Source organism: Bradyrhizobium sp. CB2312 (assembly GCF_029714425.1).
GTDB lineage: Bacteria > Pseudomonadota > Alphaproteobacteria > Rhizobiales > Xanthobacteraceae > Bradyrhizobium.
Window position 1 is genome coordinate 4297770 of record NZ_CP121668.1, and the last position, 108678, is coordinate 4406447.

At 64.1% G+C, this 108678-nt stretch carries 120 protein-coding genes, 1 tRNA gene and 7 pseudogenes (1 of these 128 cut by a window edge); 66 read left to right on the forward strand and 62 right to left on the reverse strand.

Annotated features, from left to right (window positions below):
• Positions 1-213: 213 nt before the first annotated feature.
• A complete protein-coding gene (locus tag QA642_RS20955; protein WP_283086297.1) occupies positions 214-786 on the forward strand; it encodes a hypothetical protein in 573 nt (190 codons plus the stop codon).
• A 51-nt stretch (positions 787-837) separates the two neighbouring features.
• Here the strand turns inward: QA642_RS20955 and QA642_RS20960 are convergent, their stop codons facing one another.
• From QA642_RS20960 to QA642_RS20980, 5 genes are all read right to left on the reverse strand, one after another.
• Positions 838-2694, reverse strand: a complete 1857-nt coding sequence (locus QA642_RS20960; RefSeq protein ID WP_283086298.1) for an alkaline phosphatase family protein — start codon at positions 2692-2694, stop codon at positions 838-840.
• An 860-nt stretch (positions 2695-3554) separates the two neighbouring features.
• Positions 3555-3857 carry a LuxR C-terminal-related transcriptional regulator gene (locus QA642_RS20965; protein WP_283086299.1) on the reverse strand — a complete coding sequence of 101 codons (303 nt, stop codon included), beginning with the start codon at positions 3855-3857 and terminating at the stop codon, positions 3555-3557.
• 51 nt (positions 3858-3908) lie between these two features.
• On the reverse strand, positions 3909-5132 hold the full coding sequence (locus QA642_RS20970) for an ABC transporter permease (protein ID WP_283086300.1): 1224 nt from the start codon (positions 5130-5132) through the stop codon (positions 3909-3911).
• Positions 5129-5854, reverse strand: a complete 726-nt coding sequence (locus tag QA642_RS20975; RefSeq protein ID WP_283086301.1) for an ABC transporter ATP-binding protein — start codon at positions 5852-5854, stop codon at positions 5129-5131. The genes QA642_RS20970 and QA642_RS20975 overlap by 4 nt, the downstream gene beginning before the upstream one ends.
• Entirely contained in the window at positions 5851-7275 is a 1425-nt protein-coding gene (locus QA642_RS20980) for an efflux RND transporter periplasmic adaptor subunit (protein ID WP_283086302.1), read from the reverse strand. The genes QA642_RS20975 and QA642_RS20980 overlap by 4 nt, the downstream gene beginning before the upstream one ends.
• A gap of 593 nt (positions 7276-7868) precedes the next feature.
• Here QA642_RS20980 and QA642_RS20985 point away from each other — a divergent pair.
• The 6 genes from QA642_RS20985 (at position 7869) to QA642_RS21010 (ending at position 10878) form a co-directional block, all read left to right on the forward strand.
• The gene (locus QA642_RS20985; protein ID WP_283086303.1) at positions 7869-8501 is read left to right on the forward strand and encodes a response regulator; all 633 of its coding nucleotides are present in this window, start codon (positions 7869-7871) and stop codon (positions 8499-8501) included.
• A gap of 191 nt (positions 8502-8692) precedes the next feature.
• Positions 8693-9085: a curlin subunit CsgB gene (locus QA642_RS20990; protein WP_283086304.1), complete on the forward strand. Its 393-nt coding sequence runs from the start codon at positions 8693-8695 to the stop codon at positions 9083-9085.
• A gap of 142 nt (positions 9086-9227) precedes the next feature.
• The gene (locus QA642_RS20995) at positions 9228-9620 is read left to right on the forward strand and encodes a curlin (RefSeq protein ID WP_283086305.1); all 393 of its coding nucleotides are present in this window, start codon (positions 9228-9230) and stop codon (positions 9618-9620) included.
• A gap of 46 nt (positions 9621-9666) precedes the next feature.
• A complete protein-coding gene (locus QA642_RS21000; protein WP_283086306.1) occupies positions 9667-10077 on the forward strand; it encodes a curlin in 411 nt (136 codons plus the stop codon).
• 46 nt (positions 10078-10123) lie between these two features.
• A complete protein-coding gene (locus QA642_RS21005; RefSeq protein WP_283086307.1) occupies positions 10124-10573 on the forward strand; it encodes a curlin repeat-containing protein in 450 nt (149 codons plus the stop codon).
• A gap of 11 nt (positions 10574-10584) precedes the next feature.
• A complete protein-coding gene (locus QA642_RS21010) occupies positions 10585-10878 on the forward strand; it encodes a hypothetical protein (protein WP_283086308.1) in 294 nt (97 codons plus the stop codon).
• Positions 10879-10933: 55 nt separating this feature from the next.
• On the opposite strand, the gene QA642_RS21015 is transcribed toward QA642_RS21010, so the two are convergent.
• Positions 10934-11215, reverse strand: a complete 282-nt coding sequence (locus QA642_RS21015; RefSeq protein WP_283086309.1) for a hypothetical protein — start codon at positions 11213-11215, stop codon at positions 10934-10936.
• A 283-nt stretch (positions 11216-11498) separates the two neighbouring features.
• Between QA642_RS21015 and QA642_RS21020 the strand changes: the two genes are divergently transcribed.
• Complete coding sequence (locus QA642_RS21020) at positions 11499-11951, forward strand: hypothetical protein (protein WP_283086310.1); 453 nt, start codon at positions 11499-11501, stop codon at positions 11949-11951.
• Positions 11952-12006: 55 nt separating this feature from the next.
• Here QA642_RS21020 and QA642_RS21025 read toward each other — a convergent pair whose 3' ends face one another.
• Positions 12007-12846 (reverse strand): GNAT family N-acetyltransferase, encoded by an 840-nt coding sequence (locus QA642_RS21025; RefSeq protein ID WP_283086311.1) that lies wholly within the window; start codon positions 12844-12846, stop codon positions 12007-12009.
• 99 nt (positions 12847-12945) lie between these two features.
• Here QA642_RS21025 and QA642_RS21030 point away from each other — a divergent pair, with 99 nt between their 5' ends.
• Positions 12946-13650: an SDR family oxidoreductase gene (locus QA642_RS21030; RefSeq protein ID WP_283086312.1), complete on the forward strand. Its 705-nt coding sequence runs from the start codon at positions 12946-12948 to the stop codon at positions 13648-13650.
• A gap of 273 nt (positions 13651-13923) precedes the next feature.
• The gene (locus QA642_RS21035) at positions 13924-14757 is read left to right on the forward strand and encodes an outer membrane protein (RefSeq protein WP_283086313.1); all 834 of its coding nucleotides are present in this window, start codon (positions 13924-13926) and stop codon (positions 14755-14757) included.
• 64 nt (positions 14758-14821) lie between these two features.
• Here the strand turns inward: QA642_RS21035 and QA642_RS21040 are convergent, their stop codons facing one another.
• A complete protein-coding gene (locus tag QA642_RS21040) occupies positions 14822-15883 on the reverse strand; it encodes a serine hydrolase (protein ID WP_283086314.1) in 1062 nt (353 codons plus the stop codon).
• A gap of 286 nt (positions 15884-16169) precedes the next feature.
• Between QA642_RS21040 and QA642_RS21045 the strand changes: the two genes are divergently transcribed.
• Together QA642_RS21045 and QA642_RS21050 are read left to right on the forward strand one after the other, a co-directional pair.
• Positions 16170-16556, forward strand: a complete 387-nt coding sequence (locus QA642_RS21045; RefSeq protein ID WP_283086315.1) for a metalloregulator ArsR/SmtB family transcription factor — start codon at positions 16170-16172, stop codon at positions 16554-16556.
• 2 nt (positions 16557-16558) lie between these two features.
• Positions 16559-17050, forward strand: coding sequence for an SRPBCC family protein (locus QA642_RS21050; RefSeq protein WP_283086316.1), 492 nt, complete (start codon positions 16559-16561; stop codon positions 17048-17050).
• A 102-nt stretch (positions 17051-17152) separates the two neighbouring features.
• Here QA642_RS21050 and QA642_RS21055 read toward each other — a convergent pair whose 3' ends face one another.
• Positions 17153-17479: a hypothetical protein gene (locus QA642_RS21055; protein WP_283086317.1), complete on the reverse strand. Its 327-nt coding sequence runs from the start codon at positions 17477-17479 to the stop codon at positions 17153-17155.
• Positions 17480-17867: 388 nt separating this feature from the next.
• On the opposite strand from QA642_RS21055, the gene QA642_RS21060 reads away from it, so the two are divergent.
• Positions 17868-18134, forward strand: a complete 267-nt coding sequence (locus QA642_RS21060) for a hypothetical protein (protein ID WP_283086938.1) — start codon at positions 17868-17870, stop codon at positions 18132-18134.
• Between the two features lie 42 nt (positions 18135-18176).
• On the opposite strand, the gene QA642_RS21065 is transcribed toward QA642_RS21060, so the two are convergent.
• From QA642_RS21065 to QA642_RS21080, 3 genes and pseudogenes are all read right to left on the reverse strand, one after another.
• The gene (locus tag QA642_RS21065) at positions 18177-19163 is read right to left on the reverse strand and encodes a tripartite tricarboxylate transporter substrate binding protein (protein WP_283086318.1); all 987 of its coding nucleotides are present in this window, start codon (positions 19161-19163) and stop codon (positions 18177-18179) included.
• Between the two features lie 46 nt (positions 19164-19209).
• Positions 19210-20407: pseudogene (locus tag QA642_RS46570) on the reverse strand (CaiB/BaiF CoA-transferase family protein).
• Between the two features lies 1 nt (position 20408).
• Entirely contained in the window at positions 20409-21290 is an 882-nt protein-coding gene (locus tag QA642_RS21080) for an IclR family transcriptional regulator (RefSeq protein WP_283086320.1), read from the reverse strand.
• Between the two features lie 214 nt (positions 21291-21504).
• Between QA642_RS21080 and QA642_RS21085 the strand changes: the two genes are divergently transcribed.
• Positions 21505-22347, forward strand: a complete 843-nt coding sequence (locus QA642_RS21085; protein ID WP_283086321.1) for a hypothetical protein — start codon at positions 21505-21507, stop codon at positions 22345-22347.
• Here the strand turns inward: QA642_RS21085 and QA642_RS21090 are convergent.
• Positions 22328-23005 (reverse strand): response regulator transcription factor, encoded by a 678-nt coding sequence (locus QA642_RS21090; RefSeq protein ID WP_283086322.1) that lies wholly within the window; start codon positions 23003-23005, stop codon positions 22328-22330. The two genes, QA642_RS21085 and QA642_RS21090, sit on opposite strands and share 20 nt — an antisense overlap.
• A complete protein-coding gene (locus QA642_RS21095; protein ID WP_283086323.1) occupies positions 23002-24384 on the reverse strand; it encodes a HAMP domain-containing sensor histidine kinase in 1383 nt (460 codons plus the stop codon). Before QA642_RS21095 ends, QA642_RS21090 begins: the two co-directional genes overlap by 4 nt.
• Before the next feature lie 187 nt (positions 24385-24571).
• On the opposite strand from QA642_RS21095, the gene QA642_RS21100 reads away from it, so the two are divergent.
• Complete coding sequence (locus QA642_RS21100; protein WP_283086324.1) at positions 24572-25438, forward strand: DUF3280 domain-containing protein; 867 nt, start codon at positions 24572-24574, stop codon at positions 25436-25438.
• 54 nt (positions 25439-25492) lie between these two features.
• On the opposite strand, the gene QA642_RS21105 is transcribed toward QA642_RS21100, so the two are convergent.
• From QA642_RS21105 to QA642_RS21115, 3 genes are read right to left on the reverse strand one after another with little or no spacing between them, the layout of a single operon-like run.
• Positions 25493-26530, reverse strand: a complete 1038-nt coding sequence (locus QA642_RS21105) for an L-idonate 5-dehydrogenase (RefSeq protein ID WP_283086325.1) — start codon at positions 26528-26530, stop codon at positions 25493-25495.
• 22 nt (positions 26531-26552) lie between these two features.
• Complete coding sequence (locus QA642_RS21110; protein ID WP_283086326.1) at positions 26553-27320, reverse strand: SDR family oxidoreductase; 768 nt, start codon at positions 27318-27320, stop codon at positions 26553-26555.
• A gap of 12 nt (positions 27321-27332) precedes the next feature.
• Complete coding sequence (locus tag QA642_RS21115; RefSeq protein ID WP_283086327.1) at positions 27333-28532, reverse strand: mandelate racemase/muconate lactonizing enzyme family protein; 1200 nt, start codon at positions 28530-28532, stop codon at positions 27333-27335.
• Between the two features lie 179 nt (positions 28533-28711).
• Between QA642_RS21115 and QA642_RS21120 the strand changes: the two genes are divergently transcribed.
• Together QA642_RS21120 and QA642_RS21125 are read left to right on the forward strand one after the other, a co-directional pair.
• Positions 28712-29479 (forward strand): GntR family transcriptional regulator, encoded by a 768-nt coding sequence (locus QA642_RS21120; RefSeq protein ID WP_283086328.1) that lies wholly within the window; start codon positions 28712-28714, stop codon positions 29477-29479.
• A 24-nt stretch (positions 29480-29503) separates the two neighbouring features.
• The gene (locus QA642_RS21125; RefSeq protein ID WP_342740519.1) at positions 29504-30868 is read left to right on the forward strand and encodes an MFS transporter; all 1365 of its coding nucleotides are present in this window, start codon (positions 29504-29506) and stop codon (positions 30866-30868) included.
• A gap of 51 nt (positions 30869-30919) precedes the next feature.
• Here the strand turns inward: QA642_RS21125 and QA642_RS21130 are convergent, their stop codons facing one another.
• The 5 genes from QA642_RS21130 to QA642_RS21150 form a co-directional block, all read right to left on the reverse strand.
• Positions 30920-31144 (reverse strand): hypothetical protein, encoded by a 225-nt coding sequence (locus QA642_RS21130; protein ID WP_283086330.1) that lies wholly within the window; start codon positions 31142-31144, stop codon positions 30920-30922.
• A gap of 98 nt (positions 31145-31242) precedes the next feature.
• The gene (locus QA642_RS21135; protein ID WP_283086331.1) at positions 31243-32493 is read right to left on the reverse strand and encodes an arsenic transporter; all 1251 of its coding nucleotides are present in this window, start codon (positions 32491-32493) and stop codon (positions 31243-31245) included.
• Positions 32494-32518: 25 nt separating this feature from the next.
• Positions 32519-33802: an MFS transporter gene (locus QA642_RS21140; RefSeq protein ID WP_283086332.1), complete on the reverse strand. Its 1284-nt coding sequence runs from the start codon at positions 33800-33802 to the stop codon at positions 32519-32521.
• 69 nt (positions 33803-33871) lie between these two features.
• The gene (locus QA642_RS21145) at positions 33872-34312 is read right to left on the reverse strand and encodes an EamA family transporter (RefSeq protein ID WP_283086333.1); all 441 of its coding nucleotides are present in this window, start codon (positions 34310-34312) and stop codon (positions 33872-33874) included.
• A gap of 232 nt (positions 34313-34544) precedes the next feature.
• Positions 34545-37022, reverse strand: a complete 2478-nt coding sequence (locus QA642_RS21150; RefSeq protein WP_283086334.1) for a PAS domain S-box protein — start codon at positions 37020-37022, stop codon at positions 34545-34547.
• A 214-nt stretch (positions 37023-37236) separates the two neighbouring features.
• On the opposite strand from QA642_RS21150, the gene QA642_RS21155 reads away from it, so the two are divergent.
• The 4 genes from QA642_RS21155 (at position 37237) to QA642_RS21170 (ending at position 41818) form a co-directional block, all read left to right on the forward strand.
• Positions 37237-38307, forward strand: coding sequence for a putative zinc-binding peptidase (locus tag QA642_RS21155; RefSeq protein WP_283086335.1), 1071 nt, complete (start codon positions 37237-37239; stop codon positions 38305-38307).
• 173 nt (positions 38308-38480) lie between these two features.
• The gene (locus tag QA642_RS21160; protein ID WP_283086336.1) at positions 38481-40496 is read left to right on the forward strand and encodes an acetyl/propionyl/methylcrotonyl-CoA carboxylase subunit alpha; all 2016 of its coding nucleotides are present in this window, start codon (positions 38481-38483) and stop codon (positions 40494-40496) included.
• 159 nt (positions 40497-40655) lie between these two features.
• Positions 40656-41522 (forward strand): isocitrate lyase/PEP mutase family protein, encoded by an 867-nt coding sequence (locus tag QA642_RS21165; protein ID WP_283086337.1) that lies wholly within the window; start codon positions 40656-40658, stop codon positions 41520-41522.
• The gene (locus QA642_RS21170) at positions 41519-41818 is read left to right on the forward strand and encodes an acylphosphatase (RefSeq protein WP_283086338.1); all 300 of its coding nucleotides are present in this window, start codon (positions 41519-41521) and stop codon (positions 41816-41818) included. Before QA642_RS21165 ends, QA642_RS21170 begins: the two co-directional genes overlap by 4 nt.
• Positions 41819-41883: 65 nt before the next feature.
• Here QA642_RS21170 and QA642_RS21175 read toward each other — a convergent pair whose 3' ends face one another.
• Positions 41884-43404: a PAS domain-containing sensor histidine kinase gene (locus QA642_RS21175; RefSeq protein ID WP_283086339.1), complete on the reverse strand. Its 1521-nt coding sequence runs from the start codon at positions 43402-43404 to the stop codon at positions 41884-41886.
• 152 nt (positions 43405-43556) lie between these two features.
• Here QA642_RS21175 and QA642_RS21180 point away from each other — a divergent pair, with 152 nt between their 5' ends.
• The 3 genes from QA642_RS21180 to QA642_RS21190 are packed head-to-tail and all read left to right on the forward strand — an operon-like array spanning position 43557 to position 46229.
• Positions 43557-44114 (forward strand): MarR family transcriptional regulator, encoded by a 558-nt coding sequence (locus QA642_RS21180; protein ID WP_027559787.1) that lies wholly within the window; start codon positions 43557-43559, stop codon positions 44112-44114.
• A gap of 16 nt (positions 44115-44130) precedes the next feature.
• Complete coding sequence (locus QA642_RS21185; protein WP_283086340.1) at positions 44131-44796, forward strand: DUF4166 domain-containing protein; 666 nt, start codon at positions 44131-44133, stop codon at positions 44794-44796.
• Positions 44793-46229, forward strand: coding sequence for a TIGR01777 family oxidoreductase (locus QA642_RS21190; protein WP_283086341.1), 1437 nt, complete (start codon positions 44793-44795; stop codon positions 46227-46229). The genes QA642_RS21185 and QA642_RS21190 overlap by 4 nt, the downstream gene beginning before the upstream one ends.
• 4 nt (positions 46230-46233) lie before the next feature.
• On the opposite strand, the gene QA642_RS21195 is transcribed toward QA642_RS21190, so the two are convergent.
• Positions 46234-47088, reverse strand: coding sequence for a LysR substrate-binding domain-containing protein (locus QA642_RS21195; protein ID WP_283086342.1), 855 nt, complete (start codon positions 47086-47088; stop codon positions 46234-46236).
• 113 nt (positions 47089-47201) lie between these two features.
• Here QA642_RS21195 and QA642_RS21200 point away from each other — a divergent pair, with 113 nt between their 5' ends.
• Positions 47202-47624 (forward strand): 4-oxalocrotonate tautomerase family protein, encoded by a 423-nt coding sequence (locus QA642_RS21200; protein WP_283086343.1) that lies wholly within the window; start codon positions 47202-47204, stop codon positions 47622-47624.
• 50 nt (positions 47625-47674) lie between these two features.
• Here QA642_RS21200 and QA642_RS21205 read toward each other — a convergent pair whose 3' ends face one another.
• A complete protein-coding gene (locus QA642_RS21205; RefSeq protein WP_283086344.1) occupies positions 47675-48388 on the reverse strand; it encodes a DNA helicase in 714 nt (237 codons plus the stop codon).
• A gap of 198 nt (positions 48389-48586) precedes the next feature.
• Entirely contained in the window at positions 48587-49336 is a 750-nt protein-coding gene (gene lipB, locus QA642_RS21210; protein ID WP_283086345.1) for a lipoyl(octanoyl) transferase LipB, read from the reverse strand.
• Between the two features lie 82 nt (positions 49337-49418).
• On the opposite strand from lipB, the gene QA642_RS21215 reads away from it, so the two are divergent.
• Positions 49419-49661: a FliM/FliN family flagellar motor switch protein gene (locus tag QA642_RS21215; protein WP_018647371.1), complete on the forward strand. Its 243-nt coding sequence runs from the start codon at positions 49419-49421 to the stop codon at positions 49659-49661.
• Positions 49662-49833: 172 nt separating this feature from the next.
• Positions 49834-49918: transfer RNA gene (locus QA642_RS21220), tRNA-Leu, on the forward strand.
• Between the two features lie 235 nt (positions 49919-50153).
• On the opposite strand, the gene QA642_RS21225 is transcribed toward QA642_RS21220, so the two are convergent.
• Positions 50154-50921 carry a Hint domain-containing protein gene (locus tag QA642_RS21225; protein ID WP_283086346.1) on the reverse strand — a complete coding sequence of 256 codons (768 nt, stop codon included), beginning with the start codon at positions 50919-50921 and terminating at the stop codon, positions 50154-50156.
• Between the two features lie 213 nt (positions 50922-51134).
• A complete protein-coding gene (gene gspD, locus QA642_RS21230; protein WP_349253858.1) occupies positions 51135-53498 on the reverse strand; it encodes a type II secretion system secretin GspD in 2364 nt (787 codons plus the stop codon).
• 447 nt (positions 53499-53945) lie between these two features.
• Here gspD and QA642_RS21235 point away from each other — a divergent pair.
• Positions 53946-55135: pseudogene (locus QA642_RS21235) on the forward strand (GspE/PulE family protein); the annotation flags it as partial.
• Positions 55136-55639: 504 nt separating this feature from the next.
• Positions 55640-56005 (forward strand): helix-turn-helix domain-containing protein, encoded by a 366-nt coding sequence (locus QA642_RS21240; RefSeq protein ID WP_283086347.1) that lies wholly within the window; start codon positions 55640-55642, stop codon positions 56003-56005.
• Here QA642_RS21240 and QA642_RS21245 read toward each other — a convergent pair.
• A complete protein-coding gene (locus QA642_RS21245; protein WP_283086348.1) occupies positions 56002-56826 on the reverse strand; it encodes a transglutaminase-like cysteine peptidase in 825 nt (274 codons plus the stop codon). The two genes, QA642_RS21240 and QA642_RS21245, sit on opposite strands and share 4 nt — an antisense overlap.
• Before the next feature lie 136 nt (positions 56827-56962).
• Entirely contained in the window at positions 56963-57196 is a 234-nt protein-coding gene (locus tag QA642_RS21250; protein WP_349253859.1) for an antibiotic biosynthesis monooxygenase, read from the reverse strand.
• A gap of 614 nt (positions 57197-57810) precedes the next feature.
• Here QA642_RS21250 and QA642_RS21255 point away from each other — a divergent pair.
• Positions 57811-58419, forward strand: a complete 609-nt coding sequence (locus QA642_RS21255) for an isochorismatase family cysteine hydrolase (RefSeq protein WP_283086349.1) — start codon at positions 57811-57813, stop codon at positions 58417-58419.
• A 21-nt stretch (positions 58420-58440) separates the two neighbouring features.
• Here QA642_RS21255 and QA642_RS21260 read toward each other — a convergent pair whose 3' ends face one another.
• From QA642_RS21260 to QA642_RS21290, 7 genes are all read right to left on the reverse strand, one after another.
• A complete protein-coding gene (locus tag QA642_RS21260; RefSeq protein WP_283086350.1) occupies positions 58441-59223 on the reverse strand; it encodes a Crp/Fnr family transcriptional regulator in 783 nt (260 codons plus the stop codon).
• A 173-nt stretch (positions 59224-59396) separates the two neighbouring features.
• Positions 59397-59561 (reverse strand): hypothetical protein, encoded by a 165-nt coding sequence (locus tag QA642_RS21265; protein WP_283086351.1) that lies wholly within the window; start codon positions 59559-59561, stop codon positions 59397-59399.
• On the reverse strand, positions 59554-60552 hold the full coding sequence (locus QA642_RS21270) for a DUF305 domain-containing protein (protein WP_283086352.1): 999 nt from the start codon (positions 60550-60552) through the stop codon (positions 59554-59556). The genes QA642_RS21265 and QA642_RS21270 overlap by 8 nt, the downstream gene beginning before the upstream one ends.
• A 6-nt stretch (positions 60553-60558) precedes the next feature.
• Positions 60559-60738: a CsbD family protein gene (locus tag QA642_RS21275; RefSeq protein WP_283086353.1), complete on the reverse strand. Its 180-nt coding sequence runs from the start codon at positions 60736-60738 to the stop codon at positions 60559-60561.
• A 158-nt stretch (positions 60739-60896) separates the two neighbouring features.
• A complete protein-coding gene (locus QA642_RS21280; protein WP_283086354.1) occupies positions 60897-62498 on the reverse strand; it encodes an alpha-amylase family glycosyl hydrolase in 1602 nt (533 codons plus the stop codon).
• 17 nt (positions 62499-62515) lie between these two features.
• Complete coding sequence (locus QA642_RS21285; protein WP_283086355.1) at positions 62516-63049, reverse strand: hypothetical protein; 534 nt, start codon at positions 63047-63049, stop codon at positions 62516-62518.
• A gap of 11 nt (positions 63050-63060) precedes the next feature.
• Entirely contained in the window at positions 63061-64236 is a 1176-nt protein-coding gene (locus QA642_RS21290) for a zinc-dependent alcohol dehydrogenase (protein WP_283086356.1), read from the reverse strand.
• A gap of 172 nt (positions 64237-64408) precedes the next feature.
• On the opposite strand from QA642_RS21290, the gene QA642_RS21295 reads away from it, so the two are divergent.
• Together QA642_RS21295 and QA642_RS21300 are read left to right on the forward strand one after the other, a co-directional pair.
• Positions 64409-65191: an SDR family NAD(P)-dependent oxidoreductase gene (locus QA642_RS21295; protein WP_283086357.1), complete on the forward strand. Its 783-nt coding sequence runs from the start codon at positions 64409-64411 to the stop codon at positions 65189-65191.
• An 85-nt stretch (positions 65192-65276) separates the two neighbouring features.
• Complete coding sequence (locus QA642_RS21300) at positions 65277-65426, forward strand: hypothetical protein (RefSeq protein WP_283086358.1); 150 nt, start codon at positions 65277-65279, stop codon at positions 65424-65426.
• Positions 65427-65570: 144 nt separating this feature from the next.
• Here the strand turns inward: QA642_RS21300 and QA642_RS21305 are convergent, their stop codons facing one another.
• The gene (locus tag QA642_RS21305) at positions 65571-65975 is read right to left on the reverse strand and encodes a response regulator (protein WP_283086359.1); all 405 of its coding nucleotides are present in this window, start codon (positions 65973-65975) and stop codon (positions 65571-65573) included.
• An 86-nt stretch (positions 65976-66061) separates the two neighbouring features.
• Between QA642_RS21305 and QA642_RS21310 the strand changes: the two genes are divergently transcribed.
• The 5 genes from QA642_RS21310 to QA642_RS21330 all read left to right on the forward strand — a co-directional run bounded on the left by QA642_RS21310 (position 66062) and on the right by QA642_RS21330 (position 71847).
• Entirely contained in the window at positions 66062-67069 is a 1008-nt protein-coding gene (locus tag QA642_RS21310; RefSeq protein WP_283086942.1) for a chemotaxis protein CheB, read from the forward strand.
• Positions 67070-67079: 10 nt separating this feature from the next.
• The gene (locus QA642_RS21315) at positions 67080-67349 is read left to right on the forward strand and encodes a hypothetical protein (RefSeq protein WP_283086360.1); all 270 of its coding nucleotides are present in this window, start codon (positions 67080-67082) and stop codon (positions 67347-67349) included.
• Positions 67350-67587: 238 nt separating this feature from the next.
• Positions 67588-70758 carry a CheR family methyltransferase gene (locus QA642_RS21320; RefSeq protein ID WP_283086361.1) on the forward strand — a complete coding sequence of 1057 codons (3171 nt, stop codon included), beginning with the start codon at positions 67588-67590 and terminating at the stop codon, positions 70756-70758.
• Complete coding sequence (locus QA642_RS21325) at positions 70758-71504, forward strand: Crp/Fnr family transcriptional regulator (RefSeq protein ID WP_283086362.1); 747 nt, start codon at positions 70758-70760, stop codon at positions 71502-71504. The genes QA642_RS21320 and QA642_RS21325 overlap by 1 nt, the downstream gene beginning before the upstream one ends.
• A gap of 136 nt (positions 71505-71640) precedes the next feature.
• Positions 71641-71847 carry a hypothetical protein gene (locus QA642_RS21330; RefSeq protein WP_283086363.1) on the forward strand — a complete coding sequence of 69 codons (207 nt, stop codon included), beginning with the start codon at positions 71641-71643 and terminating at the stop codon, positions 71845-71847.
• A gap of 500 nt (positions 71848-72347) precedes the next feature.
• Here the strand turns inward: QA642_RS21330 and QA642_RS21335 are convergent, their stop codons facing one another.
• Positions 72348-72632 carry a hypothetical protein gene (locus QA642_RS21335; protein ID WP_283086364.1) on the reverse strand — a complete coding sequence of 95 codons (285 nt, stop codon included), beginning with the start codon at positions 72630-72632 and terminating at the stop codon, positions 72348-72350.
• 319 nt (positions 72633-72951) lie between these two features.
• On the opposite strand from QA642_RS21335, the gene QA642_RS21340 reads away from it, so the two are divergent.
• The 6 genes from QA642_RS21340 to QA642_RS21365 all read left to right on the forward strand — a co-directional run bounded on the left by QA642_RS21340 (position 72952) and on the right by QA642_RS21365 (position 76099).
• On the forward strand, positions 72952-73158 hold the full coding sequence (locus QA642_RS21340) for a hypothetical protein (protein WP_283086365.1): 207 nt from the start codon (positions 72952-72954) through the stop codon (positions 73156-73158).
• A 2-nt stretch (positions 73159-73160) separates the two neighbouring features.
• On the forward strand, positions 73161-73358 hold the full coding sequence (locus QA642_RS21345; RefSeq protein ID WP_283086366.1) for a hypothetical protein: 198 nt from the start codon (positions 73161-73163) through the stop codon (positions 73356-73358).
• A gap of 69 nt (positions 73359-73427) precedes the next feature.
• Positions 73428-74504, forward strand: a complete 1077-nt coding sequence (locus QA642_RS21350) for a flavodoxin family protein (protein WP_283086367.1) — start codon at positions 73428-73430, stop codon at positions 74502-74504.
• On the forward strand, positions 74501-75403 hold the full coding sequence (locus QA642_RS21355) for an NAD(P)/FAD-dependent oxidoreductase (protein WP_283086368.1): 903 nt from the start codon (positions 74501-74503) through the stop codon (positions 75401-75403). The genes QA642_RS21350 and QA642_RS21355 overlap by 4 nt, the downstream gene beginning before the upstream one ends.
• 166 nt (positions 75404-75569) lie before the next feature.
• On the forward strand, positions 75570-75899 hold the full coding sequence (locus tag QA642_RS21360; protein WP_283086369.1) for a four-helix bundle copper-binding protein: 330 nt from the start codon (positions 75570-75572) through the stop codon (positions 75897-75899).
• An 11-nt stretch (positions 75900-75910) separates the two neighbouring features.
• Positions 75911-76099, forward strand: a complete 189-nt coding sequence (locus QA642_RS21365) for a hypothetical protein (protein ID WP_283086370.1) — start codon at positions 75911-75913, stop codon at positions 76097-76099.
• A gap of 58 nt (positions 76100-76157) precedes the next feature.
• On the opposite strand, the gene QA642_RS21370 is transcribed toward QA642_RS21365, so the two are convergent.
• Complete coding sequence (locus tag QA642_RS21370; protein WP_181411698.1) at positions 76158-76415, reverse strand: hypothetical protein; 258 nt, start codon at positions 76413-76415, stop codon at positions 76158-76160.
• Between the two features lie 258 nt (positions 76416-76673).
• Between QA642_RS21370 and QA642_RS21375 the strand changes: the two genes are divergently transcribed.
• A complete protein-coding gene (locus QA642_RS21375; RefSeq protein ID WP_283086371.1) occupies positions 76674-77048 on the forward strand; it encodes a hypothetical protein in 375 nt (124 codons plus the stop codon).
• A gap of 4 nt (positions 77049-77052) precedes the next feature.
• Here QA642_RS21375 and QA642_RS21380 read toward each other — a convergent pair whose 3' ends face one another.
• Both QA642_RS21380 and QA642_RS21385 read right to left on the reverse strand, forming a co-directional pair.
• A complete protein-coding gene (locus QA642_RS21380; RefSeq protein WP_283086372.1) occupies positions 77053-78315 on the reverse strand; it encodes a polysaccharide deacetylase family protein in 1263 nt (420 codons plus the stop codon).
• 160 nt (positions 78316-78475) lie between these two features.
• Positions 78476-79249 carry a polysaccharide deacetylase family protein gene (locus QA642_RS21385; protein ID WP_283086943.1) on the reverse strand — a complete coding sequence of 258 codons (774 nt, stop codon included), beginning with the start codon at positions 79247-79249 and terminating at the stop codon, positions 78476-78478.
• 116 nt (positions 79250-79365) lie between these two features.
• Here QA642_RS21385 and mgtE point away from each other — a divergent pair, with 116 nt between their 5' ends.
• From mgtE to QA642_RS21405, 4 genes are all read left to right on the forward strand, one after another.
• The gene (mgtE, locus tag QA642_RS21390) at positions 79366-80787 is read left to right on the forward strand and encodes a magnesium transporter (RefSeq protein WP_283086373.1); all 1422 of its coding nucleotides are present in this window, start codon (positions 79366-79368) and stop codon (positions 80785-80787) included.
• A 352-nt stretch (positions 80788-81139) separates the two neighbouring features.
• A complete protein-coding gene (locus tag QA642_RS21395) occupies positions 81140-81442 on the forward strand; it encodes a helix-turn-helix domain-containing protein (protein WP_283086374.1) in 303 nt (100 codons plus the stop codon).
• Between the two features lie 120 nt (positions 81443-81562).
• On the forward strand, positions 81563-82381 hold the full coding sequence (locus tag QA642_RS21400; RefSeq protein WP_283086375.1) for an aldo/keto reductase: 819 nt from the start codon (positions 81563-81565) through the stop codon (positions 82379-82381).
• A gap of 49 nt (positions 82382-82430) precedes the next feature.
• Positions 82431-83390, forward strand: a complete 960-nt coding sequence (locus QA642_RS21405) for a hypothetical protein (RefSeq protein WP_283086376.1) — start codon at positions 82431-82433, stop codon at positions 83388-83390.
• Positions 83391-84182: 792 nt separating this feature from the next.
• On the opposite strand, the gene istB is transcribed toward QA642_RS21405, so the two are convergent.
• The 7 genes from istB to QA642_RS21440 form a co-directional block, all read right to left on the reverse strand.
• Positions 84183-85013 (reverse strand): IS21-like element helper ATPase IstB, encoded by an 831-nt coding sequence (gene istB / locus QA642_RS21410; RefSeq protein ID WP_283086377.1) that lies wholly within the window; start codon positions 85011-85013, stop codon positions 84183-84185.
• On the reverse strand, positions 85013-86323 hold the full coding sequence (gene istA, locus QA642_RS21415) for an IS21 family transposase (RefSeq protein ID WP_283086378.1): 1311 nt from the start codon (positions 86321-86323) through the stop codon (positions 85013-85015). Before istA ends, istB begins: the two co-directional genes overlap by 1 nt.
• Positions 86320-87399 (reverse strand): AraC family transcriptional regulator, encoded by a 1080-nt coding sequence (locus QA642_RS21420; RefSeq protein ID WP_283086379.1) that lies wholly within the window; start codon positions 87397-87399, stop codon positions 86320-86322. Before QA642_RS21420 ends, istA begins: the two co-directional genes overlap by 4 nt.
• A 240-nt stretch (positions 87400-87639) precedes the next feature.
• On the reverse strand, positions 87640-87804 hold the full coding sequence (locus QA642_RS21425; RefSeq protein WP_283086380.1) for a hypothetical protein: 165 nt from the start codon (positions 87802-87804) through the stop codon (positions 87640-87642).
• A gap of 347 nt (positions 87805-88151) precedes the next feature.
• Positions 88152-88370 (reverse strand): hypothetical protein, encoded by a 219-nt coding sequence (locus tag QA642_RS21430; protein WP_283086381.1) that lies wholly within the window; start codon positions 88368-88370, stop codon positions 88152-88154.
• A gap of 253 nt (positions 88371-88623) precedes the next feature.
• Positions 88624-88839, reverse strand: a complete 216-nt coding sequence (locus tag QA642_RS21435; protein ID WP_283086382.1) for a hypothetical protein — start codon at positions 88837-88839, stop codon at positions 88624-88626.
• Between the two features lie 359 nt (positions 88840-89198).
• Positions 89199-89435, reverse strand: a complete 237-nt coding sequence (locus QA642_RS21440; RefSeq protein WP_283086383.1) for a hypothetical protein — start codon at positions 89433-89435, stop codon at positions 89199-89201.
• An 806-nt stretch (positions 89436-90241) separates the two neighbouring features.
• On the opposite strand from QA642_RS21440, the gene QA642_RS21445 reads away from it, so the two are divergent.
• Both QA642_RS21445 and QA642_RS21450 read left to right on the forward strand, forming a co-directional pair.
• The gene (locus QA642_RS21445) at positions 90242-90808 is read left to right on the forward strand and encodes a MarR family transcriptional regulator (RefSeq protein ID WP_283086384.1); all 567 of its coding nucleotides are present in this window, start codon (positions 90242-90244) and stop codon (positions 90806-90808) included.
• A 475-nt stretch (positions 90809-91283) separates the two neighbouring features.
• A complete protein-coding gene (locus tag QA642_RS21450) occupies positions 91284-91568 on the forward strand; it encodes a hypothetical protein (protein ID WP_283086385.1) in 285 nt (94 codons plus the stop codon).
• A 169-nt stretch (positions 91569-91737) separates the two neighbouring features.
• Here QA642_RS21450 and QA642_RS21455 read toward each other — a convergent pair whose 3' ends face one another.
• Positions 91738-91887, reverse strand: coding sequence for a hypothetical protein (locus QA642_RS21455; protein ID WP_283086386.1), 150 nt, complete (start codon positions 91885-91887; stop codon positions 91738-91740).
• A gap of 68 nt (positions 91888-91955) precedes the next feature.
• Complete coding sequence (locus QA642_RS21460) at positions 91956-92222, reverse strand: DUF3551 domain-containing protein (protein ID WP_283086387.1); 267 nt, start codon at positions 92220-92222, stop codon at positions 91956-91958.
• Here QA642_RS21460 and QA642_RS21465 point away from each other — a divergent pair.
• Positions 92168-92445, forward strand: a pseudogene (locus QA642_RS21465) (hypothetical protein); the annotation flags it as partial. The gene QA642_RS21460 and the pseudogene QA642_RS21465 overlap by 55 nt on opposite strands.
• A 267-nt stretch (positions 92446-92712) precedes the next feature.
• Here the strand turns inward: QA642_RS21465 and QA642_RS21470 are convergent.
• Complete coding sequence (locus QA642_RS21470; protein ID WP_283086388.1) at positions 92713-92967, reverse strand: hypothetical protein; 255 nt, start codon at positions 92965-92967, stop codon at positions 92713-92715.
• A 99-nt stretch (positions 92968-93066) separates the two neighbouring features.
• On the opposite strand from QA642_RS21470, the pseudogene QA642_RS21475 reads away from it, so the two are divergent.
• Positions 93067-93229 (forward strand): annotated as a pseudogene (locus QA642_RS21475) (SOS response-associated peptidase); the annotation flags it as partial.
• A 144-nt stretch (positions 93230-93373) separates the two neighbouring features.
• A pseudogene (locus tag QA642_RS21480) lies at positions 93374-93469 on the forward strand (SOS response-associated peptidase); the annotation flags it as partial.
• Between the two features lie 386 nt (positions 93470-93855).
• On the opposite strand, the gene QA642_RS21485 reads toward QA642_RS21480, so the two are convergent.
• The 3 genes from QA642_RS21485 to QA642_RS21495 all read right to left on the reverse strand — a co-directional run bounded on the left by QA642_RS21485 (position 93856) and on the right by QA642_RS21495 (position 95095).
• Positions 93856-94026 carry a hypothetical protein gene (locus tag QA642_RS21485; RefSeq protein WP_283086389.1) on the reverse strand — a complete coding sequence of 57 codons (171 nt, stop codon included), beginning with the start codon at positions 94024-94026 and terminating at the stop codon, positions 93856-93858.
• 582 nt (positions 94027-94608) lie between these two features.
• Entirely contained in the window at positions 94609-94830 is a 222-nt protein-coding gene (locus QA642_RS21490; protein ID WP_283086390.1) for a hypothetical protein, read from the reverse strand.
• A 1-nt stretch (position 94831) separates the two neighbouring features.
• Positions 94832-95095, reverse strand: a complete 264-nt coding sequence (locus tag QA642_RS21495; protein WP_283086391.1) for a hypothetical protein — start codon at positions 95093-95095, stop codon at positions 94832-94834.
• Positions 95096-95359: 264 nt separating this feature from the next.
• On the opposite strand from QA642_RS21495, the gene QA642_RS21500 reads away from it, so the two are divergent.
• Positions 95360-95614: a hypothetical protein gene (locus tag QA642_RS21500; RefSeq protein ID WP_283086944.1), complete on the forward strand. Its 255-nt coding sequence runs from the start codon at positions 95360-95362 to the stop codon at positions 95612-95614.
• Positions 95615-96016: 402 nt separating this feature from the next.
• On the opposite strand, the gene QA642_RS21505 is transcribed toward QA642_RS21500, so the two are convergent.
• Both QA642_RS21505 and QA642_RS21510 read right to left on the reverse strand, forming a co-directional pair.
• A complete protein-coding gene (locus QA642_RS21505) occupies positions 96017-96988 on the reverse strand; it encodes an MBL fold metallo-hydrolase (protein WP_283086392.1) in 972 nt (323 codons plus the stop codon).
• Positions 96989-97128: 140 nt separating this feature from the next.
• Positions 97129-97266, reverse strand: a pseudogene (locus QA642_RS21510) (hypothetical protein); the annotation flags it as partial.
• 86 nt (positions 97267-97352) lie between these two features.
• Here QA642_RS21510 and QA642_RS21515 point away from each other — a divergent pair.
• Positions 97353-97616, forward strand: a complete 264-nt coding sequence (locus tag QA642_RS21515; protein ID WP_283086393.1) for a hypothetical protein — start codon at positions 97353-97355, stop codon at positions 97614-97616.
• Between the two features lie 22 nt (positions 97617-97638).
• Here the strand turns inward: QA642_RS21515 and QA642_RS21520 are convergent, their stop codons facing one another.
• Positions 97639-99039: a TAXI family TRAP transporter solute-binding subunit gene (locus tag QA642_RS21520; protein ID WP_283086394.1), complete on the reverse strand. Its 1401-nt coding sequence runs from the start codon at positions 99037-99039 to the stop codon at positions 97639-97641.
• A gap of 185 nt (positions 99040-99224) precedes the next feature.
• Between QA642_RS21520 and QA642_RS21525 the strand changes: the two genes are divergently transcribed.
• Positions 99225-99569: a DUF1236 domain-containing protein gene (locus tag QA642_RS21525; protein WP_283086395.1), complete on the forward strand. Its 345-nt coding sequence runs from the start codon at positions 99225-99227 to the stop codon at positions 99567-99569.
• A gap of 86 nt (positions 99570-99655) precedes the next feature.
• The gene (locus tag QA642_RS21530) at positions 99656-100075 is read left to right on the forward strand and encodes a hypothetical protein (protein ID WP_283086396.1); all 420 of its coding nucleotides are present in this window, start codon (positions 99656-99658) and stop codon (positions 100073-100075) included.
• 215 nt (positions 100076-100290) lie between these two features.
• Here the strand turns inward: QA642_RS21530 and QA642_RS21535 are convergent, their stop codons facing one another.
• Entirely contained in the window at positions 100291-100518 is a 228-nt protein-coding gene (locus tag QA642_RS21535; protein ID WP_283086397.1) for a hypothetical protein, read from the reverse strand.
• A 252-nt stretch (positions 100519-100770) separates the two neighbouring features.
• Between QA642_RS21535 and QA642_RS21540 the strand changes: the two genes are divergently transcribed.
• From QA642_RS21540 to QA642_RS21550, 3 genes are all read left to right on the forward strand, one after another.
• Complete coding sequence (locus QA642_RS21540) at positions 100771-101883, forward strand: DUF1236 domain-containing protein (protein ID WP_283086398.1); 1113 nt, start codon at positions 100771-100773, stop codon at positions 101881-101883.
• Positions 101884-101899: 16 nt separating this feature from the next.
• Positions 101900-102217: a hypothetical protein gene (locus QA642_RS21545; protein ID WP_283086399.1), complete on the forward strand. Its 318-nt coding sequence runs from the start codon at positions 101900-101902 to the stop codon at positions 102215-102217.
• Positions 102218-102280: 63 nt separating this feature from the next.
• On the forward strand, positions 102281-102442 hold the full coding sequence (locus tag QA642_RS21550; RefSeq protein ID WP_283086400.1) for a hypothetical protein: 162 nt from the start codon (positions 102281-102283) through the stop codon (positions 102440-102442).
• A 213-nt stretch (positions 102443-102655) separates the two neighbouring features.
• Here QA642_RS21550 and QA642_RS21555 read toward each other — a convergent pair whose 3' ends face one another.
• The gene (locus tag QA642_RS21555; RefSeq protein WP_283086401.1) at positions 102656-103021 is read right to left on the reverse strand and encodes a response regulator; all 366 of its coding nucleotides are present in this window, start codon (positions 103019-103021) and stop codon (positions 102656-102658) included.
• Positions 103022-103125: 104 nt separating this feature from the next.
• Between QA642_RS21555 and QA642_RS21560 the strand changes: the two are divergent.
• From QA642_RS21560 to QA642_RS21585, 6 genes and pseudogenes are all read left to right on the forward strand, one after another.
• Positions 103126-103463: pseudogene (locus QA642_RS21560) on the forward strand (Ku protein); the annotation flags it as partial.
• A 384-nt stretch (positions 103464-103847) separates the two neighbouring features.
• Positions 103848-104303, forward strand: a complete 456-nt coding sequence (locus QA642_RS21565; protein ID WP_283086402.1) for an Hsp20 family protein — start codon at positions 103848-103850, stop codon at positions 104301-104303.
• Positions 104304-104387: 84 nt separating this feature from the next.
• Positions 104388-104708: a hypothetical protein gene (locus tag QA642_RS21570; RefSeq protein ID WP_283086403.1), complete on the forward strand. Its 321-nt coding sequence runs from the start codon at positions 104388-104390 to the stop codon at positions 104706-104708.
• A 21-nt stretch (positions 104709-104729) separates the two neighbouring features.
• Positions 104730-104954, forward strand: coding sequence for a hypothetical protein (locus QA642_RS21575; protein WP_283086945.1), 225 nt, complete (start codon positions 104730-104732; stop codon positions 104952-104954).
• Positions 104951-105124, forward strand: a complete 174-nt coding sequence (locus tag QA642_RS21580) for a hypothetical protein (RefSeq protein WP_283086404.1) — start codon at positions 104951-104953, stop codon at positions 105122-105124. Before QA642_RS21575 ends, QA642_RS21580 begins: the two co-directional genes overlap by 4 nt.
• A gap of 287 nt (positions 105125-105411) precedes the next feature.
• The gene (locus QA642_RS21585; RefSeq protein WP_283086405.1) at positions 105412-105708 is read left to right on the forward strand and encodes a hypothetical protein; all 297 of its coding nucleotides are present in this window, start codon (positions 105412-105414) and stop codon (positions 105706-105708) included.
• Between the two features lie 106 nt (positions 105709-105814).
• Here QA642_RS21585 and QA642_RS21590 read toward each other — a convergent pair whose 3' ends face one another.
• Both QA642_RS21590 and QA642_RS21595 read right to left on the reverse strand, forming a co-directional pair.
• Positions 105815-108391 carry an ATP-binding protein gene (locus QA642_RS21590; RefSeq protein ID WP_283086406.1) on the reverse strand — a complete coding sequence of 859 codons (2577 nt, stop codon included), beginning with the start codon at positions 108389-108391 and terminating at the stop codon, positions 105815-105817.
• Positions 108388-108678: the final stretch of an ATPase domain-containing protein gene (locus QA642_RS21595; protein ID WP_283086407.1), read on the reverse strand. It continues 1185 nt past the right edge of the window; the window shows 291 of its 1476 coding nt (coding positions 1186-1476); its start codon lies off the right edge, out of view — the gene reads right to left on this strand; the stop codon is at positions 108388-108390. Before QA642_RS21595 ends, QA642_RS21590 begins: the two co-directional genes overlap by 4 nt.

Here is a 108678-nt window from a genome sequence, read left to right on the forward strand (position 1 = left end):
ATCTCCACCGGGGCCGCACGGTCTCAATTGCCCCGATAAAGCCTTTTATGACCCGCATCACGCCCGCCCGACGCTCTCCGGAACCGAAATGGTCCTCGTAGCGACTAATCGGCAACCATCGAGAAAAGTCGCGATCCCCGTAGCCAATCATTAACCACCCCTTTACGCCCGCATGAAAATGCTGGCCGGTCAGAAGAAATCTGGAAGTGAACTATGTCTGCCCCTGCGCCTAAGTCTGTTGAGTCGCCGTCCCTCGAGCCGTCCTGCCGCGATACCGCAGCCCACGCACTGACCATCGTGCGCGACGGCGTGATCACGGGCGAAGGCCCGACCACCAAGGGCCGGGTCCATTTCTCCCGCGCGCTCGATGCCGACGACACCGCCTGGTGCGCCCGCATCCTGACCGCCGCCGCCGTCAACGACCAGCCGGTCAGCCGCAATGAGGCCGAAGTCCTGTTCGAGATCAACGAGGCCGCAACCGAACGCACCGATGGCGGACGCTTCGACGACCTCCTGGCCAAGGCTGTTGCCCATTACGCAGCCAGCGCCTCGGGGCTGAAAGTGCCGCCGCGCAGCGTCGCGCTTGCGGCCGAGACCGACATCGAGAGCTGGGCGCCGGCCTACGCCTCCAAGGTCAACAGCGAGATGCTGGAGTGGATCGCCGGCCAGATGCGCGGCAAGCGCCACAACAACCGTCGCCTGATGGCGATGGTGGCGACCTTCCTCGGCGCCACCGCGCTGCCTCTGGCGGGCCAGCTGCCGAACGTGTTCGACATCGGCATGTGATAGAACGAGCTATTGTCGCGCCCCTTGCGGGGCGCGAGCTAAGCGGCGGGGTTACTTCCCCGCCGTTTTTTGTTTGCCGGTGTCCGGCTCGAGGCCGAGGGTGCGGCCGGGGAAGCCTGCGGCGTCGAAATAACGCTGGCTGCCGACGCGCTGCACGTTGAGCACGGTCTCCAGACCGTTCTCGGACTTCTTCTTCGACCGCTCCACGGTCTTGTAGGCCTTCGGCACGATGCCGTTCGGTAGCGCCTCCGACATCACACGGCCGACGAGGCCCCCGTTGCCCGAGCTGCGCAGGCCGAGGAGCTGGGCCGCGGTCATGCCGACGTCGGCATTGCTGACCGGGATCTCGCTGACATAGGCGGTTTTGAAGTCCGGACCGATGGCGGCCATGAAGTTCATGGTGTCGCCGCGGCTGAAGCTGCCATGCATGCCCTGGCCCTGGCGCAGCACGGTGTCGGCGACCTGCACCGAGCAGTTGGTCGGCGCCTCGCCGCACTCGCTGGCATAGGACCGGAAGTTGACGACGATCGCCGGTGTCGGCGTCGCCGACTTGCCGCGCAGGTTGATGCTCGACAGCGGCAGCGTGCCGGGGAAGCGGCCGAGGGAGTCGTCGACGAACAGGCCCGAGACGTAGTCCTGCTCGAGCAGCGCCTTGATCGTCTTCGCGGCGAGCTTCTTGTCCTTGTTGGGCAGGTAGATCAGGTCCGAGCCGCCATTGGTGGCGATGACGAGATCGGGTTTCTCGGGATTGGCTCCGAGCACGCCGTTGCCGGCTTTGGGATGCTTGTTGCCTTCGACCTTGGCGTTCTTGTCGTTGGGGTCGAACAGCGGCAGGTCGAGCGCCTTGGCGAGATCGATCGCCAAAAAGCCCATCGGCAAGAAGTCCTTCGGCGTGTCGTCATAGCTCAGCTTGACCGAGGGGCTGGTCTTGCTCTCCTTGGAGATGGTCGAGAAGCCGTGGTCGGCCTGGATCATGATGTTGGTGTTGGCGGCAAGGCCAAGCTCGTCCAGCGCCTTGCGGATCTGGGCGAGGTTGTTGTCGGCGTTCTTGATGCTCGCCATCGTGCTCGGGCCGTTGATGCCCGGCATGATCTGGTTGAGGCTGTCGCCCTGGTTATGCTGGGTGCCATCAGGGTCGCGCGACCAGAACACCAGCACGAACGGCTTGTTGCGCGCCTTGAACATCGGCAGCACCACCTTGGCGGCGACGTCGGCGAAATAGGCCTGCTGGGCGACGTTGGCGACCGTGGTGCCCGGCGTCTTGGCATCGCCCGCCTTGCCGTTGTCGCCACGGCTCGGGGTGGTGAGGGGCAGGTTCGCCTTGGTGAGCGCGTCCTTCATCTCGTCCGAGAGCGCCACACCGTTCTTGCCGCCGGTGGAATCGTCGATGACGACCGAGTGCTGGCCCGGCTTCTCGGGATGGTCGGTGTGGTCGAACTGATAGGTCGGGCCGACCTTGCCGATCGCCGCGGTGCTGAGGCCCTTGTCGCGGGCCATCTTCAGGATGGTCTCTTCGTTGAGATAGTCGCCCTTGAAATGCTCGTCGATGTCGCCGAGGACGGCGTCGTTCTCGATGAAGGGGACCACGGTGTCGCCGGCGGGGACGGAGGTGTAGTTGGTCCAGATCGTGTTGGAGAACACGCCGGTATCGCCGAGATAATGGCCGGTCGAGATCGCCGAGCCGTTCGCCATGGTGAAGGTCGGGAACAGCGAGTGCGAATTCTTGAAGTTGACGCCCTTGTCGCGGACCTCGGCCATTGCGGGTGCCGTCTCCGGCGTCACCTTCAGCGCGCGCAGGCCGTCCGGAATGAACAGGATCAGGTTGCGGGGCGTGTTGTTCTGGGCGGAGGCAAATCCGGTGGACAGTACTGTCAGTCCGGCTGACAGCAACACCAGTGAACGGCGCATCGTGGTCTCCTAGCGGTGAGGCGGCATGGCCGCCGACCGCGGCCCCCGCCTTCGTTTAGTTTTGCTGTATGACAGTTTTGTTACAAGAGGCGGAGGGGTATGAAATAGGGTTGGGGAGGGCCTCAACCTCACGGACAAGTCATTGCGAGCGTACTTTGTAGGATGGGTAGAGCGAAGCGAAACCCATCATGCGTCCCCGTAGACAAAAGGTGATGGGTTTCGCTTCGCTCTACCCATCCTACGGCCTCCCAGACACAGCTTCGCATCCTCGCGGCGCATTTCGCCCGAGCTTTGCTGCATCTCATCACCCCCAGTGAAAGAGGGCGCAGGGAAGACCGGGTGCCGGCCGGGCACCCACGGTCCACTGTGCGAAAGGTGGCAACAAGAATTTGCACAGCGGCATACAGGTGAAGCCAAGCATCCGGCCTTCCCTGCGCAGTGGTTGGAACGGCGTATGTCGTGCTCTCCCCGGGGAGCGATGCACCATTGCCCCCGTCGCCGTGCAGATGGCTGATGCGCGTGCCCGGTCGGGCCGCCACATCACCGCAAGACTTGACGCACAGACCCCGGGCGTCAGGACCACACGATTTTGCCGTACGTGAACCGCACCCGTCGCTGGCGCGACGCTCTCGCTCACGGTTGCCCGCCCTGCGAAGCTTTTCGCGCCGATGTGATCCACGCCCACCGCCGCCCAGCCCACGTTCGTGACGATCGCGATACGCCCCTCTTTCTTGGGCCGGAGTGCGCAATACTTAACAAAAATCCGAATTCGAATAAAGAGAATTATATTGTCGCCGTGCCGTTGACCCGAATCTGGGTGTTTCGCCCCGATGCGGCGCAAGCAATTGTGGTCAGGACGGTCAATCCGGTGCGGTCGGCACCCGCGTCCGTGCGAGCGCCTGCGCCGTCGCATAGTCGCCGCCATTGGCCAGATCGCGGCGGAGCGATGGCGGCGCCGTGTGCAGGGCGTAGATGATCGCGACCTGGGTCCGGTTCTGCAGGCGATATTTTCGCATGATGTTGCCGATATGCGCCCGCACCGTGTTTTCGGAGATCTTGAGCTCGTAGGCGATGTTCTTGTTCTGCAGTCCCCGCGCGATCAGCATCATCAGTTCGCGTTCGCGTGGTGTCGGCGCAATCAAATCCTTCAGATCCCGGCTCATGGCTTGCTCCTCCCTTGGCCTGCGAAATGAATTTGGCCCCCCAGCATCTTCTCACTCCGTCTTGAGCGCCTCGATTGGGCTGAGCTTGGATGCCTTGTGGGCGGGGTAAAAACCAAAGACGAGACCGGTCGCGATCGAGAAGGCGAGGGAGAGGCCGATCGCCTGGCCGTCGATCGAGGTGATCCACCCGGCCATGCGGGCGACCGTCATCGAGAGCGTGACCCCGCCGCCGACGCCGATGGCGCCGCCGAGCAGGCAGAGGACGAGCGCTTCGCAGAGGAACTGGAGACGGATGTCCCGCATCCTTCCACCAAGCGCGCGGCGGATGCCGATCTCCCGGGTGCGCTCGGTGACCGACACGATCATGACGTTCATGATGCTGATGCCGCCGACGAGCAGCGAGACCGAGGCGATGGCGACGAGCAGGAGCGCGACGGTGCGGATCGCTCCCTGCTGCGCTTCCATCGCGGCGGCCGGATCCTGCACCTTGAAATCGTCCTCCTGGCCGGCGGGGACCCGGTGGCGCTGTCGCAGCAGGCTCTCGATCTCCGATCGCGCCCCCGCCATCTGACCGTCCGCGGCGACCTTGGCGATGATGTAGGCCACCGAATCCCTGTTGATGTTGCTCGCGCTACCGAGGAAGCGCAGCTTGGCCGTGGTGAGCGGCACGAAAGCGACATCGTCCTGCGCCGGTCCCTTGCGATCGAGCACGCCGACCACTTCGAGCGGGACCTTCATGATCCTGACCTGTGCGCCGATGGGATCGTCGCCCGGCGCGAACAGCTCGCGCGCGACGGTGCTTCCGAGGATCACGACCTTGCCGGCGCCGGCTTCTTCAGCGCCGGAAAAATAGCGCCCGGTCGCAAGCTGCCAGTCGCGCACCATGAAGTGTCCGGTCGTCGTGCCGTTGATCGTCGTATTCCAGTTCTTGCCCTCGTGGATCACTTGCGCGGTTCCGGCAATCGAGCCGGCCGCGGCCTGGACTTCCGGGATCTGCTCGAGGATGGCCTGCACGTCGCTCTCGGTCATGGTCAGCTTGCTGCCGTCCTTGAGGCGCACGCCGCCCTGGTAGACCGCGCCGGGGGTGATCATCAGCACATTGGCGCCGATCGACCGGATCTGCTCCTGAAGGCGGAGCTGGGCGCCTGACCCGATCGCAAACACGGTGACGATGGAGGCGACGCCGATCACGATGCCGAGCATGGTCAGGAAGCTGCGCAGCGGATTGAGGCGCAAGGCGTGAAGAGCGATCTGAAAGCCCTGGAGCATCGTCATGATGCGGCGCTCCGTTTCGGCAGGACCGGAGCGAAGGATTCGTCGGCGACGACCTCGCCGTCATGCAGGCGGATCGTTCGCCGGCACTGCGTCGCGATGCCGGCATCATGCGTGATCATCACGATGGTCTGGCCGGTCCGGTTGAGCGCGGCGAACAGCGCCAGGATCTCGGCGCCGGTGCGGCTGTCGAGCGCGCCGGTCGGCTCGTCGGCGAGCACGATCAGCGGAGAGGCGATCAGGGCGCGCGCGATCGCGACGCGCTGCTGCTCGCCGCCCGAGAGCTGCCGGGGGAAGTGATGGGCCCGGTGCAGCATGCCGACGGCCTCCAGGCTTTGCTCGGCGCGCGAAAGGCGCTCCTTCCGGCCGACGCCGCAATAGACCAGCGGCAGTGCGACATTCTCGATCGCATCGTGACGGGCGAGGAGGTTGTAGGACTGGAACACGAAGCCGATGCTGCGGGCGCGCAGGGACGAGCGGCGGTCTTCCGAGAGATCGGCGACGTTGGCGCCTTCGAGGAAGACCGCGCCTGCGCTCGGCAGATCGAGCAGCCCGATCATGTTCATCAGCGTCGACTTGCCGGAGCCGGACGGCCCCATCACGGCGACGATCTCGCCTTGCTCGATGTCGAAGCTGACATTGCGCACCGCAGCCACCGCTACGCCGTCGGTGCGATAGGTCCTGGAGACCGACTGCAGGCTGATGAGGGGCGGAGAGGCGGTCATGATCCGAACCTGATGCCGAGAAATTCCATGCCTGTCGGACGGATGGCCTGGCCGACGGCCACCTGACTGCCCTCGACCAGATCTCCGCTCTTGAGCGCGACCTGTTCGGTGCCGGCCGCGCCAACCGTCACGGCAACGCGCTGGAGCGCGCCGCTCGCGGTGCGGACCCATACCCCACTGTGTGCGGCGTCCGGCCGGGCGCCGGAGGGTTGGAAGCGCAGCGCGGCGAGCGGCACTTTCAGCACGTCGTCATGCCGCTCGATCACGATCTTCACCAGCGCGGTCATTCCGGGCAGCAGCGCGCCGTCCAGGTTGGAGGTCGCCAGCACGACGGTGTAGGTGACGACGTGCTGCTGGTTCTGCGGCGCCTTGCGCACCTGCCGCACCACGGCCTCGAAGCGGCGGTCCGGGTAGGAATCCACCGTGAAATAGGCGTGCTGTCCGGAGGCAATGCGCCCGATATCGGCTTCGTCGACCTGGGCGTGAATCTCCATGTCCTCGAGACGGTGCGCGACCACGAAGGTGGTGCGCGATTCCAGACCGACCGCGAGTGTCTGGCCCTCGTTGACGAACCTGCCGACGACGACGCCGTCGATCGGCGAACGGATCACGGTGCGGTCGAGATCGGCCTGCGCCGCGGCGAGAACGGCCGCCTTCTCCGGCACGGCCATGCGCGCCTGCTGCAGTTCCGCCTCGATCCGGCGGACGTCGGCCTGCGCCCCATCCACCGAATAGGAGTTGAGGGACACCATCACCTCCGCTTCGCGCTCCTGCGCGAGGCGGGCGGTGAATTCGGTCTGGGCATCGTCGACCGTCGTCGTCGCCACCACGTTTTGCGACTGGAGCGCCAGCTTCCGCTGGAGCGTCTTCTGCGCCGAGCTCTTGACCGCCTGCGCGCTCTCGAGCTTGGCGGCGAGCACGTCGCGGCTGCCCTTGGCGTTCTGCAGATCGATCCTGGCGCGGTCGAGCTTGGCGCGAGCGACGTCGACCAGGGAATTGGCGACGGCGAGCGAGGCCCTGGCTTCGTCGACCTTGGCCGCGAAGCTGCGTGGATCGATCAGGGCGAGCGGCTGATCCTTAACGACACTGTCGTTGAAATCGACATAGACCCGGGCGAGCTGTCCGGACAGCTGAGACCCCACCTCGATCGTCTTGACCGGCTGCAACGCGCCGGTGACCGTGACGGTCTGCTCGATGCTGCCGCGCTGGATCGCGGCGTAGCGGAACACGGGCGCATCCACCCCGAAGGTCGGGACCTCGCGCCCGACGGGCACGAGCAGGCGCCTGGTCGATTCATAGGCGCGGGCGGCTTTCTCCGCGGCGCTGCCGGCTGCGCCGGTGATGGTGGTCGGCCCGGCGGCGTAGAGCGCGGCGACGCCACATGCAGTTCCGAACAAGGCAATGACTGGCACAAATCGCATATCAAAACCCGCCTCTTTGAAATGGTTGCGGGGCATCACGAGAGATCGCGCTATGGTTGTAAATCTTCCCGAGCGGTCCCGATCGTCTCGGCAGTATGTCGCTGGTCCCGGGCCGACGGTCGGGCGCGATTCCCGATCCAGTAGTAAAGTCTGCGGGGTGCGACCTTTCGTGATTTGCTGGGATCACATACCGGGAGTATTCGATATGACGCGCGCGGTATCGAATTCGATAAGCTGACTGCACGTCGCGTCTGGTCTGCCAAAAGCAGTAACCAGCCGGCGTTGACGTCGGCACATGGATGGCGACGCCATGACGCAGTTGGCGATACCGCGCACGCGGCCGGATGGCGACATCCGCGACACGACGCCTCGCGTGATGCCTGTGGCGGGCTCCATTCCCCGCAATCACGAAGTCCGAGATGTGAACGCCTTCACTCGTCTTGGGCGTGTGTTGGCTCTAAGACGTCGAATCGGCGGATCGACGCTCGTGGCCCGATCCGCTCCAACTCATCCAAGCACCTTGTTTGCGATCACAAAAAGAATGCACGGCTCGCTGCTTGCTCAACGAGCCCCAAGCCGGGGAGTTTGTTGTCATGAGTTCAGATCAAGCCACAGTTTATGTCGTTGACGACGAGATTCAGATTCGAACCGCGATCGGGAGTCTTTGCGAGGAGACCGGCCACAAGGTGAGGTTGTTCGCATCGACGGACGAGTTCCTTGCGGAGCGCATGTCGGCGGGGCCTTCGTGTCTCGTGCTCGATGTCCGCTTCCCGGGCACTGCGCCGACAGGGCTCGAGCTTCAGCGCCGGCTCGCGGAGACCGGCGTTCCCATTCCGATCGTCTTCATCAGCGGTCATTCCGACGTCCGCGTCTCGGTCGAGGCCATGAAGCGCGGCGCGGTCGAGTTTCTGCCAAAACCCTTTCGTGAGCAGGAGATCCTCGACGCCATCAGGCATGGCATCGAGCGCGACCGCAGGCGGCTGGAGCGCGAGGATACCATGCGCGAGGCTCGCCAGCGCCTCGAGACGCTGACGGCGAGGGAGCGCGACATCATGCTGCTGATGGCCGAAGGGCTCGTCGCCAAGCAGATCGCGGCACGGCTCGGCGTCAGCGAAGTGACGGTGAAGGTCCATCGCGCCAGGATGATGCGAAAGCTGGAGTTGCGCTCGCCGATCGAGGTGGTGAGATTGATCGACAGCATCGGCCGCGAAGCGGAGGCGACGTGAGCCGTTGCGGCGACCGCACATCCGAGCCTGCGGACGGCGAGATCCTGCGCAACGTCTAGTCCGTATCGACTAGCATGAACTGCAGTCTGTCGCACCGAGCGCGATCAGTTCACAGTCATCCCTACGATGTCGGCCTCCTCCAAGACGGCATCCGAACCCAGTCAGACAACTCGGCTAGAAAGGGATTTTCCATGCGCAAATTGTTTTTTGCTTCCGTTGCCGTGCTCGCTCTGTCCTCCGCGGCGCAGGCTGCCAACACCGCAACTACGGTGCAAGTCGGGCTCGTAAACGGCTCCAGCGTGAACCAGCAGGGCCACGTGAACGACTCCTCGACCACCTCCCAGCTCGGCCTCCTGAATACCGCGACCACCATGCAGGGCACGACCACTCCGTCGCTCAACAATGCGAGCTCGGTGACTCAGGTCGGCGTCTTTGGCAACTCGGCCACCACTGGGCAGGTTGCCACGGGCAACAACACCAGCTCGATCAGCCAGTCCACGCTCTTCGGCCTCCCGCCGAACAACGCTGCCGCCGTTGGGCAGCTCGGCCTCGGCATCAACTCCAGCACCATTACGCAGCACTAAGCCAGCCCCGTATCGGCCCCGGGCGCGTCCACCGAGCGGCGCGTCCGGGTAATACTCGACAGGCCATACTCGAAATCACCGCGATCAGGTTGCCCGAACGGGGCGGCGGGTCGGCGGCTGACATTTCGCGGAGGATTATGACATGCGCACGAAATTTTTCGTTACGACGGTCGTCATGCTGAGCGCGCTGAGTGCTGTCGATGCCCAAGCCGCTAACTCGATTAGCGTGTTGCAGTTCGGCGCGACAAATCTCTCGTCCACAGTGCAGACCGGCCCGGTGAACAACACCGCGACGACGCTGCAATTCGGCGCGACCAACACCGCATCGAGCTTGCAGTTGGGATCGCTGGCTTCGGCCAATTCGGCGACGATAGGACAGGGCGGCACGACCCCCACCGCGACGAATAACGCCGCGGTCGGTCAGGTCGGCGGCGCCAACACGAGCTTGATCGGCCAGATTGGCCTGAACAACGCTGCCGGGGTGTCCCAGCTTGGCATTCTGAACGGCTCCACGATTTTGCAGCAGGCTCCCTAACCTGAGATCGTGTTTTGGCCCGGCACAGATAGTGTGGAGGCATATGATGAATAAGCATCTTCTGGTCGTTGCGACGGCGATCCTCCTCTCCTGCTTTGCCGCGAACGGCCCTGCGCGGGCGCAAAGCGCTGACATCAAGACGATCGTCTCGGTCAACGGGCCGCCGGTCGTCTTGAACCAGAGCAGTTCGACCAACCTGGCCGGCGTGTTCATGATCGGCGGTAACACCAGCGCGACTGTCACCCAGAACGGCTCGAATAATGCTGTCGGCATCCTGCAATTCGGTGGGGTGACGTCGGCTTCGGTCGGGCAGACCGGCATGTCCAATTTCGCGTTCGTCGGCCAGACCGGTCAGTCGGCGACGAGCGTCGTGTCGCAGCTCGGTGCCATGAATAGCGGTGCCATCGCCCAGTTTGGCATGATCAACTCGTCCACGGTTGTTCAACATAGCCCGTAGGACGACTGCCGGTTCACCGGCGTCGCGCATGCCAAAGGGGAAGACGATGAGGTATGGCAAGCAGCTCTTGGTGCTGGCAGCGTTGCTCGTCACGATCGGTGCGGCGACGCAGGCGTCGGCCGGATCGGCCCAACGCACCCTGACCAACCGGAACGTGAGCATCGAGACGATCGTGCAGTTCGGCGACAATGTTCAGCCTGTCACGATCGAGGAGAACAGCCGCATCAACATTGCGCGGGTGATCCAGATCGGCGGAACCGGCACGGTGGACGCGACGATCGTCCAGAACGGCATGCGCAACTATGTCGATGTGATCCAGGTGGGCGGCACCACCAATGCGGCGGTCGGCCAGTCCGGCCTCAGCAACACCGCTGAGATCACCCAGATCGGCAATTCCACCAATGCGCTCCTGCTCCAGATCGGTGATATGAATACGGGAGCGGTGCGGCAATTCGGGCGTTTCAACTGGCTGGCGATCTTTCAGTTCGGTCGATGAAGGAGCGTGACATGAGATTATTTCTGCTCGCATCCGGAATAGGGATCATGAGCGTGATCGCAGCGGCGCCGGCCGGGGCTGCCGACGGTCACACCACGGTGGTCCAGGACGAAAACGGCACCTCCGTCATCACGCAGAGCGGCGATCCGGCGCAGGCCGAGGTGAAAATCGAGAAGGAGCCCGGGCGCACCACGGTCTACCGCCGCAGCGGCGGAAACACCGCCATCGTGACGCAAGGCACCGGAAATGGCACCGGAACCACGCAGGACATGCTCGACTGGCTGCGCAAGCAGCAGGGCCGCTGACACGCGAAGGCCCACCGTCCGCGGAAGGATGATGGGCCCAGGCCGTGAGCGGACGCTACCAGCGATAGACGCCGGTCAGCGTGCCGTTGTTGTTGCCGTCGGGGCCGACGTCGCCCTGCGTCGAGCTCGGTGCCGGATGGTTGCTGCCGTTGAGCGCGCCGTATGGCCCGGTGACGCCCGGATGATACGCCCGCGGCTGAACCGTCTCATAGGCCGGAGCACTGCGGTCCCAGCCGGCGCGCGGCCCGTTCCAGCCATAGCCCTGCGCCGATGCGGCCGAGGTGCCCGCGATGAGCGATACCGTGACCAGGCAGGAGAGTTTTGACTTGTTCTGCATTGAGGATGCTCCATTTCTTGTCGCGGGCCAACGACCGCATTGGGGGAGCGTTCCGGACGTATCTTGGCGGCGCCAATCAACTCAGATCAACTCGTTATGAAGGGCCGGTCGTGGAACGAAGCGCCTGAAACGCGTAAAGATTCCGGGCGTTCTGCCGCACCCAGATCCGCGTTCATGCCGGGCCTTAACCAAACATTAATTATACGTTTGCGGGCGGGTGACGGCCCGGCCTAGCGTGCGGTGGGGAGCTGCTTTTCGCGAAGCCAAACGAGTGGTGCGTATCATGATGTCCAGATCATATGGGGCGCTGTTCGCCTCGCTCAGCGCAGCCGCGCTGCTCCTTAGCCCCAGCGACAGTTTTGCACGACCCGGCGGCGCTGCGCCGCATGGCACGGTCGGCGCTGCCGTGCCGCCGGCCGCGGTGGCGCGTCCGCCGATCGCGCCGGGTGCCAGGTTCCGTGGCCGCAATATGCCATGGGTCTATTGGCCGGGCGGCGGCGGCTTCTTCTACGACAGCACGGGCTACAGCCAGCCCTTTGCCGATCCCGGGCAGCCGGCCTCCACGGACGTGCGCTACACTTACACCTATGACGTTCCCTGGGACTGGACGCATCGCTTCCCGCCGAACGTCGTGCCGTCGGACCGGCCCTACGTGCCGAGCTGCCCGACCGAGCAGGTGACGGTGCCCGGCCGCGGCGGCGGCGAGCACACCGTCAACATCATGCGCTGCTACTGAGCATCTTGAGCATGATCTTTTCGGAAAACCGCTTCACACTTTTCCGGATCATGCTCTAACCAAGTTCAAAGCTGGTCACGCCGAAGACGCGGTCGATCCGCAAGCTCGGGATCGGCCCGGTATACATCCGCGCCGTCTCGAACACCGGCTTGAGCCCGAGCTGTTCCGCGAGCGCGATCGCCTCGCGGTTGACAGCGGGGACATCGAGGAAGATCTCGCCGCCGCCCGCGCTTGCGAGCAGGGCCTGCACGATCGCCTCCGCCGCGGCGCGATCGTCGGCGACGAGCGGGCCGATCTTGCAGCCGCTCCGGCACGGCCGGATCACGCCCCATGCGGCGAGCTTGCCGTCGCGCATCAGCGCGCGGCCGACATGGCCTGATGTCCCGATCCAGGCGCGCAGGAACGCGCTGCGCCGGGCCGGGAACACGGTCGCATCGTCGGCCTCCACCAGCGCGAACGGGACCGCGTCGAGCGCGACGACATCGGCTCGCGGCGATGCAGCCGCAACGACGCCGCCATAGCGGATGTTGGCGTAGGCGAGCTGGAAGCCGGACTTCTTGTAGTTGTCCTGCTGCGCCACGACGCCGTCGAGCCCGATCACGCGCGAGGCTGCATGCGCGATCGCCGCGTTCCAGATTCGCAGACCATGTCCCGCGCCGCGAAAGCGCTCGCGCACGATGTAGAAGCCGAGGAAGGCGAAGCGATCATCGTAATTGACGCAGGAGACGGTCGCGACGGGCTCGCCGTCGATCTCGCCGACGAAGAAACCCTTCGCGTCGGGGATGGCGAAGCAGGCGGCGTCTAAGAGGCCCGGATTCCAGCCCTCGGCCGCGGCCCAGTCCGCGGCGAGGGAAATTTCGTCTGGGCGCAGATTGCGGATCTGCAGGTCGCTCATGACGGATGCTCTCGGCGGTGGACCTGCCGGCAGGTCCGGCAGTAGAAGGCCTCATGATAGGCCGGGCCCGCGGCTCGCCTCAACACAGGGATGATGGTCATGGCAGCAGAGAAGGTCGCACTCGTCACCGCCGGCGGCAGCGGCATGGGGGCAGGGGCTGCGCGGCGCCTTGCGGCCGACGGCTTTCGCGTCGCGATCCTGTCGTCCTCCGGCAAGGGCGAGGCGCTGGCGGCCGAGCTCGGCGGGTTTGGCGTCACCGGCTCCAACAAGTCGAACGACGATCTGAAGCGCCTCGTCGACGGCGCGCTCGCCAAGTGGGGCCGCATCGACGTGCTCGTCAACAGCGCGGGCCATGGGCCGCGCGCGCCGATCACGGAGATCACCGACGAGCAATGGCACACCGGCCTCGATACCTATCTGCTCAACGTGATCCGTCCGACCCGCCTGGTGACGCCGGTGATGCAGGCGCAGAAGGGCGGTGCCATCATCAACATCTCGACCGCCTGGGCGTTCGAGCCGAGCGCGATGTTTCCGACCTCCGCGGTGTTCCGCGCCGGGCTTGCCGCCTTCACCAAGATCTTCACCGACACGCATGCCGCCGACAACATCCGCATGAACAACGTGCTGCCGGGCTGGATCGACAGCCTGCCGCAGACGGACGCGCGGCGCGACAGCGTGCCGATGCGGCGCTACGGCAAGGTCGAGGAGATCGCTGCGACGATCGCGTTCCTGGCCTCCGATGGTGCGGCCTATATCACCGGCCAGAACATCCGCGTCGACGGCGGATTGACACGCTCGGTCTGAGGCTGGCCTAGCGAATCGCATTCTTCCGGCCTTGTTGTGATGCGACACGGCCATGCATCACGCGTCGCCGGCGAGGGATGACGCGTGGCCTTTGCGTCACACTCGCGATGCGTTCGCGCGTGGGGCGGCTCACACTACGTCGCAGTCCCAACGAACTTCGCCGCAACCCAAGACGATGGGCGATCCACGACCTATGCCGAGCCTGCGCAGGACGGCTTCGGCCCGCGCGCATTTCGAAGCGCGAGGTCAATCGCGCGGGGCAAGGAGACTGGAATGAAAAAGTTTTTGCTGGCGGTCGCTTCGGTTGTGCTCGGCACCGCATCGGTGCAGGCGGCCGACCTCGCGGCGCATTACACCAAGGCGCCGGCGATGGCGCCGGCCTATAACTGGACCGGCTTCTATGTCGGCGGCAATGTCGGCGGGCAGTGGGGCAGCGCCGATCCGACGACCTCGACCGTGTTCTCTCCGGCCGGCTATTTCGCCGCCAGCAGCGTGCCGGCCATCAACACAGTCGGCGCCCAGAGCGTCAATAGCTCCAGTGTCACCGGAGGCTTCACCGCCGGCTACAACTGGCAGGTCAATCACGCCGTGTTTGGCCTCGAAGGCGACATCAACTATTTCGGCTTCAAGGGCAGCGCAACCGGCTCGGGGCTTTATCCCTGCTGCGCACCAAGCACCTTCACCGTCAACGCTTCGGTATCGGCCGACTGGCTCGCTACTATCCGCGGCCGCATCGGTTTCCTCGCCACGCCCAATTGGCTGATCTATGCGACCGGCGGTGCAGCGATTTCCGAGGTGAAAGGCAATTTCGTGTTCACGGATAACTATTTTGCCGGCGCGAGCGAATCCGCCGCGGTGCGCGACACCCGGGTCGGATGGACCGCTGGCCTCGGCGGCGAATACGCAGTCGGCAATGGCTGGTCGCTGAAGGCCGAATATCTCTATGTCGATCTCGGTCGCATCGCGACGACCAGCACGAATCTCACGTCGGCGACGTTTGGCCCATTCCCGAGCAGCGTCTATACCCACTCGGTCGATCTCAAATCGAACATCGTGCGCGTCGGCGTGAACTACAAGTTCGGCGGACCGGTCGTCGCCAGATACTGAGCTTCATCCCGTTCCGGATCTGGTGTGGAAAGCCCCGGCTCAGCTGGGGCTTTCTGCTTTGAAGCTAGCCGCCGTGCGAGGCGACCAGATGGGCGAGCGCGGGCAGGATCTTGTAGCGGGCGATCTCGTGCGGATATTCGCCGCGATTGGCGAGCAGGACGATGCCGATCCGCCGCGCCGCAACGAGACCGAGATAGCCGGAGGCGTTGTTAAGGCCGCCCGGCTTGTCGACGATGGTGACGCCAGGCAGGCGCACATTCTCCCAGGCCATGCCCTGTCCGAATTTCTCGTCGACGCGGAAGACCTCGTGTTGCGCCATCCGCAATGCCTCGCGCAGATGCGGGTCGATCGACCGGCCGTCGACTGAAGCCGCAACGAATGCACCAAGGTCGCGCGCGGACGAAAACATCTGGCTGGTGCCGGGAAAATCGAAATAGCTCTGCTGATTGCCGGGCGGGCCGATTGCCATGCCCTGATCGGAATAGCCTTGCACGACGCGCTGCATCCAGGCCCCGTCCATGACGGCACGGTTGTCCGGCCCGCGTTCGGGCACAGAGGTCGCGGTCATGCCGAGCGGCTTGAGGATGCGCTGTTCGAGCAGCGTCGCGATCGGGGTGCCGTAACGGCGCTCGAGCACGAGCTGAAGCAGCACGTAGCCGGCATGGCTGTAGACGCGTTGCCTGCCGGGCACTTCGCCGGCCTGCGGCTCCCATGCGTTGACCATCTCGATGAATTGCGCCCGCGTGAAGGAGTCGTTCGGCCAGGGCGGATGGTCGGTCGGCAGCAACAGTCCCGATGTGTGTGCGGCGAGCTGACCGACGGTGACGCGGCGGACATAATCACCGGTCAGCTCAGGCAGATATTTCGGCAAGGCATCGTCGAGCCGCAATTCGCCGCGGAGCGTGCCGAGCGCGACCAGCGTCGCCTCGAATGGTTTGCGCAGGGATCCGAGATTGAACAGCGTGTCCGGCGTGACCGGTCGGCGCGTCGCGTCGTCTGCAAAGCCGAACGTGAAGAACTCGAGATGGCGCCCGGCATAGAGTGCGGCGGCAAGACCGCCCGGATGGTCCGGCGTCGCGGTCGGCGCGAGCTCGGCGGCGACGATGTCGCGCATCTGCGCGATCATGTCGGAATCCGCAAATGCGCGCCGCGGGCGAAGCGCGATCGCCAGCGGAACAAGCGCAGCCCGGGCGAAGCTTCGTCGGGTGATCGGGAATGATGTGACAACAGGCGGCACGCGCTCGGACGAATCATGCTTGTGCGCCCCCGGATATCTTTTAGCGGTGAGGGTGGGAGGTCCCAATTCACGATTGCGCGTTGTGAGTTTCGCGGGGCCACGTGCCACGAGATTTTACTTAGCCAATCGGATAACAATTGTTGACGTCCGTCGTCCGCTGTGATTAGTTAGCCTCATGGCTAACCAATTATCCCATCTCGACCAGGTTTTCGCGGCCCTTGCCGATCCCACCAGGCGGGCGATCGTGATGCGGCTGTGCGCCGGCGAGGCGTCGGTCGGCGAGCTCGCCGATCCCTTCGACATGGCGCTGCCGAGCTTCATGAAACACATCCACGTGCTGGAGCTGAGCGGGCTCGTGCAGTCGGAGAAATCCGGCCGCGTGCGCACCTGCCGTCTCAGTCCGGATGCGCTTGTCGGCGCCGAGGACTGGTTCCAGCAGCAGCGCGCGATCTGGGAGGCGCGGCTCGACCGGTTCGAGGCCTATGTGATGAAGCTCAAGAAGGAGAAGGAGGCGGCCGCCGCCAAACGGCCGTCCCGAACAACCAAACGGAAAGGTACCTGACGATGACGAGTTCTGCCAATCCCGCCTTGTCGCAATGGTCGATCGACCGCGAGATCGTGATGTCGCGCGTGATCGACGCGCCGCGCGAGCTGGTGTTCGAGGCGTGGTCCGACCCGAAACATCTGCCGCAATGGTTCGGGCCGAAGGGATTCAAGATCGAGACCTTCGAGATCGACGTGCGCGTCGGCGGCGTCTGGCGCTTCAACATGATCGGCCCTGATGGCACCGTCTATCCGAACCGGATGCGCTTCCGCCGCATCGAGCGTCCATCCTTCATGGAGATGGACCATGGCGTCGACCAGGACGACGATCCCGGCATGTTCCGCTTCACCCTTACCTTTGCCGAGCAGAGCAACGGCAAGACGGTGCTGATGATGCGGCAGCTGGCCTCGAGCACCGAGCAGCGCGACGGCATGATCGGCTTCGGCGCGGTCGAATACGGCTACCAGACGCTGGACAAGCTGGCGGCCTATGTGTCCGGCATGAAGCGGTAAGGCTTCGGCATGGATCGGCCCCAGCGAGTGGAGGATCTCGCTGGGGCCGCACTTGCGCGCGCCATGAACAGGGACCGGCTTCGATGCGCGATCAGTGGTCAGCTAGCGCCGCGGCGTGACGCCGTTCGAGGGCGGGGTCGTTTCGTTGCGCATGCCGGGGGAGCTGGAGGCACCTTGTCCGCCGCGTTCCACATGCGAGATGCCGCCACTGCCACTGCCGGCACCTCCTGCGCCTGCACCGGCTCCGCTCCCGCCCGAACCGGATCCGCCTGAACCCGCGCCCGCGCCAGCTCCGGCGCCTGCGCCGCCACCGGCTCCGCCGCCAGCGCCACCACCGGCACCGCCGCCCGCACCTTGTGCGAACGCTGCGCCGACCGAAGCGCCCGCCAGCATCGCGGCTGTGAAGATCGTCAGCATTGTCTTACGCATCTTGCTTCTCCTCGGGGTTTTGACAAGCGACCAATCGCGCGCGGCGCCAACCCGTTCCTATGCGAAGCGTGGTCAGAGTGCGTTGGTGCGGACACACGACAACCTGATCGAATGTTGAGCGAGGAGATCGAGCGCAGTACGCAAAGGCGGCCACGCGACTCCATGTTGTCGAAACTGCGGTCCACGGGTAGCGTTCCTGCGAGCGCAGATGGTTTGGTGTTCTGTTATCGCAGGTTAGCGTCGGGTCCGTGGATCGGAACACCGGCCGATCAGCTGCGGCAAACCGCCTGGATGCCCGTAGGAACGATCCGAACAGGTTGCGGATTGTGGGCGAGGCCAGTCAATGCGAAAGGACAGGAACGATCGCGGCCGTTTCGCTTTGGCGGTGATGACGCATATTATCTTCAGCGACTACCGCAATACGGCTGCCGAGGAAGCCTACGAGATCGCCTGGGACTTTCTCACGCGGGCCGGCGCCATTCGCAATGAGTTCGAGGCCTGCGTGTTCCTGGCGCAGCGGATTGCCGTGATGGTCGACCAAGGCCAAACCAACCGCATCCGCATGGCGAACCGTGCGATCTCCGAATATCAGCACCACGTCGATGAGTGCGACGATCTCATCCGCTGCGGCGGCTGCCGCGGCGAGGGGCGTTGAGTATCCGATGCGCCGTGCCCGGGACGCCGGCGCGGCGGCGCGCTACTCGCCCTTGAGCCCGGCCTCGCGGATCAGCGCGCTCCATCTCTGCGTCTCGTTGTCGATGAATTGGCCGAACGCGGCGGCACTGGCCGGCCGCACCTCCAGGCCTTGGGCCGTCAGCTTGTCCTTGATCGCCGGTTCAGCGAGCGTGCGCAGCACCTCAGCCTGAAGCTTGTCAACGATCGCCCGCGACGTCGTTGCGGGCGCCATGAAGCCGTACCATCCGGCGGCGACAACGTTGGGAAAGCCCTGCTCGCGCAAGGTCGGTGCCTCCGGATAGAGCGCGCTGCGCTCGGCCGAGGCGACGCCGAGCACCAGGAACTTGCCGCTCTGGATGTAAGGCAGCGCGGTCGGCAGCGCCGTCAGCGTGGCATCGACACGGCCGGCGAGCAGCTCGGTGTAAGAGGCTGCATCGCCCCGGAAGGGAATGTTGAGACCCTTGACGCCGGCATCCCGGAACAGGAGTTCGCCGGCAAGATGGGGCTGTGAACCGGCGCCGGGCGAGGCGAAGGTCAGTCCCTCCGGCTTCGATTTGCCGTAGGCGATCAGCTCGGGGAGTGTCTTGAACGGCGCATCCGCGCTGATGATCAGGAACAATGGCGCGATCACCGCCATCGCAACCGGCTGGAGGTCCTTGCGCTCATAGGTCAGCTTGCCGAACAGCGCCTCGGCGGTGGCGTAGGGCGCCGCGACGTAGAGAATGGTGTAGCCGTCGCCCGGCGCGTGCGCGACGGTGTCGTTGGCGATGCGGGTGCCGGCACCAGGCTTGTTCTCGACGATAAACTGCTGATGCAGGCTGCGGCCGAACTCCTCGGCGAGCAGACGCAGCGAGATGTCGTTGGAGCCTCCGGGCCCGTAGGGCGAGATCAGCCGCACGAGACGCGACGGCCAGGCATCCTCGGCGTATGCGGTCGAGCCCGGGAAGGCGGCGAGGCCGCCGGCGATCGTGCCGAGCAGGGTTCGGCGTGTGACCTTGAACGAAGCCACTGTTTCTTCCTCCCTTTTGTTGTTGTTCGTTATTGTTGTTTCGACGTCAGATCACCTTCCGTTGGGTGAGCTGTTCGATCTGCTGGTCCGAGAGGCCGAGCCAATCGCGATAGACCTCGCGATTGTCCTGGCCGACGTCGCCGGCGGCTTGACGCATCCGCGTGGGATCGACGGTGAAGCCCGGCACCGCGTTGGTCATCGCGACGGTGCCGAAATCCCGGTCGGGGATGCGCGTGATCACCTCGCGTGCCTTCACCTGCGGATCGCTCGCGATCTGGTCGATCGCATAGATCGGCGCGAGCGTCCCCTGCGCGTCGTTGAATTCCGCAAGAACCTCGTCGAGCGGATGTGCGGCGCACCAGGCGGCGAAGATGTCGTTGAGCTCGGACGCGTGCTCGACGCGCCGGTCATTCGTCGCGAAGCGAGGATCGTCGATGAGGTCGGGCCGTCCGATCGCCCGGCAATTCGCCGCGTAGAGTGCGTTGGTCGAGCCTGCGAGCGTCACCCAATGTCCGTCGCTGGTGCGAAACACGGCGGCCGGTGCCGAATAGCCGTTGGCGTTGCCGATGCGGCCGCGCACGACGCCGAGCTGGTCATGCTCGATGGCGAGGACGTCGAGCAGGCGGAAGGTGGCTTCGGTGAGGGCGAGATCAATCTCCTCACCGGGGGGCCTCCGGATCCCGCGCCCGCTTCCACAGCGCTGCGAGCACGCCGACGGCGCCGAACAGGCCGCCGATCGAATCCCCGATCGGGTATCCGGGATGGGTCGGCTCGCCCTCGCGCTCGCCCGTGATGTAGGTGAGGCCGCCCATGGCCTCGAAGATGCGGGCAAAGCCGGGGCGCTCGCGGTAGGGCCCATCCTGCCCGAAGGCGGTGGCGCGCAGGATGACGAGGCGCGGCTGGATCGACCACAGCACCTCCCTGGACAGACCCCAGCGGTCGAGCGTTCCCGGACGGAAATTCTCGATCAGCACGTCGAAGCGCGGAAGCAGCCGCTTGAACAGGGCAAGTCCGTCCGGCGTGCGCAGATCGAGGGTGGCGAACTTCTTGTTGCGGTTGGCGGCCTTCCACCACAGCGGCTTGCAATCCTTGAACGGCGGAAACGAGCGCACGCCGTCGCCGTGTCCGGGCATCTCGATCTTGAGCACGTCGGCGCCGTAGTCGGCGAGCAGCGTCGCGGCGAATGGCGCGGCGATGATCGTTGCGATATCGAGAACCTTCAATCCCTCGAGCGGCCCAGCCATGTCATTTCCCTGCGCCTATGATCTTCTTTTTGCGCGGCGGCGTTCCGGGGGCCGCTTGCTTGACGATGGCGCGGATGCTGTCGGCGAGCGCCGCGATGCGCGGACCGATCTCGCCTTCCAGCTGTCCCGGCTGGAGGCGGAACGCGGGGATGCCGCAATTGATCGAGAATGACTGCTGCGTTTCGCTCGCATGAAACAGCGGCGCGGCGACAGCGTGGATCGAGGCCATGTACTCGCCCCAGCAAGTGCAGAAGCCGCGGCTGGCGCATTGCGCGAGGCCGGCGCGGTAGTTGTCGCGAAAGGCCGACCAGAGCTCGGCGTCCTCGCTTGCGATGCGCTGTTCGAGCAGTGCCGCATCGGCCGGCGGCAAGGTGGCCGCTGCGGCGCGGCCCATCGCGGTCATCACCACGGGAATGGGCATGCCGATGTCGGGAATATGCGGGCCGACGTCGCCGGAGCGCGCGGTCTCGACATAGATCATCGACGTGCCGTCGAGCAGGCCGATCGAGACGGTGCCGCGCACGCTCTGCGCCAGCTCCTGCATCATTGGCCGCGCGACCTGGCGGAATTGCATGTCAGCGAGCAGCGGATGGGCCATGCGCAGCGCGCGAGCGCCGACGCGATATTTGGCGCGCCTGGAATCGTAGTGAAGGTAGCCGAGCTCGGCGAGCGTGTGCGTCAGCCGCGCCACGGTCGGCCGCGGAATGCCCGTCAGCCGCGACAATTCCAAATTGCCGAGCAGCGTTGTCCCGGCCTTGAAGGTCTCGAGCACCACGAGGCCTTTTGCCAGCGTGGTTGCGAACGCGGCGTCATCGGCGCTCGAAGCCAGCGCCGCGGCGGCGGATGGGGGCGTGTGCGAGAGTTTGGCCGCAGATCGATCCATGCGGCCTTAATGAACCTTGGGTGCGCGACTGTCCAATAGATTCGCATATTGCGTCAGATGTGTCCATTATGCGGACACCGTATAGCAGCCGCCGCGCGCGAAAAAGATTCCCGCAAGACACTGCCGCACACAGATTTTTGTCGTGATTCCGTGACGTCTTGTGACAGGATTATTACGAACACGTGTCACATCGATTACGGCGGAGCGATTCATCATGTTGCAGTGGCAGGCGCGGTCAAATCCCCTCGCGTGGTGGTGGGGGTCGCTGACGCTTGTGAGCAGCGCCAACATCCTCGTCTGGCTCATGCTGTACCGTGAGTTCTATCCGACGGTTGCGGGCAGCGTCGGTGGCGGCTCGGACATCGGACTGATGTTCCTGCTCTGCGCCGGCTATGTGTTCGGCTGCGCCTTCCGCTCGGTGCTGCCGCGCGCCGACGTGCAGCGCATCTGCCTGTTCGACACCTGGCTGTCGAGCGTCGTCGTCGGCCGAACGGTTGCGACCGTGGCCGAGCTCTGCTTCGTCGCGCAATGGGCGATCATCCTGCATCAACTGGGTCACATGACCGGTGCGGAAACCGTGGTGAACATCGCGCTCGTGATCGTGCCCATCATCATCATCGCGGAGTGCTTCTCCTGGTACGCGGTCGTGACCACTAACTTCCTCTACAACGCGATCGAGAACTCGCTGTGGGCGGTGACCTTCTTCCTCGCCGGCGTCGCGCTGTGCCGCTTGATGCCGGAATTCCAGGAGCCGGTGCGCTGGGCCCTGATCGCCGGCATCGTCGGCATTGCCTGCTTCCTCGCCTTCCTCGTCACCGTCGACGTGCCGATGTATCTCAGCCGCTGGCGGGCAGGGCATGCCGAAGGCAACCGATTTCTCGGCCTGCTCGAAGGCCTGCATGACGTCTCGACGCGCTGGGTGGTGACCCACGACATCGCGCACTGGAAGGGCGAGCTGACCTGGATGTTCCTGTATTTCAGCGCCGCCGTATGGTCGAGCCTCGCGCTTTGCGCGCTCTACGCCATGGAAGGCTATCTCACGCGTTATCTGGCCTGAGCGATCGGGTCTCCCCGAGATCGACCTCGGTCAACAGTCCCTGGCGCAGCGCCAGCCGGACCAGCTCGATGTCGGAGCCGACGCCGAGCTTGTCCTTGATCAGCGAATGCAGGTTGGCCACCGTCTTCGGGCTGACATGCAGCGTCTCGGCGATCTCCTCCGTCGTGTTCTCGGCGAGCAGCAACCGCAGCACCTCGAACTCGCGCGGCGTCAGCACGTCGGCGGCCGAACTCTCGCCGCTGATGCGGCTCAGCGCCAGCTCGTGGTCGATGTCGGGACTGATGGCGATCTTGCCGGCCAGCACGTCCATCACCGCGCGCACCAGCGTCTCCGGCGGGCTCATCTTGGTGACGTAGCCGCGCGCGCCGGCGCGGATCGCCTGCACGGCGAAACCGGCGTTCTGGTGCATGGTGAAGACGAGGATCCGTGCGGACTTGTCCCATTGCCTAATGCGCCTGACGGCCTCGATGCCGCCGATGCCGGGCATGCTCAGGTCCATGATGACGAGGTCGGGCGCCTCGGATTTGAACAGCCGGTAGGCCTCGGCGCCGTCCGACGCCTCGGCGACGACGCGCAGGCCCGGCTGCTTCTCGAGCACGGAGCGATAGCCTTCGCGTACGACGGAATGATCGTCGACCAGCAGAATGGTCGCGGTCATGCCGCGTGCTCCAGCACCGGCCGATCGGCGGCCGCGAGCGGGATGACGACGCGCAACGCCGAGCCGCCGTTCGGTCCCGGCTCGAAGCTCAGCCGGCCGCGCAGGGCCGCGACGCGCTCGCGCATGCCGAGCAGGCCCATTCCGGACTTCCCGGCGGGATCGGCCGAGCGTCCGTCATCGTCGATCGCGAGTGCGATCTCGTCGGTGCGCATCGTCAGCTCCAGGCTGACCTTGGTGGCGCCGGCATGCTTGGCGGCATTGGTGAGCGCCTCCTGCACGATGCGGTAGAGATTGGCGCTGATCGTCGCGGGCAGGGTTTCGAACGTGCCGTCGAAGCGGATCGCAAAGCGCGTCTCGCCGCGGCTGCGTCCGTTCCACCCCGCGACCAGGCCTTCGAGGCTGGCGACGAGCCCAAGCTCCTCGACGTCGGGCGGGCGCAGCCGGAACAGCGCGCCGCGCAGCGTCTCCATCATGCCGGTCGCGGTCCGCGCAATGCCGTCGCATTCGCTGAGCAAAGCCGGGCAATCCTGCGCGGCGGTCTGGCGGGCAGAGGAGGCGAGCGCGCGGATGGCAGCCAGCGACTGGCCGAACTCGTCGTGCAGCTCGCGCGCCAGATGACGGCGCTCCTCGTCCTGGAGCGCGATCAGTTTCCGCGTCAGCTCGTTGCGCTCGGCGAGCGCAGTGTCGAGGCTTTCGGCGAGATGGTTGAAGACGTCGCGGATGGCGGACAGCTCGGCGAGGTCGAACGGCGGCAGCCGCGCGGTGAGGTCGCCGGCGGCGACCTGTTCGAGGCCGGTGCGGATCATGCGGGTCGGGCGCAGCGCCCGCGCCAGCGCGGCGTAGACCAGGACGCACAATAGCGGCAGGGCAATTGCGAGCGCCAGCATCAGGCGGCCGGCCTCGTGCCAGGCCTCGGCCGTCTGCACCGCCGGATCGAGCCAGACCACGGCATCGCCGAGCTTTGCTCCGCGCACGACCACCGGCCGAGCCGCCTCGCGGCCGGGGTCGAACAGGCTGCGATAGAACGCCGTGAAGGCCTGTGGCGGCGGCGTTGCCGGAGGCACGCCACTACAGAAGCGCTGGAGCATGTCGCCGCTGGTGCCGCGGACGGCCAGACACAGGCCGGGCGTCATCACATAGGCCGCCACGGGATCGAGATTCGGAAAGTCCGCGCGCGGGGCGGCCACCCACTGGGTCTTGCCCTGCTGCAGCTCCAGCGACTTCGCCACGATGCCGGCGATGCTGTCGATCCGCGCATGAGCCGCGCGATCGGCCGTGATGAGGAAATAGGCGGAGATCGCGGCGAAGCAGGCGGCCGATATGGCGGCCACGCGCAACGTCAGTCGGACCTTGAGATCGAACCTCGGACGGTTCCACATCGGCGGACACCTGGCGAACGGATTTGTCGCCTGCGCATTAAACGGCAGAACGCAAGCCGCGCAAAGCCTTACGCTTTACCGCACTGCAACGTCGTGAAATTTTCCCGGCGCTGATCGGGACTGGCGCTGCTGCATGGCGCAGGGCCGCCCGCCAGATTGCGCCGCCGCTCCATCACATGAGGCCCGCATGCGCTGCACCCGATCGATCCTCTCTGCGCTTTTCCTCCTCGTCCTTCCGGCGGCCACTTCGCCGGCGACCGCCGAGGCCGCCCTCGGCGTGGCCATGGACGATTTCAGCTATACCGATACGTCGGCCGAGCCGGCCAACCAGACCGCTGCCCACGAGCGGCGGCTGTCGGCGTTCATGGCGGCGCTCAGGCGGGACATCGGCGCGGGCGGCCGCTACCGGCTGGCGCCGTCGGCCCAGGACGGCGCCGCGTTCAAGGTCATCGGCGGCATCCAGAAGACCAGCACGCTGGTGCAATGGGCCAAGGTCGCCGTGATCGATGTCGGTGCCAAAAAGCTGGTGATGGACAAGCTCTACACTTTCCGCGGCGACAATGATGAATCATGGGAGCGCGCCGAGATTTTTGTCTCGCGCGAGGTGATGGCCGCGCTCGCCACGCCCGCGCCGGTCGCGCTGGCGGTGTTCGATTTCGAGCTCGAGGACACGACCGCCGCATCAGCTGGCGCGTCGGCCACGTCGGATGCGTCGTACCTCGCCGAAGTCACCGCCGGCGTGCGCGAGGCGCTCAGTCAATCCGGCCGCTATCGCATCGTCGATATCGGTGGCGAGGTGGCGAAGGCGCATGCCTTGCGCGATTGCAACGGCTGCGAGGCGGCGATCGCGCAGAAGCTCGGCGCGGACCAGTCGCTGATCGGCGTCGTGCGGCGGGTCAGCCGCACCGAATACACGCTCGGATTCCAGGTCCGCGATGCCAGGACCGGCGCGGTGCTGGCGCGCGGCGACAGCGGTCTGCGCATGGGCGCGGACTATTCGTGGAAACGAGGGGCCGTGCGGCTCGTGAGCGAAAGGCTGGTCGAGAGCCAGTAGCGCTCATTCTTTTTGAGCATGATCTTATCGGAAAACCGCTGCCACTTTTCCGGATCATGCTCCGAAAGTCAGCTGCACCTTCATCGATTGCGACCGGTCGCTGGCGAGCTCGAAGGCGGCGACCGCGTTCTCGAACGGCATGGTCGCTGTGATCAGCGGCTTGACGTCGATCAGGCCGTCGCCCATCAGCCGTACCGCCAGCTCGAACTCGGGATCGAAGCGGAAGGTGCCGCGGAGCTGCAATTCTTTGGCGACGATCGAATTGATCGGCAGCGTCATCTCGCCGCCGAGGCCGAGCTGCACCAGCGTCGCGCCGGGCCGGAGCACATCGAGCGCGGTGCGTAGCGCCGCCTGATTGCCGGAGGCCTCGAACAACGTGTCGAACACGCCCTTGCCGGCGCGCCAGGGATCGAGCGCGGTGGCATCGGTGGCGACATTGATCGCGTGCGTGGCGCCGAGCCTTTTCGCGACTGCCAGCGGCGCATCGGCGACGTCTGTCACCACGATCTCGGACGCGCCGCCAAAGCGCGAGACCAAAATCATCAGCGCACCGATCGGGCCGCAGCCGGTGATCAGCACGCGCTTGCCGAGCAGGGGACCGGCCTGCTTGCCGGCATGCAGGCACACCGCGAGCGGTTCGGCGACGGCGGCTTCTGCCAGCGACAGCTTGTCGGAGATCGGCACGGCCTGCGTGGCATCGACGGTGATGAACTCGCGAAAGCCGCCCTGCACATGGGGAAAGCGCATCGCGCTGCCGAGGAAGCGCATGTCGAGGCACTGGTTGCGCATGCCTTCCTGGCAATGCGTGCATTGGCCGCACGGCTTGCTCGGATTGACGGCGACGCGGGTGCCAGCCTTCACGCTGGTGACGCCGTCACCGGCTGCGGCGACCACGCCAGCGATCTCATGGCCAAGCGCCATCGGCTGCTGGATGCGCACGACGCCGAAACCGCCGTGATGGTAGTAGTGCAAGTCGGAGCCACAAATGCCGCCATTGGCGATTTTGACGCGGACCTCGCCCGGGCCGGGCTCCGCATCAGGGTAGCTGTCGATCCGGAGGTCTTTCGGAGCGTGGATGACGACGGCGCGCATTGGTCTCGTTCCCTGTTCGCGATTACATCGCGGCGATCATGCCGCCGTCGACATAGATGATCTGGCCGTTGACGTAAGTGGAGGCGTCCGAGGCGAGGAAGATCGCGGCGCCCACCAGCTCATCCGGCTTGCCCCAGCGCTTGGAGGGGATGCGGCCCATCAGCCAGTTGTTGAAATCGGCGTTGTTGACCAGCGCCTCGTTCATGTCGGTGAGCATGTAGCCGGGGCCGATCGCGTTGGCCTGGATGCCGTGCTGGGCCCATTCCACCGCCATCGAGCGGGTCAGGTTCTTGATGCCGCCCTTGGCGGCGGTGTAGGGCGCGATGGTGGGGCGCGCGAGCTCGCTGCCGAGTGAGCCGATATTGATGATCTTGCCGCGCTTGCGCGGGATCATCCGCTTGGCTGCCTCGCGGCCGATCACGAAGGCGCTGGTCAGGTTGGTCTCGATCACCTTGCGCCATTCGTCGGTGGTGAATTCCACCAGCGGCTTGCGGTGCTGGATGCCGGCATTGTTGACGACGATGTCGACGGCGAGGCCCTTTTTATCGAAGTCGTTGAACGCTGCGACGATCGCGGGCTCGTCGGTGACGTTGAAGGCTGCGCCTTCGGCCTGATGGCCGGCGGCGCGAAACTCGGCCACGGCCTGCTCGACGCGCTTGGCGTCGACGCCGTTGACGATGATCTTGGCGCCGGCCTTGGCCATGCCCTCGGCGATGGCGCGGCCGAGGCCGCGGGAGGAGCCGGTCACGAGCGCGGTGCGGCCGGAAAGGTCGAACAGGGCGGTGCTCATCTCAAGAATTCCTCAGACGTTGGAGCGGCGCACGATCAGATCGGAGCGCTCGAAGACGGCGGGCAGAAGGTCGACGCCGAGGCCGGGGCCTTCCATCGGGAAGACATAGCCGTCCTTGATCGTTGGCATCGTGGTGACGAGCTCATTGTACCAGCCCTTGTAGAAGGCGCGCACGGATTCCTGGATCAGCGTATTGGGCTGGCTGAACGACATGTGGATGGCGGCGATGAAGCCGATCGGGCCGATGCAATCGTGCGGCGCGAAGGGCCGGTGATAGGTCTCGGCCATCGCCGCGATCTTGCGGCCCTCGGTGAGGCCGCCGGTCCAGCACAGGTCGGCCATCACGACGTGCATGGCGTCGCGGTCGAGCATGTCCTTGTAGGGGAAGCGCGAGCCCAGCGTCTCGCTGGCGCAGACCCAGACGTCGGTCGAGCGGGCGTATTCGGCCAGCGCCTGCGGCGAGTTCATCCGGATCGGGTCTTCGTACCAGGTCGGCTTGTAGGGCTCGAGCGCGCGCGCGATCTGCTTGGCAGTCGGCAGATTCCACAGCGAATGGAGCTCGACCATGATCTCCATCTTGTCACCGACGGCCTTGCGGATCTTCTCGAACGGCTCGATCGCCTGCTTCATCTGGGCTGCGGTGATGTAGAGGCCCTTGTTCTCCTGAGCGGCGGGATCGAACGGCCAGATCTTCATCGCGGAGATGCCGCTTTCGAGCAGGCTTTCGGCAAGCGCATCGGCGCGGTTCATGAAGCCATCGAGGTCTTCATAGGGCCCCTTGGACGCTCCGAGATTCCAGTTCGAGACCGGACTGATATTGGTGGAGCGGACATATTGCGTGCCGGCGCATGTGTTGTAGATGCGCTGCTTGTCGCGGCAGAGGCCGCCGAGCATCTGGTGCACCGGCTGGCCGCAGACCTTGCCGAACAGGTCCCACAGCGCGATGTCGATCGCTGATGCCGCACGATATTCGACACCGGTCGAGGACTGTGCCATCGGCAGGTTCAGCATGTCGCGATGGATGGCCTCGATGTGCAGCGGATTGCGGCCGAGCAGGCGGCCCGCGAACGTGTCGTGGATCTGCGCCTCGACTGCGCCCGCGCCATAGAAGGTCTCGCCGAGACCGATCATGCCCGTGTCGGTGTGGATGCGCACCCAGATGACGTTGGAAAATTCCTCGGTACGCAGTGTCTCGATCGACGTGATCTTCACGGCAACTCTCCTCCCATCGAAAGGCGCTTCGCACCCGACGTTTCGTTTTGCACTGCAACATGTTGCAGGTCGTGCGGACGTCTTACGCCTGCTTGTAATATATCACAACATGTTTTAAGGGTGCCACAGATGTGGCGCCACCGAGCAACGAGCGCGCGGGTCTAACGGGAGAGGACGACATGGCACGCCGCAAGCGCGCGCTCGAGGTGGTGAGAAACGACGACGACGGCGAGGGCAAGCCCTCGCGGCGCAACCGGCTCAATTTCTTCGAGCTGGCCTATCAGAAGATCGAAGAGCTCCTTGTTCACTGCGAGCTCAAGCCCGGACAATTCATGACGATGCTGGAGTTGCAGCAGATCACCGGTTTCGGCCGTACGCCGGTGCATCACGCCGTCAATCGTTTGTCTGCTGACACGCTCATCATCATCCGTCCGCGCCACGGCCTGCACATCGCGCCGATCGATCTGGCGCGCGAGCGCATGCTGCTGGCCTTGCGCCGCGACATGGAGCGTTTTGTCATTCGCCTCGCGGCGGATCGCGCCAGCCTGTCCCACCGCAATCAGGCGCTGCACATTGAGCGCCTGCTGCGCGAACGTCGCGCCACTTTGACACTCGACGAGTTCAACAGCCTCGACCGCCGCATCGACGCGCTAGTGCTGGAGGCCGCCGGCGAGCCGTTCCTGGTGCACACGTTGCGGCCGCTGCACACGCTCTATCGCCGCATCGGCTACATCCACCACCGCTTCATGCCGGGGCAGGCCGATCTGTCAGGCACGATCGATCATCATCTCGCCATTCTCGCAGCCGTCGCCAGCCGACGCGTCGACGACGCCGTGAAGGCCAGCGATGCGCTGATCGACTACATGGGCGAGATGTTCACGGGCATGGAGGCGGGGATCGATCCGCGCCTGCTCGATTGCAGCATCGAGCCGCTGCTCGGCACGTAAAGAGTTCAGAAGAAAGGAAGAAGAATGTCAACGATGGCCATGCCACAACCGACCGCGAGCGAAGCCGCGGTCCGCTACCTCATCACGAACTACAGTCCCAAAGGCAACAAGGTCGGCTGGCTGATGATGGCCTCGATCCTGGTCGAGGCCTGGGACCTCTATTCGATCGCCTTCGTGCTGATCTTCATCAAGGAGCAGTACAATCCCGATCCGCTGATGCTCGGCCTTGCCGCGGCGGGCACGCAAGGCGGCGCGCTGATCGGTGCGCTGCTCGGCGGCTGGCTGTCCGACAAGATCGGCCGCCGCGTGATGTTCCTGGTGACGATGGTGCTGTTCATCGTTCTGGCGCTGGCGCAGGCCTTCGTGCCGAGCGTGGGCTGGCTCGTCGTGATCCGCTTCCTGCTCGGCATCCCGCTCGGCTCGGACATCTCGACCGGCTACACCTACATCATGGAATCCATGGCCAAGGGTGAGCGCGAGGTCATGGGCAACCGCTGGCAGTTCATGTTCGCGGTCGGCGAGGTGCTGACCATCGGCGTCATCGTGATCTTCCTGCTGATCGACATGCAGCACGAGATGCTGTGGCGCGTGACGCTCGGCCTCGGCGCGGTGCCGGCGCTGATCATCCTGATCATGCGCCACGACGTGCCGGAGACGGCGGTCTGGCTGGTGCAGAAGGGACGCTACCGCGAGGCCAAGCAGGTCGCGCGTGAGATGTTCAACGACAATCTCGACATGCTGCCGGACCAGGACGTGGAAGTGCCGAAGGTCTCGACCCGCGCCTTCCTCGCCGATCTCAAGAAGGACCCGATCCGCTGGCGCGCCACGGTGTACGGCTGGATCGCCTGCTTCGCGCAAGGCAGCGAATTCTCGACCTTCGCCTTCTACCTGCCGGTGCTGTTCGTGATGGTCGGCGTGTCCAGCGTGCTCGGCAACAACCTCGTGACGATGGGATTGTTCTGCTTCGCCGCGCTGTCCGGCTGGGTCGGCCCGCTCCTGACGCCCAAGATCGGCCATCGCGGCATCGCGATTGCAGGTTTCGGCATCGTGCTTGCCTCGCTTTTGGTCGCGGCCTTCGCGCTCTACACCGACAACAAGATACTGCTGCCGTTCGCGGCCGCCGCGATGCTGTGGGGCCATTATTGGGACGCCTCGAACTGCATGACGATCCCGACCATGGTCGCCAAGCCGAAATATCGCGGCACCGCGAGCGGCTTCGCCTACATGTTCGTGAAGCTGCCGTCGTTCCTGGCGATCTTCCTGTTCCCGTCGCTGTTCGCGGCGATCGGGCAGGCGGGCGCCACGCTGTTCGTCGCGATCTTCCCGCTGATCGGATTGCTCGCCGCAATCTTCATCCTGCCGGAAGTCTACGGCTACGAGAACGACTGACGACGGACGTTACCCGGTCGCGGCCTCATGGCCGCGATCGGGCTTTTCTTGCTACGGGCTCAGGAAAATGGGGTCGATCCCGGCGCCGTACCCGAGCAGGCCGATCACCTGAAGCTGGGCACTGTGCAGGTCGATCTCCACGATCGCGAACAGGGCCAGCAGCACCACGACCGAGAAGATCAGCATCGGGTGTGACGACCCGCCTTTCGCGAGAGAGCTCTGAAACGAGCGGCGCAAGAAGAAGCTCTGCGGCAATGCCTTCGATTGAATCTGCATGATCGACCTCCTTGCCGCGGCTCACGAGCTGCGCGGCAAGATGAAGTATAGGCCGGGCGTTGCGGGCCACATTGATGCGCCGCAAAGTATTCGCGCGGTTAATGGATCGCCGCCGCCAGTGCTGCGATCAGGGCCGGCGGCGTCACGAGCAGTCCCAATTTGAGGAACGGCCAGGCGCTCACCTCGATCTTCTCGCGGCGCAGCGCCACCAGCCACAGGATGGTGGCGAGCGATCCGGTGATCGAGAAATTCGGCCCTAGGTCGACGCCGATCAGGATGGCGCTCACGACCGATGTGGGCAGGTGATCGGCGGCCACGATCGACCCGGCGACAAGGCCGACCGGCAGGTTATTGGCAATATTGGTGGCAATGGCGGTGGCGATCCCGACGCTCCAGCCGGCCTTGGGTACGGACTGCGCGACGGCCTCGTGCAGGAGTGCGCTGAGATGGCCGATCACGCCAGTTTTCACCAGCGCTTCCACCATCACGAAAAGCCCGCCGACGAGCGGCAACACGCTCCAGGACACGTGCTTCAGCACCGGCATGGGCGACTGGCGGCTGAGCAGCAGGACGAGGCCGGTCGTCACGGCGCCGCAGATGAAGGTCGGCAGGCCAAGCTGCTTGTCGAGCGCGGAGGCCGTGATCAGCACGACGCCGATCGCGGCAATGCCGATCGCGGTCAGCTTGCCGCCGCGGCTGAGCACCTTGTGCGGCACGCGGCGCTCGATGGTCTCCTCCTTCAGCGCGCGATGCTGGGTGAGGCGCAGGACGACATAGGTCAGCACGATCGAGGCGAGCGAGGGCAGGGCGAACTGACGCAGCCATTCGGTCAGATGCGGCATGCGCGAGCCGAACACAACGAGATTGGCGGGGTTCGAGATCGGCAGCACGAAGCTGGCGGCGTTTGCAATGAAGGCGCAGACAAAAAGATAGGGCAGCGGCTTTGCGCCGGCCGCACGCGTTGCGGCATAGACCGCCGGCGTCAGCACGATCGCGGTCGCGTCGTTCGACAAGAGCACCGTGACCAGCGTGCCGACAAGGTAGATCAGTAAAAACAACCGCTGCGGCGAGCCGTCTGCATACTCCACCGCGAGCGCGGCGAGATAGTCGAAAAGGCCTTCGAGCCGGGCGAGCTCGGCGATCAGCATCATGCCGATCAGGAAGAGATAGACGTCGATGCCCTTCTCGATGCCGGTGAGCGCGTCCTGCCACGACAAGAGGCCGAGCAGCACCAGCGCTGCGGCGCCGATCACGGCCCAGATCGCCTCGGGCAGGCGGAAGGGACGGATGATGACGCCTGCGGTCGCGGCGACGATGATGCTCCAGGCCCAGATGGCGTCAGACGGCACGTTCAGTCCTTAAGATGGAATGGGTTCATTTGGCAGCGATAGCGGAAGCCGATGCCGCTGTCTTCCCCCGCGGGCGGGAACCGCTATCTGTGATTTGGCGCGTCTCGGGCAAAGCAAGGAAGCAGATGACGGCGCCGATTGCGGCGACCGCGCCGAGCGTGATGAAGGCCGCACTGTAACCCGCGCCAACCACAACGAGGCCAGCTAGCGTGGTCGACAGAGCCGCGCCGATGCTCTGCGCGGTGATGACGGCGCCCTGCGCGACGTTGAAGCGGCCGGTGTTGCGCATGAGGTCGGCGACGATGACCGGGAAGATCGCGCCAAAGATGCCGGCGCCGACGCCGTCGAGGAGCTGGACGCCGACCAGCCAGAACGGATTGTCCGAGAGCGTATAGAGCGCTCCCCGAAGCGGCAGGATCAGCAGCGCGGCGAGGAAGAAGCGCTTGTGGCCCCAGCGGTCGGCCCGGGCGCCGACCAGCATCGCAAACGGCACCATCACGACTTGGGCGGCAACGATACAGGCCGACATCAGGCTAGTGCCGATGTTCTTGTCCTGGAGCGCCAATTTCTGTCCGACCAGCGGCAGCATCGCCGCGTTGGAGAGATGGAAGAGCAGGACGCAGATCGCGAAGACGAGCAGGGGGCGACAGGTCAGGAGGACGCCGAGGCCGGACGGCTGTTCGCGCTGGGTCTCCGTGTCGGCATCGTGTAGCCCGCGGGCCAGATCATGGTCGATGGCGCGGGCCGGGATCGCGAGGATGCTGACGAGGCTCGCGATTGCCATTGCGCCGAGCAGGTAGAAGACGACCGTCGGGCCGAACCGGTAGGCGGAGAGGCCCGCGAGTCCGGCCGCGACCGCGTTGCCGGCGTGGTTGAAGGTTTCATTGCGGCCAATGCGCCGGGTGAAGGCGGCATGACCAAAAATGCCGAGCGAGACGGCCGCGATCGCCGGCGGAAACACCACGGCGGCGGCCTGCGCGATGCCTTGCGAGATCGCAACCGGCAGGAAGGCGGGAAACAGCGGCAGCGCCAGTGACGCGAGCGTGACCATGATGGCGGCGATGACCATCACCAGCCGCTTGCTCCGCGTCGCGTCGACCAGCGCGCCGGCGGGCGTCTGCGCCACGATGCCGGCAATGGTCGCGATCGACATCACGAGGCCAATGCGCGCCTCGTTCCAGTGCTGCTCGGTGAGGAGATAGACGGCGAGATAGGGCCCGAGCCCGTCGCGGACGTCGGCAAGAAAGAAATTCGCCGCATCCAGCGCGCGGCCAGTCTGCCTTGCCTGATCGGGGTTTTCGCTCGACATCGGTCTCTCGATCGAGGCTCGGAAAACGCCCCGGCAGAAACCGATCTCATACCACCTTTGTTCCCCGACTTAAAACTTCACGGCCAGCAGCACCGCGCCGGCGCCGATCATGGTGATCCCAATCCAGCCCTGCGCGGTCGGTCGCTCGCCGAGAAAGGCGAAAGCGAAGAGCGCGACCAGGACGACGCTGAGCTTGTCGATCGGCGCGACCAGTGTTGCCGGGCCAAGCTTCAGCGCACGGAAATAGCAGAGCCATGAGGCGCCGGTCGCAAGTCCTGACAAAACCAGGAACAGCCAGGTTTTTGAGGAGACCGCAGAGGGCACGACGAATTGTCCGGTGAAGAACAGCAGCGCAGAGAAGGCGAGCAGCACCACGACGGTGCGGATAAAGGTGGCGAGGTCCGGATTGATGTTCTCGACACCGACTTTGGCGAAGATCGCGGTCAGCGCGGCAAAGCAGGCGGAGAGGAGCGCCCAGGTCTGCCAGGCGGAGAGGAGGGCGGGTTTCATTGGGGGTGCCGGATCAAGTTTTGCGAGGTGATGGGGTGGAGGGTGCTAGCCAAACACTCCGCTGTCGTCCCGGACAAGCGAAGCGCAGATCCGGGACCCATACCGCGGAATCTTTCTTGGGGCACATGCGTCGTCGTTCTTCGCCAAACACAATCCTGTGGTTATGGGTCCCGGATCGGCGCGCGCTTGAGGCGCGCTTGTCCGGGACGACAGCGTTTTGCTTGGCTCACATTCACCTTGCCACCGACAGCTTCTCGGTGATCGCCTTGCGCAGGATGCGCGAGAGCGACTCCACCGAATACGGCTTCTGGATCAGCTCGAAACCGCGATGGGCGTTCTCGGCGAGCACGTTGCTGTAGCCGCTGGTCAGCACCACCGGCAGGCCCGGGTAGCGCTCGCGGATCACGCCGGCGAGCTCGACGCCGTTCATGCCGGGCATGATGACGTCGGAGAAGACGAGGTCGACGGCAAATTCGTTCTCGCCGAGAATCGCCAGCGCGGCATTGGCGTTGGCGACGCGGCGGACGACATAGCCCAGGTCTTCCAAAAGCTCGGTCGAGAACTGGCCGACATCGTCATTGTCCTCGACCACGAGCACGCGGTAGCCGCGCCCAGTGGTTGCGGCCTCGCTGGTCAGCGCTGCGGCTTCCTTCTCGGCGGTGGGACTTTGCGCCTGCGGCAGGTAAATGGTGAACCTCGCGCCCTTGCCCTGCGTGCTCGTCACCGCGATGTCGCCCTCGGACTGCTTTGCGAAGCCGAACGCCTGGCTGAGGCCGAGCCCAGTGCCCTTGCCGACCTCCTTGGTGGTGAAGAACGGCTCGAAGATGGCCTCGATGTTTTCGGGCGCGATGCCGCAGCCGGTGTCGGTCACCGAGATCGCCACATAGTCGCCGCTCCGCGCCGATTGCGCGCGAAGGCCGGGAATCCCGGAGACCTTGCGCACCGCGATGGTGAGGCGGCCTTCGCCGTCCATGGCGTCGCGGGCGTTGATGGCGAGGTTGATCAGCGCGGTCTCGAACTGCGCGATGTCGGCCACCGTAAAGCAGTCGGTATGGTTGATCTCGACGACGATCTCGATGCGGCCGCCGACCAGCGGCCGGATCAGCTGCGCCACACCCTCGACCTGGCTGCCGACGTTGAAGATCTGCGGCTTGAGCGGCTGCCTTCGCGCAAAGGCCAGGAGCTGCGCGGTCAGCTTGGAAGCGCGCTCGACGGTGTCGGAGATGGCGTCGACATAGCGACGGCGGCGCTCCTCCGGAAGCTCGCGCCGGCGCAGGAAGTCGGTCGCCGAGCGGATGATGGTGAGGAGATTGTTGAAGTCATGCGCGACGCCGCCGGTGAGCTGGCCGATCGCCTCCATCTTCTGCGACTGCCGCAGCGCTTCCTCGCCGCGGCGGCGCTCGGTGATGTCGACGGCCTCGGGTACCGCGCCGGTGATGTTGCCGTGGCGGTCGAGCACGGGACGCATGCTGAACTCGAAATCGCGCTCGCCGATCGGCAGGCGCAGACGCATCTCCAGCCGTACCGCTTCGCCCTTCAGCACGGTGTCGAAGGCTTCGCGCACGGCGGCGCTCATGCCATGTGTGTCGGTGAACCAGGGTGTCTCCCAGAACGGCTTGCCGATCACATCCGCAGAGCTCGCCTTGATGCCGTCAAGTGCGGTGTTGTTGGCGTAGAGCAACTCTCCTCTGAGATTGACCAGGCCCTGATATTGGTTGCTGGTCTCCAGGATCGCGCGCAGCCGCGCCTCGTTGGACTCGAGCTCGGCGGTGCGCTCGACGATGCGCTCTTCCAGCGTCTCGTTGAGCCGGCGCAGCTCGATCTCAGCCTGCTTGGCGACGGTGACGTCGTGGGCGACGCCGATGAAGCCGATATGCTTGCCGGTCGGATCCCAGCGCGGCTGCGATTCCGAACGCAGCCAGCGCCATTCGCCGCTGGCATTCTTGTAGCGCGCCTCCAGCACGAATGGTTTTAGCGAGGCCTCACCCTGGACGGATTGCTGGAGCACATGCGGCAGGTCGTCGGGATGCAGCACCTTGCGCCAGTCGAACGCGATGGCCTGGTCGTAGGGCAGGCCGACGAAATCGACATAGGCCTGGTTGGCGAAGGATCGCGTGCGGTCGAGCTTGGTCACCCAGATCGGCACCGGAGCACTGTCGGCGATCAGCCGGAAGCGTTCCTCGCTCTCGCGCAGCGTCTCGCGCGCGAGCGCCTGGTCGGTGATGTCGATATGGGCGCCGACAAGGCGGATGGCGCGACCGTCGCGGTCGCGTTCGATCTTGGCGACGACGCGGATCCAGCGGGTCTCGCCGTCGCTGGGGCGGATGATGCGGTACTCGGCCGTATAGTCCTCGCTGGTCCCGGCCAGCGCCTCGAAGAAATGCTTGACGGCCGCATCGCGGTCCTCGGGATGGATGCGATTGACCCAATCCTCGTGCGTCTCGTCGGCGGCCTCGGGAGGCAGGCCGTGGATCATCAGATATTCGGGCGAACGGCGGTTCCGAAAGCCTTCGCGGAAGTCGACCTCGAGGCCTCCGACCTTGCCGATGCGTTGGATGCGCGCCAGCTCCGCCTCGCGCTCCTGGAGCGCACGATAGGCTTCATCGCGCTCGCGCGCGATGTCTTCGAGGTGCTGGCGCAACCTTTCGGCAGCAAGGGTCTCGGGCGTATTGTCGTTCAAGGTGTCGGCCGTTGTGATGCAAGAGCGCACGTGCCGGGCCGATATTCACACAGACAAAGCGTGATAGCCATTGCTCAAGAAGGAATAAGTCGGAAAGGCGTGATCAAATGGATGGCGGTGGCTATGAACCAAACGCCGGCGCTGGCAATTTGTTCCGAGGACTGGAACGATCGGCCCGCCGAGGCGTCTTTGCGGGGCGCCACGACTCTCATTCATAAAACTCCCTTTCCCAAGAGGCTAAATCTTGAAGCTCTTTGTCTGCCAGGACTGCGGCAACGTCCTCTATTTCGAGAACCGCGCCTGCGAACGCTGCGGCCACCGGGTCGCCTTTCTGCCGGAGAAGGAGACGATGTCGGCGATCGAGCCGGACGGAGACGGCTGGAAGATACTGGCCGACAAGGGCGAAAGCCGCATGCTCTGCAGCAATGCCGCGTACGACGCCTGCAACTGGCTGACGGATGCGGGCGATACCACCGGCTTCTGCCGCGCCTGCCGCCACAACGGCATCGTGCCTGACCTCTCCGATCCGGCGCAGCTTGCCGGGTGGCGCGAGCTGGAAATCGCAAAACACCGGCTGTTCTATTCCTTGATCCGCTGGAAGCTGCCGCTTCAGACCCGCCAGGAAAACCCCGAGCACGGGTTGATCTTCAACTTCCTCGCCGACGATCCGAACAGCGGCACGAGGATCATGACCGGTCATGACAATGGCCTGATCACGATCGCGCTGACCGAGGCCGACGATATCGAGCGTGAGCGGCGGCGGCTGGAGATGGGTGAGCCCTACCGCACGCTGCTCGGGCACTTCCGCCACGAAGTCGGACACTATTTCTGGGACGTGCTGGTGCGCGACGGCGGCAAGCTCGAGGAATACCGCGCGGTGTTCGGCAACGATTCCGCCGATTACGGTGAGGCGCTGCAGCGCCACTATGCCGAAGGCGCGCCGGCGGACTGGCAGCAGAACTACGTCTCGGCCTATGCCACCACGCATCCGTGGGAAGACTTTGCGGAGACCTGGGCGCACTATCTCCATATCGTCGACACCCTGGAGATGGCCGCCGAGTTCGGCATGGAGGTGCGCCCCAAGGTCGACCGCGACGGGGAGTTGACGGCGCGCATCCGCTTCAACCCCTATGAGGCCAGGGATGTCGAGGCGCTTGTCAATGCATGGCTGCCCTTCACCTTCGCCATGAACAGCGTCAACCGCGCCATGGGTCTGCGCGACCTCTATCCGTTCATCCTGTCGCCCGCCGTGGTCGCCAAACTGGGCTTCGTTCAGAGCCTCGTCCGGGGCGTAGTGAAGGCCAGCAAGCCGTAGGCAGCCCCAGCGGGCGCCAGACCCGTTTCGGTCTTGTGCTGGTACGCCAGAGGGGCCGGATTTAGACCGTTGCCTCCGGCCCATTTTAATGTACCACGGGAGCGACACGGCCCGTCCCATCGGCCCCAACGGCCAGGGAAGGGTCCCGCCCAAGGTCGAGACTCAAGAAAAGCATGTTCAAACGCATTCTGATCGCCAATCGCGGCGAAATCGCCTGCCGGGTCATCAAGACTGCCCGCAAGATGGGAATTCAAACGGTTGCGGTCTATTCCGAGGCCGACCGCGACGCCCTCCATGTCGAGATGGCCGACGAGGCCGTGCTGATCGGGCCGCCCGCGGCGGCCGAGAGCTATCTGGTGATCGAGAAGATCGTCGAGGCCTGCCGCAAGACCGGCGCGGAAGCCGTGCATCCCGGCTACGGCTTCCTGTCCGAGCGCGAGGCGTTTCCGCGCGCGCTGGAGGCCGCCGGCATCGTCTTCATCGGCCCCAACCCGGGCGCGATCGCCGCAATGGGCGACAAGATCGAATCCAAGAAGGCGGCCGCGAAGGCCAAGGTTTCGACCGTGCCGGGCTATCTCGGCGTCATCGAGGACGACAAGCACGCGGTGCGGATCGCCGACGAGATCGGCTATCCCGTCATGATCAAGGCCTCCGCCGGCGGTGGCGGTAAGGGCATGCGCATCGCGCATTCCAAGGCCGAGGTCGCCGAAGGCTTCAACCTTGCCAAGGCCGAAGCCAAGGCTTCGTTCGGCGACGACCGCGTCTTCGTCGAGAAATTCATCGTCGATCCCCGCCACATCGAGATCCAGGTGCTCGGCGACAAGCACGGCAACGTGATCTATCTCGGCGAGCGCGAATGCTCGATCCAGCGCCGCAACCAAAAGGTCATCGAGGAGGCGCCGTCGCCGCTGCTCGACGAGGCTACGCGCCGCAAGATGGGCGAGCAGGCGGTCGCGCTGGCGAAGGCCGTGAATTACGATTCCGCCGGCACGGTCGAGTTCGTCGCAGGCCAGGACAAGAGCTTCTACTTCCTGGAGATGAACACGCGTCTGCAGGTCGAACATCCCGTCACCGAGCTCGTCACCGGCATCGACCTCGTCGAGCAGATGATCCGAGTTGCCGCCGGCGAGAAGCTCGCCATCACGCAGAAGGACGTCACGCTGACGGGTTGGGCGGTGGAGTCGCGGCTCTATGCCGAAGACCCGTTCCGCAACTTCCTGCCCTCGATCGGGCGCCTCGTGAAGTATCGGCCCCCGGCGGAAGCCAGCCATGACGGCATCACCATCCGCAACGACACCGGCGTGCAGGAGGGCGGCGAGATCTCGATCCATTACGATCCGATGATCGCCAAGCTCGTCACCCACGCGCCCTCGCGCGCGGCCGCGATCGAGGCGCAGGCGACCGCGCTGGACTCGTTCTATGTCGACGGCATCAGGCACAACATCCCGTTCCTGGCGGCGCTGATGCATCATCCGCGCTGGCGCGAGGGCCGGCTGTCGACCGGCTTCATCGCCGAGGAATTCCCCAAGGGTTTTGCGGTGCGCGTGCCGGAAGGCGAGGTTGCCCGGCGGATCGCTGCGGTCGGTGCCGCCATCGACCACGTGCTCGGGGAGCGCAAGCGGCAGATTTCGGGCCAGCTCGGCGGCCGCGTCGTGCAGCGCGAGCGCCGCCGCGCGGTCTGGCTCGACCGCCAGGAGATCCTGCTCGAGGTCGGCCGCGAGGGCGATGCCATCGCGATCCGCTTCATCGATGCCGAGGGCAAGGCCGGCAACGTTCATCTGCTGCAATCGCCGTGGAAGCCGGGCGATCCGGTCTGGCAGGGCACCATCGACGGCCACTTCGTCGCGGTGCAGGCGCGTCCCATTGCCAACGGTATCCGCCTCGCGCATCAGGGCGTCGAGGTGCCGGTCTATGTCTGGACCGAAGCGGAAGCCGCTTCGGCCCGGCTGATGCCGGTGACTGCGGCCTCCGATACTGGCAAGAAGCTGCTGTGCCCGATGCCCGGCCTCGTTGTCTCGATCGCGGTGACCGAGGGGCAGGAGGTCAAGGCCGGCGAGACGCTTGCGGTCGTCGAAGCCATGAAGATGCAGAACGTGCTCCGCGCCGAACAGGACGGCACCGTGAAGAAGATCCACGCCAGCGCCGGCGCGACGCTCGCGGTGGACGCGCTGATTTTGGAGTTTGCGTAAGCGTGAATGGGCCCGGTGGGGCCACAAACGCCGTCATTGCGAGGAGCGTAGCGACGAAGCAATCCAGACTGCCTCCGCGGATGCATTTCTGGATTGCTTCGCTTCGCTCGCAGTGACGGAGTATGTTGCGGCTGCGTCGCAATGATTTAGAGGGCACCCATGGCCTTTCGTTCCCGCCGCGAGAAACTGCGTTCGATCCTGTCGGGCTCGGCGTGCATCCATCCAGGCTCGGTCTATGACGCGATCTCGATCCGCATCGCCGAGGATCTCGGCTTTCCCCTCGGCATGTTCGGTGGTTCGGTTGCATCGCTTGCGGTGCTCGGCGACCCCGATGTCACGCTGATCACGCTCACCGAGCTTGCCGAGCAGATGCGGCGGATGTCGCGCGCCGCGGCGCTCCCCGTGCTCGTCGATGCCGATCACGGCTATGGCAATGCGCTCAACGTCCGCCGCACGGTGCAGGAGCTGGAGACCGCGGGCGCCGCCGGCCTCACTATCGAGGACACGCTGCTGCCGGCCGCCTTTGGCGAGACGAAGACGCAGCTGATTTCACTGGAGGAGGGCGTGGGCAAGATGAAGGCCGCTCTGGACGGCCGCAGCGATGCCTCGCTGGTGATCATGGGCCGCACCGGAGCTGTCTCGATCAGCTCGCTCGACGATGCGATCCGCCGCGCGCAGGCCTATGAGGCCGCCGGTGTCGATGCGCTGTTCTTTACCGGCATCAAGTCGCGCGCCGAGCTGGAGGCGATTGCGGCTGCGACGCATCTGCCGCTCGTGCTCGGCGGCGCGCCCGAGGACTTGAACGCGCTCGATTATCTTGCCGGCCAGCGCGTGCGCATCGCGCTCCAGGGGCATGCGCCGATCGCGGCGGCGACGCAGGCCGTCTACGAGACGCAGAAGGCGCTGCGCGAGGGCACGGTACCGAAGGCGCTCAAGGGGTTGCCGTCAGCAGAGCTGACCAATCGCGTCATGCGCGATGCCGAGGTAAAAGCGCGTAGCGCCGATCTTCTCGGGCTGAAAAAATGAGCCGGGCGATCCTCCAGGTCATGATCCGCGGGCGCGTGCAGGGCGTCGGCTATCGCGCCTGGGTCGAGTACCAGGCCACCGCCAGCGGCCTCGAAGGCTGGGTCCGTAATCGCCGCGACGGCAGCGTGGAAGCGCTGTTCGCGGGAGCGCCGACGCACGTCGCCGACATGGTCGCGCTATGCCGGCACGGACCACCGTCGGCGCGTGTGGACAGCGTGACGAGTGAGACCGCGAGTGCCGACGAGCTGAACTTGCGCGGGGTAGGGGAAAAGTTCTCGGTGTTGCCGACGGCGTAGGTGCGTTCTCTCGCCCCGCGGGCGGTGCGCTCCCTCGCCCCGTTCTTACGGGGAGAGGTGAAGAGCTACCTCGGCAGCTTCGAAATCGCCTCGCTCAGCTCGTGGATCTCGTACGGCTTGCGCAGGATCGGGAAATCGCCGCGCACACCGGCGGCGACGTCGCTATAGCCGGTGGCGAGCAGAATCGGCAGGCCGGGGCGGATCTGGCGCAGATGATGGGCGAGACTGAGCCCGTCCATCTTGCCGGGCATCACGATGTCAGAGAACACGAAATCGACGCCGTTCTGCTCGATCTCGCGCAATGCGGCTTCGGCATCGGGGACCCGCCGTACCTGGTAGCCGAGCTGCTCCAGAAGGCCGATGCTGACGAGCGCGACGTCCGGATTGTCCTCGACCAGCAACACGGTTCCGCTGCCGCGGAACGGCGCAGGTCCCGTCGTCTCGCGCGCTGGCGCCCTTTCCCCGCGCGGCAGGAGGATGGTGAAGGTCGTACCCTTGCTGAGCTCGCTTGCGACCTTCACCGTGCCGCCGGCCTGGTGGGCAAAGCCGTGCACCTGGGACAGGCCGAGGCCGGTGCCCTTGCCGATCGGCTTGGTCGTGAAGAACGGCTCGAAAATCTTGTCGAGGACGTCCGAGGGAATGCCGAGCCCGGTGTCGGCGATGTCGATCGCGACGAATTCGCCGGTGAGGGACGCCTCGTCCAGCACGACATTGCGCGCACTGATCGTCACCGTGCCGCCGTCGGGCATCGCGTCGCGGGCATTGATGACGAGATTGAGCAGCGCGGTCTCGAGTTCCGAGACGTCGGCCTTGATCGGCCAGATGTCGCGGCTGACTTCGTAGGTCAGACGCACGGAGCTGCCGACGCCGGCATCGAGGACCTCGCGGATCGCGGCGATGCGGTCGGCGAAATCGATCGCCTGCGGATTGACACTCTGCCGCCGCGCGAAGGTGAGGAGCTGGTTGGTCAGCGCCGCACCACGCTTGGTCGCGGTCTCGATGGCCGAGATCGCGCGCTTGAGCTTGGCCTCGTTATCGGCCCCCCGCTTCAGCACGTGGAGGCTGCCGCTGATGATCATCAGGAGGTTGTTGAAGTCGTGGGCGACGCCGCCGGTGAGCTGGCCGAGCGCATCGAATTTCTGGGACTCGGCGAGCTGCTTCTGCATTGCCTCGAGCTTGAGCTGCGTGTTGCGGCGCTCGGTGATGTCGCGGGTGATCTTGGCAAAGCCGACCAGCTCGCCACCCTCGTAGATCGGATCGATCACGACGCTGGCCCAGAAGAACGTGCCGTTTTTGCGGACGCGCCAGCCTTCCTCCTCGTAACGGCCCTTTTCCCTGGCGATGCCGAGCGCTCGGGCGGGCTTGCCGTTGGCCCGGTCGGCCTCGGTGTAGAAGCGGGAAAAGTGCTGGCCCAGGATCTCAGCGGGCGAATAGCCCTTGATGCGCTCGCCGCCGATGTTCCAGCTGGTGATGATCCCATTGGGGTCCAGCATATACAGGGCGTAGTCCGCGACTCCTTCAACCAACAGCCGGAAACTGCGCTCGCTCTCGAACAAGTCTCTCTGCTGACTGAGTTTTTTGACCATTCCGGGACCCTGCCTGAACCGGGGCAAACGCTACAGGCTGCGAATTGTTCCCGCGCCTGGACCATTTTTAGGCAAATCTCGCGGTGCGTATGCAGGGATATCAGCGCGCCGCCGCACTTGACAATCAATCGCGTCCATCAGATATTTCTGTCATGACAGAAATAACCGGAAAGAAGAAACTCCCTGCCGCCGTCGAGCGCTTCATCCTGCATTGGGGCGACATGGGGGACGGGTGGGGCGTCAATCGCTCGGTCAGCCAGATCCACGGGCTGCTCTATCTGGCCGAGGCGCCGATGACGGCCGAGGACATCGCCGACACGCTCGGCATGGCGCGGTCCAATGTCTCCAACTCGCTCAAGGAGCTGCTCGCCTGGAACCTGATCCGGCGGGTGCCGATCCTCGGCGACCGCCGCGACCATTACGAGGCCGAGACCGACATCTGGGAGGTCGCCGCCCGCATCGCGGCGCGACGCAAGGAGCGGGAGATCGATCCGGCCATCGTCGCGCTCAGGGCCTGCGTATCCGATGCGACGGATGATCCGACCATCAGTCCGGTCGCGAGCAAACGGCTGAAGGAGATGCTCGCCTTCACCGAGCTCGCCGATCACTGGTTCATGCAGATGCTGAAGGTGCCGCGGCCGCGGCTGGTCGCCTTGATGCGGCTTGGCGAGAAGATCGCCAACCTGCTGCCGCTGGGCAAGGCCAAATAGGGGTGAGGAGGTTGCGATGACGTCGGCGAGATTATCAGGCTCCAACGTACCAACCTCCACTCACACCAAACTGCTCGACGATCGCCGCTTCCGCACGCTGCTGTCGGACGAGGATTGGGGCCGCCTGCCGCTCGCGACCTGGCGGCGCTTCTCCAAGCGCGTCGCTGACGGCGACAGCGTGGTCTATGTCGGCGTCGTCGACGAGATCGCCTTCAGCGACATCGGCTGGTGGTTCGCACAAGTCGCGCGTCTGATCGGCGGGCCGCTGCCCACGGGGCGCGACATCGGCGTGCCCATGATCGTCACGGTTACCGAGGACGGCGCGACCGGCGGTCAGACCTGGACGCGCATTTGCGCGCGCAAGTGCGGCTTTCCGCAGGTGATCCATTCGGCAAAACGCTTCGCCGGCCCGACCGGGCTCGAGGAGTATGTCGGCTTCGGCGTCTCGATGGCGCTCCGCATCGCGGTCGAGGGACAGGCGCTGACGTTCCGCAGCGCTGGTTACGGGTTGCAGCTTGGGCGTCTGTGGATCCCGCTGCCGCGATGGCTCACGCCGGGCGATCTCACCGTGACGCACAGCGATCTCGGCGAGGGCGCGTTCCGCTTCACCCTCGATGTCATTCATCCGCGTTACGGCGCGCTGATCCACCAGTCCGCCGTGTTCAGGGAGGCCGTATCATGACTCCGCTGTTGTGGACGCTCATCGCCATCCAGATCGTGATGGGCGTGTTCGATACCTTCTATCACCACGAATTCACCGAGCGCCTGGCCTGGCGTCCATCGCAGCGCTTCGAATTGAAGCTGCACGGCATCCGCAACATGCTCTACGCGCTGCTGTTCCTGCTGCTCGGCTGGCTGGAAGTCTACGGCGTGCTGGCGCTGCTGATCATCGCGGTGCTGGTCGCCGAGATCGTCATCACGCTGATGGACTTCGTCGAGGAGGATTTGAGCCGCAAGCTGCCGCCGAGCGAGCGCATCAATCACACGCTGCTCGCGATCAATTACGGCGCGATCCTGGTGTTGCTGCTGCCGGTGCTGATCGACTGGGCGATGCAGCCGTTCGGCGTGATGGTCGTCTATCAGGGCCTGCTCAGTATCGCAGCGACCGCGTGCGCGGTCGGTGCGTCGCTCTGCGGCATCAGGGATTTTGCGGCGATGCGCCGGCTCGGCCGTATGCGAAGCGTTCCCGCGGAAGGACTCGTCGAGAAGCTCCCCGGCCGCAAGACAGTGCTGATATCAGGCGCGACGGGCTTCATCGGCAGCCGCCTTGCGGCGGGCCTCAGTGGGGCAGGGCATCACGTCATCGCGCTGATCCGTAACCCGGCCAAAGCCGAGATGTTGCCGCCGCCGGTCACGCTGATCACCAGCCTCGATCAGCTTGCCGCGGCCACGCCAATCGACGCCATCGTCAATCTCGCGGGAGAGCCGATCGGCAACGGCCTGTGGACCGAGGCGAAGCGCGCGAAGATCATCAGCTCTCGCATCGACATGACCGGCGAGGTCATCAAACTGATCGCGCGGCTCGAGCGCAAGCCCGAGGTGCTCGTCAGCGGCTCCGCGATCGGCTGGTACGGCCTGTGGGCCGATCAGGTGCTGACGGAGTCGGCGAAGTCGCACGCCTGCTTCAGCCACGAGCTGTGCGCAGCCTGGGAGAAGGCGGCGCGGCCGGCCGAGGAGCTTGGCGTCCGCGTGGTGTACTTGCGCATCGGTCTCGTGCTCGGCACCGAAGGCGGCTTCATCACGCGGATGCTGACGCCGTTCGAGTTCGGCCTCGGCGGTCCACTCGGCACCGGGCGGCAGTGGATGTCCTGGATCGAGCGCGACGATTTGATCCGGCTGATCGCCTATGTGATGGCGACGCCAGATCTCGCTGGGCCCGTCAACGCCACCGCGCCGATCCCCGTCACCAACGCAAAGTTCACCGAAGAGCTCGGCCGCCGCCTGCACCGGCCTGCCGTGTTCCGCATTCCCGGCGGCCTGTTGCGCCGGATCGGCGGCGGCTTTGCGGACGAGCTTCTGCTGGGCGGTCAGCGTGTGCTGCCGAACAAGGCGCTGAGCCGCGGTTTTGTCTTCCGGCACGAAACGCTGCGCAGCGCGTTCGAAGCGATCTTGTGAGGCGTCAGGTGGCGGCCACACTTCGGAACGTTGCCGCCACCGCACGCAGGGCAGCCAGTTTTACGGGATCGCTGACCTTCGAATGCAGCATCACTTTCGAGCTGCCGAGCTTCGGCAGCCTGTGCGCAGGGCCGATATCGACCAATCCGGGCGGCGCAATCCGCCGCGCCAGCGGTGCGATCGCAAGTCCTGCAAGCGCGGCCGCAACCACTGCCGTGACGCCGCCGCCGACAAAACGCTCGCGCCAGGAGAGGCCGGCCTTGTCGAGCGCGCGCACGGCGATCGCGCGGACGCCGCAAGGCGGGGCGAGTGTCGCGAGTGGCAGCGGCTCGCCCTTCGGCAGGGCGAAGCGCCGTGCGGCGAACCAGCCGAACTCGTCCTCGGCCAGCTTTTCGCCGCCGCGGCGGCTGCCTTCCTGTCGGACGATCACCGCATCGAGCTCGCCTGCGTCATAGGCATCCTGCATCTCGCGCGAGAAGCCGATGGTGACGGCGAGGGTGAGATTTGACGACATCGCGTGCAGGCGTTCGAGCAGCGGCACGAGCTCCGGGCCCGCCGCGTGGTCGGAAATGCCGAGCGAGAGCGATTGCGCGGGCGGCGCTTCGCCCGACAGGGCGCGGTCATGCGCCGCCATCAGCGCGCGGGCGCGATCGAGGAAGCTGGCGCCGTCGGCGGTGAGCCGGACCGCGCGCGGCGAGCGTTCAACGAGGCGTTTTCCAAGCAGCGTTTCCAGCCTCTGAAGCTTGAGGCTGACCGCCGCCTGCGTCGTGCCGAGTGCCTCGGCGGCACGCGTAAAGCTCTGGAGGTCGGCGACCAGCAGGAAGGCCTGGACGGTGGCGATGTCGAGTGTTGCTGTCATTTTGGATGGTTATCACTGGTATCAACAGAGATAAGGTATCAAAATGACAGGGGAAGGTCTAGCTTCTCATCAACGCCGCGCAAGCCCTGCGCGACATCTCGAGGAGAACGACCATGCCCCTGATCACCGTATCCTACACGTCTTCCCGCCAGTCGCCGTCGCTGAAGGCCGACGTTGCGAGCGCCGTCTCGGAGCTCACCGCAAAGATCCTGCACAAGGATCCCGCGGTCACCGCCATCATCGTGAAGTCGGTCGATGCGGGCGACTGGTTCGCCGGCGGCAAGTCGCTCGCCGAGCAGAAGCTCGCAAGCTACTGGATCGACATCCACGTCACCGAGGGCACCAACACGAAGGACGAAAAGGCGGCCTATCTCGCCGCGATGTTCAAACGCATGGCCGAAATTCTGGGCCCGCTGCATCCCGAGACCTATCTGCATGTCGACGAGGTCAAGGGCGACGCCTATGGTTTTGGCGGCCTCACTCAGGAGCGGCGCTACATCGCGGGCAAGCTCGAGGTTTCACCGAAAGCGGCGTGACGCCGCAAGCCGCGGGTGAGCCGTCTCACCCGCGGCCCGCGTCTGTTGGATCAGCTCGCCGCGCGGAACTGAACTTCGGCGTTGTTGATGAAGCACGTCTTGTCGAACAGCGTCAGGTCCAGCGGGTTCGGCAGCCTGACGTCGCTGAGATCGGGGCAGGGCTTGATGGAGGGATCGTAGGACCGGTCGATCTGCGAGATGAAGACGACGATCAATCCCTTGTCGCGCGCGAAGGATTTCAGCGCGCGCACCTGAACGGCGAGATCGGGGTTTTCCCGCCGCTGGTCGAGCAGTTGCAGATAATCGATCACGACGATTGTGCCGCGAGGAGCCGTCGCCATCTGCTTCACCACGTAATCGGCGCTGATGACGTCGGAGCAGTCGACCTCGAGCATGTCCGCGAACTGCGTCGGCCCCACGCCGATCGCGCGCAGGCGATCCAGCACATCCTTCTCGGTATATTCGAGCGAGAAGAACGCGGCGCGATGGCCCGACTTCATCGCCTCCACGGCGAGCTCGAGGCTCATCAGCGTCTTGCCCTGACCGGGACGCGCGCCGACCAGCACGAGGTCGCCAGGCTGGAATTGCGGGAACAGCTTGTTGGCCGGAGTCATCGCGGCCGCCTTCGCCGCGAGCATGCTCCAGGCTGAAAACCCTTCCGTCGCGGCGATGCGGTCAAGCGCATCATGGAGCGGAACGCCTTGCTCGCGCGACAGGCGTTTTGCTTTACGCTTCAGATGATAGATCGGCGTAGACAATTTCATCGTCAAAACCTCCCATTGCGAGCAGAAAGCGCAATCCCTCCTTATGCCTGGCGCTCGAACAGTCGGTCCGATGTTGAGTCGCCCGGCATGATGTCTGCTTTCCCGGCGGAGGGGGGAGGCGTGGGCGGCGCCGGAATCGAGCATAGCCGATTCCGTGGCGTGCGGAGACCATGCGCAGTCAGGTTCGAACAGAAACTGTTAGACAGCTGTTTCCGGTACCAACGCTTTGGTCGGCCCGAACAGCTCCTCGAACGCCTGCCGAAGCGCGATGTCGACATCGGCCATGGTTACGAGCTGGCCGAGATCGACCAGCGAGGTCACGCCATAGCGGGGGTCGGCGACGCCGCAAGGAACAATGCCAGCGAAATGCGACAGCTCCGGCTCGACATTGATGGCGATGCCGTGGAACGAGACCCAGCGCTTCAGCCGCACGCCGATCGCCGCGATCTTGTCTTCGTGCTCGCTCCCCTTGTCGGGCCGCTTCACCCAGACGCCGACCCGGTCCTCGCGCCGCTCGCCGCGGACGTTGAAGGCGGCGAGCGTCTTCAGGATCAGCTCCTCCAGGCTGGCAACATAGGCCCGCACGTCCGGCCGGCGGCGCTTGAGGTCGAGCATGATGTAGGCAACCCGCTGGCCGGGCCCGTGATAGGTGAGCTGCCCGCCGCGCCCCGTCGCGAAGGTCGGGAATCGGGGATCGAGCAGGTCGCTTTCCTTGCCCGAAGTGCCCGAGGTGTAGAGCGGGGGGTGCTCGAGCAGCCAGACCTGCTCCGGGGCCTCGCCCGCCGCGATGGCGGCAACGCGCGCCTCCATTTCGGCGACGGCGTCCGGATAGGGCACCGGCGCGTCCGAGATTCGCCATTCGACGGGCTCACCGCCTGAGGCGGAAAACGACGTCAAATCGAGCTCTTGACGTTGGTTTTGGCGAGGGATTTGAGGCGAATTAACCATTGGCTAACCATAACGTGGTGATCATCGCGGGAGCAAATGCCAAGCCCTTTGGCCTCAGTCCCAAGTTGCGGCGGTCCTGACAGTGCCCACTCTCGATAAAGTCACCGTGGATCTCATGGTCGTCCTCGGGACGACCACCATGCCAATCCATCAAGTATTACGTCTTTCCCGCGGCGCCATCATCGAGCTGGACGCAACCGAGGCCGACGAGGTCAAGGTTCTCGCCAACAATCTGCCGGTGGCCTCCGGCGTCGTGCTGGTCGACCGCAACCGGATCGCGGTCGAGGTCAAGCAGATGCTGCCGCGCTCGCCCGGGACCCGGTAGGGCCCGGGACACCGCGGGGCCCGGGGTAGCCGGCCGGTCGGGCAGGGACGGAACATTTTTGTCCCAAGCTTGTGGAATTCAGGGCGTCGGCAGACTTGTACCCCACTGATGGATTTGTTAGATCGGCGCCGTTGATGCGGCGGGCCTTCAAGCCTCAAGCCGGCATTCCCAAGCGCTCGTGGCGGAACTGGTAGACGCGCTGCCTTGAGGTGGCAGTGAGTAAAATCGTGGGGGTTCGAGTCCCTCCGAGCGCACCACATTCCCTTGAAATTGCTGATGTTTTTGGCCTCACAGGGCGCGCTTTGGCGTGACTTGTCCACAGGCTATCCACAAGGATATCCCGGGTCGGTACACAGCTTGCGTTGGTCGAACCAATCGCCTCCGGGCTTGGGTCGGGCCGCATGGAATCACAGGCAGGCAGGCCCCGGAGGGAGGCTCCCACGACGGATCAGGGCCGCAAAGTGCGGCCCCGCTCGCGGCCCATGATTGATGTCAGGCTACCGTTTCCGGCTGCTGCGCGGTGAGGGCGGCCGCACGGGCGTCCAGCCGGGCGCGAACCAGGTCCAATTGCCGCTCGCCCCGCGATGGCGACAGCAGGCCTTTGACCTCAGTCTTGATCTGGGCCCGCAGGCCGTTGCCGACGATCGGCGCGCAGTGCTCGTCTCGCGTTTGCCCGTGCCCGCGAAGATAGCTCGATGCGTTGCTCATGGTTTCGTCCACGCGCAGCAGGGACTCGCAGGGCGCGCCTTCCGCATAGATCACATCATGGCTATCGAGCTTGATGTGGAAGAATTCCAGCTCGTCATGCTCATGAGCCGGGTAGCGCGAGATCGTGGTGTCGTTGATCAGGCACTCTGCCGGGATCAACAGACCATCGATCAGCAAGGCGTGCCCCCCGGTCACGAACAGGTCGGCCGAAGGGACATTTGGCGCGAGCGCGCCGCGAGCGATGCGGACGGGACGGGCATGCTTGTCCCACGGTCTGGTTGCATCGCGCCTGGTCCGCCGAAAGCGTCCGATCCACTCGATCGGCCGTGCTCCGCCGAAGGCGGTCGGGACGATATCGCCCACGCAGAGGTCTTCGATCCTGCGAACGCCCGTGAGGGTCGCGATCCCAGTGCCTTTCAGGAAGCAGTTCTTGCCGTGGTAATAGGCCCGGGCAGGCCCGACCCCGCAGCCCGCAAGTGCGGCCGCCGCAGCGAAAATCATGCGACGTGTCATCGCCTTCGGTGGGGTCTTCGCTCGATCCGCCTGCGACATTCGTTCGCGTCTCCAAAATTCCGCTTATCCCGCGATCGTCCGTTCCGGATCAAACCGGAAATGATGCGTGTAGCGTTGCTGTCGTCTCGTTATGTTAGTTATATGTTATACATTAACGCATGTGCGAGGTAAACCCCCTGTGGGGTCGGCGTCGACTGCGACATGATCTCGCCCACGCCGGCAAGAACGGAGAGTGGTGGGACCGCCCGAGGCTCAGCGGTACGTGGTCGGCCCGGTCTGCTTCGGTCCGATCGCATTGATCGTGCCGCGCAGCTTGGTGCGCAGCTCCTCGGCAACGAAGTGCGCGTCCGCGCCGTCGCGTATGATCTGCGGGCGGATGAAGATGATCAGCTCGGTACGCTTGACCTGCTTGTCGGTCTGCCCGAACACGACTTCGCCGAGCCCGGGAATCTGGTCCAGCCCCGGAATTCCGGAGCGGGACTTGGTCTGGCTGTCGCTGATCAGGCCTGCAAGCAGCACCGTCTGGCCGCTGGCGACCGCAACGGAGCTGCGCACCTTGCGGGTCGACACCGTCGGGGTCAGCGAGTTGGTCGAGGTCGAGGAGGAGCCCGACGAGGAATTGCTGACGGGATTGGAGATCTCCTGCTCGACATCGAGCCGGACATTGCCGTTGGCGTTGATCCGGGGCACCACGCGCAGGATGATGCCGGTGCTGCGATAATCCGTCGTGTTGGCGATCGTGTTGCTGCCGGTCAGGACCGTCGCGCTGCCGGTCTGGATCGGGATCTCGTCGCCGACCTGGAGCGTCGCAATCTGGTTGTCGATCACGACCACGGACGGATTCGACAGCACCTTGACGTCGGTGATGGCGTGCAGGGCGTTGAGCACAGCCCTTGGCGTCTGCGCGGAGCCGACCAGGAAGTTGAAGCCGGGAATGGCGCGCTGGAGCACCACATCGGCTGCCGCGGAGGCAATCGCGCTCGCGCCGTTGTAGCCGAGCGATCCGGTGTTGGGCTTGAGCCCGAGATCGCGGCTCATGATGTAGGACTGGATGCCGTATTGAAGGTCGTCGGTCAGCGTCACCTCGGCGATGGTGGCGTCGATGGCGACCTGAAGCTGGGGCTGGTCGACTTCCTTGATCGTCTGTTCGATGGTGCGGTACTGCTCCTGGCTCGCATAGATCAGAAGCGTGTTGTTGACGCTGTCGGCGGTGATGCGGACGCCGTCGAGAACGCCGGCACCGCCGGGGCCCGCTCGCCCTCCGCTCTGGCTCGAGGCGGAATTGTCGAACAGGCTGCCGCCGCCTTGCGCGCTCGAGCCCGCGCCGTAGCTCGCCTGATTGCCGGACGAGGCATCTGCCATCGCGCTGCCGGAGGAGGAGCTTCGTCCACTCGATCCGAAGCCGCCTGATCCCGACTGGCCGGTGGGGGAGGCGGAAAGCCGGTTGAGCGCGGAGCCGCCGCTCGAGCTCGCCGACGCGCCGGAACCGGGCGCGACTTGTCCGGCCGGGCTGTCCAGCGGCGAAGACGAGGATCCCGACGAACTGCTGCCGCCGAACACATCGTTCAACACGCGTGCGATCTGCTTGGCATCGCCAAACTTCACGCGATAGACGTGAACCGCGGACCGCCCCGTGTTGGTCGTGTCGAGGCGCCGAACCCAGGTCTCGACACGCTGGAGCAATTCCGGCTTGCGCGTCACGGCGAGCACCGCGTTCATGCGCGCGATTGATTGGAACTTGATGAGGTTCTGCGTCATCCCGCCTTCGCCGGAATCGACGATCTTTTCGAGCTCGACGATGATGGGACCCGGATTGCTGTTCTGCACCGGGAAAATTCCGACGGATTGCCCCTTGAGGAAATCCGCGTCGAAGCTGAGCACGAGATCGACCGCGTTGCGGCGCTCACTGCCGGTGCCCTGGATCATGATGAGGTTGCGGCTGGTGTCGGCGCGGATCATGCCCTGCTTGGTGGCAAAACTGTCCACCAGCTTGATGACCGTCTGCGCCGAGACATATTGCAGCGGCACGATCGTGATGCCGTAACCCGGCGTCATGCGATCGGCCGCATCCGCTGTGCCGACCCCGACCGCGTCGGCCTGGGGCATCAGGCGGTAACCGGTATCGTCGCGCACCAGCGCGACGCCGCCAAGGCGAAGGGCATTCTCGAGCGCGAACGCGACGTCGGTTTTCGGGATCGGCCGCCCCGACGAAAGGCTGATATTGCCCTGAACGCGGGGATCGATGACGTAGCCGACACCGAGGATGTCTCCGAGTACGATCTTGGCGACGGATGCGATCGGCGAATTGTCGAAATTCAGCTCGAACTTGTCCGCACTCGTCGTTGCGGCCTGCGCCGAGGTGGCCGTCGGGGCCTCTTCACCAGGGTCCGCGGCGTAGATCGCTGTCTTGGCCTTGGGACCGGTGCTGAGTTGCCGCTGCGGCAATTGTTGCGGATAACGCGGCAGCAGGTCGACCGAGCGTACCTTGTCGAAGACGTCAGGATCCCTGTTGTTGTCGACATCGGCGATGCTGCTCACCGTGTTGCAAGATCCAAGCAGCACCGAGATCATCGCGCATTGGACAAACAAGCCGATCTGGAATGCTGTTCGGCTCACCGACTGCCTCACTCACGCGCCGCCCGTTGCCACTCCTGGGGTGGGTCGAGCCGAAGCCGTTTGCTTAACTCTCTCCTGTGACAGCCATGTGTTATAAACGTTGCGTAGTCACGCGACGATCGTAATCTGAATGTTATCGACGTTTGAGATCCATGGAAATCGCGCTGAAATATCAATGCTGTCGACTGCGCTTATGTTGTGAATCGTCGGTGCGAATAATGTCGATGATCATAACGTCACATTTCCAATCAGTAAGTAGGGTAAACGGCGCGCTCGCCGCTTCGAGCGGCTGTCAGAGTTTTCCGGTAGACGTTCATGGCTTCTCCGAATGCGCACGAGTTCGCAGCTCGTTTCAGCCGAACGGCCGGCCTGAAGGCGGACGCGGACAAGCTCGGCAGGCTGAGCGGGGCAGGGCCGGCGGAAGGCGGCCTGCGCAAGCTGTGGGAAATGAGCGAATTGTCGGCCAGCGAGTTTGCCGACGAAGTTGCGCTCTTCTTCGAGCTTCCGCGCCTCACGCTTCAGGACATGATGGCGGCGGAGTCCGGGCGCAGCAGTTCTCGCGTCGCTTCCTGCGGGAAATGGCGGTGTTCCCGTGTCAGCCGGCAGGCGCATCGCCGGTGCTTGTGGTTGCCGACCCGACCGACCGTGCCTCCATTCAAGCGGCGGGGATCGTGCTGTGCGCGCCGCCCACGATCAAGGTGGCGTCGTTCGAGGACATCGCCACCGTGCTCGACCAGCGCCTTGGCGAGGAGGAGAGCGCCAGCGCCGAGAACGCCATCAGTGCCACCGTTCAGGACGACGACATCGACAATCTGCGCGACCTCGCCAGCGGCGCGCCCGTCGTCCGGGCCGTCAACGACTTGTTCGAGACTGCGGTCGAACTGCGCGCCAGTGATATCCACATCGAGCCGGGCCGCACGTCGCTGATCGTGCGGATGCGCGTCGATGGATTGCTGCGCAACGTGGCGACGCCCAACGGTGTTCCGCCGCAGGCGGTGATCTCCCGCATCAAGATCCTGGCCGGTCTCAACATCGCCGAACGTCGCCTGCCGCAGGAAGATGGCGCGCGGGTCCGGGCCGCGCGCTCGGAGATCGACGTTCGCGTGGCGATCATGCCGACGCAGCATGGCGAGTCCGCCGTCATCCGCCTCCTGCCGCGGGACCGGGCCCTGTTGTCGATCGACAAGCTGGGCTTCCTTGCCGGCGACCAGAGCAAATTGCGGCGCATGCTGGCGCTGCCGCACGGCATGATCATCGTCACCGGCCCGACCGGCAGCGGCAAGACCACGACGCTCGCAACGGTCCTGTCGCTGCTCAATGAGCCCACCCGCAAGATCCTGACGATCGAGGACCCTGTCGAATACGAGATTCCGGGCATCTGCCAGTCCAGGCCAAACCGTCGATCGGGCTGACTTTCGCCACCGCACTGCGCTCCTTCGTCCGCCAGGACCCCGATGTGATCATGGTCGGCGAGGTCCGCGACTCCGAGACGGCCCATGTCGCCATTCACGCCGCTCACCGGCCATCTCGTGCTGACCACGTTGCACACCGAGACGGCTGCGGCCGCCGTGCCACGGCTCCTCGATCTCGGGGTCGAGGCGTTCCTGCTGCGCTCGACGCTGCGTGCGGTGATCGCAACAAGGTCGATCTCAAGGAATTCAGTCGGCATGAGACGCTCGATGCCGTCGACGGCCAGAGCGGCTATTATTGAAAGTTGAGGCTGCGTCATATCGTAAGAGCAGCTTAAAGTAGCATTAGATCATACTCATCTTCCGGGCTCGCGGTGGCTCCGTGCAGGCGAGCGGGATGACCGGCCGCTGGCCGCAGCTCCGATTTTTCCTTTAAATTCGCGATCGAATTTGCGATGCAGGCTCCAGGGGTTGAAGGCGGCCTGAGTCTGGAGGGGAATTTTGGCAGGACGCCGGTGTGTGCTAGCAGGGCCGCGGGACCGGCCGGGGGCATCGGGCGAGCGCAAATTAACCATCGGCAATGCGATGGTCGCGCGAAAGGCTTTACTGTGGGGACAATTCGCGCAAAGCCTGTCGCTACGAACGCAACCCTACTTTTCATTAGTCAGTTGAAAAGGTTAACTAATCCCGCTTTGCAAGGGCAAAGTGGGGACATTGGCCGGAGAGGGCGAGATGGTCGGCAGGAGACATGATTCGCGGGAAATTTCGGACAAGCTGGCCCAGGCGGATCAACTCGCGGCTAGAGGCAAGACCCAGCGCGAGATATCGAAGGCGCTCGGCGTCAGCATCATGACCTATCATCGCTGGAAGAAGATGCTCAAATCTCCCGAGCCTGCGAAGGATGGGGCAGGCGGCGCTATTGACATTGGCTCGAGCATCCCTCGCGATGCCAACTCCGAAGACACCATCAAGCGCCTCGAGGTGGAAAACGCGCAACTGCGACGTCTTGTAACTGACATGTTGCTCGAGAAGCTGAAATACGAGGAAGAGCTGCGCGCACGCCAGGAGCCGCGGCTCCGGCGCCCCGAGAAGGGCTAGCGCGTCCGCAAGCGAAGTGAACACCGGTTCGCATCGGGAAAACGCGGCAACACAATAAATCGAGAGCCCCGTTCCGATGTCCTCGGAACGGACATGGCTCTAGGGCCTGATCCCCAAAGCGGGAGGCAAGGGGAAGGACGAGGCAAGGGACGCGGGAAGCGGCGAGGCCGACGACGCGAGTTCAACGGCCGGTTTGGCCTGCTCGGCACCGAACGATACCCAGACGTTCGGATCCGTCGCGCTCTGGCGCGACAGGTATCGATAATCGTCTCGTACCAGAACAGGATTTCCGGCGTCTGGTTGTCGAGTATCATTTCGCCTCGATCGGACCGGACGGTCAGGACGGCATGACGCGTCCTGGTCTGGCCGCGCTCCTCGACGATGGTGATCAGCAGCGCGCCCTGGGGCCACCCAGCCTTCGCCAGCAGCTTGCGCTTGAGCAGGACCATGTCTTCACAATCGCCGCGGTCGAGCGGGTAGGCCCAGCGCTCGGTTTTTCCATAGAGTTCGGCATCGCTGGTCCACGTCACGCGATCGTTGACGTATTTGTTGATCTCGTAGAGTTGCTGGAGCAGCTCGGGCGTGAGCGTGACGTCGCGCGCCTGATCGGCCGAGGGCTTGCATTCGTCGGCATTGGCGGCACAGAGCTGGAGCCAGCCATTGGGCGCCTTGGTCGCGCTGCCGATCGCGGCGAATAGCGCCGGACGGGTAAGGAAGGCGTGAGCCGGGAGCGCATCCCAGGCGAACAGGGCGGCAGCGGCAGCCGCGGTCCACGCGCGAAGCCGTCTGGCGGTTCGTCCCTCCATGCAGAAATTCGTCATGCCCGTTCCCCACCGGATTCCGGGTGGAAGGCTCGCAGAGACAGCTCGCGATCCCGCTAAGCAATTGCTTCAAATTGAACGGATCTCGGCAGATGCCGTTTCACGCGGACGGCTATGGTGTGATTTCAGTTAAGGTTCAGCGATGGTCGCTCCGCAGCGGCTCCCAGATCTCGATATCGCGATCGCGCACGAGCAACCCGGGAAGCGCTTCGTGCCAGGCGTTTCGATAGGATCGCTTGATCTGGACATTCAGGAGCTCTTCATGGCTCTCCCAGGTCTCGTAGAGCATGAAGCGATATTCGGACGCCGGATCGCGATGCAGGACCGCCTGGTGGAAGGTCGGCTCGTTCCGCATCGCGTCGAGTACCATCCCGAGCAGCCGCAGAAAATTTTCGCGCTACCCAGGCACGACGTCGAACTTGATGACGTAGGTAACCGGCATGGGTGACTTGCCTCGGTGTTCGCCCTGGCGGGAATTGCCGCCAGTCGACGCGAGGATGCGCCACGCAACCCAGGCGGGTCGATTACCTCGCGGGTAATGAGGACGCGAAATGTGCACGCCAGTTCAACCGCGCAAGTCAGCCCGACGCTGCATCTGCTTCGGCGTCGGACATCAACACCCGCGCCGGATGGCTGAAGATTTCGAATTGGTCTCCGCGCGCGACACCGACGAGCGTGGTGCCGCTCGACGTGAGTCGGGGCATTTTCACCGAGGCCGCGGGTGTAAGACGCGATCGCATGCGCTGATGAATTGGGAGCGGTGCATGAGTGCTTGCCTTGCGTCTGTTCATCGACGCGCGAGCGCGAGCAAGGCTCCGAAACGTCCAGGAACTTGCGATGGCATCTCGGGTTCTTCGCCTGCAGGGCTTGCAACGCCGTTGCTCACATCCTGACGCAGGAAGAGGTTGCGATCCTCGGCAGCGAGATCCTGCTCAAGCAGAACAAGTCCGATGGCTACATATGTGTGAGCTGCGGTGGAGGACGATGAGAGATAGCACGTCGAAGGTCGCTTACATCACGAACGCCGTTCACCTCTGCATCGATATGCAGAATATTTTCGCTCCCGGCGGGCTGTGGGCGACGCCCTGGATGGAACGGGTCTTGCCGACGATTGCCGGGATCGCTTCGCGCTATCAGGCCCGGACGATCTTCACGCGCTTCATCACGCCGCAGGATCCGGAAGATCGCCCCGGACAGTGGCAGCGCTATTTTCACCGCTGGAGCGAGGCGACGCGCCGGCATCTGTCGCCATCCGCGCTCGAGCTCGTGCCGGCGCTTGGCCGGCTCGTTCCGCCCGCCGTCGTCATCGACAAGCCGGCCTATTCTGCGTTCAGCAATCCCGGTCTTGCGACCCTGCTGGTCGAAAAGCACGTCGGCACGGTCGTCATCACCGGGGCAGAGACGGATGTCTGCGTGCTGTCGACGGTGCTGAGCGCCGTCGATTTCGGTTTCAGAGTCGTCATCGTCGAAGACGCGCTGTGCAGCTCGTCCGACGTCGGGCATGATGCGCTGATGACGATGTACCGCACCCGCTTTCACGGCCAGGTGGATCTTCTGACCGCGGAAGAGCTGGCAGAGTTTTGGCGCGCGTAGAAATGCGCGCCTCGAAGCGGCTCAAGCAAGCGCGACGTCGGCCGGCGCCGCTCTCGGTTGGGGCGTCCGCGCATCGCTTTCTGCGGATCGCATGCTCAGATAGGCCGGATCGAAGCCGGCGAGCCGGACCAGTCCCGGCCAATTGGTGATCGTCATGGTCTTGCCCTGCCATTGCAGCAGGTTGCAGCGGCGCAACTCCTGAATGGTGCGGTTGGCGTGCACCGGGGAGATGCTGCAGGCGGCCGCGATGTCGGACTGGGTGAAGGGCGAGGGCAATCTGAAATCCCTGGCGAGACCGACGATCTGCAGGCGCGCGGTGATCTCGCAGAGCAGATGCGCCACGCGCGTCAACGCATCGCGACTGCCGAGATTGACCGTCCAGTTTCGCTGGATCGCGTGATCTGCCAGCAGCATCAGCAGCAGGGCGTGCGCCATGGCCGGCGAACGCGCCGCCATCCCGCGACAGAAGCGGTGCGGCACGAGGGCGACGATCGCAGGGCCGAGCGCGATCAGATTGCCGTCGATGCGCGGGCGATGGAGCGTGTGAAGGTTGGCGATGTCGCCAGCAACGCAGATCGACGTGATCTGCCCATCCTGGCTTTCCGGATTCTGCCAGGACAGATAGCCCTTGAGCAGCAGGCAGCATTGGGTCGCCTCGTCGCCATGCCGCAGAATGGCCTGATGCGTTCCGACATGCGCGATGCCGCTCGGCATGCCCGCGAGAAGGTCGAGATCGTCGGCGGTCAGGTCGGCAAGGCTCGCCAGGCGATCGGCGAGCCTCGAGTAAGCAAATCCTGCTTGCATGCGATGTCCGATGGCCCGCCGCCCGTGTCGGACTTTGGCCGAGAAGGACGGCGGAAAGCATTAACCTTTGATACGTTTGCGCCGACGAATGGGCCCGGAGCCATGCCGCATGATCGCCTGAGGTCAGGGAACTATGCTCGTCAATCGGCTTGCCGAACCAAGGTTCCTAGCGCTCAATTGACGTTGTCGCCGAGCATGTTGCGGAAGGCGGTGATGACGGCGACAACGCCGCTCACGCCTTGCATGAGCGCGATCTCGCCCTGCTGCTCGTGGCGAATAGCATGGGCCATGATGCGCAGGCGCAGATCACCGCGGCTGTGCCACATCTGATCAGCCATCCTGACCGCGTCTGTGATGCTTGCTCATTGCTGCGACGAACAGCGCGTCGAACTGGTCGGCCGGCGCGGTCTTGACCTGCCGCATCTCGTTCGGCGTCAAGAAGCCCGGCATGGCGGCGCGTTCCTCGGTGCTGCAATCCGGCATGTCCGTGTCGAACCAGCTCAGCCACCAGGTCTCGAAAATCCGGTTCTCGCCGGTCTGACTCGCGACCATCAGCATCGCGAGCTTGCGCAGATGCGGATCGCGTGCGCGTTCGGCACCGCTCTGTGCGAGCTCGATACCCTGCGTGTGATGCGTCGTCATATGGCGGAGATAAGCCTGGTCGGCATTCCTGTCGCGGCCGGTCCAGGGCAGCTCAAAGCCGATGCTGCCGAGCAGCGCGATTGTGCCGAGCACTGCAACCATGGCCATTGCGCCGGTGATCCAGGCATTGGTGAAGCGTAGGTCTCGTTCCGGCGCGTTGCCCGGCATCCAGCGCAGCCGCGCGAACAGGGGATACATCACGGCGGAGGAGCCGTGGACGAGCAGGCCGATCCAGTAGGGTTGTTGCAGCGTGAACAACGGCTGCCAGAACGGAAACAGCGGCACCAGCACGAACCATTCCATGGCCGAGGAAAACACGGCCCAGGGCAGCGCGAGCAGCAGGATCGTGAGCGGCCGCAAATCGGCGGTCCAGCGCCCGAGCACGCCGAAGAAGACCAGCGCCCAGGAGAAATCCGCCCATTGGTGGAAGGCGATGCCGGTGAGGATCGCGCTCCACGACGGCTCGGCGCTGATCGCCCAGTCGCGTGCCGGAATGGCCGCAACCGTCATCCAGTCGACCGCGGCATCGCGGCCGATTCGGGTGGCGAAGAGCTGGCTCACGATGGTCGAGAAGCTGCTACTGATGAGGCCGAGCGCGGCAGCGGCGATCCAGCGTGAATGCCGCCGACGTATGGAGAGTAACGAGGTGCTCTCGCCAGTGTGCTGAAGGGAGATGGCCGGGTGCACGGCGGTTCACGTGAGCTGCTTGAGCTTCTTCAGCGGATTGAGATCGCTCGGCTGGTCCTGCTCGTCACGGCCGCGCTCGGCTTGCGCCTTGCCGTCGTCGTGCAGATCCTGATCGCCGATGATCTCGCCGACAGCCTGCCTGGTCCTGCCGACGATCCGCTCCCGAAGACCCTTGGTCTTGCCCATGAGCTGCCTCCGATATGGCCTGCCTCCAAGCTCACGCCGCTAACCCCGGCGCTTGAAGGGGGCGAGCGCCGGGGCTGCGGTCTGGTACGCTTCCGGCAGCGGGGGGACCCCGGAAGCGTTGATGAGACTCGCTGGCGCGCCGATGGTTCCTGCGGCGATCACCGGTTCTCGAGCGCGATGATCACCCCTTCATTGCCCCGAAGCAGGGTGGTGGCGTGCGGCAGTGGCGCGGGCGGTCGGTCCAAATGCGTCGATATCAGCAGGCGGCCATGGCCGTGCCAGTGCCATTTGCGCGGTTCGGCGGCGATGTTGAGCGCGACCAGTATCCCGTTAAGGCCATCGGTCCGCCGGTAGGCCAGAACCTCGTTTTGTGAACGCAGGGGCTCATAGCTGCCCTGGCGTAGGCACGCATGCTCGCGCCGGAGCGCCATCAGCGCGCGAAACAGCGCCAAGATCGAATGTTCGTCACGGCGCTGCGCGGTCACGTTGAGCGCGCCATCGCGCTCCATCGGAAGCCAGGGATCGCCGGTGCTAAAGCCGCCATTGGCGCTGTTGTCCCACCGCATCGGCGCGCGTTCGGGGTCGCGGCACAGTCCGTATCCCGGCACCAGCTTCTCGAAGGGATCGCAGACGCGGTCGGGCGGAATCGGCACGCGCTTGCGGCCAATCTCGTCGCCCATATACAGGAACGGCGTTCCGCGCAGCGTCATCAGCAGCATCGCCAGCACACGCATCTGCGCTTCGCCGATCTTGCTCGCGATCCGCTGCTTGTCGTGGCCGCCGATCAACCAGACCGGCCAGGCGTCGTCGGGCAGGGCGTTATAATAGGCGTCGATCGCCGCTTGCAGCGACAGCGCATCCCAATGCGCGTCGAGCAGCGCGAAATTGAGCGGCAGGTGCAGGCGCGGCCGGTCATTGCCGTAGAAGTGACCGATGCGGTCGGTCTTGCCCTGCACCTCGCCGCAGAGCAGCCGTTCCGGATAGTCGTCGACTACCTCTCGGATGAATTCGATGCAGGTCATCGTCTCCGGCCGGTCATCGGTGAAGACAGGCGTCCGACGCTGCGGCGGCGGTTTGCCCTCGGCCTGCGGGTTCGGTGGATTGTCACGCAAAAGCTCGTCCTTGATCAGGACCGCGCTGGCATCGACGCGAAAACCGTCGACGCCGCGATCGAGCCAAAACCGCATCACATCGGCGATCGCGGCGCGCAGTTGCGGATTGCGCCAGTTGAGGTCGGGCTGCTCGACCAGGAAGGAGTGGTAGTAATATTGCCGCCGCGCCTCGCACCATTCCCAACCGCTGCCGCCGAAGCGGCTCAGCCAGTTGTTGGGCGGCCCCCCGGTCTCGGCCGCATCGGCCCAGATGTACCAATCGGCCTTGGCACTGTTCGGCGAGCTGGAGCTCTCGACGAACCATGCGTGATCGTCCGCGGTGTGATTGGGAACGAGATCGAGGATGAGGCGGATGCCTTCGGCGTGCAGCGCCTCGAGCAGGCGGTCGAAATCATCGAGGCTGCCGAAGGCGGGATCGATCGAGCAGTAATCCGAGATGTCGTAGCCGAGATCCCGGAACGGGCTGTTGTAGATCGGCGTCAGCCAGACCGCGTCGACGCCGAGCCATTTCAGATAGTCGATGCGCGACATCAGGCCGGCGAGGTCGCCCTTGCCGTCGCTATTGGAGTCCTGGAAGGAGATCAGTACGATCTCGTAGATGACGGCGGATTCCCACCACGCGCCTGCTTCACCGGACTTGGCGGTCATCGACTTGCTTCACCTCGTCATGCTTTGACGTAAGCTGCGATCTGCTTCGCCGCGCTCCGGGCGCTCTCGATGCCCTTGGGGAAGCCGCTGCGGTTCGGATAGAGCTTGCGGCGTGCATCGCGCGGCGGCCGACGCGGCTTGGTGTCCTGCGCCGCCTGATAGTCGAGCATGGCGATGCCGCCGACCATCAGCAGCGCGAGCGCAATGTTGCCCTTCCTCGGATTGTCGGATGTCAGCCCCGAGAGCAGCGCGGCGGCATCGAGGCCATCGCCGCCGACGCGCGCCCACAAGCCGGCATTCTTGTCGACCGAGAGCGACATGATCCCGGCCAGGATCTCGCGCACGCCGAAAGCGCGCACCAGCGTCTCGCAGCCCTCCATGCCCAGCGTTTCCGTGACGCGTCTCGGCGCGAAGAATTGCACGACACCGAGGCCGATGCTGAACCAGCCGAGCGCGCGGGCGAGCTGGTCTTCCGGCCGCTTCAGGCTCGGCCCGCCCTCGATGATCTCAGGATCGCCTTTGGTGCGCACGATGTTGGAGAAGTGAAACATAGGCTTGCTCCTCAGGGCCTCAGCATGACCTTGACGCAGGAATCGCGCTTGTCGCGAAACACCTGGTACATCTCGGGGCCTTGCTCGAGCGGAACGGTGTGGGTGATGACGAAGGACGGATCGATCTGGCCCTCCTCGATGCGGCGGAGCAGGTCGTCGGTCCAGCGGTTGACGTGGGTCTGTCCGGTGCGCATCGTCAGTCCCTTGTTCATGAAGGCGCCCATCGGCAGCATGTCGGAGAATCCGCTGTACACGCCCGGCACCGAGATGATGCCGCCGGGCCGGCAAACATAGATCATCTCGCGCAGCACATGCGGTCGGTCGCTCTCCGCCATCACCATCTGCTTGGCGCGGTCGAGCAGCGTGTCGGGCAGGGAAGCCATCACGTGGGATTCCATGCCGACGCAATCGATGCATTTTTCCGGGCCCTTGCCGTCGGTCAGCTCCTTGAGCCGCTCCAGCACGCTCTCGGTCTCGAAATTGATCGTGGTGGCGCCGCCGGCTTCCGCCATGCTGAGCCGCTCGGGCAGGCAGTCGATCGCGATCACCTGGTTGGCGCCGAGCAGGATGGCGCTGCGGATCGCCATCTGCCCCACCGGACCGCAGCCCCAGATCGCGACTGTGTCGGTCGGCACGATGTCGCATTGCACGGCGGCCTGCCAGCCGGTCGGGAAGATGTCGCTGAGAAACAGCAACTGCTCGTCGGGGACGCCGGCGGGCACCTTGATGTGGGTAGCGTCGGCGAAGGGCACACGCAGATATTCGGCCTGGCCGCCGGGATAGCCCCCGGTCAGATGCGTATAGCCGAACAGGCCCGCCGTGGTGTGCCCGAACACCTTGTCGGCTAGATGGCGCTTGCGGTTGGTGGTTTCGCAAACGGAAAAATTGCCGCGCTTGCACTGGTCGCATTCGCCGCAGATGATCGTGAACGGCACGACGATGCGGTCGCCTTTCTTCAGCTTGCCGTCGACGCCGGAGCCGACCTCGACCACTTCGCCCATGGTCTCGTGGCCCATGATGTCGCCGGGCAGCATGCCCGGAATGTAATTGTGGAAGAGATGCAAGTCGGAGCCGCAGATGGCGCAGCTCGTGACCTTGATGATGGCGTCGCGCGGGTCCTGGATTTCAGGATCGGTGACGGTGTCGCACCTGATGTCCTCCTTGCCATGCCAAACCAGCGCCTTCATCTCCGTCCTCCGAGCTCGATCACGCCATCTAAGTCCAGCGATGAACGATGGTTGCTACGCGGTCGCAAATTCTTCGCACCGCACCGCCCTGCGCAAAAATTAGGAACGAGGGAGCAGGCCGGTGATTGGGCGTGATCATCGTCCCCAAGTATTGTGTCGAAGGAACACGCTCATGCCCGCCAATCAATTCGCCGTCGTCACGGGCGCCTCCACCGGGATCGGCCTGGAGCTCGCCAGGTGCTGCGCCCAAGCAGGCTTCAATCTGGTCATCGTGGCGGACGAGCCCGAGATTGAGCGGGTGGCGGTTGATCTGCGCAGGCTCGGCGGCAGCGTCGAGCCGGTGCAGGCCGATCTCGCCACCACCGAAGGTGTCGACAAGCTCTGCGCCGCGGTGGCCGACCGGCCGATCGACGCGCTGCTCGCCAATGCCGGCATCGGCCTCGGCAAGGCGTTCCTCGATCAGGATTTCCAGCGCATCAGGCGCATCATCGACACCAATATTACCGGCACGCTTGATCTGATCCATCGTGCCGGTAACGAGATGCTCCGGCGCAATTCCGGGCGCATCCTGATCACGGGGTCGATCGCCGGCTTCACGCCGGGCAGTTTTCAGGCGGTCTACAATGCCAGCAAAGCATTCCTCGATTCATTCTCGTTTGCGCTACGCGAGGAGCTGCGCGACAGCGGCGTCACCGTGACCTGCCTGATGCCCGGCGCCACCGAGACCGAATTCTTCCGCCGCGCCGACATGATGGACACCAAGGTAGGCACCGAGCCGAAAGATAGCGCCTATGACGTCGCCAAGGCGGGCTTCGATGCGATGCTGCGTGGGGAATCCGATGTCGTCACGGGGATGAAGAACAAGATCCAGACCACGATCGCCAACGTCACGCCCAACGAGATGCTGGCCAAGCAGCATCGCAAGATGGCCGAGCCGGGCACGGCCAAGTCGTAGGAGGAGGGGCGGCGCAATTTCCGCGCGGCGATCCGGCAAATTCTGCGCGGCCAAACGGAAGGAGGGCGCCGATTCACATAGCCTAATGCGCCGGGCCTCCGAAGCGGTCAAACTGCTCACGCTGGAACAGGGGGCTGCGATGGCAATGGATCGTATCGAACAGGCTTTCGTGGCAACTGCAATCACGGGCTTTCTCGTGATGCTGGTGGCAATCGTCTGGATGATGATGAGTTGATGCGGGGAGGCCTGTCTTGCGCGTCGCGCTGCCTTATGCTGCGACTCTCTTGTGTCTGGTGGTGACCGCCTGGCTCGCTTTCGCGCATCTGTTCTGATCGCCGCGAGCCCGCAAGTGAGTGGTGCGAACACGCCTCACTGCGTGTCAGGCCCGCGGATCGGCAATGAGCGCGGCCAGCTTCCGCGCCATCGCCGGAAGATCGATCGGTTTCTCCAGCAGCGGCACGTCCTGAAATTCCGGACCGAGGGTGATCTTGTCGTATCCCGTGGTGAACACGAAGGGGATGTTGCGCGCCTTCAGCTCGCGCGCGATCGGAAAGATCATCTCGTTGCGGATGTTCACATCGAGCACGGCGGCATCCAGGACGCCGCCGTCGTGCAGGATCTTGAGCGCGTCGTCGAGGTGACCGACGGGACCGGCGATCTCCGCGCCGAGCGCGCGGAACGTCTTGCCGATGTCGTCGGCGAGGAAATACTCGTCCTCGACGACGAGAATGCGCCGCCCGGTGAGTTGCCCGCGTTGACGTAATGATGTCGGCGATACCGCCATGGTGCCTCCGGTATTCGCTTCAAGTTCATAGGAACATAAGGCGTCGGCCCGCCTTGGTGCAAACAATGCAGGCGAAGGCCGGTTCCATGCGCAACCGTGACATCATCGTCATCGGCGGCTCGGCCGGAGCCACCCAGCCGCTGAAGCAGATTCTGGGTGGTTTGCCCGCCGATCTGCCCGCTGCCATCTTCATCGTCCTCCACATTCCGGCGCATGGCATCGGCATCCTGTCGACGATCGCCAGCAGTGCCAGCCGGCTTCCGGTCAGCCAGGCCGAAAACGGCATGAAGATCGAGCCGGGCCGGATCTACCTAGCCGCGCCGGATCACCATCTCCTGCTGTCGGAAGATCACATTTTTCTCGGGCGCGGCCCGCGTGAGAACATGGTCCGGCCGGCGATCGATGCCCTGTTCCGCTCCGCCGCCCTGTATCACGGCCCGCACGTGATCGGCGTGCTGCTGAGCGGTCTACTCTCCGACGGCGCCGCCGGCCTCAATGCGATCAAGCGCTGCGGCGGGATGGCGGTGGTTCAGGACCCCGCGGACGCCATTGCCGACGAGATGCCCCGGCGCGGGATGGAAGCGACCACCATCGACCTCTGTGTTCCCGGCGCCGGCATGGGCGACGTCCTGTCCGAACTGGCCAGGGAGCAGGCCGGAGACGTCTTGCCGATCCCACCCGAGATCAAGCTCGAGGTCGAGATCGCGGCTGGTGACCGGATCGGTAGCGACAACCTTGTTTCGATGGCCGATCCCGTTGCGCTGACCTGCCCGGCCTGCGGCGGCGTCCTGTCCGTGGTCAAGGAGTCCCGCCCGATGCGCTTTCGTTGCCAGGTCGGTCATGGCTACACCGCCGATGCGCTCGGCAAGGAGCAGGAGGGGCGGGTGGATGAAGCCTTGCGGGTCGCGCTGCGCATCATCGAGGAGCGGGCGGAACTGGTGCAGCGCATGGCGGCCGATGGCCGGCGTGCCGGGCGGGCGGCTGTCGCGGAGATGTACGAGGTGCGGGCGGCCGAATATCGCGAATATGCCGACATGATCCGGCGCGTCGTGCTAAAATCGCTCGATCCTCCCGTTCGCAAACGGGAGGCGTGAAGGCTCTGCCATGGCCATCTCCCTTGCCGAACGCACCGCGCAGCTCAATGCCGAGCAGAGCCTGCTGGTGAAGGCCGACCACGACATCGAGGAAGGCTGGCAGCGCATCCGCGACCAGGAAGAACGCGTGCTTGAACTCATGGCCGGCGGCCACGACGCCCGCCAGGCGGAGCGGCTGGTGCAACTGCTCAAGCAGACGCTGGTGGAGTGGGAACGCCACCGGACGCTGATCGAGCAACGCGTGGCATATCTCCAGCGGGAGGTCGATCCGGGCGACTAAAGGCCGCCCGTCCTGGCTGCGTACCCGGCGCTCCAACGGCGGCCGTTCGCGGTGCATTGCGGCTTTTGCCGGGCCGGGCACGCCTGAGTTTCGGACTGGAACCCGACCACGCCCGGTAGGATCGTGCCAAGCACTACGGGACATTTTTGCCTCTGATCTGTTGGGGTAATATCGATTTCTGCTATTTGCAGGGACCGGTCCCGTTGGTTCCGGTCGGTGAACGAAAGCTGCCAGGGCCATGAATGAAATTGGCGACCAGCCGGTTGATGGAGAGCGTCAGATCAAGTCCCCGCTGATCATCGGCGTGGGCGCCTCGCCCGGCGCACTGGACAGCATCGAGCGCTTTTTCGCCAAGCTGAGCGTCGGCGCCGATCAGGCCATCGTCCTGGCTCTTCAGTATCACGAGGCTTTCGACGAATCCCGCCTGCGTGGCCTCGTTCAGGGCTCCAACGGCAGTAAGATCGCCGACATCGGCGATGGCCATGAGATCGAGGGCGGCACCATCTACCTGTGTCCGCCGGCGATGATCACGACGATCCAGGGCGACCGGTTTGCGATCCGTAGGGCCGAGCAGGCGCCCGGCGAGCGCGCCACCATCGACAGCTTCCTGGTGTCGCTGGCCGAGGAGCGCGCCGAGCAGTCCATCGGCGTCATTCTCGCCGGCACCGGCGGCGACGGCACGCTCGGCACCGCCACGCTGAAGGATCATGGCGGCCTCGCGATCGCCGAGAAGGTCGTGAGCCAGGAAGAGGCCGACCATCTGCACGACAGCAATACGCCCGCCGCCATCGCCGACTACGTGCTGCCGCCGGAGGACATCCCCGAACATATCCAGGTCTACGCCCGTCATCTTCGGCGCCTGGACGAGAAGCAGGGGTTTGACGAGGTGCTCGCCGCGGCCGCGACCTCGCTGTCGCGCATCGCCGACATCCTGCGCAACAAGACGGGGAACGATTTCCACGGCTACAAGCAGAACACCTTCCTGCGCCGCGTGCAGCGGCGCATGCAGGTGGTCCAAATCGACGAGATTCCCGCCTATGTCGATTTCCTGCGCAACGACAAGGACGAGGCGCAGAACCTCTTCAACGATCTGCTGATCGGCGTCACCGAGTTCTTCCGCGACAAGCGTGAGTTCGAGGTGCTGGAATCCCAGATCATTCCGAAGATCTTCGAGGGCAAGGGCACCGGCCAGCAAGTGCGCGTCTGGGTGCTCGGCTGCGCCACCGGCGAGGAGGCCTATTCGATCGGCATCCTGCTGCGCGAGCAGATGGCCCGGATGGACTCCGCGCCGCAGGTGCAGATCTTCGCCACCGACATCGACGGCCGGGCACTCGCAACCGCGCGGGTCGGCCGCTATCGCACCAATATCGAGGCCGACATGACCGGCGAGCGCCTGGCGCGCTGGTTCGTGCGCGAGGGCGACACCTATTGCGTGGTCAAGGAGCTGCGGGAGATGTGCATCTTCTCGCAGCACAACGTCATCAAGGACGCGCCGTTCTCCAAGCTCGACATCGTCTCCTGCCGCAACCTGCTGATCTACCTCAATGCCGAATTGCAGAACCGGGTGATCCCGTTGTTCCATTTCGCGCTGCTGCCGGAGCGCTATCTGTTTCTCGGCAATTCCGAGAACGTGACGCGGCATCCAAAACTGTTCGCGCCGATCGACCGGCGCGCCCGCATCTTCAGGAAGCTCGACACCGGAACGCGGCTGCCGCCGGAATTTCCGATCACGACCGCGGCGGGCAGGGCGCCGGTCGAGGTGCCGCCGGTGCGCTCGTTCGGACCCGACGTCGGGCTGGAGCGGCGCGCACAGCGGATCGCGGAGCGCTATGCGCCCGCCTACGTCATCACCGACGACAATTTCCAGATCCTGCACTTCTCCGGACGTACCGGGCGCTACATCGAGCCGACGGCGGGCGCAGCCACGCTCGACCTGCTCCAGCTCGTGCACCGCGATCTCAGGCTCGAGCTGCGCAGCGCGCTGAGCCGCGCGGCGGAGACCAACGAAGCGGCCCAGGCAGAACAGGTGCAGCTTGGAGTCAATGGCCACCGCGTCCTGGTCGACATCACCGTCGAGCCGATCCAGGAGGGCGTCGGCGGCCATCGCAATTTCGTGGTGCTGTTCAAGGACGGTCCGGTCCGCACGATCGAGGCGAACCCGGGTAACCCGAGCGCGCTGGTACGCACCGAGCATGTCGAGCGACTCGAAAGCGAGCTGCGCGCCACGCGTGAGCGCCTCCAGGCGACCATCGAGGAGCTCGAGAGCACCAACGAGGAGCTGAAATCCTCCAACGAGGAATACCAGTCGCTCAACGAGGAGCTGCAATCGGCCAACGAGGAGCTCGAGACCTCGCGCGAGGAGTTGCAGTCGGTCAACGAGGAGCTGACCACCGTCAATGGCGAGCTGGCGCACCGTGTCCAGGAGCTGACACGCGCCACCAGCGACCTCAAGAACTTCCTCGAGAGCACGCAGATCGCGACCGTGTTCCTCGACAACGATCTGCGCGTGATGAACTTCACGCCGGCGATCACGCAGGTCCTGCATCTCGTCGAGACCGATGCCGGCCGGCCGATCGCCCATATCAAGGCGCGCATCCCGATCGAAGAGCTCTACGACGACGTCCGCCGCGTGCTGCGCACGCTTGCCGCCAGCGAACGCGAGCTGAGCGCGCCCGAGAGCGGCACGCGCTACATCGTGCGCATCCTGCCCTATCGCAGCATCGACAATTTCATCGCCGGCGTCGTCGTCACCTTCATCGACGTCACCGCGATCACCCGTGCAGAGGAGCGGCAGCGCCTGTTGCTGGCCGAGCTTCAGCATCGCGTCCGCAACACGCTCGGCGTGGTGCGCTCGATCGCCCGCCGTTCGGCCGATTCCAGCACAACCGTCGAGGAATACGCCTCCCATCTCGACGGCCGGCTCAACGCTTTCGCCCGCACCCAGGCGCTGGTGACCCGCGATCCCGAAGGTGGCGTCGACCTCGAATATCTCGTGGTCGAGGAGCTGCTCGCCTACAACGCCCGCGAGGGCGAGCAGATGCGGGTCTCCGGCCCCAAGGTGCGCTTCCAGCCCAAGGCCGCAGAGACATTCGCGCTCGCGATCCACGAGCTCGCGACCAACGCGCTGAAATACGGCGCCTTGAGCCAGCCGGCCGGGCGCATTGAAATCAGTTGGCGCCTCGACGAGAGCACGGAGCCGGCGGAGCTGGTGTTCGAATGGCGCGAGCGCGGCGGACCGCAGGTCACACCGCCGCCGCGAAAGGGTTTTGGCACTGAGCTTCTGGAACGCACGCTGGCGTTCGAGTTCAAGGGACAGACCACGATGGCGTTCAGCCCGGCCGGGCTGCAATGCACGATCTGCATCCCCCTGAGCAAGCGCACGTTCCACACTCCGGTGGTGGCTGGCTGATGACCCTGTCGACCTCCGATCGCAGCCTGCTGGAGCCGGCCATCCGCCGGCTGAGCGCGCTGCGGCCGTTGTCGGCCGAAGCCCGTGCATCGCTCGAATACGCCATGCTCGAGGGTCTGCAGCGCGCCGGGGCCGGCGAGGACCTGATCTCGGAGGGCGATCCCGTCGACAGCGTCCGCGTCGTGCTGTCGGGCTGGCTCTGCCGCTATAAGACGCTGGAGGACGGAAGGCGCCAGATCGTCAATTTCATCTTCCCGGGCGAGAGCTGCGACGCGCATGCGTTCCTGCTCTCGGTGATGGACCATTCCATCGCGACGCTGACGCCGGTGGTCTATGCCGAGATCAGGCGCGCGCGATTCGAGGCGCTGGTGGTCGCCGACCGTTCGCTCGCGGAAGCATTCTGGTGCGAGACCCTCGTCAACACCGCGATCCAGCGCGAATGGGCGATCAATCTCGGCCGCCGCATTGCGCTGGAACGCGTGGCGCATCTGTTCTGCGAGATATTCGAGCGGCTTCGCCCCGTCGGCATGGTCGACGGAAATTCCTGCATCATGCCGATCACGCAGATGGACCTCGCCGACGCCACCGGGCTTTCGGTGGTCCACCTCAACCGGACCATCCAGGAGCTGCGTGCCTCCGGCCTGATCGTGCTGCGCGATCGCACGCTGACCATCAGCGATCTCGACGCACTGAAGGACGCGGCGTTGTACTCGCCGAGCTATTTGCAGCTTTACCGGCGCGGTTGATGGGCGCTGCGGGACGCAACGCGCCAATCGAGAAACTTGATCAGGGTTAGTGGGCGCGCGAATTTTTTTGAGCCAATGACGTCGTTTGAGTAACTTGTGCAAAGGCGGGACGACGCTGCTGCGCCTATGATGGGCAATGCAAAACGCGCTCTTGGCCCGTGCGGCCCGGGCCATCGAAGCAAGCCGCATTCTTCGCGATCAGCACAGGCGGGTCACGGAGCAGCATGGCCGCAACGTGGACGCGGCGCGCCTTGCGGTGATGAAAAGCGCCATGGCGCGCTCGGAGATCAAGGCCTATCGCGACAATCGGCAAGACGAGCCCGATCAAGACGAGCCCGATTGAGGGCTGAGCCAGCCAATTCGCGGAACCGAGCAACTGTTTCGCGTCGGGAACGTTGACGTTCGCCATGCCGATTCGGCTTTGGCAACCACCCGTGACAGGAACGCAACGGCGCGCTCTGCCTCTTGGTCAGGGAGAACGCTCATGTTGACACGGCGTCGTCACAAACAAACGGACTTGATGGAGACGCGCTTGGCTGCGGAAGCGGAGCGGCTGCGCGAGAAAGCCAGATCGCTTCCGCCCGGGGCCGCGCGCGACGAGATGCTGCACAAGGCGCGCCAGGCGGAAACGGGATCTCAGATGAGCGAATGACTGCGGTCGCCGGGCTTGCAGCCGCCGGACTAGACAATGATGCGGGCGAGTGAAGCGCGAGCTGCACGCGCCGGGAACGGGTCAGATGTCGGCGCGTACCGATGCGCTGATGTCGTGGGCAGAAACCGGAAAAATGAGCACCACGTCCATCGTCCCCGTTGTGTCCGGTTGTCACCCGGCGGTGCCTCCGGTCAACGCCGCTTCGCCGTTTTGGTTCGCCTGTTATAGGGTGAGCGATTGGTCGGCCTCAGCGAAATTCCTTCGCGCTGCGCCTTGCTGCGGATGGCCGCGACCGGACGTTGAAGCTTGATGCTCATCACGCCCGTCGGCGTGTTTCCCTTCGCGAGCTGCTTCAACTTGCTCACATCCGCAGGCGTCCACGGCTGGCGCGCGCGCCGCTTGTACGCGGGATTTGCCTTGCGTGGTCCCTTGCGGCCGATCGGTGACCCCGGCCGCTTCCATGCTGCTTTCGCCATGATGATCCTCCTTCAAGTCCTTCATGAACAAGCGAATCAGCATTTCGGTTCCGGCGCATTTGCTGCCGCAATGCGCCGCCTCTCGGCGCGCCTATTCATGCTCTCGACGAACCGATGCCGCAGTGCGCACGCGCTTTGCGCAAAATCACGCAGCGTTAACTTATTGAAATGCCGGAACCCGAAATCGCGGCGGAAGCTATGTAGGCTGCCGGACAGGGCCGCCCCACCGGCAGCTCAATGACTGATGACTTGGGCCCCGGCGCCCAATCCCCCGCCGGGGCCGATTTCCGTCCATCCGAAATCATCCGTGAAAAGTCCAATGACCGCCAAACGCAACCGCAGGAAACAGACCCAATCGCTCCAGGAGCGGTTGACCGCATTCGCCGAAAGCGCCCGCGAGCGTGCCCGCAGCCTGCCGCCTGGCAGGGAGCGCGAGATGCTGCTGCGCCGCGCCAAGCAGAACGAGGTGACCTCAAATCTGACAGACTGGCTCAGCGCGCCCGCCTGCCCAAGACGAGGAGAATGATCATGCGGAGCATCAAGCATTATCGCGCCTTCCAGATCGATCGGGAGGGGCATGTGTTCGGCTGCATCAACCTCGTCTGCGACGATGACGAGCAGGCCAAGCGCGAGGCCGCGGCACTCGTTCTGGTCCACCGCATCGAGCTGTGGCGGCTGGACCGGCGGATCGCGCAATTCGATCTGCCGCCGGAGGTCGTTCGCTAGTAGAGCGGAGCGGAACCGCGCGCAGCGCCCCGGGTTGGTCGCATGAGACCGACCTCGCGAGGAGCCAGCATGACGGAAGCCGACGTTCGCAAGGGGATGCCGCCCGTCAAGCTGTCGCGCGCGGAGTTCGAGCGCCGTTACAAGAGCCAGTTCATCGATCCCGTCTTTGCGCCGCTCGGGCGCGAGCTTGACGCCATCGTGAGTGCCGCCTGGGACGCCTACAGCCATTCGCGCAAGGCGCCGCTGACGCGCAAGGCCGGCCCCGGATTTGCCGATCCCGACTACGACATCGCCCTCGACTGGCTGGATGCCCGCGCCGCGGTGCTGGCGGCACAGCGGCGGCACGACGATGCGAGCGAGACGCCGCGCATCCTGATCATCAACGGATCGGCGCGCAGCGAGCACACCTGTCCCGGCGAGATGTCCAAGACCTGGCGCCTCGTCAAGCTTGCCGAGCCGGTCTTCACCGAGATGGGCTTTGCCGTCGACATCCTCGATCTGTCGCGCCTTGCTTCCGAATTCGGCAAGACCATCCATCCCTGCAAGTCCTGCGTCTCGACCGCGATGCCGCTCTGTCACTGGCCGTGCAGCTGCTATCCGAACTATTCGCTCGGACAGACCCGCGACTGGATGAACGAGATCTATCCGCTCTGGGTCGCAGCTCACGGCATTCTGATCGTGACCCCGGTGAACTGGTATCACGTGCCTGCCGGGCTCAAGGCGATGATGGACCGCATGGTCTGCGCCGACGGCGGCAATCCCGATCCGACCTCGACCCACGGCAAGACTGCTGGGGAAGCCAAGGCGATCGAGCTGAAGGGCTGGTCCTATCCGCGCCATCTCGCCGGCCGCCATTTCGGCCTGGTGGTTCACGGCGACGCCGTCGGTGCCGAGGGCGTGCGCCGGGCCTTGTCGGACTGGCTCACCGACATGCACCTGATCTCGGCAGGCCGCTTCGCCGAGCTCGACGGCTATGTCGGCTACATGGACCATTATGCCACCTCGCACCACGAGCTCGACGAGGACAGTGAATTTCAGCAGGAGGTCGTGAACGCCGCACGCGCGCTGGGCAATGCGGTCCGGCTGGCGCGGAGCGGGCGCCTTCAGGAGCCTGGCGCCGGTCTTCAGGATCCGAATCCCAAATGAGCGGTGCACAACCGATCGATTGCCTGATCGTCGGGGGCGGCCCGGCCGGGATGATGGCCGCGATCTATCTGGCGCGCTTCCGCCGCCGCGTCTGTGTTGTGGATACCGGCGCGAGCCGAGCGGCGCTGATCCCGCGCAGCCATAACGTTCCGGGCTTCGTCCACGGCCTGTCCGGCGCCGAGCTGATCGCGCGCATGTCGGCGCAACTGGACGAGCTCGCCGTCACGCGCGTCGAGGCCGAGGTCACGGCATTGCAGCGGCAGGGGCACGGTTTTCAGGCGAGCTGGAGCGGCGGCGCGCATGAGGCCGCCACCGTCATTCTCGCCAGCGGCATCGTCGACACCCATCCGCCGTTCGACGAATGGCGCGCGGCCGTCGCGGACGGGCTGTTGCGCTACTGTCCGGTCTGCGACGCCTTTGAGGCGCGCGGCTGCCGCATCGGCGTCGTCGGCCCGCTCGGTCCTGCCGCCGGCAAGGCGCTGTTCCTGCGTGGCTACTCGCGCGACGTGACGCTGTTCGCAACCGCGCGGGATGGCGAGGAGACCGCAACATCGGGGCTGGCCGAGGCGGGGGTCGAGGTGGTGTTTGCGCCGGACCTGCGCCTCAGGCGGACCGCGAACAGGATCGAAGCCGTGTTCGCGAACGGCCGAACGACGCAATTCGACATGGTCTATCCCGTCATGGGCGCAGAGGTGCGTTCAAAGCTCGCGGTGTCGCTCGGCGCCGAGCATACCGCCGACAATTATTTGAAAGTCGATGACCATCAGCACACCTCTGTCAGCGGGCTCCTTGGCATCGGCGACGTCGTGACCGACCTGCACCAGATCTCGGTCGCGTTCGGTCACGCCGCAATCGCCGCCTGCACCATCCACAACAGCCTGCCGCCGCGCCTGGCATGAGAAGCGCGGCCCTGAGCATGTTTGCCGACGACTGGCGCGCCGGCGACACCGAGCAATGCACGGTTCCCCGGATTCACATTCAGCCGGACGGCAGGAACGATCGAAGCCTCGCCTTGGTTGAGCGTGAGCGGGCAGGGCGGCATCGAAGCGCAATTGGAGAGATGGGATGGCTCAATCCGAAGAGGTGACCCGCTGCATCGCGCTCTGCATGAATTGCTACCAGACCTGCCTCGGCACGGCGATGAACCACTGCCTCGAGACCGGCGGCAAGCATGTCGAGCCCAGGCACTTCCGCCTGATGATGGCCTGCGCCGAAATGTGCCGGACGGCCGCGCATTTCATGCTGATCAACACGCCGCATCACCGGCACACCTGCGGCGAATGCGCGGAAATCTGCAGCGAATGCGCCGCCGATTGCGAACGGATCGGCGGCATGGAGGAGTGCGTCACGATGTGCCGCTCCTGCGCCCAATCCTGCCGCGCGATGGCAGCCTGAAGGACAAGCTCATGCTGGAAGAGAAGCTCAAGGAAGCCATCATCGGCGAGTTGGAGCGGCAGGCGGCCAACCGGCCGCAGGCTCTGACGGTCGAGGGCGGAGGCGAGGCGAAAGGCTCGGAGGAGCTGATCGTCAACGGCCGGATCGATCTTGCTGCGCTCGCGATGGTGATCGCCGGTTCGGTTGCGGGCGGGCCGTAAGGCTCCATCCTTGACCGCTTGAAATCGCAGTCAATGCGTGCACACCGCCGCGCGCGCCTCAGCCATATTCCTCGCCGATGCCGTATTCCCGATAGATCTCCAGCGGATCGAGGTCGGGAAACAGGCGGCATTTGGCCTGGGCGAGATGCAGGCTCACCGCCGCCGGCTCCTTGCCGTTCGCCAGCATCTTGCGTAGGTCGTCCATATGCGCGTTCGGCTGGTGCTTGGGTTCGAGCTGCTCCAGCGCGACCAGCGCGGTCGCGAGCGCCTCGGTCAGAACCCATTCGTCGTGGCCCGTGATTCCCTTCTTCGGCATCGGCAGACCCCACTTGTGGCGGTGCCAGTCTATCGCGACTTCGGCCAAATCTCCATTGCCGGCCGCCGGGCTCCGGCTTGCATTATGGCGGCGCGCGGCTAAAAGGCGGCGAGTTGCGGGGGCGGCGGTATCTTTCTTGAAACAAAGTTCGCGTAGACCGACCTGCACGGCGTCCAGGCCGGCTGTTCCGCTCTGGGTCTCCCCGATCCCGTACCCGCAACCCGATCCGGTTGCGCACCCCTCAAGGCTCGAGCCAGCATGGTCTTCCTCAGTTTCGTCTACCGCTTCGTCACCAACTTCGCGTTCCTGGCGGTGGTTTATTTCAGCCTGAACTTCATGGAGAAGTATCCGAACCGGGCGATCCTGGCGATCCTGGTGCTGGTCTATTCCGCCATGCGCGCGGCCTCGACGCTGCGCGCGTTCTACTTCTTCCAGAAGATCGAGAAGCTGGAGGCCGAGACGCGCCGCCTCCAGGCCCCGATCAACGACGGCTCGGGCGGAACCGCGGCGCGCAAGCAGGTCGTCGCCGACGTCGCGCGGCTGCGGCGCGACGGCGAGCTCAAGTCCTATATGGACCTGTTCTTCCTGGCGCTGATCGTGCTGCTCTGCGTCGCCGCCATCATGCGGCAATAACAACTCAAGCGCGCTTCTTCACGCCGGTCGCAATGCGGGTCGCGCTGCCCTTGGCCTGCGCCGCACGCTTCGGGGCGGCGTGTGGCGCGCGCGCGGTCTTGCGCCCCTGCGACTTGCCGGGCGTACCCTTGGCGGTCCCCTTCGCCGCGCGCGGCGTCTCGGCCGCCATCGCCAGCCGCGTCGCGGCGCGCCGCGACAAGGTCGTCGACAGCAGCACCTCGACCGAGCCCTCGGGGATCGCGAACAGGTCGCGGTCCGGCACGGCCAGGGTGGACGCGACATCCATCCGGGCCTTGGTCCGGCGCGGCAGCAGCGGCTGATGCTCGTTCTGCGCGTTCAGATCGGCGAGTGAGGGCGCCGGCAGCGTCCCGGTCTGCGTGAACACGAAATTCGGAACGGCCGGCCAGCGCGCGATCGGTGTCGTCTCGGTCGGCGGATGCAGCAGCCATTCCACCGCCGTCGTCGGTGTCGCCGGCTGATCCGCAGTCGCCGCCACCACATGCACGATGCGATAGCCCTTCGCCTTGAGGTCGCGGATGATCTTCGGCAGCGCCGCCACGGTGCGCGGCTGTATGTCGTGCAGCAGCAGAATGCCCTTGCCCTTGGCCTCCAGTCGCTGGATCGCGAGCTGGTAGACGCGGTCTGATGACACATGGCGCCAGTCGTCGGCCGGGAAGTCGGCGCTCCAGACCTGGATGCCGCGCGAGATCAGATAGTTCTCGACACCCTCGGCGCGCATCAGCCCGGGAATGCGGAAGAACGGCGCGAGCTTTGTCGGGTCGGTCATCGCCGCCGAGGTCCACTGGATACCGCCGTTGATCTCGGGCTCGTATTTCTCGATCGGCATCCGGTCGAAGGTCAGCGGATGGTCCATGCTGTGCGTGCCGACGGTATGGCCCGCCGCCACCAGCTTGCGCACGCCTTCGGGGTTCGCCTTGGCCTGCTGGCCGATGATGAAGAAGGTCGCCTTGATGCACTCGTCGTCGAGCATCTTGAGGATCTGGTTGGAATATTTCGGCAGCGGACCGTCGTCGAAGGTCAGCACGACCTCATGGTCCTTCAACGGCAGCGTCTCGCGGTACTGCATGGTGCCGATGCGCGGATGCTCGTGCGGATCGACCACGAGGGTGCGGGAGGTCCCGAGCGCGCCCGGATGCCCGGGGCATTCGGCCGCCAGCGCCGCCGTCGACGCGGTGCTCAGCAATCCCAACACACCGCCAAGGACGGCCCACGATCGCGTCCGGAAAACAACGCTACGTCCGATCATGAAGTCGGTCTGCCCTCATATGCGATTGCCGCCATAGTAGGTCGGAGACGCCCCGAAACGGTTCAGGCGCAAATCGCCTCCATCTTTGCATGGCGTAGCATGAACAGAGTGTTAATAGGGCTCAAATCACCCCTTTTTGCGCCGGCGTGACATTCCGGCATCAACGGGCGTCAGCGTTTTTCTGTGATGTTCCCGCCGGGGCCACGTGAACCACGCGATAGCCGTTCTCCCTCAGATACCGCACGAAGGCCGGCATGATCGCGGCCGTTCGCGCCTTGGGATCGTGGAAGAGGATGATGCCCTTGCCGGCAGCGGCGAGGCGCTCGGTGATGAGCTTCAATTCCTGCTCCGGCGTCATCTCGTTCCAGTCGCTGGCCCAGAGGTCGGCGCCGAACACGACGATGCCGCGCGACTGGAGCAGGTCGAGCTCGGCTTGCGTCGCTTCGAAATAGGGAAAGCGGAAGAACGGCGTCGAGGGCGTCGTGGTCGAGACCCCGTGCAGCGCCATCTCGTCGGCCGCGATCCCGCGGTCGATCTCGCTCTTCGCCTTCTCGAACGGGATCCGCGCCATGAACGGATGCGACCATGTGTGGTGGCCGATGGTGTGGCCCTCGCGCGCGATGCGCTTGACCATCTCAGGATGCTGGGAAGCGTGCAGGCCGATCAGGAAGAAGGTCGCGCGCACGCATTCCTGCGCCAGCGCTGCCAGCACTTTCGATGTCGTCGGCGGATGCGGGCCGTCGTCGAAGGTCAGCACGACCTCGTGATCGGCAAGCGGCAATGTCTGCGGAAAACTCTTCAAGCCGACGCGCGGCGTGGTCTTGGCATCGACGCTGAGGACGCGCGAGGTGCCGAGCGCATCCTTGCGCGGGCAGTCGGCGGCTCCCGCCGAGGCGATGCCGCCGAGGGCCGCGAGGATCACGCCCAGCGACATCGAGGTCCACCGCAGTCGAAGCATCTTTGTCATTGCGCTCGGAGTTGCCTTGTGGGTATTGCCTGAACCATCAGCTCAGATCACACGTTCCAACCTGTCAAACGGCGAGGCACACCATGGATGAACATATGGACGGTGCCCCATCCGCCGAGGCCTCGGTACTCGACCATGTGCCGATGCGCAATGAAGACGGCGAAATCCGGCACGAATTCGTCGAGGAAATCGCCCATGCGATCGAGGCCGGCGACAGCGCCGCGCTGCGCGCCTGCGTCGCCGAGCTGCACGAGGCCGATCTCGGCGACCTGATCGGCGCGCTCGCGCCCGACGACCGCGTCCGTCTGGTCGAGCTCACGGGCCGCGACTTCGACTTCTCCGCGCTGAACGAGGTCGACGAGACCGTGCGCGAGGAGATCCTCGAGGAGCTGCCGCCGGAAACGGTCGCCGAAGGCGTCCGCGAGCTCGAATCCGACGATGCGGTCGAGCTGCTGGAAACCCTCGACGAGGCCGATCAGGAGGAGATCCTCGAAAAGCTGCCGTTGCAGGAGCGCGTCGCGCTCGAGCGCAGCCTGCTGTATCCGGAAAATTCCGCCGGCCGCCGCATGCAGACCGAGTTCATCGCGGTGCCCCAGGATTTCACCGTGGGGCAGGCGATCGACTACATGCGGGAGACGCCGGATCTGCCCGACCGCTTCTACGAAATCTACGTCGTCGACAAGGACCAGCACTGGCAGGGCGCGGTCCCCCTCGACGTGCTCTTGCGCGCGCGCCGGCCGGTGCCGCTCGCCGAATTGACCGACGAGGATCGCCGCCGCGTCTCCGTCCTGGAGGACCAGGAGGAGGTGGCGCGCATGTTCGGCAAGTACAATCTCGTCGCAGCCCCTGTGCTTGACACCCAGGACCGCCTCGTCGGCGTCATCACCGTCGACGACGTCGTCGACGTCATCGAGGAGGAGGCAGACGAGGACCTCAAGGCGCTCGGCGGCGTCACCAGCGACGAAGAGCTGTCGGACACCTTCCTGACCATTGCCCGCGGCCGGTTCAACTGGCTGCTGGTCAACCTCGCCACCGCGTTCCTGGCGTCCTCCGTGCTCGGCCTGTTCGAGGGCCAGTTGGAGAAGATGGTGGCACTCGCGGTGCTGGCGCCAATCGTTGCGAGCCAGGGCGGCAATGCCGCGACCCAGACCATGACGGTCGCGGTGCGGGCGCTGGCAACGCGCGAGCTCGGCTCCTCCAATGCCTGGCGCGTGATCATGCGCGAAACGCTGGTCGGCCTCGTCAATGGCCTCGCCTTTGCCGTGATCACGGGTATCGCCGCGGTGGCCTGGTTCAAGATCCCTGGCCTTGGCATCGTCATCGGGCTCGCCATCATCTGCAACCTCGTCGCCGGCGCGCTCGGCGGCATTCTGATCCCGATGGCGCTCGAACGTGTCAGGGCCGATCCGGCGGTGGCGTCGGGCACCTTCGTCACCACGGTGACGGACGTGGTCGGCTTCTTCTCCTTCCTCGGCATCGCGACGTTGTGGTTCGGCTTGAAGTAGGCGAAGGCGTACGCTCCCTCCACGTCATTGCGAGCGTAGCGAAGCAATCCAGAATCCCTCTGCGGCGGCAGTCTGGATTGCTTCGTCGCAGGGGCTCCTCGCAATGACGGGGCAGGCGGCGGTGCATCCTCATTCTCGTGCCCGGACGCGATGCAATACTCCCGTCTCGTAGCCCGGATGGAGCCAACGGGTCGGCGCGAAGCGCCGCCCGATGACAGGCTCCGCGTAATCCGGGACCGCTGCATCGGCGCAAGAGCTGCCCAGGATTGCGCTGCGTTCCATCCGGGCTACGGACTCCTTTCTTTAATCCGAACTTAAGCGACCTGCCGCATCATCATGCCCGCTTGGGGGAATGGACATGCGGTTGCGGCTGAAGGCGGACGGACGGATCGTCGAATTGCGGGATGGGCAGGAATATCCGGTCCAGCCGAGCGCCAATGACGCACCTGGCGACACCGGCTCGCTCGCCGTGCGCGACCTGCGCCGCCGCGCCTGTCTCACCCAGATGGAGTTCGCCGCCAAGCTCGGCGTTCCCGTCGAGACCATCCGCAATTGGGAGCAGGGCAAGCGCGCCCCGCGGGGACCGGCCCGCGCGCTGCTCGCGGTGATCGCACACGCGCCGGAGACGGTGTTCCAGGCGCTCGCCAAAGCCTGATACGAACCTCCCGTTAGCATTGCCGTGAATATCCGGCTCGGGCGCCGTGGCATTCGTTGGCAGTGTTACGGACCGGGTCCATAATGATATCAGGGGCTGCCGCAACAGAGAGGATTCCTCATGCTGTTCGTCGAGGCCAGTGGCGCAAGAATCCCGGCGATCGGGCTTGGGACCTGGGAGCTGGAAGGGCGTACCTGTGCCCGCGTGGTCGAGCAGGCGCTGCGGCTCGGCTACCGCCACATCGACACCGCCCAGGTCTACGACAATGAGCGCGAGGTCGGCGACGGCTTGCGCGCCTCCGGCGTGCGCCGCGACGACGTCTTCCTCACCACAAAGGTCTGGACCAATCATTTCGCGCCCCATGACCTCGAGCGCTCGGTCAAGGAGAGCCTGGCGCGGCTGCGGCTTCCGTCGGTCGACCTTCTGCTGCTGCACTGGCCCAATCCGCATGTGCCGCTGGCGGAGACGCTGGGCGCACTGTCGCATGCCAAACGCATGGGCCTGACCCGTCACATCGGCGTTTCCAACTTCACCGTGGCGCTGATCGAGCAGGCGGTGGCGCTGTCATCAGAGCCGCTGGTCTGCAACCAGGTCGAATACCACCCTTATCTGGATCAGGCGAAGGTGAGGGCGGCTTGCGACCAGCACGGCCTTGCGCTGGTCGCCTACAGCCCGATCGCCAAGGGCCGCATCAAGTCCGACCAGAGGCTCGCCGCAATCGGACGTGCGCATCGCAAGACGCCGGCCCAGGTCTGCCTGCGCTGGCTGGTGCAACAGAATGTTGCGGCGATCCCGCGCACCTCGCGCGTCGAACGCCTGTCGGAAAACATCGATATCCTCGATTTCGAGCTCTCAGGCGACGAGATGGCGGAGATCGCCGCGCTGGCCAGCCCCAAGGGCCGCCTGACCGATTTCGGCTTCGCGCCGAAATGGGATTGAGGGCCCGTTCCGGTATGATAGGAGCAGGGCGGCAACCCAAGATCGGGCGATGGAACTGCGGAAGATCATACGGACGGACATTGCGGCGTCAGCGATTGCGCATCTGACGCTGGTGGCGCTGATCATCGTGATCAGCGAAGTCCATCCGTTTCATGCCGCCGGGCCCGAGACGGTTTCGATCGACATCGTCACCCCCGAGCAGGTGAAGGAGGAGGAGGCCAAGGCCGAGGAGAAGGCCAAAGAAGAGGCGAAGGAGAAGTCGCCGGAGCCGCTCCCCGATTTGAAGCTGCCGAAGCTGGATTTTTCCGACAAGGACAAGGCGCCTGCGGAGCCGAAGCCCGCGGCGAAGGACAAGGCCGCTGCGGCGTCGCCGAAGCAGCAGGCATCACCCGAACCGCAGCAGAAGCAGCCGCAACCCTCGCAGGCGGAGAAGCAGCGCGAGGCCAATGTGCAGCCGCAGTCGTCGCAGCCGCAGCCGTCGCAATTGCCGCCACAGCAACCGCTGCCGCAGATGCAGCCTCAACCGGCGCAGCCGCCGCCACAGGCGCAGCCGCAGGACGCGCCGCCGCCGGCCTATCAGGCGCCGGAGCCCGACGTCACCGTCAAATACGGCGTCATGCTGGGCCTGCCGCCCGAATTGCCGGCCGAGCCGAAGAACGCGCTCAAGGATGACGGTGGCGATGCCAAGGATTCAATCGCCGCCAAATTGCCGGCCGAGGTCATCGCCGAGCTGCGCCGCCATTTGCGCAGCTGCGCAAAACTGCCGGCCGGGCTCGCGCCAACCGACAATGTCCACATCAAGCTGCGCACGGTGTTGGCGACCGACGGCACTCTGGCGCGCGAGCCGATCCTGATCGAAGCCCCGCCGTCGGCGAAGGGCGTGGCACTGGTGAAATCCGCGATGGCCGCGCTCCAGGCCTGCCAGCCCTTCAAAATGCTGCCGGCCAATTTGTACGGGGAATGGAAGGTGATGGATCTGCCGTTCTCGCCGAGGGATTTCGGGTCGTAGCTCGTAGCCCGGATGGAGCGAAGCGTAATCCGGGGCCGCTCGAGCTTGTGCCGGTGAATTCCCGTCGGGCAAAACACCTACGAGGCTATCAATCCATCCTCGCAACAATATTCCGCTTTACCGAAATTCGGATTTATCGTATGTGCCGCCCGTCCCGGGTCATCCTTGAGGGGCGATCATGTGGTCGTCATGTTTCGCGAGCCGGGCTTGCGGTGGACGCGGCAGCGCCGGGCGCGAGAGGTTGAGGGAAGGGCGGATTGCTCTCCGTGAGCCCAAGGCTTCGTGCGGACGGACGGCGCTGTCAGGTTCGTCTCGCCTGTAAGTTCCCGGCTCTGTCGACAAGGCTGGGAAAACTGCGGCGAATAGCGGGCCGCGCGTACGGCAAAACCGTGTGATCCTTTCCGCCAGCGATTTTTTCGGCCTGTTGAAATCTCCGGAAGCGCTTGAAGATAAAGGTATATTTATGTTGCTGCCGGACGGGCGAGAAGCCCGTCCGAACCGGCTGGGCCCTAATAGGCCCTAGTTTCACATGGCGCTCGCGCGGCCCGGTCGGGGTGCCCTTGGAGCACGTAGCTGGCTTTACGGCCCCTTCCTGCGGGCTCTCCTATGCGCTGGCGTGGTCCGGTGTCCGGTAGCCTCGCCTGGGCTCCTGTACGGCCTTCCTGCGGCCTCTCTCATGATGCCTTGCGCCCTCCCGGTGCGTATCTGCGCTTCAGCGGCCGTCGCCAGCGTGTCAAACGCCATCCGGAACTGCCCCCTTTGCGTCATGAAGAACTGCCCCCACCCTCGGGTTCATGATGTCAGTTGAAGGTTGGCTCCGCCGCCCGGAGGGCCGTCAGCGGCGGGCGCCTTGATGAGGCCGCTCTTTCGCTTGGCGCGGAGCCGATAGCTGTCGCCGCGGATGGTCAGCACGTGGCTGTGGTGCAAGAGCCGGTCGAGGATCGCAGTGGCGACGACCGGATCGGCGAACACGGTGCCCCATTCGGCAACGCTGCGGTTCGACGTGATCAGCATGGCGCCGGTTTCGTAGCGGCGGCTGACCAGCTGGAAGAACAGATGCGCCGCGTCGGGCTCCAGCGGCAGGTAGCCGAGTTCGTCGACGATCAGCAGCTTTGGCTTCGCCAGCGCGAGCAGTTTCTCGTCCAGGCGCCGCTCGCCGTGCGCCTTGGCCATGCCAGCGACCAGGGTCGTCGCCGTGGTGAACTGCACCGTGTAACCGGCCAGGATCGCCTCTCGCCCGAGCGCGATCGACAAGTGCGTCTTACCGACGCCCGGCGGGCCGAGCAGCAGCACGTTCTCGCCGTTGGCGATCCAACGTGACGCGGCCAGGTCGCGGATCTGCTTCGGATCGATCGACGGCTGTGCCTCGAAGTCGAAGCCCGCAAGCTCCTTCACGGCCGGGAAGTGTGCGAGTTTGAGCGCCATCTCGATGCGGCGATGATCCTTGCGCGCGCTCTCGCGCTCGCACAGCAGGATCAGCGTCTCACGCGCCGATAGGTTGGCGCGCGCCGCCTCGTCGAGCAGGTTGTCGAGCTGGTCGCGGATGCCGGAGAGCTGCAATCGCGCCAGCATGGCGTCGAGCCGATCGGTTGGTGCTTCGGTAGCCTTCCTTGTGCGCGCCATCAGAAGCTCCCTCCGATCACTGCTTCGTATTCGGCAAGAGGACGCAACAACGAGGGCAGTGGAGAAGGCGCCGGCACTGTCGATGCCGCGATTGCCGGTCGGCAGACCGCGCCGTTGCGACCGGCAACCCCGTCGAGGTGGGCGGAATCGACGATCCGCAGCCGGCGCCCCTCCGATTGCTTGTGGACCGCAACCTCGCGCATGCCGTGGCGGATGCGCACCTCGCCGGCCGCAACCGTCACCGCCACGCGCTCACCGATCAGCCGCCACGGCACCGAGTAGCTGTTCGTGTCGACCTCGACGGCACAATCGTTGCCGACGACGCGGGCCAGTTCACGCAACGATCCAAACGACGGCTGCCCGCCGAGCGGCTTCAACCGCTGCGCCTCGTCACGCGCAAAGCGAGCGATCGGCGCCTCGCCGGTCGTGCCGTGGATGCGCACGTTCGCCACCTCACGCTCCCACTCGGCGAGATGCGCCTCGAATGCCTCCCAGCTCGCGAAGGAATGCCCCGCGATCGCGTTCTTCTTGACGTAGCCGACGCCACTCTCCGTCTTGCCCTTCGTGCGCGCCCGATACGGCGCGCAGGCGCGAGGACGGAAGCCCCAATGCTTCGCGAACGCGATGAGCTTGTCGTTAAACTGAACCGACCGGCTCACCGCGTCGTGGCGCGCCACGAGCGCGCGTGGATTGTCCATCAGCACTTCCTCCGGCACGCCGCCGAATGTCGTAAATGCACTCTCAAGCCCGGCGAACCAGTGCTCTTGCTTCTCGGCCCGGAACGCACGGACATGCAGCCGCCGCGAATGCCCGAGCGTCGCCACGAACACGAATGCTTTGATCTTCACCCCGCCGATCTCGACCAGACGCTCGCCAAAGTCGATCTGCAGCTGCCGGCCCGGGGGCGTCTCAAACCGCGTCGTCGCCAGCGCTTCGGCCTTCAGCGCCTGGCGATAGGGCTGCAAGGCGCGTTGCAACGTTCGCCGGCTGACTGCCACGCCTTGCTCGGCCAACAGGTCCTGGCGCACCACATCCGCATTGCCGCGATGCCGAATGAACCTCTCGCGCAGCCAACCCTCGAGGCCATGGAGTCGTTTTGCCCGCTCAGGCGACTTGAACGGCCTCACCCCGCCCGCCGTCACGTAGTCCTTCACCGTGTGATGGCTGCAGCCCAGCTGCCGCGCAATCCGCTTCAGACCCCACCCGCACGCCCTCAGGCGCAACATCTCCGCCACGTCATCCGGCGTCTTCATCACCTGCCCCCGTGGATCAATCCACGACGAGCCTTCCGTGATCCGTTCCTCGTTCATTCGCTCTCTCCTCGGCTATCCAAGGAGGGGCAATTCCTCGTGACGCCGAGGGGGCAGTTTTCCATGGCGCGCGACACAGCGCATTGTGAGGGGGCGCTGGATGACTTCTGCAGCACGATTGATGCTGCGCGCACGCCTGATGGCGTCTCGCCGAAGCGTCGGCGGAACGAGCGATTGAAATGAGAAAGGTCACCAAAGCCGACTGCAAACGCGATATCAATGATGGCCAAATGCAGATGGTGCGGGTCAGCCAACATCGCGAAGGCGCGCTCAAGCCGACACCCTGCAAGGTGCTCGGTGAACGACTTCCCGGTCCCTTCGAGCAATTTTTGCACGTATCGCCGCGACATACCGAGCGTGCCGGCAACATTGTCCAGATCGAAATTGGGATCGCCAAAGCGTTGCGCGACCTCGGCCAGGATCGCCTGAAGCTTGGCCGCTTTCACACCACGCTCCGTAACCATGTCTGCAGCTTCGGCGGTCGGCCCGAGCGTCGCGGCCACGAGATCGAGGAGATGTACGCCGACGGTGGACGCCAGTTTTGATGACGGAGGTTCTTTGAAGGATGCGAGCGACCGCAGGTAACGACCGAGCAATCTAAGTGCCGGTCCGCGATGCACCGGCCGACCTGCAAGATCTTCCGGCTGCGCAACCAGGGACCTAAGGGCGGGAGCCTGCACGGTCACGAATTTGACGCTGCCGCCACGCGGGCCAAATACTCGCAGTGGCTTTCCCCGGTCAACCAAACAAGCGGAGCCGGCATCATAGACATGTTCCCGGCCAGCATTTGCATATTGGACGGGTCCAGCCTCGACGATGTTCAGTCCGAATTGGTCGCGGCTATCCTTGAGGTGGTGTTTGTGCCGGATAAACTCCACCGGCGTGGTGACAATGCTACAAACGCCAACCGCGCCGAGCGACAGGTAGGTGACGTCAATACGCGGGCGGCCGCCGCTGTGATCTATCACGTCCAAGGCGAGGTTCAGCCGCGCAAACTCTTCACGGAGTGCGGAGAACCGAACGTGCTCCGGCAGCATCTCGGTCGACCATCGCAAAAGCGCAGATGAGTTTGACATGCCGGCCTCCCGTTTCGGCGCCCAACCCCGCAAGAGCGACTGGACTATATCGGACCGCGCTTCGGTGCAGGTGTGAGGTGGATTACAAGGGAGGACTTCAAGAAAATGTCGAGGAATTTCCCGTTAGACTTTCGATGCTGACACGGTTCGCATCGAGGTTGCGATGATGCGCGAAATGCCGTAACGGAAAGATTTTCGCGTAACGGCTACGAGAAGATTGCAGATCAGATGATCGAGGCCTCACTGCGGCCAATCCTTGCAGAGAGTGATGCCGATCATGATCAGCGAGCCGATTGCGACCGCCACCGGGCAGATAAAGGGCAACTCTTCCAGCACGCTGATAAAGACCGCCCGGGAGCGGAGAGTTCTCTTCATATGCGCAAAGCGCCAGCCTGCCACACCCATCGGACATCTCCGTTTGGCCCCCAGCAGCAGCGACCTCACTCTTCGGCGCGAAGCGATCTTCGGCTATTGCCCGTTCGGATGTATCCCTAGGTCAAGGTGAAGGAACTCTTGTAGGTCGCCCATCCACTTTGTGCTCAAGGCGACGTTGATGCTGACAGGTTGCACGTCGGCCTTACTCGCCCCCTTCCGTCTTAGGCGGTGGGTGGAGTTTGTCGCCGAGAAACGTGCTCGGAATGCGCAACCGGAGTAGCGCCAGCGAAGCGAGGCAACTCGCGCTGTTGCATTGCGATCGCTTTATGCGTCGAGACATCGTGGTGGTCTAAGTGCCGTCAATGATCGGCCGTGGTTCAAGCGTGGTCCAGTTCTCTGAGGATCAGATCGCGGTGCGTGACGAATTGCGCTTGAGTGCGGAGGAACGTCTCCAATAGTTCGCGGGCCAGAGTTACGTCATACCCGTGATTTTCAAGGTCTTCGATGCGCTGCTCTTGGTCGGATACGTTCTGCTCGCCACGCAACACGTGACGCTCAGCTTGTTCTAGATGTTGAAGTTGGCGGGATCGTTCCATCGGCTCCTCGCGAGAGGCGGGAGCACAAGCTGTCTCTCAGCCACCGACGCCTACGAGCCGAGCCTTTGTCGGTGATGTTCGAAATGATACCCCAGTTCGCGGCTTATTTCCGTCGTGAGAGCACATTTAATCCAAGCTGCGGCGAACGGGCTTTGCATTGGAGACGCGCGCTAATTGACAAGACTGAGCGCACGCGACCTCGTGGGGCCAATAAGTGCCATCACGATGAAAGGAACCACCCAACTGAGGCAGCTTACTCTTGCGTCCTGTCCTGCCCTTGCTCTGAACAGGAGCCGAGGACTTTGAACGACTGCTCCAAGACGATTTGGGACTGTTTAAGCGTAGCGCGGGTCTGCTCAAACGCTCGCTGCGCTCGTTCATAGGCCAGCTTCGCCGCTCTGATCTCTTGCCGTGCCACGAAGCGATAATTCGGTTCATTGGGGGAATGGGCTTGTTGGCGATCTTGCATGAAAGTCTCCCTCGCGCTTGCGGGTCCTAATCCGCATGGTTCAGCACCGACAATTACTTAGCAAAATGCAGGTGGCTGCGAAACCTCCGCTGCGTGCAGCGCACAAAGAGAACTTCAGGGCCTTCGCCGAGTGCTCTCAAGGCTGCGAGCTTCTCAAGGGTCTAGCGCATGCCGCTTGCTTCTCTGAGGAGAGGCGACGGGGGCCAGTCCGTTCCAAAATCTCTCGATGGTGTCTAAGCCATGCGTGTCTTTGCTGGGCCTGCCAACGGATCTGGTCGGCTTCCTCGACAAGCCTGTTGCTCTCGGCAATCGCGCGAGCCGCGCGTTCGAGGAGGTCATTCTCATCACGGCCGACCATCTTACGACTTCATAACGATTTCAACCGATGCCGACACCGTTAAAGCGGCCCCGGCTTGGGTTCTCATCTCAACGAACATGTCGCCCATCTCTGCGCGGATCTCGCTTTTGCTGCGGATGGCTTCGGCAAGTGCCCTAAGCGCCGCATCCCGGGCAGTATCAAGATCGGGCAAATCCTCACCAGTGTCGTCGATGGTGAGCCCGGCGTCATCGCGAAAGTCGAAGTAGTATCGAGGCATTTCCTCGAAACCCCGGAACTGATGAAGCGTTCCCCGGCCTCAAACGCCACCGCCCTGTCCATTCCCTCTCTATGGATTGCGCCTCGCAAAAAGCGGCCCCAACTCGGGGGGCTGAGTTGGGGCCGATACTACGCAGGGGCCAAGCCGATGGGAGTCATGCTGGCCCATGGCCCAACGTGCACAGGGCTCGGGCGCTCTAGCGATATGGCAACAGATGTATGGGGTGGCGCGACCAGCTTGCGTCGGGACTTGGAACTAGAATTCCAAGCACGTCGCATCGCTTTGTCCCAAAAGGCGGCCCTAACTCGCTGGCGGGCAAAGTTGGGGCCGCGAAAGCCAAGGGCATGATGCTGGCCCAGCCTCCAGCATCAAGCTGCCCAGCTCCCAACATGCATCCGGCTCGGGCAGTCTGGCGATATGGCAATCGATGTATCGGGGGCGGTTCGGTGGAGCAAGATGAGGCATGACCGGATCGTAACGGCCGCCATCATTCGCGCGGTGTCCGCTATGGCCAATGACCGACGTATTCGATTACGTGCCGCGCCAATCTCTCGTTTGTTCACAGCCGTATTACTAGTGTGTTCCTCGCTGAGAACGGTAGGGCTATCGAAATTCGGCAGTTCGGGCGGAGATTGCGGCGGTGCGCAGGCATGGAGCTTCATGCCCCCGCACGTCCCTCCACGGCACGGTATGCCGGCAGCAACGAAGTCCCGACAGTAGCCTTTCCGCCACCATGCCCCGGCCGGCCCGCTCCAATGTCCGGGCTAAAGGACTTCCTGCCATCAATGAAAATAGTAACTGAGGTCGTGGAGCTGCTGCTGCAAACGGCCAACGCTTGGCTATTTGAGGGTCAGCATTCGGGTCTCAGCGACCGCGAATGGATGGCGCTGCGTTTCCTGGGGCGTGCAAACAGGTTCTCAAGGACACCATCTGCTCTCGCCGGGTTTCTCGGTGCGAACCGTAGCGGAGCATCGCAAATCGCCGCAGTCCTAGAGAGAAAGAGATTGGTGACCCGCGAGCCATCTCCGGAAGACAAGCGGTCGATCATTTTGAGCGTTACATTTCAAGGCAAGAAATTGCTTGAACGTGATCCAGTAAATGTCCTCCGAGATCAGATTGCGGCCCTCACTGTTGACGATCGATCCCGAATGCGTGACACGCTCCGACATGTTCTGTCTCGACATGACGTTGTGCGGGGCCGCCATCACGCCGACATTTGCAGCGAGTGCATATTTTTGGCCGAAAGTGGATCGGGAAGTGATCGGCAGTTCAAATGCCGGTTCTTTCGGAAATCCGTTTCCTCAAAAGATACATCATTGCTATGCAGCCATTTTGAAGGGAAAGCGCCCAGCAAGGCCCTAGATCAGAACTGATCCTGCACCCTGCGGTACGCGGGATGCTTAGGGTTCTTGTTCTTGATCCTGTGGTCGCAGCGCGAGCTAGATGGCCCTCTGGAAACTCGCCGGGCATTGGCTTCACGGTGTCTGGAGCGACGAGCCCCTGGGCACCGCACAGGCGCGCTCGCCGCCGGTCCCAAGGGGCTGGCTGAATATTGGCACCGGCAGCGAGGCCCGCGTGGCCTCCCACCTTCATGGGGGCTGCGCCGCGGCTCGCTTTGATCTAAATCAAAGGTGGTGAATTTCTGGTAGCGCAACCCGCAATTATGGGGCGGAAAGTTCGTCTTTCATTATCAAACGTTTCCTTTTTTTGAGCCGGACCAAGGTAGCAGGGAACAGCCAGAGGTGCTGAAGTTTCTCAGCTCGTCAGCCCTTCAAACGGGCTGGTCTGAAGAGCACATCGCATCATTTCGCGCTTTGGCCGAGCGCCGCTTCGGGAAAAGTAGGAACATTGCGGTTTGCTGCCGCTTTATCCCGTGCAATGCCAACCGTCTTTTTTGACATCCATCGCGAGACCGGGACCACGTTCGATGAAGAAGGCATCGAACTGCCCTACACGGGCGCGGCCCGCGAGCTGGCTCTGGAATTGTTGGGTCAGGCGATTTTGGATGGTGCGCGCCGCCCCGCTGGCGGCATGATAAAGATCGAAGTGCGGGACCGCAGCGGACCATTCCTGCGAGTGTCGGCCGTCGTCATGTTCGAAAAGCTGCGTCGGACGGGAGCTGACAGCAATTAGGAACGCGAACCTCGACGCGGATTGCCTCTCGGAGGCTGCATCTAGAATTGATCGTGCTCGCGCCGATATGCCGGATGCTTGGGGTTCTTCACCCACTCAAAGACTACCAGGGCGAACGGCTCAGGCTGAACGGCGGGATTTTCCTTGCGGATGGTGCTTGAAGAAGAGATCAAGCTTCACAGGTTCGCCGGTATCTCGCCAGAACAACCTTTTGCCCATGCTCCCCGCCACCGCCAGGCGATGGTGGCCCCCCGAGCAGAATATGATCATCCGTTGCTATGGCGATGACCTCGCCGGTTTCATCAACGATGACTTTCATGCGGCGCCTCCAATGCAGCGCGCGTCCGTCAGCTCAGCGCGATGACACGCAAAAGTAAACCTTATGCATTACTGATGCGTTCGCTCGTGTCGCACTGCGGGCTTTCCGCCTTTCCCGGCATAATAGGGATTGACCACGCATGACGCCCTGCGGCCCGAGGCGGAGGCCTGACACTGGGCCATATTGGTGTAGGCGCACTCGAAATAGTAATCCATGAAGCCGCCCGTATAGACTTGGAGGCAAACCGGGTAGGCGGGATCGTAGGTCTGCGCTTGCACGGATGTGGCGGCGCAGAGTGCGCCGCTCACGAGAATTGCAAGGACTGGAACGCGCATCGGAACACTCCTCAACTCAGGCCAGGACGTTAGCGCATGCTCGCCTCAAGGGACCGACGTAGCCTTCCCCCACCTTAGGCGACGAGCTCAATGCGGGGTGTGGCTATCTGGAGGTCCGGTGCCTCGGCTGCGACACCAATCAGACCGTCCCCTGGACATCCTGCGGCGATGGAAGTCAACACCGGTTCATGAGCTAGAGCGCTACATGCGCAAGGACTGCTCGCATGCTACGCCCGCCGCTGAACGGGCCATAAAGAACTTGTCAAACACCGACGTTGGCATTCTCAAAAAGTAAACAAATGCTTCGGCCTCGCTCCTGGCGATTGCGACTATTCTGGATAGCTTCCGCGCGTAATGTGCTGATGTGGACGATCTTAAGAGCATCACTACCAACCAAGCGGCGATCATCAACCACTCTGCCAGCTCAGAGCCGCAGAAAGCCGCCGATTGCAACACCGGCGGCTCCTGTTACTGGTCCTGCGAGTTGACGTTAGTAGCTACGCTTCGTGTTCGCTCCAGTGGTTTGACCGGGAGCATAGCCTGAGGCACCGGGATGACCCTTCTTAGAACCCATGGCTTGCATGTCATGCCCCGGAGCATATCCCGAAGCCCCCGGCTGGCCTTTCTTAGAGCCCTTGGTTTGCATTTCGTGCCCTGGCGTTTTGCTCGACACACCTTGCGCGAACACAACGGGCGCAGTCCCGATGAGGGCGAGCGCAGAAACTGCAACAATAATTACCTTCATTTTCATTCCTCCTCAGATAAGCACGCTGACCAACGAGTTGAAAACTGCGCCGTTCCATGAACGCCTGTTCATCGATCCCTCGTCTGAGGCTGATCATCCAAAGCGATCGCGGTAATCCTGACCACAGACGAGTAGCAAGATGTCTGGATGCGCGCGCCCTGGGACGAGGCAAAGGCGCTTACAACGGCCATTGTCCGACGACTTGCTTAAAATCGTGATGCGCAGGTTGGAGAAGGCAGATCGACCAGCGGCAGTCGCCTAACTGGTCGGCTCGGCGAGCCCAAAATCAGTGTAGAGCGGCTTCAGCTCATCGAACGTGAGCGGCCACGCATCTTGCGCATCGGCAGAGCGCTTCGATACTGCCAAGTAGACTAGCATGATGGCGATCGGCTCAAGCCGGAGAACCCGCTGCTTGGTCCCGGCCAACAGCTTTGCCGAGTACGCGCCGGGGCCGAACCTTCAAACGAAGAAAAAGGATGTGGTCTGGTTCGCGCTCGATGAGACCGACTACTGTTCGCCAAATCCAAGCGCCGCATCTGCCGAGGGACCGCTTCTCGCTGGTCCTCTATGTCGTCGAGCACAAGCGCGGCCCCGTCCTGTCGCCTACCATGCGCCAACGGCAACCAAAACGATAATGGTCAGAACAAAAACACAGAGGATCGTTGCAGGGACTGCAAGCCAATCGGGTGTCATCGTTGCCTCCCGAGGCGGTTGTCCCAAAGCTTAAGCTTGACGGTTTGATAAAGACTATGATGTGGCTAACAGTTTGTTCGCAAAGCGCATTTTCAATCCACGGACGCTGAGCGCCGTTTATGCGCTCCAAGCGAGCGCTGCTTCGCGAACAAACTTCACCGGCGCAAAATTAGCGCCGGGCTGCAACGCGGCGTGTTAGCCACCAGAGCGCAAGAACGGCTCGACCGACGCAGCTAGTCGGTTCTCCACTTTCATGGTCGGCGTGGACTGCTTTTCGGAAGGCCGCGTGCTGGCGGAATTGACGGCCAGCCCAGAACCAGCGGCGAGAACAGCTAACACAAGAGCAGAGAGATATTCGATCCTCATGGCGATGATCCTCCCTCGCTGACGACAAGACAATCGCCTTCGTTGAAAATTAGTTCCGCTGGGGGGCGCGCCGGGAATTATTCACAACGCCGGGGGATGGCGCACCGACGCGAGGAGCTTTTTGCTCTACCGGTGTCCTGAGCCGTTAGACCCTTGGATCGATCGATCCCGCACACCGGGGACATTGACCATCTGCGGCTTCGCTGAGTTGGCGCTTAAACTCTTCACGGAGAACATCTCCGTCCCAATGAGTGCCATCCCTTTTGATGATCCTCTTGGCGCGTTCAAAAGCGTGGCTCTCGGCCGCGTCATCCCCGACGCGGACGATCACATCCGAGTGGAAAGGGCAAACTGCTGTGGCTCGGGTTGTCTCAAGCGCATAGCAAACGGCTGCGCTCAGATTGTCGCTATAATTGCTGGCAAACCTCTCACCAATGAGGCCGCCCGACTATGCCTCTGCCGCGTCCGCCCTGGCGGTCACACTCCAATGCGGTTACCAGGTTACGGAATAACGAAGTGCATCGAACAGCGTTCCCGCAATAATGGCGGGCGCGCTCTTCCGGTGATGGGTACCAGATACCTTTACCGAATTTCGAGTTCTTTGATTGCCAGAGCCGCTATTTCCGCGGGGTCGCGGACGTCGGTTTGCGCGATCTTGATGATCTTCTTGGCGATCATTTTCGTTAGCGGATCGTCGCGATCTTTGAGGCAAAGGGTATGGAGCGCTTGCTCGTAAGCTGCCGTAATCGAGCTGGCCTCTTTTGGCGACATGCCGGAGTTTTGCAGCAGCCGGTAGATAGCCATCTCACTGCTCCTCGGCCTTGGCCATGAGCAAGATGGCAATAGTCGTCACGTGATCATCGTCTCGCTCGGGCAGCGATAGGAGCGCATAATGCTGACGACCAAGAAAGGTGTCGGGCGCTGGCGTCTTTAGTATTTCCTGAGATGTTGCCACTGTCTCACGCGTGCGAGCGCAGATTTCCGTGATCTCGGAAGAGCCATTTCTGAAGTTGCTGGTATCGCTGCATGCCAACATGCGATCCCCCTCTTTGTGCAGGCGGGAGCGCAAGCGGTCTCTCAGCCGCCGACGCCTACGGGCAGAGCCTCGGCCGGTGATACCAACATAATAGGACCGAACCCAGGAGGTTCCTAGAAGAAAGATCAGTCCTTTTTACCGAAGTGGGAGGTCGTGGGATCGGATCTACCCGCATGCCAGATTTACCTATGTAAAAAATCCAGTAACGCCGGATCTGAGCAAGTTCGAAGCGCGTTGTGAGCGCAGCGGCGGCGGACGCTACCGGGCAATGAAGCCCATGAAGCCAAGGTGACCACCATGGTTGAGGTCCCTGCAACCCGCCGCTTTCCCGATCATTCCCCAGACCCAGAGCAATGCGAGGCGATCCGCAAGGAGATTGGTGAGCGGCTTCGTGGTGCCCTCGCGGACAAGGCCGAGCCGCTACCGTCGCAACTGGAAGGTTTGGTCGAGCGGCTTACCGAGCTAGACGGCCGCGCGCCATCAACGGCACCTGCCGAGCGGGACGATGCAACATCCCTGTCGCTCTGGAAGCGAATAATGAGGTGGGTCTAAAAGCGCCGGACCTCCGACTCTAAAGGCGGCCTTATAGGCAGCGTAATGGGGTCGTGGCTCTTCCGGCCCAAGAAGGTCCGGCAGAGGTTGGCGGGCTGTGTGTCGCTGACCGAAGCAGACCGCGGCGACCAACAAATGCCCGTTCCTGCTAGTCGACTAGGCGAGCGGCGCACGTAAACGCGCCGGCAGGCCAGCTCGCTGGCAAACAAGGGGCGATCCGTACTCATGAAAAGAGACGTTGCCGATGAGCGCGCTTGACGTCCGTTATGCTCTCAACAGCGGCGCAAAAGCGGAAGTCGCCGGGGGGCGCAGAAGGGCCAAAAGCTGACTCAGATGCCGACCGGTTCTCCGCTACGAGCAGCAGTCGTGTTCCAATTGCCAACAGATAGTGTCGCGGGAATATTACCCCTCGGCTACGAATACGTACCTGCTGCCATCCTTGGCCAGCGTGCCGACGTTCGGCATCAACCAGTGAGTACCCGAAATGGTGAGCTTGTCGGCGACCGCGCGATCGAAGATCTTCCTTCGCGTTTCGACAGCCATTTGCGGGTCCTGGTCGATAGCGAGTTGCCACTCGGGATTTGTTGAAATGTGTGGCGCAAGATTGACCACGTCAGCGCTGATCAGGAACTGTTCGCCGCCGGAGGTGACCAGATGCGCGACCATTCCCGGGCTATGGCCGGGCGCCTGAACGGCGTGCACACCGGGCAGGAGTTCTGGTTCTCCCTCAAAGGTCCTGACGTTTTTCCAGGTCGCCACCGTGGCCTGAATTCGTTGGGCGAGGCCTTTGCGCGTCGGTCCGAGATCGATCGACTCGACCCCCGGGCGCGTCCACCATTTCAATTCCGCGGCGGGCACCACGATGTCGGCATCCGGGAAGACCTGCGCATCGCTCTCATTGTTCATGAGGCCATAAATGTGGTCGCCGTGGAGATGGGAGACGAGGATCGTCTTGACTGCCTTGGGGTCAAGGCCCGCCGCCGCCATGCTCTCGAATAACCGGCCGTTCCCCTCACCATAAATCGGATGACCGCCCGTACCCGAGTCGATCAGGACCACTTGATCGCGCAGCTGGAGCGCCATGACGATAAACCGCAAGGGCGCCTGATTGTCGGGAAAACCGGCACCACGCAACACGGTCTTGACCTGTTCGATGCTGACATTCCTGACCATGCCCTCCCGCAGCGGAACATCACGCATGCCATCGATCAGAGAGAAGATTTCAATGTCGCCGACCTTGTATTTGCGGAAAGATTGAGTGACGGACTGTTGAGCGTGAGCCGCGTCGACAAACGTGATCGCCTTGTCAAGTCCAAACGCGGCATAAGCACCGGCTGCGCCAAGTGTCACGTCCCGACGCGAGATATCGGACATCGTTCCGGGACTCCCCGCTAACTGAATGGATTCGAGCATATCAATGGGGATGTGCACTGCACAAGGTCCGCTTTGGGTCTTGGCCGTGTAAAAACGATCTCAAAGGGCGTCGGTCCCGGAAGCGGGGAGCCGCGTGTGTCTCAGGCCCCGATCGCAGCGATCAGCGGCTTGATCCCGACGATGTTCATGACCCGTGTCAGATTATAGGCCAGCACCGAGAGTGCCATTTCGGCGGCTACTTTTGGAAGCGTTTTGGTGAGGAAGTGTGTCGCTCCCATGCGGGTCCGCCCAGCCCGCTTCCGGCAATTTGTTTATCACTCCCGAAGAACGAGAGCCGCCTCCGGTCCTGCGTCGAGCGAACGAATTGAGCGCGTCGGCGGACGTAGGGGGCAGCCCCGCGCTGGTGCAGCTGCGCGAAGACCCTGCGCTCCTGGCCTTCCACCTCGCGCAACTGCCGCCTCCTCGCGCCGCCAGGCCCGACACGGTCGACGCCAACCTGGCGGTCGGCCGTGCCAAGGTCGATGCGAGCGAGACTTTCGAGGAGGCCGCAGAGCATCTATCCTCGCGAGAGGTCTTCTCGATCTTGAACGATGGTTCGGCGCTCTCGAGCGTGTTGCAGAAGCGATGAAGTTTTGGCCTGCCGGGCGCGCCTAGCGGCGAGAGGCAAGGGTTGGGCCCGGAGCTCTTGCTTCGATGAGGCCGCCCTGCAGTGCCGCCCGCCTTTCCGCGACGGCATGATTGAACAGCTCGAGCACCAGGCCGAATGCGACTATGTCCTCTTGTTCGATGGCTCCTTCGTCGTAGCACTTGAGTGCTTCGCCGATGATCGCGTCGACTTCGCGTTGCGATGCCAGCAAGTCCTGTTCGGACCCTGCATCTCGAACCTCTGAGACCACGGCGAGAATGCGGTTGCGGTGGCTTGTGTTGTCGTCGTGTTCGTCCCGGTTTAGATAGCGACGCAGCCAGGCAGCGGCTGAACCGATCCCCGAAAGCAGAAGCAGGGCGAACCAGAAGTAGTCGCTGTACTTGTCCAGAAAGGTCCGCTCGGTCCCGTTGATGACCGCTGCGGCGCCCCTGTGCACGGAAGGTTCGGTCTCCTTCTCCGTTTCGGGCTTCGATATGTGGGCGGCGCCGGCGACACGTTGCGCGATCGTGTCGCGGACCGCGAACAGTTGCCGATAGAAGGCCGCCGCCTTGGCTTCGGACAGCTCCTTCCTGGCGAGGATGAGATGGTTGACGCTGATGGTGTCGACCTTGTCCTCCGGCCAGGCCGGTTTCGCGTTGAGGACGCTGCCCGGAATTTCCTCGGCTTCGTAGCGCGGCTGCTTCAAAGCGATGGCCTCGGATGCATCGACCGGAAGAAACTTCGGAGCTCCGCGCGATCGCGAGGTCGCGGCGATCGCGGTGGCAGTGATCTTGCTGTCGAGCGGACCGACCGCGAGATAGGCGTCGAGAGTCGTGTCTTGCGCGAGCTTTTCGATCTCGTCGGTCCCGAATTGCGCCGTCGCTACTTTGCTTGGCTCTACGCCGGAGCCGACCAGAATGATGCGCAGGAGCGCGAGATTGGCTCCGGTTCTCCCGATGATGCCGACCTTGTGACCGGCCAGATCGGCAATCTCTCCGATCTTCCCAGTGGCCTTTTTCCTGGAGTCCTTGCCCGACCGCCCCGACGGCGACCACAGGACGACGTAGTTCTTCCGCAATACGGCCAGCGTCTGCGTATCCGCGGGCATGCCGAGGTCGCCGCGACCGACTGCAAGGTCGGCCTTGCCGGCGCCCAGCAGAGCGAGGGATTCGGCCGCACCTTCGGTCGTGATTGGGGAAAGCTTGACCGACCTGCTTTCCTCTCCGAAAGCCTCGGCCATCGCTTCGACCACCTGATGGTCGTCGCTGCCTGCGGGGCCAACGGCGATCCGCAGGGTCTCGGGCTGTATGACGTAGAAGAGGGCAGCCGCGGCGGCGCCGAAAACGACAAATCCCAAAGCCAACACGAAAAGTAGCCTTCGTTGGCGCCGATCGTGAGCACTCTTGACTGGGTCTAACGGTGACATCGGCAGAACCTACGTGAACGAACGCCTGCTTTGGAGCCACAAGTGCGCCGCCGTTAACTTGGGCGAACCGGCCTTTGATCGGAATGTTCCGTCACGCGCTAGAGCAAACTGACAATTCTCAGGGCGGGAACCTTGCCACCATTCGCGGGTTCTCGCATGCCGCTTCCTGCGGCGAGGAGATTTTCATGAATCAGTTGATGCTGGCGTGCGCGGCTACTGCGCTGATCTCGACGGGCGCGATGGCACAGTCCACGGTCGTCACCACCACCACCGGCACCGGTCATGCCGCGGTGCAGATCGAGCCGGAGTATCGCACGAAGATCCGAACCTACGTGACCGAGCACAAGGTGCGCCCGGTGGAGACCCGCGAGAAGATCGTGGTCGGCCAGCCGCTGCCGCGCGAGGTAGAGCTCGAGTCCGTGCCTGCCGACTGGGGTCCCTCGCTCACCAAGTATCCTTACGTCTACTCGGGCGAGCGCGTGATGCTGGTCGATCCGTCGACGCGCACGGTCGTCCAGGAGATCGACTGAGTCCTTCGAGGCGAGTCGCTGAACGGCCGGCCTCGACGTCAAGCCGGCCCCGCCAATACCCAATTCCTTCCAGCGAGCGGCCGTCCATGCCCATCGTTCGATACTTCGTCTTCATCGGCGCGCTGCTGTTGGCGCTGCTCTTCGCTGCCGACCGGTACCTGCCAGCCCCCGTCGCGCAGGCGAGCCCGACCGATCCAGACAGGACCATCATCCGGATCGCCTCGGCGAGGAGCCTTCCGGAGAAGATCGTGTTCGACACGCGTCCACGCACCGAGCTGCCGAGGATCGCGCAGGCCGACCCAATTTTCGAAGAACCCCAGCAGCAAATGCGGGCAGCTGTGGCCGCGATGTCCGGAGCACCTTCTGAGATTAAGAAAGAAGCGACCGCACGCGTCTCCCTAGAGTCCCGCCCGCATCCTAAGCGTTCGGCAAAACTGTCGAAGAGAGTCCGCGAGCGGCGGCTTGCCTTCGAGAGGAGCGACTCACTTTCCGGCGGATGGTGGTGACCGGGAAGTTCGCGCGTGAATAAAGGAAAAGGCGGCCGCCAGTCGGATCGCTAGGGAATACGAAAATCGGTATCGCGAGCTGGGCTCATAGTGACGCCGAAGGGAGAACGCGCCCGGTCGAGGTGGCCGAAACGAAACCGGCCCGTCCAGCGTGCCGGACGAGCCGTTCGCAAGAGTTGTTTGCTCAGTCCATGTGAACCAAGATACCCGAGCGATTACTGCTCGGTGCAGACCTTGGTAGTCTTCACAGCGGACTCGGCCTCGGTCTTGGTCTTGTAGACGCCGTCGCCTACGACCGTCGTGGTGGTGGTGGTCGGCTTGGTGTCGACGACGGTGCACTTCTTGGTGGTCGCGTCGCGAACAATGTAGAACTCGGCGGCGCTGGCGGCCTGCGTGCCCAGCGCGAAAGCGGCAAGAGCGCCGCAAAGGATCAGCTTCTTCATGGTGTCCTCCTCAAAAACAGATCGTAAGTAGTGTGCTAACGAAGGGGGCTCGACCGAAGTTCCACTTATTCCCGGCGGTAGAGTCTGCATAGTTAACATCGCGCCTCTCGCGCCATTTCGCCGGAGTAGCAATTCTCCGGCTTGCCGGAAGAAATCCCAGTCTCGATCTGTTTGGCGGCTTGCCGGATTTTCCCATTCGGAACCGCGCGCCGCGTCGGGTGTTGATCGACGTCCACATTTGGGAGGTTTCCGATGAACAAGCGTTTATTCTTGGCCACTACCGCTGCCGTCGCCATCGCGACTTCGGCGTTCGCGCAATCTTCTCCGGGCACGTCGAGCCCCAGTTCGTCCGCTACGCAGCGTCAGCAGGATTCCACGTCGACCACGTCGCCATCGACTTCGACCACATCACCCGACACGTCGTCGGGGTCCGCGCAGTCTTCGACGAATTCCGCCCAGACGCAGTCTCCGTCTTCGACGGGACAGACCGCTGCAGGCCAGTCGTCCAATTCTGGTACCGGCACCGGCACCAACGCGACGCAGGCGCCGGCCTCGAACAACTCGACCAGCCAGGCCCAGACCAATCAGCCGTCCAGCCAGACCACGACACCTGCCAACCAGGCGCAGACCAACTCTCCGTCGAGCACGAGCAATCAGACGCAGAGCGCCAACCCGCCTGCCTCGGGCACCAACCAGGCGCAGTCCCCGGCGGGTAGCGGCTCGACCAACACGGCCCAGCAGCCGAACAATCAGCAGAACACGGCGGATCGTTCGTCGAACACCAACGTGAATGCCTCGGTGAACATCAACGATCAGCAGCGGAGCCGCATCAGCACGTCGATCTCGCACCTGAACGTGCAGCCGCTGACCAACGTGAACTTCTCGCTGTCCGTCGGCACGGTCGTGCCGCGCGACGTCCGCCTGCAGCCGCTGCCGGCCGAGGTCGTCGAGATCGTGCCCCAGTATCGGGGGTACAACTTCGTCCTGGTGAAGGACGAGATCGTGATCGTGGAACCGTCCACCTACAAGATCGTGACCGTCCTGCCGTACTCCGGCCGCTCGACTGCGTCGGCGCCGGCGCGCACCGAGCAGCGCAAGGTAACGTTCAGCGACCGCGATCGCGAGGTCATCCGCAAGCACGCCAAGGCGCGCCCCGTCGAACGCGAACGCCGCACGACCGGCAGCACCGTCCGGACCGAGATCCGGACCGGCGAGCGAGTGCCGGAGGGCGTGGAGATCGAGGCGTTCCCCGAAGACGTCTATCGGGATGCTCCGACCCTTCGCGAGTACCGGTACATCAATCGGGACAGCCGCACCTACATCGTCGAACCCCACGAGCGCCGTGTCATCGAAGAGATCGACTGACCTCGCAGCGACGTCCATGAAGACCATTGTGCTAGGAGCGCTCGCGGCCACCCTGATGGCGGCGTCCGCGAACGCCGCGCCTCTTGCGCCCGCGGCCATCGCCTCGACCGAGGCTGCCGGCGTTGAGCAGGTGCGCCTCGTCTGTGACGAGTATGGCCGCTGCTACCGGACCCGCGGCCCCCGCTATGTCCAGCGCTACTACGGCGGGGACGACGGCTATGTGATCCGCCGAAGCTACGGCTATTATGGCGGCACCGGCTACTACGATCGCGGCTACGGATACTACGGCGGCGGCCCGAGCATCGGGTTCAGCTTCGGCACCCGAAGCTGGTGAGCTAGAGAAGGGGTCGCTCTCCGAGCGGCCCCTTCGATGTCTGCGTAATTGTGCGGGGATGAGATGTCTGCTGTTGCCAAGCTCCTGGTTCAGAAGGAGCAGTTGCTCGCGCGCCTCGACACCGATCTAGGTCCGAACGAGCACGCCGAAATCCAGGCGCTTCTCGCGAAGATCGAGACAGCGCTGAAGTTGCTCGGGAGCCAGGATTCCACCGCTGCCGGATAGCTCTCGGCGACGAACAGATTTTACCGAAGTCGTCCTTTCGAAGCGCTCACTGCGTGGTATAAAGGCCCCAGCTCGGGGCAGGGGGCAATGAGCTGGGGCCAGTTCGGGGTTCGCCCCTTGGGGTAGGGGCATCGGGAAAACCTGATGGCGGCGCTATCGTTCCTGCAGAGTGAAGTTTGATCTGATCGAGCGCGCCGACCGCGAATGGAGTGGCTAACCAGGTGGCGCGCCCTTTTTCTCTCCGAGCTCCCTGATCGTCCGGACGATCTCGTCTGGATGGAAAGGCTTCGTCACGATGCGGCAGCCCGGGACGGGGCGTGGCGTCGTCGGCGAGAAGCCGGTGGCGTAAATGACCGGCAGCTCCGGATCCTGCTCTCGGTATCGCTCCGCGATCTGCCATCCATCGACCTGACCAGGCAGCCTGACGTCTGTAACCAGCACATCAGCGACGCGACGCTTGCACCAAGCCAGCGCCTCCTCTCCGGTGCTCGCGTGGATGACGTGATAGCCCGCTTCGCGCAGGGCCTCTACGACAAATTCGCGGATCAGAGGGTCGTCCTCGACGAGAAGTATGCTCACGGGTGGCTCTTGAGGAATCGTATGTGTCACGCATCGAACGGCGCAAAGCGTCGGTCGTTCCCGGTTCTAATGGCTCTTGCAGCTGAACCGGCCCATTGCCTGGAATTGTGAATCAGAAGGCAGGCACGTTTGATCCCGAGAAGTTTGAAGACCACTACGAGAGCGCGCTGCTCGACCTAATTAACGAGAAGCGGGCCGGCAAGGTGATCCGGGAAGGAAGGGCCAAAGGGTGAGAGAACGTCGTCGATCTGATGGAGGTGCCGCGGCAGAGCGTTGGAAGGGAAGTATCGGCCGAACCCAAACGCGCGTCAAAAAGTCAGCCAAGAAGGCGCGTAAGGCTGCATCCGGACAGAAGGAAATCAATGCCGATAGCAGCAAGAAGCCCGCGAAAGAAGAGACAGGGAGGAAGTCGGCGGCCATACCCCACCGTAAGTCTGTTTGAGATCGGAAGAGGGCGCCATGGACATGAAAGACGCGTCGGCGATGACGGACTCCAACCTAGCGAACAATAAGGACCGAGCTGGCTGCCGGCGCGAGCGGTCCTCGCCGCAGAGCGCGGCACACGGAAAAGGTGGCGCGTCTATCAGGAGGCGCCTGGAAGCGGGTGCATACGGGCGCCCGAGGATAGCCCGCGACGCCCGGGTTAACCATCGCGTTGCTTGCGCAAAAAATTTTTTCCGCGGCTCTTGAAACTTTTCTCTGGCTTCCAAATTTTTTCGGCGTCGTCGTACGACGATCGGGATGCCGTTCGGGTCCCGCCATTGAGACGGGCACCGGTCGTGTCCGGTGCAGCTCGTAACCATTTTGCTCCCAGGAGGATCTGGCTATGCGCACTGTTGATTTTTCGCCCCTGTTCCGGTCGGCCATCGGCTTCGACCGTCTTTTCGATCTCGCCGAGGCCGCCCAGCGCGCGGGCGAGGAAACCTATCTCCCCTACAACATCGAGCGTCTCGACGAGAACCGCTTCCAGATCTCGGTCGCGCTCGCCGGCTTCAGCCCTGACGAGGTCGTCCTGACGGTCGAGCAGAACGTCCTGACGCTCGAAGGTCACAAGGGCGAGAAGGAGGGGAAGACCTTCCTGCATCGCGGCATCTCGGCCCGCAACTTCAAGCGTCAGTTCACGCTGGCCGACCACGTCGAGATCAAGGGCGCCAGCTTCGAGAATGGCCTGCTGGTCATCGATCTGCAGCGGGAGATCCCCGAGGCGATGAAGCCGCGTCGCATTGCGATCAACGGCGCCGTGCCGAGTAACGTGGCGCAGATCGAATCCAAGGCGGCCTAAGGCCATCCTACAGAACAGCGACCAAAACCGCGCGGGTCTTCCCGCGCGGCTCTCCCTCAACTCGTCTTGGAAATGGAGGAAGCCATGCGGCCGACGACCGCTTTTCACGACAACGTTGTCGATCTCAACGCCATCATCCATCCCGGTACGGTTTTCGAGCATCCCCGGGAGGTGGTCTCCCATCCTTCTCTCAGCCTGTCCGAGAAGCGCGCCATCCTGGCTTCGTGGGCATCGGACGCTTCTGCAATCGCATCGTGCCCGTCGCTGCGGGCGCCCGAGGGGCTGAAGGCGCCGGTCAAGATCGACGAGATTTTGGAAGCCCTTTGCGCGCTGGATGAAGGTCCCCGCAATCCTCCCGGCGGCAAGCCGATGCGGCTGCGGCCGGTCGATCGGGTAGCAGCCTAGGAGAGGTGAGGAGTGACGAAGATGCTCGATCAGAACCTTGCCCGCATCCGTGCCCACCGCAACAACATCCACCGCTATCGAAGACTTCTAAAGACGCAGCTGTCGGACATCGAACGGCAGTTTATCGAACGGCGCCTGTCGGAGGAGAGGTCGGCGCTGGAGGCGTTGACGTCTCCGACGATTCCCATCGCGCTCACCATGCCCCCAAGACCGGCCTTGCCTGCTACAACAGGGGCCGCGCCATGATCGCCGTGAGGGACATGCTTATCCGCGGCAGCGTTTTAGCTCACTACCGGCTACTGCTCGCCCGCGCGAAGACCGAGAAGGAGCGAGAACTTTATCTGAGCCGGATCGAGCGCGAGCAGCGGCTTATCGACAAGCTTCAAGATGCTTTGCCGGAGCGGTTCGCGGCATGAAGTTCAAGGATAACGATGATCGCTACCCCGACTACGACATTGTGTTGAAGCAGCGCGGGCGCGGCCGGTGGAAGTGGGCCGTCTGCGGGGCAGGTGGCGAAGCCGTGATGTCCGGGTCCGAGTGCAGCCGCGCGGCCGCGAGGTATAAGGCGGAGCGTGCGCTGTTTCTCCTGCTCTGCACAAGTGTGTCCAGGGTGAAACCCCCGGGAAGGCATCCGGACTGACTGTAGGAACTCCGGACGTTACCGGCCGGTTGTCCGCCTCTCGATCCTTGCTCGGAGGACAACGTGGAAAGCACGATAATCGGAGAATTCGCTACACGGCGTGAGGCCGAATTGGCCGTGGAACACGTCGTCCAGGAATGCGGGGTCGCACGAGGGGACGTCTTCGTTCAGCCTGCGGGCGCTGAGAATTCGTCCGGGACGCGGTCGGCAGGCGCCGACGCCAAGGCCGCGCCAGCGCCTGAAGGGCAGCAAAGGCTGAAAGGCGAAATCGAGGTCTCGGTAGATTTCCACGGCGACGAACCGGAGAAGATCGTCGAGGCGTTGAAGGGCGCGGGGGCGAAGACCGTTCGCACCAAGTAAGCCCTTCTGAATGGCAGGTCTCAAGCATCCCGTGACCCCGGACGGTCGTCCGGGGAAAGCTCTGGCGGATGAGCGATCCGAGCCTTTCTCCCAATAACCGATCCGCTTAGGCATTGTGCTCAGACGTCAGCTTCGAAGGTAAAGCGGAAGTCGTTCCCTTGTCGCTCTTGACGGCTGACACGCGACGTAGCACACGCGACAACTCCTCGGCTGCGTACGGCTTCTGTATAAGATCGAAGCCATGCCGAGCGTCCTCGGCAAGAACTTCACTGTAGCCTGAGGTCAATACGACCGGAACTCCAGGGTGGTGCCGCCTGATCTCCCGCCCGAGGTCTACCCCATTCATTCCCGGCATAATCACGTCGGAAAACACGATGTCGAAACTGTTTACCTCGTCTAGGAGCTTCAACGCCTCGTCCGCATTTGCGGCAAGGGTGGTCTCGTAACCGAGGTCCTCAAGTATCTGGGTCGAGGATCGTCCCACATCTACGTTGTCTTCCACTACGAGAACGCGGCGCCCGCGGCCGTGGAAAAGTGGACCGTCCGACGGCGCTGCAAGTGTGGCCTGATCGTCAGAGGTGCCGTCACGTTCGGCTCGGGGTAAGTAGAGTGTAAAGGTGGTTCCGCGGCCTACCTCGCTTTTGACCGTGACGTCGCCACCCGATTGTTTGGCAAAGCCATAGACTTGGCTAAGGCCTAGACCGGTACCCTTGCCAACTTCTTTTGTAGTGTAGAATGGTTCGAAGACACGAGTTAGCTTCTCCGCGGCGATGCCCGAGCCGGTATCGGTAAGCGAAATGGCGACGCAGGCGTCTTTGCCGGTTTGTTCATGGGCCACCGGCCTGGCTGCGAGCTCTTCTATCTGGATAAGTAGCGATCCTTCGCCATTCATGGCATCGCGGGCATTCACGGCCATGTTGACCAGCGCCGTTTCAAACTGGCTCGAATCCGCCTCGACGATGCAATTCTTACCCGCGACCTCGGTCTCGATCCGGATGCGCGATCCCACGATCGTGCGCAGCATATCGATGATGGCTTGCACGCGTTCTGCCGTGTCGAACACGTGGGGCTTAAGGGCCTGCCGCCGTGCGAACGCGAGAAGTTGGCCCGTGAGCTTGGAGGCGCGGTCCACAGTGGCCGAGATGGCGTCCACGTAGCGCCGTCGGCGCTCCTCGCTTATCCCGGGCCGACGGAGAAGGTCCGTTGAGCTCTTGATGATTGTAAGCAAATTGTTGAAGTCGTGCGCCACGCCGCCGGTCAGCTGGCCCACCGCCTCCATCTTCTGCGCGTGACGCAGGGCCTCCTCGGCTCTCATCAACTCTGTCGTACGCTCTGTGACGCGCTGCTCCAGACTCGCCGCAAGGTCCCTGATTTCCCGCTCCGCACGTCTTCGTTCCACGGCGGTACGGGTGCGCTCCGCGACCTCCCGGATCAGATCGAGTTCCGCGGGCGCCCACTCCCGCGCGCTTGCGTGGTTGAGGTAAAGCAATGCGACGATGCCGCCTTGTTCCGTGACTGGCATGTTGACGATAGATTGCGCGCTAATCGTTTTCAGGGCGTTGGCAGTCGCGGCCGTGCGAGGATCGTTTTCGGCATCCGCGAACACTACAGTCTCGCCCCGCTTCAAATCCTCGATGTAGCTACCGTAATCGCGAAAGTGCAGCACGCCGGCCAAGCTCTTGATGCCGGGGGCGTTCCAGTCCCGCTTGATGGTTATCGTCTCGGCCGCCTTATCGATAGTGCCATAGCCTGCCCGGCTTACCCGCAATGTGCGCCCGAGAATTTCGGCTGCTGCGTAAGAAAGTTCGGCCGGGTCCTCGATGTCTCGGATCCGATCGGACAGTTCGACAAGCGCCATTCGGCGCGTCTCGGCAAATTGGCGGCCGGTCTCGTCGCGCGCGATCTTGATGAAGCCCCGCTCGTGACCTTGGTCGTCCCGCGGCAGGGGCCGCATCGACCCCCTCAGAAATACTTGAGATCCGTCTGCACGCTGATGCCAGCGCTCGTCGGGCGCGAAGCCCTTCGCGCGCGCGTCAGAAGCTTCGGCTGCTGGCTGCCCGGACGCCCGGTCCACGGGCGTGAAGATCACGTCGGCCGAGCGCCCTCTCATCTCGGCAGCTGTCCAGCCGAAAATCGCCTCGGCCCCGACCGACCAGCTTGTAACACGGCGCTCCGGGTCGGTGGTGATGATGGCGTAGTCGGCAGCACTTTCGATGACGAGCCGCAGTCCTTGTTCGCTCGCTCGTAGCGCCTGGAGCCTGGCCCGGGCTTCGTATTGCCGGCGGCGGCTTCGCAGCGCGGAGCGTGCAAGGCTCACAAGAGTGGTTGGGTGAAAAGGGCGCTCCAGAAAAGTGACGTTGCCGAGCACATCAAGGAAACGCCGAGCGGCGGGATTGCGCTCCAGTCCGCCACCGCGGGTCGTGAGCAGCACGAACGGCAGGTCCGACCAGTCTTCCTGTTCGGCGAGCCAGGTACTAAGCGTCCGGAGATCGGCCGTGGCGAGCGCCTCCTCTGTGACGACAACGAAAGCCGCGCCAGCATTGAGTTCTGGAATAAGGTCCAACAGCGACGAACAGGGGTCAGCAAGGAGATCCGCCTCGCGCAGGATCACCGACGCAAGAGTTGCGTCGCGACCTCGTGGGGCGAGAACGAGGGCTCGCTCCGACAGCGTGCTGCGGTTCACTTCTCCTCCGTGTTGAGCAATTTCGAACTGTCGCCGAGGAGGATAGGCACGCCGCGCAGGACCCCCTGGAAGTTGGTGAGCGGCTCGCCCAACGTGACGCCCACTTCCCTAATGCGGAATTCTCGAATTGTGTCCTCATGCGGGCCAGTGCGTTTTTTGATGATCGAAATGGCGCGACGAACGCGCCCGAGCGCCTCGAAGTAGCGCAACAGAATCACCGTGTCCGCGAGATAGGTGACGTCCACAGGTGTCTGCATGTCACCGACAAGGCCGTGCTGGGCGACGAC

Bases quoted from the DNA above. Each gene is read 5' to 3' on its own strand.
- QA642_RS20955 (WP_283086297.1), top strand. From the start codon at position 214: ATGTCTGCCCCTGCGCCTAAGTCTGTTGAGTCGCCGTCCCTCGAGCCG.
- QA642_RS20960 (WP_283086298.1), bottom strand. From the start codon at position 2,694: ATGCGCCGTTCACTGGTGTTGCTGTCAGCCGGACTGACAGTACTGTCC.
- QA642_RS20965 (WP_283086299.1), bottom strand. From the start codon at position 3,857: ATGAGCCGGGATCTGAAGGATTTGATTGCGCCGACACCACGCGAACGC.
- QA642_RS20970 (WP_283086300.1), bottom strand. From the start codon at position 5,132: ATGACGATGCTCCAGGGCTTTCAGATCGCTCTTCACGCCTTGCGCCTC.
- QA642_RS20975 (WP_283086301.1), bottom strand. From the start codon at position 5,854: ATGACCGCCTCTCCGCCCCTCATCAGCCTGCAGTCGGTCTCCAGGACC.
- QA642_RS20980 (WP_283086302.1), bottom strand. From the start codon at position 7,275: ATGCGATTTGTGCCAGTCATTGCCTTGTTCGGAACTGCATGTGGCGTC.
- QA642_RS20985 (WP_283086303.1), top strand. From the start codon at position 7,869: ATGAGTTCAGATCAAGCCACAGTTTATGTCGTTGACGACGAGATTCAG.
- QA642_RS20990 (WP_283086304.1), top strand. From the start codon at position 8,693: ATGCGCAAATTGTTTTTTGCTTCCGTTGCCGTGCTCGCTCTGTCCTCC.
- QA642_RS20995 (WP_283086305.1), top strand. From the start codon at position 9,228: ATGCGCACGAAATTTTTCGTTACGACGGTCGTCATGCTGAGCGCGCTG.
- QA642_RS21000 (WP_283086306.1), top strand. From the start codon at position 9,667: ATGAATAAGCATCTTCTGGTCGTTGCGACGGCGATCCTCCTCTCCTGC.
- QA642_RS21005 (WP_283086307.1), top strand. From the start codon at position 10,124: ATGAGGTATGGCAAGCAGCTCTTGGTGCTGGCAGCGTTGCTCGTCACG.
- QA642_RS21010 (WP_283086308.1), top strand. From the start codon at position 10,585: ATGAGATTATTTCTGCTCGCATCCGGAATAGGGATCATGAGCGTGATC.
- QA642_RS21015 (WP_283086309.1), bottom strand. From the start codon at position 11,215: ATGCAGAACAAGTCAAAACTCTCCTGCCTGGTCACGGTATCGCTCATC.
- QA642_RS21020 (WP_283086310.1), top strand. From the start codon at position 11,499: ATGATGTCCAGATCATATGGGGCGCTGTTCGCCTCGCTCAGCGCAGCC.
- QA642_RS21025 (WP_283086311.1), bottom strand. From the start codon at position 12,846: ATGAGCGACCTGCAGATCCGCAATCTGCGCCCAGACGAAATTTCCCTC.
- QA642_RS21030 (WP_283086312.1), top strand. From the start codon at position 12,946: ATGGCAGCAGAGAAGGTCGCACTCGTCACCGCCGGCGGCAGCGGCATG.
- QA642_RS21035 (WP_283086313.1), top strand. From the start codon at position 13,924: ATGAAAAAGTTTTTGCTGGCGGTCGCTTCGGTTGTGCTCGGCACCGCA.
- QA642_RS21040 (WP_283086314.1), bottom strand. From the start codon at position 15,883: ATGATCGCGCAGATGCGCGACATCGTCGCCGCCGAGCTCGCGCCGACC.
- QA642_RS21045 (WP_283086315.1), top strand. From the start codon at position 16,170: ATGGCTAACCAATTATCCCATCTCGACCAGGTTTTCGCGGCCCTTGCC.
- QA642_RS21050 (WP_283086316.1), top strand. From the start codon at position 16,559: ATGACGAGTTCTGCCAATCCCGCCTTGTCGCAATGGTCGATCGACCGC.
- QA642_RS21055 (WP_283086317.1), bottom strand. From the start codon at position 17,479: ATGCGTAAGACAATGCTGACGATCTTCACAGCCGCGATGCTGGCGGGC.
- QA642_RS21060 (WP_283086938.1), top strand. From the start codon at position 17,868: ATGACGCATATTATCTTCAGCGACTACCGCAATACGGCTGCCGAGGAA.
- QA642_RS21080 (WP_283086320.1), bottom strand. From the start codon at position 21,290: ATGGATCGATCTGCGGCCAAACTCTCGCACACGCCCCCATCCGCCGCC.
- QA642_RS21085 (WP_283086321.1), top strand. From the start codon at position 21,505: ATGTTGCAGTGGCAGGCGCGGTCAAATCCCCTCGCGTGGTGGTGGGGG.
- QA642_RS21090 (WP_283086322.1), bottom strand. From the start codon at position 23,005: ATGACCGCGACCATTCTGCTGGTCGACGATCATTCCGTCGTACGCGAA.
- QA642_RS21095 (WP_283086323.1), bottom strand. From the start codon at position 24,384: ATGTGGAACCGTCCGAGGTTCGATCTCAAGGTCCGACTGACGTTGCGC.
- QA642_RS21100 (WP_283086324.1), top strand. From the start codon at position 24,572: ATGCGCTGCACCCGATCGATCCTCTCTGCGCTTTTCCTCCTCGTCCTT.
- QA642_RS21105 (WP_283086325.1), bottom strand. From the start codon at position 26,530: ATGCGCGCCGTCGTCATCCACGCTCCGAAAGACCTCCGGATCGACAGC.
- QA642_RS21110 (WP_283086326.1), bottom strand. From the start codon at position 27,320: ATGAGCACCGCCCTGTTCGACCTTTCCGGCCGCACCGCGCTCGTGACC.
- QA642_RS21120 (WP_283086328.1), top strand. From the start codon at position 28,712: ATGGCACGCCGCAAGCGCGCGCTCGAGGTGGTGAGAAACGACGACGAC.
- QA642_RS21125 (WP_342740519.1), top strand. From the start codon at position 29,504: ATGTCAACGATGGCCATGCCACAACCGACCGCGAGCGAAGCCGCGGTC.
- QA642_RS21130 (WP_283086330.1), bottom strand. From the start codon at position 31,144: ATGCAGATTCAATCGAAGGCATTGCCGCAGAGCTTCTTCTTGCGCCGC.
- QA642_RS21140 (WP_283086332.1), bottom strand. From the start codon at position 33,802: ATGTCGAGCGAAAACCCCGATCAGGCAAGGCAGACTGGCCGCGCGCTG.
- QA642_RS21145 (WP_283086333.1), bottom strand. From the start codon at position 34,312: ATGAAACCCGCCCTCCTCTCCGCCTGGCAGACCTGGGCGCTCCTCTCC.
- QA642_RS21160 (WP_283086336.1), top strand. From the start codon at position 38,481: ATGTTCAAACGCATTCTGATCGCCAATCGCGGCGAAATCGCCTGCCGG.
- QA642_RS21165 (WP_283086337.1), top strand. From the start codon at position 40,656: ATGGCCTTTCGTTCCCGCCGCGAGAAACTGCGTTCGATCCTGTCGGGC.
- QA642_RS21170 (WP_283086338.1), top strand. From the start codon at position 41,519: ATGAGCCGGGCGATCCTCCAGGTCATGATCCGCGGGCGCGTGCAGGGC.
- QA642_RS21175 (WP_283086339.1), bottom strand. From the start codon at position 43,404: ATGGTCAAAAAACTCAGTCAGCAGAGAGACTTGTTCGAGAGCGAGCGC.
- QA642_RS21180 (WP_027559787.1), top strand. From the start codon at position 43,557: ATGACAGAAATAACCGGAAAGAAGAAACTCCCTGCCGCCGTCGAGCGC.
- QA642_RS21185 (WP_283086340.1), top strand. From the start codon at position 44,131: ATGACGTCGGCGAGATTATCAGGCTCCAACGTACCAACCTCCACTCAC.
- QA642_RS21190 (WP_283086341.1), top strand. From the start codon at position 44,793: ATGACTCCGCTGTTGTGGACGCTCATCGCCATCCAGATCGTGATGGGC.
- QA642_RS21195 (WP_283086342.1), bottom strand. From the start codon at position 47,088: ATGACAGCAACACTCGACATCGCCACCGTCCAGGCCTTCCTGCTGGTC.
- QA642_RS21200 (WP_283086343.1), top strand. From the start codon at position 47,202: ATGCCCCTGATCACCGTATCCTACACGTCTTCCCGCCAGTCGCCGTCG.
- QA642_RS21205 (WP_283086344.1), bottom strand. From the start codon at position 48,388: ATGAAATTGTCTACGCCGATCTATCATCTGAAGCGTAAAGCAAAACGC.
- lipB (WP_283086345.1), bottom strand. From the start codon at position 49,336: ATGGTTAATTCGCCTCAAATCCCTCGCCAAAACCAACGTCAAGAGCTC.
- QA642_RS21225 (WP_283086346.1), bottom strand. From the start codon at position 50,921: ATGTCGCAGGCGGATCGAGCGAAGACCCCACCGAAGGCGATGACACGT.
- QA642_RS21240 (WP_283086347.1), top strand. From the start codon at position 55,640: ATGGTCGGCAGGAGACATGATTCGCGGGAAATTTCGGACAAGCTGGCC.
- QA642_RS21245 (WP_283086348.1), bottom strand. From the start codon at position 56,826: ATGACGAATTTCTGCATGGAGGGACGAACCGCCAGACGGCTTCGCGCG.
- QA642_RS21250 (WP_349253859.1), bottom strand. From the start codon at position 57,196: ATGGTACTCGACGCGATGCGGAACGAGCCGACCTTCCACCAGGCGGTC.
- QA642_RS21255 (WP_283086349.1), top strand. From the start codon at position 57,811: ATGAGAGATAGCACGTCGAAGGTCGCTTACATCACGAACGCCGTTCAC.
- QA642_RS21260 (WP_283086350.1), bottom strand. From the start codon at position 59,223: ATGCAAGCAGGATTTGCTTACTCGAGGCTCGCCGATCGCCTGGCGAGC.
- QA642_RS21265 (WP_283086351.1), bottom strand. From the start codon at position 59,561: ATGGCTGATCAGATGTGGCACAGCCGCGGTGATCTGCGCCTGCGCATC.
- QA642_RS21275 (WP_283086353.1), bottom strand. From the start codon at position 60,738: ATGGGCAAGACCAAGGGTCTTCGGGAGCGGATCGTCGGCAGGACCAGG.
- QA642_RS21280 (WP_283086354.1), bottom strand. From the start codon at position 62,498: ATGACCGCCAAGTCCGGTGAAGCAGGCGCGTGGTGGGAATCCGCCGTC.
- QA642_RS21285 (WP_283086355.1), bottom strand. From the start codon at position 63,049: ATGTTTCACTTCTCCAACATCGTGCGCACCAAAGGCGATCCTGAGATC.
- QA642_RS21290 (WP_283086356.1), bottom strand. From the start codon at position 64,236: ATGAAGGCGCTGGTTTGGCATGGCAAGGAGGACATCAGGTGCGACACC.
- QA642_RS21295 (WP_283086357.1), top strand. From the start codon at position 64,409: ATGCCCGCCAATCAATTCGCCGTCGTCACGGGCGCCTCCACCGGGATC.
- QA642_RS21300 (WP_283086358.1), top strand. From the start codon at position 65,277: ATGCGCCGGGCCTCCGAAGCGGTCAAACTGCTCACGCTGGAACAGGGG.
- QA642_RS21305 (WP_283086359.1), bottom strand. From the start codon at position 65,975: ATGGCGGTATCGCCGACATCATTACGTCAACGCGGGCAACTCACCGGG.
- QA642_RS21310 (WP_283086942.1), top strand. From the start codon at position 66,062: ATGCGCAACCGTGACATCATCGTCATCGGCGGCTCGGCCGGAGCCACC.
- QA642_RS21315 (WP_283086360.1), top strand. From the start codon at position 67,080: ATGGCCATCTCCCTTGCCGAACGCACCGCGCAGCTCAATGCCGAGCAG.
- QA642_RS21320 (WP_283086361.1), top strand. From the start codon at position 67,588: ATGAATGAAATTGGCGACCAGCCGGTTGATGGAGAGCGTCAGATCAAG.
- QA642_RS21325 (WP_283086362.1), top strand. From the start codon at position 70,758: ATGACCCTGTCGACCTCCGATCGCAGCCTGCTGGAGCCGGCCATCCGC.
- QA642_RS21330 (WP_283086363.1), top strand. From the start codon at position 71,641: ATGCAAAACGCGCTCTTGGCCCGTGCGGCCCGGGCCATCGAAGCAAGC.
- QA642_RS21335 (WP_283086364.1), bottom strand. From the start codon at position 72,632: ATGGCGAAAGCAGCATGGAAGCGGCCGGGGTCACCGATCGGCCGCAAG.
- QA642_RS21340 (WP_283086365.1), top strand. From the start codon at position 72,952: ATGACCGCCAAACGCAACCGCAGGAAACAGACCCAATCGCTCCAGGAG.
- QA642_RS21345 (WP_283086366.1), top strand. From the start codon at position 73,161: ATGCGGAGCATCAAGCATTATCGCGCCTTCCAGATCGATCGGGAGGGG.
- QA642_RS21350 (WP_283086367.1), top strand. From the start codon at position 73,428: ATGACGGAAGCCGACGTTCGCAAGGGGATGCCGCCCGTCAAGCTGTCG.
- QA642_RS21355 (WP_283086368.1), top strand. From the start codon at position 74,501: ATGAGCGGTGCACAACCGATCGATTGCCTGATCGTCGGGGGCGGCCCG.
- QA642_RS21360 (WP_283086369.1), top strand. From the start codon at position 75,570: ATGGCTCAATCCGAAGAGGTGACCCGCTGCATCGCGCTCTGCATGAAT.
- QA642_RS21365 (WP_283086370.1), top strand. From the start codon at position 75,911: ATGCTGGAAGAGAAGCTCAAGGAAGCCATCATCGGCGAGTTGGAGCGG.
- QA642_RS21370 (WP_181411698.1), bottom strand. From the start codon at position 76,415: ATGCCGAAGAAGGGAATCACGGGCCACGACGAATGGGTTCTGACCGAG.
- QA642_RS21375 (WP_283086371.1), top strand. From the start codon at position 76,674: ATGGTCTTCCTCAGTTTCGTCTACCGCTTCGTCACCAACTTCGCGTTC.
- QA642_RS21380 (WP_283086372.1), bottom strand. From the start codon at position 78,315: ATGATCGGACGTAGCGTTGTTTTCCGGACGCGATCGTGGGCCGTCCTT.
- QA642_RS21385 (WP_283086943.1), bottom strand. From the start codon at position 79,249: ATGTCGCTGGGCGTGATCCTCGCGGCCCTCGGCGGCATCGCCTCGGCG.
- mgtE (WP_283086373.1), top strand. From the start codon at position 79,366: ATGGATGAACATATGGACGGTGCCCCATCCGCCGAGGCCTCGGTACTC.
- QA642_RS21395 (WP_283086374.1), top strand. From the start codon at position 81,140: ATGGACATGCGGTTGCGGCTGAAGGCGGACGGACGGATCGTCGAATTG.
- QA642_RS21400 (WP_283086375.1), top strand. From the start codon at position 81,563: ATGCTGTTCGTCGAGGCCAGTGGCGCAAGAATCCCGGCGATCGGGCTT.
- QA642_RS21405 (WP_283086376.1), top strand. From the start codon at position 82,431: ATGGAACTGCGGAAGATCATACGGACGGACATTGCGGCGTCAGCGATT.
- istB (WP_283086377.1), bottom strand. From the start codon at position 85,013: ATGGCGCGCACAAGGAAGGCTACCGAAGCACCAACCGATCGGCTCGAC.
- istA (WP_283086378.1), bottom strand. From the start codon at position 86,323: ATGAACGAGGAACGGATCACGGAAGGCTCGTCGTGGATTGATCCACGG.
- QA642_RS21420 (WP_283086379.1), bottom strand. From the start codon at position 87,399: ATGTCAAACTCATCTGCGCTTTTGCGATGGTCGACCGAGATGCTGCCG.
- QA642_RS21425 (WP_283086380.1), bottom strand. From the start codon at position 87,804: ATGGGTGTGGCAGGCTGGCGCTTTGCGCATATGAAGAGAACTCTCCGC.
- QA642_RS21430 (WP_283086381.1), bottom strand. From the start codon at position 88,370: ATGGAACGATCCCGCCAACTTCAACATCTAGAACAAGCTGAGCGTCAC.
- QA642_RS21435 (WP_283086382.1), bottom strand. From the start codon at position 88,839: ATGCAAGATCGCCAACAAGCCCATTCCCCCAATGAACCGAATTATCGC.
- QA642_RS21440 (WP_283086383.1), bottom strand. From the start codon at position 89,435: ATGCCTCGATACTACTTCGACTTTCGCGATGACGCCGGGCTCACCATC.
- QA642_RS21455 (WP_283086386.1), bottom strand. From the start codon at position 91,887: ATGAAAGTCATCGTTGATGAAACCGGCGAGGTCATCGCCATAGCAACG.
- QA642_RS21460 (WP_283086387.1), bottom strand. From the start codon at position 92,222: ATGCGCGTTCCAGTCCTTGCAATTCTCGTGAGCGGCGCACTCTGCGCC.
- QA642_RS21470 (WP_283086388.1), bottom strand. From the start codon at position 92,967: ATGAAGGTAATTATTGTTGCAGTTTCTGCGCTCGCCCTCATCGGGACT.
- QA642_RS21485 (WP_283086389.1), bottom strand. From the start codon at position 94,026: ATGAGGATCGAATATCTCTCTGCTCTTGTGTTAGCTGTTCTCGCCGCT.
- QA642_RS21490 (WP_283086390.1), bottom strand. From the start codon at position 94,830: ATGGCTATCTACCGGCTGCTGCAAAACTCCGGCATGTCGCCAAAAGAG.
- QA642_RS21500 (WP_283086944.1), top strand. From the start codon at position 95,360: ATGGTTGAGGTCCCTGCAACCCGCCGCTTTCCCGATCATTCCCCAGAC.
- QA642_RS21505 (WP_283086392.1), bottom strand. From the start codon at position 96,988: ATGTCCGATATCTCGCGTCGGGACGTGACACTTGGCGCAGCCGGTGCT.
- QA642_RS21520 (WP_283086394.1), bottom strand. From the start codon at position 99,039: ATGTCACCGTTAGACCCAGTCAAGAGTGCTCACGATCGGCGCCAACGA.
- QA642_RS21525 (WP_283086395.1), top strand. From the start codon at position 99,225: ATGAATCAGTTGATGCTGGCGTGCGCGGCTACTGCGCTGATCTCGACG.
- QA642_RS21530 (WP_283086396.1), top strand. From the start codon at position 99,656: ATGCCCATCGTTCGATACTTCGTCTTCATCGGCGCGCTGCTGTTGGCG.
- QA642_RS21535 (WP_283086397.1), bottom strand. From the start codon at position 100,518: ATGAAGAAGCTGATCCTTTGCGGCGCTCTTGCCGCTTTCGCGCTGGGC.
- QA642_RS21540 (WP_283086398.1), top strand. From the start codon at position 100,771: ATGAACAAGCGTTTATTCTTGGCCACTACCGCTGCCGTCGCCATCGCG.
- QA642_RS21545 (WP_283086399.1), top strand. From the start codon at position 101,900: ATGAAGACCATTGTGCTAGGAGCGCTCGCGGCCACCCTGATGGCGGCG.
- QA642_RS21550 (WP_283086400.1), top strand. From the start codon at position 102,281: ATGTCTGCTGTTGCCAAGCTCCTGGTTCAGAAGGAGCAGTTGCTCGCG.
- QA642_RS21565 (WP_283086402.1), top strand. From the start codon at position 103,848: ATGCGCACTGTTGATTTTTCGCCCCTGTTCCGGTCGGCCATCGGCTTC.
- QA642_RS21570 (WP_283086403.1), top strand. From the start codon at position 104,388: ATGCGGCCGACGACCGCTTTTCACGACAACGTTGTCGATCTCAACGCC.
- QA642_RS21575 (WP_283086945.1), top strand. From the start codon at position 104,730: ATGCTCGATCAGAACCTTGCCCGCATCCGTGCCCACCGCAACAACATC.
- QA642_RS21580 (WP_283086404.1), top strand. From the start codon at position 104,951: ATGATCGCCGTGAGGGACATGCTTATCCGCGGCAGCGTTTTAGCTCAC.